Source organism: Aeromonas sp. S11(2024), from assembly GCF_041402345.1.
Classification (GTDB): domain Bacteria; phylum Pseudomonadota; class Gammaproteobacteria; order Enterobacterales; family Aeromonadaceae; genus Aeromonas; species Aeromonas veronii.
Genome location: NZ_JBGLRC010000007.1, coordinates 1 through 113,214 on the forward strand (window position 1 = coordinate 1; position 113,214 = coordinate 113,214).

A 113,214-nucleotide genomic window follows, 5' to 3' on the forward strand; every position below is an offset into this window, starting at 1 on the left:
AGCGCCGTGGAACCACCTGATCCCATGCCGAACTCAGAAGTGAAACGCGGTAGCGCCGATGGTAGTGTGGCATTCGCCATGCGAGAGTAGGACACTGCCAGGCACCCAATTTCAAGATTACGCCCAGCGTGGTCTTTACCGGTTAGTGTGCTGATATGGCTCAGTCGGTAGAGCGCATCCTTGGTAAGGATGAGGTCCCCAGTTCGATTCTGGGTATCAGCACCATTTTCAAGTTAGTTTTAAAAGCTTTTGCCTGACGGCAATAGCGCCGTGGAACCACCTGATCCCATGCCGAACTCAGAAGTGAAACGCGGTAGCGCCGATGGTAGTGTGGCATTCGCCATGCGAGAGTAGGACACTGTCAGGCACCTATTTAGAAGAGGCCTCCCATTCGGGAGGCCTTTTTGCATTTCTGCGTTCCAAAAATCTGTCATGCCGCCGGCATTTTAGTAAAAGTGCTGGGCTATCAAGGGATTGCCCGTTACTCTTTAGCCGTTGCCGATTAACACGTGATGCTGCCAGCGAGGTATTGATGGCTACGTTGAAGGAAATTGCACAGGAAGCGGGGGTTTCTCTCGCCACGGTATCCCGGGTACTGAACGAGGATCCCAGCCTGAGCGTCAAGGAAGAGACCAAGCAGCGGATCTTCGAGATTGCCGAACGGCTGGAGTACAAGACCAGCAGCGCCCGCAAGGGGGTACACAAGAGCAAGCTGCACTTTCTGGTGGTCTATGCCTATCCCCAGAGTACCGAGGTCAACGACCCTTACTATCTCGCTATCCGCTATGGCATCGAGACCCAGAGTGCCCGCCTCAATATCGAACTGACTCATCTCTACAACTGCGGTGAAGGGCGCGAACTGAGCTCCGTGGATGGCATTCTGGTGGTCGGCACCCTCACAGCCGAGCGTCTCGTCCAGCTAAGGGCTTGTTCCAGCCAGCTGGTGTTTGTTGACTGCCGTTCACAGGGAGAGTTTGACTCGGTCGATGTGGATCTCGCTCTGATCAGCCAGCAGGTCGTCGACTACTTTATTGCGCAGGGGCACCAGCGCATCGGTTATATCGGTGGCCAGGATGAGAATCCGGATCTGCGCGAACTGGCCTTCCGGGATTATGGCCAGCGGTTGGGGGTGGTGCAGGAGAGCGACCTCTATCGTGGGGATTTCTCCAGTGCCTCCGGCTACCAGTTGGCGAAGGAGATGCTGGCGGGTGACTGGCCCAAGGCGCTGTTCGTTGCCTCCGATTCCATCGCCATTGGTGTGCTGCGTGCCATTCATGAGAAGGGATTGGCGATTCCCCAGCAGATCGAGCTTATCAGCGTCAACGATATTCCGACCGCCAAGTTCACCTTCCCGCCGCTCTCTACGGTGCGGATCCACTCCGAGTTGATGGGCTCCCAGGGGGTCAATCTGCTGGTTGAGCGGCTGCGAGACGAGCGGGATATTCCCCTTCGGGTGCTGGTACCGAGCAAGTTGACCCTGCGTGGCACTACTCGCTGATTTTAGTAAAACATTCTGCTTTTTAGTCGCGCCATCTTGCGGTGGTGCGACTCCTCTCCCAAGTAAACTTATTTCCCATATCATCCCGTGACGTCATATCGTATTGTTTTATAGTTGATTTTATTGCAGCTCAGCCAACGGCTATCAACATCCATGCCACTCATCCATATCTTGCCTTCCTTTATCTCCCGCTTCTGATCTCGCTCACAAAACCATCTGTTTATTGTGATCAGGTTAAAACTTTACCAATTCAAAGCTGATATTTAGTAAATGTTTATCTAGGGTTTACCCAGTCAAAGTTGCCTTGTTCCGGGAGGACATGTGAATAACTGGGAAAACGTCCAATTCGTTGGTGAAAACAGGCTGGCCCCGCGCGCCTACTTCTTCTCTTATGCCGACCACGTGCTGGCAGCCACCATGCAGCGCGAGCTGAGCCGCCGTTTTCTGAGCCTTGGCGGCCAGTGGCAGTTCCACTACTTCGACCACCCCCTGCAGGTGCCGGAGGCCTTCTATCACAGCCCCATGAGCGAGTGGGGCCAGATCACCGTGCCCAACATGTGGCAGATGGAAGGACATGGCCAGCTGCAGTACACCGACGAAGGTTTTCCTTTCCCCATCGATGTGCCCTTCGTGCCGACCAACAACCCCACCGGCGCCTATCAGCGCAGCTTCACGCTGAGCCCGGCCTGGGACGGCGAGCAGGTGATCATCAAGTTTGACGGGGTGGAGACCTACTTCGAGGTCTATGTGAACGGCTACTACGTCGGCTTCAGCAAGGGCAGTCGTCTCACCGCCGAGTTCGATATCAGTGCCTACGCCAAGGTTGGCGAGAACCTGTTGTCAGTGCGGGTGATGCAGTGGGCCGACTCCACCTATATCGAAGATCAGGACATGTGGTGGATGGCGGGGATCTTCCGCGACGTCTATCTGGTGGGCAAACCGGCCTCCCATGTGCAGGACTTCTTCATCCGCACCGCGCTGGCGGATGACAATCAAAGTGCCACCCTGAGCTGCGATATCCAGCTCGAGAACCTGGGGGCGGCCGCCCGTGATCACCGTCTGGTCTGGTCCCTGCTGGATCAGGGCAGCGAGATCGCCAGCGGCTCCCTCGACCATCTCGCCATCGACGGCAAGTGTGATTGCCGCTTCACGCTGGATCTGGCCAATCCCCATCTGTGGAGCGCCGAAGATCCTTACCTCTACCAGCTGCAACTCTCCCTCTACAACGGTCGGGGTGAGCTGCTGGAAGTGATCCCGCAGCGGGTCGGGGTGCGTGAAATCAAGGTCAAGAATGGCCTCTTCTACGTCAACGGCCACTACCTCAAGCTGCACGGGGTGAACCGCCATGACAACGACCACCTCAAGAGTCGCGCAGTCGGCATGGATAGGGTGGAGCGCGATATCGTGCTGATGAAGCAGCACAACCTCAACTCGGTACGCACCGCCCACTACCCGAACGACCCGCGCTTCTACGAGCTGTGCGACCAGTACGGTCTGTTCGTGATGGCGGAGACCGACGTGGAGACCCACGGTTTTGCCAACGTTGGCGATCTTAGCCGCATCACCGATGACCCCTTCTGGGAGCCGGTGTTCGTGGATCGCATCGAGCGCCACGTGCACGCCCAGAAGAACCACCCCTCCATCATTATCTGGTCGCTCGGCAACGAGTCCGGCTACGGCTGCAACATCAGAGCCATGTACCAGCGCTGCAAGGCGATCGACCCGACCCGGCTGGTGCACTACGAAGAGGATCGCGATGCCGAGGTGGTGGATGTGGTGAGTACCATGTACTCCCGGGTCTCCCAGATGAACTGCTTCGGCGAGTTCCCGATGGCGAAGCCGCGCATCCTCTGCGAATACGCCCACGCCATGGGCAACGGCCCGGGTGGCCTTAGCGAATACCAGCAGGTGTTCGACCGTCATCCCCACATTCAAGGTCACTACATCTGGGAGTGGTGCGATCACGGCATTCTGGATCAGGACGAGCAGGGGCGCCCCGTCTACAAGTACGGCGGCGACTATGGCGACTACCCCAACAACTACAACTTCTGCATGGATGGCCTCATCTATCCGGATCAGACCCCGGGGCCTGGCCTGCGCGAATACAAGCAGGTGATCTGCCCGGTCAAGGTGCGGGCGCTGGATCTGGCGAGCGGCAAGCTGGCGGTGGAAAACCGCTACTGGTTCTCCACTCTCGACGATATCCGCCTGCTGGTCGAAGTGAAGGCCGAGGGCGAGCTGCTGGCCAGCCAGCAAATCCGGCTGGAAGGGGTTGCTCCCGGTGCCACCACTGAGCTGCAACTCGAGCTGCCATCCCTTGATGGGCGGGAAACCTTCGTCCAGCTGCGGGTCATCAAGGCCACTGCCACCCGTTACAGCGCGGCGGAGCACGAGCTGGGCCAGTACCAGTTCCAGCTGAAGGTATCGACTCGCCAGCTGCGACCCTTTGCCAGTCCCAACGCTACTGCGCTGCAGATTGCCGACGAGCGCCTCGCGTTGACCTTGAGCGGCAGCGGCTTCGCCCTGCGTTTTTCACGCCTCGACGGCAAGCTGGTGAGCTGGCAGCAAGATGGCAATGAGCTCATCGAGCGCTCGCCACGCCTCACCTTCTTCAAGCCGATGATCGACAACCACAAGCAGGAGTACGAGAGCCTGTGGTACCCGAACCACCTGCAGATCATGCAGGAGCACTTCCGCACCTTAAGCTGGCGCCAGCTGGGTGACGCGGTCGAGGTGACGGTCGAGAGCCTGATCGCGCCACCGGTGTTCGACTTTGGCATGCGCTGCCGCTACGTCTACACCCTGAGCCCGAACGGTCAGCTGCACGTGGCACTCTCCGGCCAGCCCTACGGCGGTTATGACGACATCATTCCCAAGATCGGCTTCGAGCTGGGCATTCGTCAGGATCTCGACCGGGTGCACTACTACGGCATGGGGCCGGGCGAAAACTATCAGGACAGCCGCCAGAGCAACTGGATCGACAGCTTCCAGAGCACAGTCAGCGAGATGTGGGAGCACTACCCCTTCCCGCAGGACAACGGCAACCGCCAGCAGGTGCGCTGGGCGACCCTGACCAACCGCCACGGCGCCGGTCTCTACGTGCGACCCGATGCCCCCATCAACCTGAGCGTCTGGCCCTACAGCTGGGAGCATATCCACGCGGCGCAGCACATCAACGAGCTGGAGCCCTGCGGTTATCTCACCCTCAATCTGGATCACAAGGTACTGGGGCTCGGCTCCAACTCCTGGGGCTCCGAGGTGCTGGATTCCTGGCGGGTGCGCTTCGAGCCGTTCAGCTTCGGCCTGACCCTGCTACCCATCGCCCGTGGCAACCTCAATCCGGCTGCGCTGGCCGGGCTCGATCTCACCATCAACGGCGGGAGGAACCTCGCATGATCACCCTGGACAACCTGACCCTGTTCAAAAACATCTACCGGGAGGGCAAGAAGTGGGGCCGCTGCGTGGAGGCCATCAACAACCTGCCAAACCTCAAACCCGGCATCTGCCACTCCATCGGTGACTCCCTCACCTATCGCTTGCAGGAGGGGGCCAGCCCGGCCACCTCCCTGTTTGAGGGGCAGCGCCGCTACTTCGACGTTCACTACTACCTGGAAGGAGCAGAGACGGTGGAGTGGGCCCCCAAATCGGAGCTGGTGGTCGAGCAGGCCTATGACGACACCACCGACCGCGAGTGGCTGGCCGGCGAGGTGCGTGAGCGCCAGCAGGTCGGCAATGGTCAGGTGGTGATCTTCGAGAACGACAAGGCCTACCGATTCGTCGGCGACAGCCCGGTGCGCAAAGTGATCATCAAGGTCACCGTCGAAGGCGGCTACTTCAAGAACAAATAACAAGCCGCCGGTTCTGCACTGATAAAAGCCGGAAGGGCGGGGTTCACCCTACAACCCATGCCTCGCCCTTTCGCGGCAATAACTACAGGTCTGGAGATGCACCATGTCTGATTCCAAACGCAATACGATAGGCAAGTTTGGTCTGCTGTCGCTCACCTTCGCGGCGGTATTCAGCTTCAACAACGTCATCAACAACAACATCGAAATCGGCCTGGCCTCGGCCCCGATGTTCTTTCTGGCCACCATTTTTTACTTCATTCCGTTCTGCCTGATCATTGCGGAGTTCGTGTCACTGAACAAGAACTCCGAAGCGGGGGTGTATGCCTGGGTGAAGAGCTCCCTCGGCGGTCGCTGGGCCTTTATCTCCGCCTACACCTACTGGTTCGTGAACCTCTTCTTCTTCACCTCGCTGCTGCCGCGGGTCATCGCCTACGCCTCCTATGCTTTCCTCGGCTACGAGTACATTCTCACCCCGGTGGCGACCACGGCCTTGAGCATGGTGCTGTTTGCCTTTGCCACCTACGTGTCCACCAACGGCGCCAAGATGCTCGGCCCCATCACCTCGGTGACCTCGTCCCTGATGCTGCTGCTGACCCTCTCCTACATCCTGTTGGCAGGTGCGGCTCTGGTGGGCGGCGTGCAACCGGCTGACCCCATCACGGTAGAGGCCATGGTCCCCGATTTCAGCTGGGCCTTCCTCGGCATCACCACCTGGATCTTTATGGCAGCCGGTGGCGCCGAGTCGGTGGCGGTCTACGTCAATGACGTGAAGGGCGGCTCCAAGTCCTTTGTGAAGGTGATCATCGTCGCCGGGATCTTTATCGGCGTGCTCTACTCCATTGCATCGCTGTTGATCAACGTGTTCGTCCACAGCGACACCCTGAAATACACCGGCGGCTCGGTGCAGGTGTTTGAAGGGCTGGCGGCTTACTTCGGCCTGCCGGAGATCCTGATGAACCGCTTCGTGGGTCTGGTCTCCTTCACCGCCATGTTCGGTTCCCTGCTGATGTGGACCGCGACCCCGGTGAAGATCTTCTTCTCCGAGATCCCGGCCGGCATCTTTGGCAAGAAGACGGTCGAGCTGAACGAGAACGGCGTGCCCGCCCGTGCAGCATGGATCCAGTACCTCATCGTGCTGCCGCTGATGGTGATCCCGACCCTGGGCTCCAACACCGCGCAGGATCTGATGAACACCGTCATCAACATGACCGCCGCCGCTTCCATGCTGCCGCCGCTGTTCATCATGCTGGCCTACCTCAATCTGCGTCTGAAGCTCGATCACCTGCCGCGGGATTTCAGGATGGGGTCGCGCACCACCGGCATCGCCGTGGTCTCGGTACTGATCGCCATCTTCTCGGTGGGCTTCCTCGCCTCCACCTTCCCGACCGGCGCCGACATCATGACCATCATCTTCTACAACGTCGGCGGGATCGTGATTTTCCTCGGCTTCGCCTGGTGGAAATACAACAGATACGAGGCTTCCCTCAGTGCCGAAGCGCGTGCCAAAGAGGCCCAGCCGACAGCGCAGGTTGCCATGCAGACGCCATAGGCACGGCATTAAATCCCAATCAAACCGGGTGGCCGTTGGCCACCCGCAAACCGTTGAACCAGAAAAGGAAAAGAGCATGAGCGAGACGATCGAGTTTGCCGAATTCAAGCGGGTCGAGATGAAGGTGGGCAAGGTGCTGGAGGTGGTGCGTCACCCCGGGGCCGACAAACTCTACATCGTCCAGATCGATGTGGGTGGCGAACGGCCGCAGCAGACCGTCACCAGTCTGGTGCCTTACTACAGCGAAGAGGAGCTGATGGGCAGCGAAGTGGTGGTGCTGACCAACCTCAAGCCCACCAGGATGCGCGGCGAGCGTTCCGAGTGCATGTTGCTCTGCGCCGAGACCCCGGACGAGAGCCAGAGCGTACTGTTGCAGCCCCGGGTGCCGATGGCGCCGGGCACCCCGATCGTCTGACTGGTATTGCGAGCCGGTGCGGGATACGGCACCGGTTTACCAACGAGGCCGTCCACGCGGCCCGATCATAACAAGAGAGTAAAGCGCGGGGCCGACAGACCCTTGCCGAACACATCACAGAGTCACAGCGTTACCCGCAGGGAGCGCGAGTCCACTGGAGGACACCATGTCTGAATCCGTACGCGGCACCATAGGCAAGTTTGCCCTGTTGTCGATGACCTTTGCCGCCGTGTTCAACGTGCGTAACATCGTCAACAACAATATCGAGCTGGGGCTCAGCTCCGCCCCCATCTTCCTGTTGGCGACCATCGTCTACTTCATCCCGTTCGTCTTCATCATTGCCGAGTTCGTCTCGGCCAACAAAAACTCCGAGTCGGGGATGTACGACTGGCTTAAAAAACCGCTCGGCACCCGGATGGCCTATCTGGGCTCGTTTCTCTACTGGTTCGTAAACCTGTTCTGGTTCGTCTCTCTGCTACCCAACGTCATCGCCTACGCCTCCTACGCCATGCTGGGGTACGAGTACAGCTTCTCCCCCATGGTCACCTCGATCATCTCCATCGTGCTGTTTGCGGCGGCGACCCATATCTCCACCAAGGGGGCGAGCTGGCTCGGCAAGATTGCGGAGATCGTGGCCTACGGGGTGTTTGCCCTGTTCGCCATCTATGTGCTGGGTGCCCTGATGGCTCTGAGTGGCGACCATGTGCCGGCCCAGCCCATCACGCTGGAGGCGATGACTCCTACCGTCAACTGGGCGACGCTCGGTATCATGTGCTGGATTTTCCAGGCGGCGGGCGGTGCCGAGACCGCAGCGGCCTACCTCAATGACGTGAAGGGCGGTCAGAAGTCCTTCATCAAGGTGATCATCAGTGCGGGTATCGTCATCGGCGCCATGTATGCGGTCGGTTCCCTGCTGGTGAACGTGTTCGTGCCGCGCGAGAGCCTCACCTATGCCGGCGGCATGGTGGAGATCTTCACCGGTATGGCGCAGTATTTCGGGCTCTCCGAGGCGCTGGTGGGCCGCTTCGTCGGCGTGGTGCTGTTTATCGCCATGTTCGGCTCCATGATGATGTGGACCTCGGCGCCGGTGAAGATCCACTTCTCCGAGATCCCGCAGGGGGTTTACGGCGAGAAGACCACCCAGCTCAACAAGCACGGCGTGCCGGTGCGCGCCGCCTGGTGGCAGTTTGTCTTCGTGTTCGCGATGCTGGTGGTCAACGGCTTCGGCTCCGAGTCGGTGCAGCAGATGATGAACACCGCCATCAACCTCACCGCCGGTACCGCCATGCTGCCGCCGATCTTCATCATGGTGGCCTACTTCGTGTTCCGCTGGAAACATGACGACACCCCCCGCGACTTCCGCATGGGGTCGCGCAAGTTCGGGATGGGCGTGGTCTCGGTGCTGATCGCCATCTTCGTGGTGAGCATGAGCGCCTCCGCCTTCCCGGCCGGGGTGGATCTGGTGCGCGCCTTCTTCATCAACGTCTTTATGACCGCGGTCTTCTCGGCGCTGGCCTACTGGTGGATCTCCCGCTTCGAGAAGCGGCAGGCTCGCAAGCTTGCCGGCAATGAGAAGAAAAGCGGCAACGGCAAGCTGGCCAGCCAGCGCTGATCGGCTGGGTGAAAAAGCGGAACGGGCGGCTTGGGTTGCCCGTTTTTTATCCATTTTGCGCCGGTTTGGCGCTATCTGGCCGTGGGTCATCAACTTCCGCTATTCGACAAAGCAAAGGCGTTAAGCATTGATGAACAATTAACCGCTGCACAACGTTGCGCCTCTCCGTTATCGGGGTAAGCTGGAGGTTCGTTTTAGCGGGAGGTGCCAGACATCTCCCGCTCTGTTTCTTGTCCTCCCCAATCCTGACTGCCGCCACGGTAGCAGGATGCCCTCTGATGGAGACCTTTCGTGCGTCTGGATCCCTTTACTGTTGTGCTGATTGCGGTGGTCACCCTGGCCTCCCTCTTTCCCTGCGAGGGGCCGGTGGCCGTCTGGTTCGGTCTGCTGACCAAGCTGGCGGTGGCGCTCTTGTTCTTCATGCATGGCGCCAAGTTGTCGCGCCAGAACCTGCTGGCGGGCCTCGGTCACTGGCGGCTTCATCTGGTGGTGATGGCCAGCACCTTCGTGCTCTTTCCGCTGCTCGGGCTGCTGCTCACCCCGCTGGTGCCCAGCTGGCTGAGCCCGGCCATCTACCTCGGCTTCCTCTATCTCTGCGCCCTGCCTGCCACCGTGCAGTCGGCTATCGCCTTTACCTCCATGGCGGGGGGCAATGTGTCGGCGGCGGTGTGCAGCGCCTCGGCCTCCAGCATCCTCGGCATCTTCCTCTCGCCGGTGCTGGTGGGGATGATGATCCACGTGCAAGGGGAGGGGATCGACACCTGGCACTCCATCCAGTCCATCATGATGCAGCTGATGCTGCCGTTCGTGGTCGGCCACCTGTCACGCCCACTCATCGGTCGCTGGGTCGACAGCCATCGGCCGCTCATCGGCAAGCTGGATCAGAGCTCCATCCTGCTGGTGGTCTATGTGGCCTTCAGCGAGGCGGTGGCACAGGGGATTTGGCACCAAGTAGGCTGGTACGATCTGGCCAGTATCGTGTTGCTGAGCTGCGTCTTGCTGGCGCTGGTGCTCTGCTGGAACGTCTGGATCAGCCGTCGCCTCGGTTTCGACAAGGCGGACGAGATCACCATCGTCTTCTGCGGCTCCAAGAAGAGTCTGGCCAACGGAGTGCCGATGGCCAACGTTATGTTCCCCGCCGCCAGCGTCGGCGTCATGGTGCTGCCGCTGATGATCTTCCACCAGATCCAGCTGATGGTCTGCGCCGTGCTGGCGCGCCGCTATCACGAGCAGGGAGAGTGATACTCGCGCCGTTTTGACTGCCATAACAAGAGGGAGGCCCGTTGGCCCTCTTCTCATCTGCATGCCGATCGGCGGATTAGCGTTTGCGCCAGACGGTGAGCTGGGCCACCGTGTGCTGGTATTTACGGGCGGTCTCGCGGATGACGAAGGGCACATCCCGCGGCGGGCAGTGCTCCTCGAATTCGGCCGCCAGCAGCCGTTGCAGCGCCTGATAGGTGGTGAGCGCCTCGCCGTTTTCACGAATGCCGCCGAGCCAGTTGGCGGGCGGGGTATATTCCGCCAGCCATGTATAGGGGCTGGTGAGCACCAGCAGGCCACCGCTGCGCAGCCGGGGAGCTATGTCCCGCAGGAAGCGGGCGGGCTCCCGCAGCCGGTCGATCAGGTTGGAGGCGAGCACCAGATCGTAGTGGTCATATTTGGGCTTGAGGTTGCAGGCATCCCCCTGACTGAAGTGGATGCGCTCAGCCTGGCTCGCCCCCAGCCCGTGGCTCGACAGGCGCGCCTCGCAATACTCCACCAGTTCACCCTCCAGCGGAATGGCATAGCGGAAGCTGTCCTGGCTGGCGAGGGCCAGCGCCACATCGATGAAGCGGGCCGAGTAGTCGACCCCGTCCACATGCTGGAAGTGGCGGGCCAGTTCGAAGCTGGCGCGGCCGGTGGCACAGCCGATATCCAGTGCCCGCTGGTGGTTGCTGCAGAGCTCGCCAGCAAGATCAGCAAGCGTCTTGGCGTAGTTGGCTACCCCGAAGTGGCTCGGGCCGTACTGGAAGTCGAGATATTGAGCGACCAGCGTGTCGGTTTCATAGGGATTCACGATAACGGGTTCCTGATAACGGGAGACCAGATAGCGGAAACCCGCATGCTGGAAGAAGTGACGCCGAAAGGCGTAACGGGATGATTTGAGCGCTTCGTTACCCGTGCTGATCCAGCTGCCCCCCTTGATCAGGGTGTGCTTGCCATCAAAGGTGGGGGTGGAGAAGTCGTCGTAGAGCGGGTGGATTTTAAAGCCGTCGAAGCCATCGATGGCGGTGCTGGTCCACTGCCAGACATTGCCCACCAGATCGAAGAACTCCCCTTGCGGGCAGGCATCCACCGGGCAGGAGGAGGCAAAACGGGCCAGATTGATATTGCCGGGGACCTGTGTCCAGTCCGGCTGATCGCCGGGTAGCTGCTCGCGCAGCAGCATCCATTCCGCCTCGCTCGGCAGCTGGATGGGGAGTCCGGTCCGGGCCGCCTTCCAGCGACAGAAGGCAGCCGCCTCCAGCTGGTTGACCTCCACCGGCCAGTCCCAGGGCATGGCGACCTGCTCGGTCATCAGCCGCAGCTGCAATTGTTCGGGTTCGGTGGGGTCACCGACCCAGAAGGTGGGCATCTGCGCCTTGGCGTACTGGCACCAGCCCCATCCCTCCTCATCCCACCACTGTTGTTGGCCATAGCCGCCCGCCTGGACGAAGGCGAGGTACTCGGCATTGCTCACCAGCATGCGGCTGGCCTGAAACGGGGCCAGCTCGATCTGGCGCTCGCCATATTCGTTGTCCCAGCCGTAGGTGGCATCCTGCTTGCCCAGGCGCACCTTGCCGCCAGCCACCGGCAGCAGGTTGTTGGCGGGCACCTGATCAATGCGGTGGCGGGCTTCGGTACAGGCGGGCCAATAAGGCTGCGGCCGCACCCAGGCGAGCGGCAACTGGCGGATCAACACGCTGGAGGTCTCGAGGTGGATGCGCTCGTGCTCTATCCCCATCAGGATCACCCAGGCCGGGCTTTGCCAATCGATGGGCAGGGTGAGCGGCATCTGGCGAATGAAATCGCACACCAGCGTACGAACTTTGGCCCGATAGCTGCGCAGCTCGCTGACCTTGGGCCAGTCGTAGTGGGTCTCGTCGAGATCATCCCAGCTCATCTCGTCCACCCCGATGGCGACCATGGCCTCGATGCGGGCATCCTGCCGCTGATCGATCAGGCGTGCCGCCAGCAGCTTGTTGATGAAGAAGGCGGCGGTGTGGCCGTAGTAGAAGATGAGCGGGTGGCGCAGCGGGATCGCCTTGTTGAACCAGGCCCGCTCATCGGCCAGACAGTCGAACAGCGAGTCGTAGAGATCGAAGGTCTGGCAGAAGTAGGCGAGCAGCTCGCGCCGTTTCTGCTCGGGATCGCTGCCGGTCAGCAGCGGGGTGCGAGTCGGCTCCGGCAGACCGGTGGCGGTGGCATAGAGAGGGCTTGCTTGGGTCACGCTCTGGCTCCTTGTTGGCAGTGAAGACTGACAAGACAGTGGTAATGACATTACCGCAATGGAGAGCTTGGTACGCACGAAGTACCACTATTGGCTCAACAGACCGGCAGGGCAATTAAAAACTTCCACGGGCTGTCAGCATAGTGACCGGCAGGACGACCCGCCAATCAGCCACAATCATATCCGTTCGAGAATGGTTATTTTCACCAAAATATGGTCTAAATGGCTCTCTTAATTCTTCGGTTTGTTCTGGGTGAAATAGTTATTTCCTTTTGAATCATTATGTTAATTTTTGGCTCACGCTTTGCAGAGCATGAAAACCAATTGGCCCTGGATGGCCAACACATAAGGAGGAGAGTAGCGATGAAATGGATGATGGTTGTCATGTTGATGGCGGGGCTCAGTGGTTGTCACTGGCTGGATCAGACCAGAGTGACCGGCGCGGGGGCTGTGGTCGAGCGCCAGCAGGGGCTCGGTGACGGGGTGACCCGGGTGCTGGCGGGGGGGCCTGCCACCCTCCATCTGGTCGCGGGGGAGCCGCGCGGTATCCTGATCAAGGGGCAGGAGAACCTGCTGCCCTATCTGGTGCTGACCGAGAGCGGCGACAAGCTGGAGATCAAGGTGAAGGAGGGTTACCGGCTCGATCCTACCGAGCCGCTGGAGCTGACCATCACCTTGCCGGTGTTGAACGAACTGGCATTGGCCGGGACCGGCAACGGCGATCTGAGCGGCTTCAAGGGGGATGATCTGGTGCTGTCGGTGGCCGGTACCGGTGACATCGTCGCCAGTCAGCTGGAGCTGAAACGGCTGGAAGGGAATATCGCAGGCACCGGCAGTCTGGAGCTGGGCAGCGGTTCGGCACAGGCCATCGAGCTGAACATTGCCGGTGCTGGCGACGTGCTCGGGAGCGAGATGCGCGGCAAGGAGGTAGAGGTCAATATCGCCGGCAGCGGTGATGTGGCGGTGCGGGCGCAGGAGATGCTGAAAGTCGGCATCGCCGGCTCAGGCAACATCGCCTACTGGGGCGATCCCAAGGTGGAGCAGCAGATCATGGGCTCCGGCGGGGTGACCCGCGCGGGCAGCTGATATCAACCGATCACCACAACTGAAACAGGCCCGCAACGGGCCTGTTTTGCTTTTTCCAACACGGCGCTACTCCCTGTGCCATTTGTGCAAATCCTGCATAAGTGATGTTCCGGCCCGCCGGTTTTTCAATACATCCCGCTCCCTAATAATGCGCCTCATCCGCTACGGCGAACTTATCAACTACTGAGGCGTCACTGATGACTACATCATTACCTTTTGCAAATGCCGTGCTCGATGATCAGGCTCTGGTCAGCGGGCTCAAATCCATTCACCCGACCAGGGGCGACATGACGGTCCGCGTGGCCGGCGAAGCCTGGGGCATGCCGCTGCTCGACCAGAAGAGCAAAGCGCTCATCACCATCGCCATCGACCAGATGGCCCTCAACGTCAGCGGTGAAGGTAACCCCTTCGCAGCTCATGTCGATATGGCACTCAAGCAGGGGGCGACCTGGCAGGAGCTTGAAGAGCTGATCGTCTTTGCATCCGTCTATACCGGCTTCAACAAGGGAGCGACCACCATGGGGGCGCTCAACAAATTGCGTCACGAGCGGGGGGATATCTGATGGCCATGCCAGGACTGAAAAAGCCCGATCATATCGGCTTTACCGTGCCCAATCTGGCAGAGGCGATCGCCTTTTTTCGCGACCACTTTGATTTCGAGCTGGCCTATGAGTTCGGGCCCTTTGTGGCGAGCGACAACTGGATGGCAGAGCACCTCAACGTGAATGCCCGCGCCGAGATCACCCGCATTGCGGTGATGAATGCCAAAGGGATCAATCTGGAGATCTTCGAGTACGCCAGCAATATCGAGCGCAACCTCAAGGCTCCCAACAACGCCGATATTGGTGGCCACCATCTCGCCTTCTATGTGGATGACATGGCGGCGGCGGTGGCTTACCTGAAAGAGCAGGGGATCGCCGTGCTGGGCGAGCCGACCTGCATGACGGAGGGGCCGACCGCAGGGGAGTCCTGGGTCTATTTTCTTGCGCCATGGGGCATGCAGCTGGAGCTGGTCTCCTATCCGCAGGGCAAGGCCTATAGCCGTCAATCACCCGTCGCCCTGTTTGATCCACGATGAACGCACTTTCGGTTTTACTCATCGTGATGGCCGGCATGGGCCTCTCCTTCGAAGCGGGCCTGCTGGGCCCGCTTGGTGAACAGGTGGGCCATCTGTGGGCTACCCTGAGCATCTTCGGCGTGGGGGCTGCACTGCTCTGGCTGATCCGTTTCTTCACGGTGCGGGGGCCATCCACAGGGTGGCATGGGGTGCCGAAATGGCAGCTGATCGGTGGCTTGCTCGGCCCCGTCTATGTGGTGGCGCTCACTCTCTCGACCCCCATGCTGGGGGTTGCGATGACGATGATCTGCGTCCTGCTGGGGCAGGTAACCAAGAGCTTTGCCATCGACTACTTCGGCTGGTTTGGCATGCCGAAACGGGCAACCCGTCCTCTGCGGCTGGTGGCACTTGGCTGCATCGCGCTGGCGCTGCTGTTTACCTATCTGGGAGCAAACTGATGGTGCTGATTATCGTGTTGGCCATCGTCTCCGGCATGGCGCTCAGCGCCCAGGCGGCGATCAATGGTCAGTTGGGATCGCGGGTTGGAGTGGTGCAGAGTTCGCTGCTCACCTTCACCATGGGCACTGTGGTGACCGCCCTGCTGATCTTCTTCTTTGAGCCGCCCTATCAGGCGACCCTGCTCAGCGTACCGAAGTGGCAGCTGGCAGGTGCCCTGTTCGGCATTGTCTACATGGTGGTGATGGTCGCGGCCATTCCACGGGTAGGGGTCGCCATCGCCACTGTGGCCACCATTCTGGGCCAGATGGTGATGAGTCTGGTGATCGATACCATGGGCTGGCTGGGCAATGCCCCCATCCCCCTCAACTACTGGCGCCTTGCCGCCATGATGGCCGTCGCTGCGGCGCTGCTCTGCATCTATCTGGCGAACCGACAACAGGAACAAGTAAATGAGTGAACAGGCAACAACCCTGATGGTCTTTTTCAATCTGAAACCGGGGACGAACGAGGCGGATTATCTGGCGTGGGCACGGGAGGTCGATCTGCCCACCGTGAACCGGCTCAACAGCGTCACCTCGTTCGAGGTGTTCAAGGGGCTGAAGATGCTGGGGCAGCAGAGTGCGTCGCCGTGGGACTACTTCGAAGTGATCCGCATCGAGTCGGAGACGCAATTTCTGCAGGAGATCCAGAGTGCGCAGATGCAGCAGGTGATCCGGCAGTTTGAGGCCTTTGCCACGGATGCCCACTTTATCTGCACCCAGGACATCACCACGCTGTAGCCGGCTCGCCAGTGGTGAAGGGGATACCACTCTTGCCACTGGCTTGGCTGCCACAACATCAGAGGCTTTATGAAAAAACAGCTAGGCGAATACCTGCACGTGCTGGCCATCATCTTTCCGCTGACGCTGCTGATCCCGCGCTGGATGGCGCCGCTGCTGGCGAGATGGCAGCTCGACCCCGCCGCACCAGTCGCAGTGTTGCTCATCGACAGCGTGATCGTGGCCTGTGCCGTCTTTGTCTTGCTGCCGGCGCTGCACAAGCTGACCGGCAGGCTTTCTGGCTAAACCTGTCTGGTATCCCAGTAGCAGGGAGTGCCATATTTTCCCGCCAGAAAATCGATCACCACCCTCACTTTGGCAGCGAGCTGGTCGGTCTCCAGATAGAGTGCGCTGATCACCTGCTGCTCCACGCTGGTGGAGACGGTGAACTGGGTCATGATCGGCTTGAGCCGCCCGGTTTTCAGCTCCTCGCCGATGAGCCAGGTGGGGAACACTACAATCCCGGCACCCGCCACCGCGCCGGCAACCAGAGTATCGGCATTGTTGCTGTAGAGGGTGCCGCTCACCTCATAGGGTTGCAGCTGCTCCTGGCCGATAAACCAGCGTTGCAGGCCATTGCTCCCCTTGAAGACCAGACAGTTGTGCTGCACCAGCTCATCCGGACTGGCCGGTTCGCCATGGCGATTGAGGTAGTCGGGGCTGGCCGCCATCACGTAGTGCTGCTGGCCAAACTGCTTCATTCGCAGGGAGGAGTCTTGCGAGATCCCGATGCGGATCAGCAGGTCGATCGACTCGGCAGCCGGATCGACATAGTGATCCGTCTGCTGCAACTCGACTTTGAGCAGGGGGTAGCGCTCCAGCAATTCGGTCAGATAGGGGGCGATGTGAAGCCGGCCAAAGGCGACCGGCGCGCTGATCCGGATGGTGCCTCTCGGGGTATCCGCCCGCTGCTCGATCTGGCCGATTACCCGCTCATACTGCTGGAGGATCTCGGCGCACTGTTTGGCAAAGGCGACCCCCTCTTCGGTGAGGGAGATGGAGCGGGTATGGCGGTGCAGCAGCTTGGAGCCCACCTTCTCCTCCAACTGCGCCATCTTGCGCGAGACGGACGAGGGGGTCATATCCTGCCGACGCGCCACATCTGAAAAACTGCCAAACCGGGTGGTCATCAGAAACAGCTTTATCTCCAACAACGAAACGTCGTAGTTCACGGAATACCTCCTCCATCGCAATCCTCAAGGGTAATCGGCCGACCTTGGCCAGGGCAAGCCGGTATTATGCGGAGGCTGCTGCCACTGATGCTCTGGTATGCCGTTACCACGAGCAGCAAGGCTGATCTTGTCCGATCACCACAACACCAACTGAAACAGGCCCGCAACGGGCCTGTTTTGATCAGAGGTGGCGGGCGTGAAAGCGCAGGTGCGCCCCGATAAGGCTCGCCACGAAGTAGTAGCTGTGGTCATAGCCCTCGTGGCGGTTGAGCTCCAGTGGCCACTCCTTGCTGGCGGCCACTTCGGCCAGCGCATCGATATGCAACTGCTCGGCGAGGAAGGGATCATCCAGCCCCACATCCACCAAGGTTGGTAGCGGTGTAACCGGCTGGTGGCGCAGCAGCTGGCAGGCATCCCACTCCTGCCACAGCAGAGGATTGCTGCCGAGATATGCCCCGAGCGCCTTCTGGCCCCAGGGGCTGCGGCTAGGGTGGCAGATCGGGCTGAACGCCGAGACCGAGCGGTAGCGACCCGGCTCTCGCAACGCGGCGATCAGCGCACCGTGACCGCCCATGGAGTGGCCGCTGATGGCGCGGCGGGTCGAGACCGGGAAGTGGGTCTCTATCAAGTCAGGCAGTTCGCGGGTGACGTAGTCATACATCTGGTAGTGCGCCTGCCAGGGGCTCTGGCTGGCATTGACGTAAAAGCCCGCGCCCATGCCGAGGTCATAACCGGGATCGTCGGCCACGCCGTCGCCGCGGGGGCTGGTGTCCGGCGCCACCAGGGCGATGCCAAGCTCGGCGGCGATACGCTGGGCACCCGCCTTCTGCATAAAGTTCTCATCGGTGCAGGTGAGGCCACTGAGCCAGTAGAGCACCGGCACTTTCTGGCCGGTGAGGGCCTGAGGCGGCAGATAGATGGCAAAATTCATCTCGCAGCCGAGCACGCTGGCGTGGTGGCGATAGCGCTTGTGCCAGCCGCCGAAGCTCTTGTTGCTGCTGATAATCTCCAGATTCATCGAAGGACTCCTGCACCCCGCCCACGATTGCGGGCGGGGTGATCATGCTCAGTAGTGGATGACGGTGCGGATGCTCTTGCCTTGGTGCATCAGATCGAACGCCTCGTTGATCTGCTCAAGCGGCATGGTGTGGGTGATGAAGTCATCGAGGCGGAACTCGCCCTGCATGTAGCGCTGCACATAGCTCGGCAGTTCGCTGCGACCGCGTACCCCGCCGAAGGCGCTGCCGCGCCAGACCCGGCCGGTGACCAGCTGGAACGGACGGGTGCTGATCTCCTGACCCGCTCCGGCGACGCCGATGATGACCGACTCGCCCCAACCCTTGTGGCAGCACTCCAGCGCTGCGCGCATCACCTTGACGTTGCCGATGCACTCGAAGGAGAAGTCGACGCCGCCGTCAGTCAGCTCGACGATCACCTCCTGAATCGGTTTGTCGTAGTCGTTCGGGTTGATGCAGTCGGTGGCGCCCAGCTTGCGGGCCAGCTCGAATTTGCTCTCGTTGATGTCGATGGCGATGATGCGACCGGCCTTGGCCAGACGAGCCCCGATCACCGCCGAGAGGCCGATGCCACCCAGACCGAAGATGGCGACGCTCTCACCCTCTTTCACCTTGGCGGTGTTCATCACTGCACCGATGCCGGTGGTGACGCCGCAGCCGAGCAGACAGACCTCCTCCAGCGGGGCGGCCGGATCCACCTTGGCGATGGAGATCTCCGGCAGTACCGTGTATTCGCTAAAGGTGGAGGTGCCCATGTAGTGATAGATGGGCTGACCATCTTTCGAGAAGCGGGTGGTGCCGTCAGGCATCAGCCCCTTACCCTGAGTGGCACGGATCTTCTGGCACAGGTTGGTCTTGCCGGATTTGCAGAATTTGCACTCGCCGCATTCGGGGGTGTAGAGCGGGATCACGTGATCCCCCACCTTGACGCTGGTGACCCCTTCGCCGACCGATTCGACGATGCCGCCCCCCTCGTGGCCGAGGATGCAGGGGAAGACCCCTTCCGGATCTTCACCGGAGAGGGTGAAGGCATCGGTGTGGCAGACGCCGGTGGCGACGATGCGCACCCGTACTTCGCCCGCTTGCGGCGGCATGACCTCGACCTCTTCGATGGAGAGGGGCTGGCCCGGGCCCCAGGCGATGGCGGCCTTACACTTGATGCTTTGAACCTGTGCCATGACGGATGTCCTTATTGTTGAGCAGGGTGAGGAGAATGGGTTCGGACATCCAGTGTAGTTTCCCGCCGATTTGGTGATAATGAGGGCAAATCTCAAATCACTTTTACACACAGGTAATAATGTTCGGCTGGGAAGGGATCTGTGAATTTGTCAGCGTGGCGGAACAGGGGGGCTTTACCCCGGCGGCGCGCAAGCTGGGGGTGTCGGTTGCGCAGGTCAGCCGTCAGGTGGCACAGCTGGAGGATCGGCTGCAGGCCAAGCTGCTGCTGCGTACCACCCGTCAGGTACGGCTCACCGAGCTTGGCGAGATCTACTATCGCCACTGCCGTCAGCTGCTGGACAACCTCTACGAGGCGGAGCTGGCGGTGGGGCGCCATCAGGCGGTGCCGCAGGGCACCCTGCGCATTACGGCCCCCGTCTCCTACGGCGAGAGCCGCATCGCCCCGCTGGTGAATGACTTTATGGTGCGCTTCCCCCAGCTGGAGGTGACCCTCAACCTCACCAACCAGCTGCTGGATCTGGTGCACGAGGGCTACGATCTGGCGCTGCGGCTAGGTCATCTCAAGGATTCGACGCTGGTGGCGCGCAAGCTGGCGCAGCGGGTGCCCTATGTCTGCGCCTCACCGGCCTACACCGCCCGCCACGGCATGCCCAACAGCCTCTCCGAGCTGACCCGCCACACCTGCCTGGTGGGCAACAGCGACGAGTGGCACTTCACCCTGGATGGCCGCCCCCACAGCGTGCGGGTGCGCGGCCTGTTGCAGTGCAACAGCGGCCATGCCCTGCTGGATGCGGCGCTCAAGGGGATCGGCATCATCCAGCTGCCGGACTACTACGTGAGCGACCATCTGGCCCGAGGCGAGCTGATCGAGCTGCTGCCGGAACTGCGAGCGCCGGCGGAGGGGATCTGGGCCCTCTATCCCCACAACCGCCACCTCTCCCCCAAGGTGCGGATGCTGGTGGACTATCTGGCCGAACGGCTGAGCGACCCGCACCAACCGGCGCTGGTGATGCCCATAGGCTAGGGTGTTCCCCAGCCGTTGACTCACTAGCGGCGGGCGACAAACGCGATGGCCGGAAAATAAAAGAGCCCTTGAGGAATCAAGGGCTCTTTTGCAGGCAACAACCGGATAGTCAGCGACTCATCACTCGATGTTCTGGATCTGCTCGCGCATCTGCTCGATAAGGACCTTCAGCTCGACGGCGGACTGGGTCACTTCGGCGTTGATGGACTTGGATCCAAGCGTGTTCGATTCGCGGTTGAACTCCTGCATCATAAAGTCGAGACGACGACCGCAGGCGCCACCCTTCTTCATGATCTTGTTGGTTTCGCTGATGTGCATCTCCAGACGATCCAGCTCTTCGGCTACGTCGATCTTCTGGGCCAGCAGCACGATCTCCTGCTCGATGCGGGCCGGATCCAGCTCAACCTTGGCTTCGGCCAGCCGGTCGGTGAGCTTCTGGCGCTGCCACTCGATGATCTGTGGCAGGTGGACGCGCACCTTCTTCACTTCCACCTGAATGCCGGCCAGACGCTGTTCGATCAGCGCCTTGAGGTTGGCCCCTTCGCTGGCGCGGGAGGCGAGGAAATCTTCCATGGTCAGGTCGAAACCGGCCATCAGCTCGGTGGCGACCGCGTCCATGTCCTGCTCGGCGGCAGCCATGACGCCCGGCCAGCGCAGTACATCGACCGGGTTGAGCTGGCCCTGGCCCGCCTCTTTCATTACCCAGCTGGCGCTGTCGATAATCAGCTTGGCCAGCTCTTCATTGATGTGGAGCTGGCTGGCTGCGGCCTGGGCGGCCTCGAAGCGCAGGTTGCACTCCACCTTGCCGCGCTGCAGCTTGGCGCGGAAACGCTCACGCAGAACCGGCTCCAGGCTGCGCAGTTGCTCCGGCAGGCGAATGTAGGTCTCCAGATAACGCTGGTTGACCGAACGAATTTCCCAAACGGCTGTGCCCCAGTCGCCCTTGAGTTCCTTGCGGGCGTAGGCGGTCATGCTGTGAATCATTGATTGTTCCGGGCTTGATGAAGTGTGGCGGGATTATACCCAGCGGGGGCCGGTGCGTCAGCCGAAGTGTTGGTTTTAGCGGCTGATATTTGGGCCGCGATGGCTTATACTCCTGCGCCAATTCAGCCAGCCCAGAGGTCCGTCCCATGTCACGTCCAAGCGATCGCACTGCCGCGCAGCTTCGTCCGGTCACCATTACCCGCCACTTCACCAAGCATGCTGAAGGGTCCGTGCTGGTGGAATTCGGCAACACCCGCGTGCTCTGCACCGCCAGCGTCGACACCAGCGTGCCGCGCTTCCTGAAAGGGAAGAATCAGGGCTGGGTGACTGCCGAATACGGCATGCTGCCGCGCTCCACCCACTCCCGGATGAACCGCGAAGCGGCCTCCGGCAAGCAGAGTGGCCGTACTCTGGAGATCTCCCGTTTGATCGCCCGCTCCCTGCGCGCGGCGGTAGACCTGACTGCGCTGGGCGAGCACTCCATCACAGTTGACTGTGACGTGCTGCAAGCCGATGGCGGCACCCGCACCGCTTCCATTACCGGTGCCTGCGTGGCGCTGGTGGATGCGCTGAACTGGATGGTCGAGAAGGGCATGATCAAGCAGAGCCCGCTCAAGCAGATGATCGCCGCCGTCTCCGTCGGCATGTATCAGGGCGAAGCCATCTGCGATCTGGAGTATATCGAAGACTCCGCTGCCGAGACCGACATGAACGTGGTGATGACCGAAGATGGTCGCATCATCGAGGTGCAGGGCACCGCGGAGGCCGAGCCCTTTACCCATGAAGAGCTGCTGGAGATGCTGGCGCTCGCCAAGGGCGGCATCGCCGACATCATTGCGCTGCAGAAGCAGTCGCTCTCCTGATTTTAAAAACGCGGCATTGACCGCGTTTTTTTATACCCCCACACAAGACAACGACAAGCCAAGCAAGGAGCCAGAATGAAAGCCTACCAGCGTCAATTTATCGAGTTCGCCCTGGAGAAACAGGTCCTCAAATTCGGTGAATTTACCCTGAAATCCGGTCGTAAAAGCCCCTACTTCTTCAACGCCGGTCTGTTCAACAGCGGCCGCGATCTGGCCCGTCTCGGCCGCTTCTATGCCGCCGCCCTGATGGATGCCGGCATCGAGTTCGATGTGCTGTTTGGCCCGGCCTACAAGGGGATCCCCATCGCCTCCGCCACTGCAGTGCAGCTGGTGGAGCAGCACGATGTGGATGTGCCCTGGTGCTTCAACCGCAAGGAGGCCAAGGATCACGGCGAGGGCGGCAATCTGGTGGGCAGCCCGCTCAAGGGGCGCGTCATGCTGGTGGACGACGTCATCACCGCCGGCACTGCCATCCGCGAGTCCATGGATCTGATCCAGGCCAACGGCGCCTCGCTGGCGGGCGTGCTGATCGCGCTGGACCGTCAGGAGAAGGGCAAGGGCGAGCTCTCCGCCATTCAGGAAGTGGAGCGTGACTACGGTGCCCACATCATCGCCATCATCCAGATGAGCGACTTGATCCAGTATCTGGAAGAGAAGCAGGCCGAACAGCCGGAGCTGGCAGCGCAACTGGCGGCCATGAAGGCTTACCGCGCCCAGTACGGTATCTGAGTTCCGCTCATACCGCGCAATAGCTGAATGCGGCGCCCGTTTGTTCTCTGGCAGCAAACGGGCGCCGTTTTTTCATCTGCAAAAAGTGGATCATGTGGCTTGAGCTTGCCCTTACAGTAAAGGTTAGGGTTTGCCAGTCGGCGTTTTGTGGTGTCGACGGGTTCCGGGGAGGAACAACATGACCACTCATCTTCAATCACCCATTCATCTGCAGTTGCCGCTGAGCAGCATGAGCTGCGCCAACTGCGCAGGCCGCATCGCGACCGCCCTCAACAAACTCGACGGGGTATCGGCCACCGTCAACTTCGCGCTGGAGCAGGCGGCCATCGAGCTGGCCAGCCCCGATCGCCTGCCTGCGGTGCTCGACAGCATCAAGAGTCAGGGTTACGACTACGGCAGCGAGACCTTTTTGTTCCAAATTACCGGCATGACTTGTGCCGGTTGCTCGGCCCGCCTGAACAAGATGCTGGCGGCGCTGCCCGGCGTGATCTCCGCCGAGGTCAATTTCTCTATCGAACAGGCCCGCATCGTGCTGGTGCCCGGGATGCAGACGCCAGCCGCTTTGCGCGAGCAGATCGAGGCGCTTGGCTTTGGCGCCCAACTGGCACAGGGGTCGGCCAGCGGCCGCCGCCAGCAGTTGCTGGAGCGGGAAGCGCAGGAGGCCGCCACAGCCCGTCAGGCGCAGACCCGGGTCATCATCTCGGCTTTGCTCACCTTGCCGCTGCTGGTGGGGATGCTGGCCATGGCTGGACTGTTCCCCTGGCATCTGCCCGCTTGGCTCGAGCTGCTGCTCGCCACCCCGGTGCAGTTCTGGATCGGGGCCCGTTTCTATCGCGGCGCCTGGCTTGCCATCAAGAACCGCGCAGCCAATATGGATGTGCTGGTGGCAACCGGTACCAGCGCCGCCTACTTCTACAGCCTCTATCTGCTGCTGACGCTGGGGATGGCCGCCAGCGGCAAGCTCTATTTCGAGGCGAGCGCCATCATCATTACCCTGATTTCGTTGGGAAAACTGCTGGAGGCGAGAGCCAGACGCAGCACCCAGTCCGCTATTCGCGAACTGATGGCGCTGCGGCCGGAAACCGCCACCGTCTGGCGTGGCGAGAGCTGGCAGAGCGTCGCCATCGATGAGGTGCTGCGCGGCGATCGGCTGCGGGTGCTGGTGGGTGAGCGGGTGCCGGTGGACGGCAAAATCGTGAGCGGCGCCAGCGAGCTGGATGAGTCGATCCTCACCGGCGAGAGTCTGCCGGTGCCGCGCAGTACGGGCGACAAGGTGCTGGGCGGCGCCATCAACCGCTCCGGCGTACTGGAGATCGAAGCCACGACCGTGGGGGAGGACTCCAGCCTCAGCAAGATCATCGCGCTGGTGGAGAGCGCCCAGATGGGCAAGGCGCCGCTGCAACAGCTGGTGGACAAGGTCTCCGCCGTGTTCGTACCGGTGGTGATGGCCATCGCCCTGTTCACCCTGCTGGTGTGGTACGCCATCAGCAACGACTTCGGTCAGGCGCTGCTGGCAGCGGTGGCGGTATTGGTGATCGCCTGCCCCTGTGCGCTGGGGCTGGCGACCCCGGCGGCCATCGTCACCGGTACCGGAGTCGCGGCGCGCCACGGCATTCTGATCAAGGATGTAGATACCCTGCAGAAGGCCCACGCCATCAAGGCGCTTATCTTCGACAAGACCGGCACGCTCACTCAGGGCAAGCCGGTGCTGGCCAGCTGGAGCGGCAACGACGAGCAGCTGCGCCTCGCCGCCGCCCTGCAGCAGGCGAGTGAACACCCGCTGGCGCTGGCGATGCGCGAGGCAGTCGGCAAGGAGGCGATACTGCCTCAGCCTGATGAGGTAGAGGTGCGGGTCGGTGCTGGTATTGTCGGTCAGGTGGCGGGCCATAGGGTCGCTATCGGCAATGGCTCCCTGCTGGCCCAGCTCGAGATTGAAATGCCGCAACAGGATGAACAAGCCGCCGATGGCGCGACCCGGGTCTGGGTGGCCATCGACGGTGCTGTGGTTGGTATCGCTGCTTTGGCCGATACCCTGCGCCCCGAGAGCCCGGAAGCCATCGCCACCCTGCGCCAGCGCGGCATCGCCAGCTGGCTGGTGAGTGGCGATGCACCGGCGCCGGTGGCCCATATTGCAGCCAAGCTGGGACTGGACGGGGCCTTCGACTCCGTGCTGCCAGCGGGCAAGGTGGAGAAAGTGGAGGCGCTGCGGGCGCAAACCCGCGGGCTGGTGGCCATGGTGGGGGACGGGGTGAACGACGCCCCGGCGCTGGCGGCGGCGGACGTCGGCATCGCCATGGGCTCCGGCTCCGACGTGGCGATGGAGACCGCCGCCATCACCCTGATGCGATCCGACCCGCGGCTGGTGGCCGATGCCATCGATATCTCGGCGGCCACCTGGCGCACCATACAGCAGAATCTGTTCTGGGCCTTCGTATTCAACATCATCGGCATTCCGCTGGCGGCGCTGGGCTACCTGAGCCCCGAGTTAGCGGGGGCGGCCATGGCCCTGAGCAGCATCACAGTATTGAGCAATTCCCTGTTATTGAAACGCTGGCAGCCCAGGGCGGCGCACGGGCCAGCATCCAACCCGATCAGTAAGGAGGCATAAATGAACATCAGCAAGGTTGCCAAGGCCACGGGGCTGACCGCCAAGACCATCCGTTATTACGAGAGCATTGGCCTCATCACAGCCCCGGTACGCAGTGACAACGGTTATCGCAGTTACACCGAGGGGGCGCTGCGTGAGCTGCGTTTCGTCAAACGGGCGCGGGAGACCGGCTTCAATCTGGAGGAGTGTCAGGAGCTGCTGGCGCTCTATCGGGACGAACACAGAACCAGCGCCCAGGTGAAGAAGCTGGCGCAGGAGAAGATCGTCGATCTGCGCGCCCGCATTGCCGGTTTGCAGGCCATGCTTACCTCCCTGGAAGGGTTGGTTTGCTGCTGCCACGGGGATGAAAATCCCGAGTGCCCGATCCTCGACGAATTGGAGAAGGGGTGAGCAAGGACTCACCTGCCAGCGCAGAAGAAATCGTTATTGATTGATTAACTTCTTAATAAGCGGCGCTTTATTGTTGCGGGTCAGGGGGTAATGGTAGACTGCTCGGCTCTTGTACAGGAGTACTCAGTTGACCCAGAGTGTGACACGCCAGGTTAAGCAGGCCATCATGGCCCAGCTCTATACCCATGCATCGTTCAGTCTCCCCTGTTTGGGCGTGTTGGCATTTGGCTGGAGTCTGCTGTTTCACGACTATCTACCCGCCATCGAAGCGCTCGGTTGGCTGGCAGGCACTTTCCTGTGGCTGCTGGGTCGGGGTTGGCACCTGCGCTGGCGCCGAGCCCGCCTGCACCAGACGCCGTTGCCGGTGCTGGAGCGGGAGCTCTTTATCGGAGCCACCATCACCTCCATCATCTGGGCCCTCGGGGTGCTGCTCTACATGGACAAGCTGCCCGATACCTACCGGGCCGCCATGATGATGCTCTCCAGCCTCATTCTGACCGGCAGCGCCATCATGCTGTTTGGCAGCCGCCGTACCCTCTATGGTTCCGCCCTGCCGCTGGGTATGGCGATGCTGTTCGAGCTGGGTAATGGCAACGAGCAGGAGCGGATCGTATCCTGCATGCTGGCGGGCTATCTGTTTGTCTTTCTGCCGACCCTGCTGCGCCGGATGCGGCGGGATCAGATCGCCTCGCTCCACCACCGTTTCTCCAACGCCGAGCTGGTTGCCGAACTGAAGGCGGTCTCCGAGCATTTGCGTCTCACCTCCCGCCTCGACGGCCTGACCGGCATCGCCAACCGCGCCCATCTCGACGACTCTCTGGAGCGGGCCTGGCGTCGCTGCCATCGCGCCCGGGCGCCGCTGTCGCTGGTGCTGGTGGATGTGGATTACTTCAAGCAGTTCAACGATCTTTACGGCCATCAGCTGGGGGATGACTGTTTGCAACAGGTGGCGGGGCTGCTGGCCGAGGTGGAGCGGCGCGAGGACGATCTGGCGGCCCGTTACGGGGGCGAAGAGTTCGCCTTGCTGCTGCCCTGCACCGGCATGCAGGGGGCATTGCAGGTGGCGGACAATGTGCGGCAGGCGCTCAAGGAGCTGGCCATCCCGCACCAGAAATCGCTGGTCTCCGGTCGGGTCACATGTAGTTTTGGTGTTGCGACACTGATACCGGACAACAGCATGAAAATCGCCGATTTGATCCAAAAAGCGGATGCGGCACTCTATCAGGCCAAGCATAATGGGCGGGATCGAATCGAAGTAGCCTTGATGGGTAAGGTTGCCTGAATTTAACGTGACAGATTAAAGAGGTTGTCTATGCAATGTCATCGTATCGAAGAGCTGCTGGAGTTGTTGCAGCCTGCCTGGATCAAGGAACAGGATCTCAGCCTGGTGCAGTTTGTTGCCAAACTGGCCCAAGAAGCGGGATTTGAAGGACCTCTGTCCGAGCTGACCGACGACATGCTGATCTATCACCTCAAAATGCGGGAATCCGACAAGCAGGCGATGATCCCCGGTCTGGCCAAGGATCATGTGCCCGATTTCAAAGAGGCACTGCTCAAGGCACGCGGAATCAAGTGAATCTTTAGCGGAAGCGCATCACCTCGGGGTGATGCGCTTTTTTGTTGCCGAAAATTGCGATCCAACCCCAATATTAGATACATCTAATCCACACAATTAGCATGCTGTTTAAGATATAATCCGCTCCATAACAAATAAGGGAGCGATGTCTTGCAATGGCCGACTACGATAAAATCGATATCAAGGATGTCACCGACAAGGGCGTAACCGGGACCTTCAACCCCAATACGTTCAAAGCCAGCGACGACAGATTCAACCCGGGCAACCGCATCTATGTGCGGGCCCAGAAAGGGTATTGGCAGCGGATGCGCAAGGCCATGGGCTGGTTCTTTGTGGCGCTGTTCGTGCTGCTGCCCTGGCTGCGTTACGACGGGCGACAGGCGGTGCTGTTCGACCTCGGTCACCAGCAGTTCCATATCTTTGGCGCCACCATCTGGCCGCAGGATCTGACCCTGCTCGCCTGGCTCTTCATGATCGCCGCCTTCGGACTCTTCTTTATTACCACCTTCCTCGGTCGGGTCTGGTGTGGCTATCTCTGCCCGCAGACGGTCTGGACCTTCATGTTCATCTGGTTTGAAGAGAAGCTGGAAGGGCCCGCCAACAAGCGGCGCAAGCTGGACGAGGCGCCCTGGAGCGGTGAGAAGCTGGCCCGCAAGGGAGCCAAACATCTGGCCTGGCTGGCGATCTCGCTGGTAACCGGCCTGACCTTCGTCGCCTACTTCCAGGATGTAACTGAACTGGTGCCGGACCTCTTCACTCTGCAGGCCAGTGGATGGGTGCTGTTCTGGGTGATCTTCTTCACCATCATCACCTACGGCAACGCGGGCTGGATGCGTGCCATCATGTGTATCCACATGTGCCCCTATGCCCGCTTCCAGTCCGCCATGTTCGACAAGGACACCTTCATCGTCGGCTATGACACCAAGCGTGGCGAGACCCGTGGCGCCCGCTCCCGCAAGGCAGATCCCAAGGCGATGGGGCTGGGCGACTGTATCGACTGCGATCTCTGCGTGCAGGTCTGCCCGACCGGTATCGATATCCGCGACGGCCTGCAGTACGAATGCATCAACTGCGGCGCCTGCGTCGATGCCTGCGACCAGACCATGGAGCGGATGGGCTACCCGAAAGGGCTCATCAGTTACACCACCGAGCACAAGCTGGCCAACGACTCCACCCATGTGGCGCGGCCCAAGTTGATCGGTTACGGGCTGGTGATGGCGGTGATGCTGGGGGTATTTGTCTACAACGCCATGTCCATCATGCCGATGGGGCTCGATATCCTGCGGGATCGCAACCAGCTGTTCCGCGAAAACAGCGAGGGGCTGATTGAGAACACCTACACCCTCAAGATCCTCAACAAGACCCTGCAGTCCCAGACCTACCAGCTGGATGTGGAGGGCTTGCCCGAGTATCAGTGGTTCGGCCCCCGTGAAGTGACCCTGAAGGCGGGCGAGATCTACACCCTGCCGGTCAGCCTGGCGGTCGATCCCTACAACCTGAAACGGCCGGCGCTGGATATCCAGTTTGTGCTGAAACGGGAGGGGGCTGCGCCCGATGACAGCAAGGGCAACCTGCGCCAGGGCAGCAAGTTTATCAGCCGGTTGTAACTGCGTGTGGCTGCGGGCCGGGCGTGACACCAGTCCGGTCACCAGCGAGCACGGCAATGGCGGGCAGTAGTGATAGAATGGGGCGCAACGGCGCCCCTTTCTTATAGTGGATGACATGCGTTTCAACTATTCCGACCTCAATCCCGACCTCATCATGGATGCGCTCGATCTCAGTGGCCTGCGGCTCGACTCCGGCCTTATCGAGCTCAACAGCTACGAAAACCGGGTCTACCAGTTTCAGGATGAGGATCGTCGCCGCTATGTGGTGAAGTTCTACCGTCCCGGCCGCTGGAGCCGGGCCCAGATCCTCGAGGAGCACGAGTTTGCCACCCGTCTCGCGGAGGCAGAGATCCCGGTCGCCGCGCCGCTCGCCTTCGCGGGCGAGACCCTGCTGGAGCACGAGGGCTACCCCTTTGCCATCTGGCAGAGCGTCGGTGGCCGCCAGTTCGAAGTGGATAATCTCGATCAACTGGAGTGGGTGGGGCGTTTCCTCGGTCGCATTCATCAGATCGGCGCCAGCAAGCCGTTTCATCATCGGGTGCGGCTCGATGTGGAGAGCATGCTGCACGAACCGCGTCAGCTGCTGGCGTCTGGCGAATGGCTGCCAAGCGGGCTGGCGAAGCAATTCTTCGGGGTGCTGGACGAGCTGATCAAGCATGTCAGCGACGCCATGACCCTGGATGTGGCGCAGATCTCCCTGCATGGTGACTGCCATCCGGGCAACATCCTCTGGCGCGATGGCCCCATGTTTGTCGACCTCGATGATTGCCGTACCGGCCCCGCGATTCAGGATCTCTGGATGATGCTGAGCGGCGAGCGCCACGAGCAGCAGATCCAGCTCGACACCCTGCTGGCGGGCTACGAGGAGTTTATGGAGTTCGACTCGCGGGAGCTGGCGCTGATCGAGCCGCTGCGGGCGATGCGCATCGTTCACTACATGGCGTGGCTGGCGCGGCGCTGGGAAGATCCCGCCTTCCCCCGTCACTTCCCCTGGTTCAATACCGATCACTACTGGCGTCAACAGATAGCGACACTGCACGATCAGCTGGAGGCACTCAAGGCGCCACCGTTGAGCCTGATGCCAAACTGGTGAAATAGAAGGGATCTTGCGCGGCAAGCGGGACTCGATCTCCGGCCCTGACCATTGACGTCAGCATGGCGAAACAATAGGCTTGGCACTGCTTCGGTTCGCCGGGCGTGCCTCACAGTGATCCCTTAACAGGAAACATCATGAAAAAAGTTCTATTTTTCCTTGCTGCCATGCTGATGATCCCCATGGTTCACGCCGCCCCCGAGTTCAAGGAAGGCGTCAACTACGATGTGGTCAAACAGACTGGCAGTGCCCAGCCGGAAGTGATGGAGTTCTTCTCCTACTACTGTCCGCACTGCGCTACCTTCGAACCGATCGTTGAACAGTTGAAGGCCGGGTTGCCAGAGGGTGTTCCCCTCAAGAAGAACCCGGTTGCTTTCCTCGGTCGCGAGATGGGCCCCGAGATGCAGCGTGCCTATGCCGTTGCCAGCCTGCTCAATGCCGAAGCCAAGCTGACTCCGGCCATCTTCACCAAGATCCACACCCAGCGTCAGCCGCCGATGAGCCGTGACGATGTGAAGAAGATCTTCGTGGACAACGGCGTACCGGCTGAAGAGTTCGACGGTGCCGTCGACAGCTTCGCCGTCTCCGGCATGGTCTCCCAGTTCGATCGCAACACCGAGAGCTACAACATTCGCGGTGTACCGGCTTTCCTGGTGAACGGCAAGTACATGGTGAAGATTGAATCCATCACCTCTCAAGAGCAGTTCAACAAGCTGGTGCAATTCCTGCTGGCCAAGAAAGACTGATACCCCTTGAGTCGATAAAAAAGCCCGCCGGTGCGAACCGGCGGGCTTTTTGTTTTCTGGTTGTCGGGAAGATCAGACCCCGACGTGGAACGCCTGCTTGAGGTTGCGGATAAACTCTGCATCCCGGCAGAGGGTCTTGCCCGGGCTGTCGGAGATCTTGGCGACCGGGCCGCCATTGCACTCGATCAGCTTGAAGACGATGTTCATCGGGCTGACACCGGGCAGATCGCAGGTGAGCTTGGTGCCGATACCGAAACTGGTGTTGATGCGGCCACGGAAGTGGCGGAACAGCTGCACCGCCTTGTCGAGGTTGAGCCCGTCGGAGAAGACCAGGGTCTTGTCGGTAGGATCGATGCCGAGCCGCTGATAGTGGCTGATCGCCTTCTCGCCCCACACCACGGGATCGCCGGAGTCGTGGCGCAAGCCCTGATAGCTGCTGGCCAGCTCGAAGTCGAAGTCCCGCAGGAAGGCATCCATGGTAATGCAGTCGGTCAGGGCGATGCCGAGATGGTCGGTGAACTCGTCCAGCCAGCTGGTGAGGGCAGCGCGCTGGCTGTGCTCCAGCGGGAAGCCGAGCTGCTGGTGCGCCTGGAACCACTCATGGGCCTGGGTGCCGACCGCGGGCAGCTTGTACTTCTGGGCCAGCATGTAGTTGCTGGTGCCGCGAAACGCCGGCAGCCGCTCCTTGAGGCGACCCACTACCGCATCCTGTACCGCGTGAGAGAAGCGGCGGCGGGTGCCGAAGTCGATGAGGTTGAACTCGCTCATTTCCTCCGGGCTCAGCTCCCGCTCCAGCTTGTCGATCTTCTGATCGAGCCGCTCCAGCGCATGGCTGACGCCGAACTGGGGATAGCGGAAGCGGTTGCGCATCTCGCTGATGATGGCGAGCACCGGGATCTCCCACAGGATCACATCCTGCCAGGGGCCCTCGACCCGCACATTGATGCGGCCATCCTGCTCGAACACCTTGAGCAGGGAGGCGTCGAGCGGCTTGCGGCGCAGGTGGTCGAGGTAGTCAGGGGTGAAGAAGGGACGCTCGGCCAGAAAATCGAGCTCTGGCTTGGTCAGTCGCAGGGAACCGGCGAGGCGCAGTTGCTCCTCGATCTGCCCCATCATGGGCAGCAGATCCTCTTCATTGCGGCTGTGAAACTCGGCCACCACCTCGGCATCCGGATAGCGATGGAACACCGCCTGCTGCATATGCAGCTTGTAGGCGTCGGTGTCGAGCAGGCTGGTGAGGATTGGGGGCATATCAGGCTCCTCGCAGACTGGTGAGCACGATGGAGCTCCCCTGCCGCATATGTAACGTGCAGGCATCGGTGTCGAGCAGGCTGGTAAGAATCGGTGGCATATCAGGCGTCCAGCAGGCGTTGTACATCGATCAGGCTCTGGGCCAGTTCGGCCCCTGCCTCGATCATCTGGGTGTGGGCGCTGGCAACCGTCGCGGGGGCGATGCCACGGCAGGCATCGAGATGGACGATTACCCGGAAACCGGCGCGGCGCAGTTGCAGCACGCTGGTTTTGACACAGTAGTCGGTGGCGAGGCCGCCGACCAGCACGGTATCGACCTTGCGGGCTTGCAGGAATTCGATGAGTCCGGTGCTGCGCCGTTCGGCCAGGTCGTGGAAGCAGGTGCCGTAGGGATGGAGATCCGGTTCGACCCCCTTCCAGACGAAGAAGTCATAGTCGATGGGAGCGGGCAGGCCGTCGAGCAGCTCGAAGCCCTTGCTGCCCGGTACGCAGTGCACCGGCCAGGTGAGGTCGGCGTTGGGCAGATCCAGCGGCAGCAGCATGCCGGCGGGGTCAGAAACGGCCCAGTCGGCATTGGCGGGGTGAGAGTCCTTGCTGCCGATCCGCAGCGTGGCGAGGGTGGCCTGAGCGTTTAGCGCAGCCACAATATCATCACCGCCCGCGACGGGCAGTTCGTTCGGGCAGAGGGGGGTAAAGCCCTTCTGCGCATCAATATCCAGGCTGGCGACGGTTCCCATGATTGGCTCCTGCACATACTATTCGTGTGATATTATCTACCAAACATTAATGGAAGGCGAGCAGGGCGATCGGCATGCTGAGAATGAGTCTGGATATGGTGGTGCTGCGGTTGCATGAGGAGCGGCTCGAACTGCTGCTCGAGACCCGCGATCGCCCCCCCTTTGCCCACTGCTGGCAACTGCCTGCGCTGCGCATCGATGAGACCCGGGATCGGGATCTGGATGCCGCCCAGCGCCGTCTGCTGGCGGAGTGGGGGCTCGGTCACTGCTACAGCGAGCAGGTCTGCACCCTCGGCAATCTGGAGCGGGATCCCCGCGGCTGGTCCACGACCCTGGTCTATCTCTGCCTGGTGGATCCGGAAGTGGAAGCGATCCACGGTTGCTGGCATCCGCTCGCCAACCTGCCGGGGCTGAGCCTCGCCTTCGACCATGTCCAGCTCATCGCCAAGGGGTTGGAGCGGTTGCGGATCAAGAGCCGCTACAGCACCCTGCCGCTGCAACTGCTGGGGCCCGAGTTCACCCTCTCAGAGGTGCAGCGCGCCTTCGAAATCATCCTGCAAACACCCATGAATACGGCGGCATTTCGCAAGCGGATCCATCGTGCCGACATTCTGGTGGATACCGGCCGCAAGCGCACCGGCAAACAGCGCCCCGCCATTCTCTACCGATTGGAGAGCCCCTGCTGCGTGATGTTCGATCAAGTGATGCATGGAGCGGAAGCATGAGTGATACCAGCGTGCACAAGGTGCTGGTGAGTGCCTGCTTGCTGGGTCAGCCGGTGCGTTACGACGGTCAGAGCAAGGGGATCGTCAGCGACTGGCTGAGTGAGCTGGGTGCCGAGGGGCGGGCGTTGGCCTTCTGCCCCGAAGTGGCGGGCGGTCTGCCGACCCCGCGTCCTCCTGCCGAGCGGCAGGGCGAGCGTGTAGTGACGGCGAGCGGACTGGATGTGACTGCCGAGTTTGATCGAGGCGCCGAGCTGGCCCTCGCGCTCTGTCAGGCGCAGGGTATTCGCTTCGCCTTGCTGAAAGAGGGGAGCCCCTCATGTGGTAGCGGCCGTATCTATAACGGCCGTTTTGAAGGTGTTTCTGTGGCTGGCGAGGGCAAGACCACTGCCCTGCTGCGTCGCCACGGGATTACGGTGTTCTCCGAGGATCAGTTGGTTGAGTTGGCCTCGGTACTCTCTTTGGATTCCTCCCCGGATTTGGCGGCAACCGGCAGCGGCGCCTGACCGCTTTGCCACCCCTCCAGCACCTCGTCCTTCTCCTGCCAGCGCTGGTTTAGCCACTCCTGAAAACCGCGCTTGAACTGCTTGTCGTTGAAGTAATCCCCTATCAGCTGTTCACTCACCGGCAGCTCCTCAATCCGCACCTGAATGCGTTTTACCCGTCCCATCAGGAAGTCCTTGAACGGGGTCTCGGCGTTGTCCGGATAGCGGATGGTGACGTTGATCAGGCTATCAAACTGCTCGCCCATGGCTGCCAGCGTGAAGGCCAGTCCTGCCGCCTTGGGTGGCATCAGGTGGCGATAGCGGGAGCGGGCAGCATCCCGTTTCTGCTCGGTGAAGCGGGTCCCTTCCACGAAATTGATGACGGTAGTGGGGATATGGCGAAACTTCTCGCAGGCATTGCGGGTGGTCTCGATATCCTTGCCGCGCAGGTGCGGGTTCTTCAGCAAAAACTCCCGTGAGTAGCGACGCATAAAGGGCATATCGAGCCCCCAGCAGGCGAGCCCCAGCAGCGGGATGTAGATGAGCTCGTGCTTCATAAAGAACTTGGGCACCGGCAGCCGGTCGCGGAACAGGTGGCCGAGCACCACGATATCGGTCCAGCTCATATGGTTGCTGATGATGAGATACCAGCCATCCTTGCGCAGCTTGGTATTGTCCTCCACCTGCCAGTCAATACGGGTGGTGAGGTGGATCACCAGCGCATTGCAGGCCAGCCACAGGTGCATGAAGCGGTTGTTGAGCCGGCTGCAGGCGCGACCAAAGGCCGGGATCGGCAGCAGCAGTTTGGCCAGCGACACCAGCAGGATCAGACTGGCGCACAAGGCGGTGAAAAGGATGGTCAGGCCCGCGCTGATGATAAGTACCAGCGGGCCGGGAAGCAGGGATAGCATGAGTGTTTACTGCGCCTTGGTTGCCAGCAGTTGGCTCAGGGTCTGGTCCTTTTCGTGCCAGATCCCGTTCAACCACTGTTGAAACTCTTGTTGGAACTCGGGGTCATTGAAGTAATCCCCCACCAGCTTGCGGTCGATCGGCAAATAGCGGACCTGAACCTTGATTTGCCCGACCCGGCCACACATGAAGTCCCAGTAGCTGGGGATGCCGTCCGGATAGGCGATGGTGACATCCACCAGTTGATGCAACTGATCACCCATGGCGGCCAGGGTAAAGGCGATGCCCCCCGCTTTCGGGAGCAGCAGATGACGATAGGGCGAGCCCTGCTTCTGATGCTTGCTGCCGGTGAAGCGGGTGCCTTCGACGAAGTTCATCACACTCACTGGAATGTGGCGGAACCTGGCACAGGCCTTACGGGTTGTTTCTATATCTTTTCCCTTCAGATGGGGATGCTTTTCCAGAAATTTCCTGGAATATCGCCGCATGAAGGGGAAGTCGAGCGCCCACCATGCCAGACCGAGAAAAGGTACCCAAATCAGCTCTTTCTTGAGGAAAAACTTCAGGAAGGGGATTTTTTGGTTAAAAACCCGCTGCAGTACCAGTATGTCGACCCAGGATTGATGGTTGGCAATCACCATATACCACTCATTCCGGCGCCCTTTGTCCACTCCGACCACCTCGAAAGGGGTTTTGATGATGGTTTTCTGGATCAGATTGTTGAAACCGATCCAGCAGCTGGCACAGCCATCGAGCAGCCAGTTGCAGAGGGTACGCCACCCCTTGAGGGGGAGCAGGAGCTTGAGCAGACCCAGCGAGAAGATGGGGACAAACCAGAAGAGGGTGTTGAAAAAATAGAGCAGGGTGGAGAGGCTGCCGCGCAGTCGCTCTGTCAGCTTGTTGGGCATGAGTCGGGTCCGTCTTGCTGTCGATAAAGGGCCATCAAGTGGTCAGATCTGTGGCCATAATATCAGCCGATTGCCTGCGAGACCATTCAGAGCCTTTACGGGGTTGGACTCACCCTTTCCCTTCTGTCAGCTGCTGCGCAGTCGCGACAGCAGCCTGTCCATGGCGCGATAACCGAGCGCCTCGATAAGATGCTCCTTGCCGATGGCGGGTTGCCCGGCCAGATCGGCGATGGTGCGTGACACCCGCAGGATGCGATGCCAGGCCCGGATGCTGAGCCCCAGCTTCTGGATGGCGTTCTCCAAAAATTCGGCATCTTGCACCGATAAGCGGCAAATATCCTCTATCTCACGGCTATCCAGCAGGTTGTTGAGCTTGCCGTTACGGCTCAGCATGCGCTCCCGTGCCGCCAGCACCCGAGCGCGGATCTGTTGGCTCGACTCCCCTCGCTCCGCCTTGCCGGTGAGGCTCCCCTTGGGCAGCAGCGGCACCTCCACCGTCAGGTCGAAGCGGTCGAGAAAGGGGCCAGAGAGTTTGCCGAGGTAGCGCAGGATCTGATCCGGGCTGGAGCGGGTCTGGCCGTCGCCATAGTGGCCGCAGGGGCTGGGATTCATGGCGCCCACCAGCTGGAAGCGAGCGGGAAAATCGACCTGACGGGCGGCCCGGCTGATGGTGATGTGCCCCGTCTCCAGTGGCTCGCGCAGGGAGTCGAGCACCTTGCGCTCAAATTCTGGCAGCTCGTCGAGAAATAGCACCCCGTTGTGGGCCAGCGAAATTTCGCCGGGCCGCGGGTGGCTGCCACCGCCCACCAGCGCCACCGCCGAGGCACTGTGGTGGGGCGTGCGATAGGGTCTGTGGTGCCAGTGACCGGCGCGCGGGGTGAGGCCGCCGATGGAGTGGATGGCGGCGGTCTGCTGCGCCTCCTGCTCGCTGAGCGGCGGCAGAATGCCGGGCAATCGGCTCGCCAGCATGCTCTTGCCGGTGCCGGGCGGGCCGATGAACAGCAGGTTGTGGCTGCCGGCGGCGGCGATCTCCAGCGCCCGCTTGGCCTGAGACTGGCCGATAACATCCTGCAGGTCCGGCACATCGGGCAGGCTCTCCGAGCTTTGTTGATCCGGCAGCGGCAGTTCGTACTGACCGGCCAGCCAGGCGGTAACGGCCAGCAACTGGTGGGCGGTGCGCACCTCGGCATCCTGAATGAGAGAGGCTTCGGGGCCGTTCTCTCGCGGTACCAGCAGGGTGCGCCCCGCATCCCGGCAGGCGAGCACGGCGGGCAGCACCCCGAGCACGGGGCGGATCTCGCCGGTCAGGGCCAATTCGCCCAAAAATTCATGATCGAGCAGGTATTTTGCCGGTATCTGCTTGGAAGCAGCGAGAATGCCGATGGCGATGGCCAGATCGAAACGGCCCCCCTCCTTGGGTAGGTCGGCGGGGGCCAGATTGACTGTGATGTGTTTGCTCGGGAACTCGAAATTACCGTTGAGCAGGGCGCTGCGGACCCGATCTCGCGACTCCTTCACCGAGGTTTCTGGCAGGCCGACCATGTTGAAGGCGGGCAGGCCGTTGGAGAGGTGAACTTCCACTGTAACTTGCGGGGCCGCGATCCCGAGGCTGGCACGGCTATAAACCACAGCTAATGACATAAATCCCGTCCTTGAGTTGATATATGTTCTGACTAACTGCTTGTTGTTGGTTTTTTATTCCAGAGTTCCGGCTGGGGAATAGCCAAAATCAGTGGGTTGTCACAGAAAAAAAGGCTTGCCCAATAAAAATCACCGTGCTAGTTCTAATAGCCATTCGCGGTAGAAACCGCCCCAATTTCACAGGATTTCCGGTTGTAACTATGAACATGGCCTCCCGTTTCGTCAGCATTATTGTGGTCCTAGTGGTGATTATTATCTCACCGCTCGGGGCTCGTTTAGCTGCACGGAACAAGGGATAGACCCACCACCGGACAGAACGAAACAAGCGACCCCCGAGCCTCACAGCTCGGGGGTTTTTTTTCGACCAAAGGACAGGATTTTCCACATGAACGGCGCGCAGTTTTTGGTACAGGCTCTCAAGAAACAGGGTGTGACCCAGGTGTTTGGTTACCCGGGCGGGGCCATCATGCCGGTCTACGATGCTCTGTATGACGGTGGTCTGGCCCATCAGCTCTGCCGCCACGAGCAGGGTGCCGCCATGGCCGCGGTCGGTTATGCCCGCGCTTCCGGTCAGGTGGGGGTCTGCATCGCTACTTCCGGCCCCGGTGCTACCAATCTGGTAACCGGTCTGGCGGAGGCGCTGCTCGATTCGGTGCCGCTGGTGGCCATCAGCGGTCAGGTGCCCTGTTCAGCCATCGGCACCGATGCGTTTCAGGAGGTCGACGTGCTCGGCATGTCCCTCTCCTGTACCAAGCACTCCTTCATGGTGACCGATGCCGCCGATCTGGGGCGGGTGTTGGCAGAGGCTTTCGCTATCGCCACCGAAGGTCGCCCCGGCCCTGTGCTGATCGATCTCCCCAAGGATGTGCAACTGGCCGCGGTGCCTGCCCAGAGCCCGCTGTTTGCAGTGGAAGAGCCGGAGGTGCTCAACCCCTCGGATCTGGCCGCGGCCCGCACCCTGCTGGCTGCCGCCGAGCGCCCGGTGCTCTACGTCGGTGGCGGAGTGGGCATGGCCAATGCCGAGCAGCAGTTGCGCGACTTTGCTGCCGCAACCGGCATGCCAGCGGTCACCACCCTCAAGGGGATTGGCGCGCTCGACCCCGACAGCGCCGTTTACCTCGGCATGCTCGGCATGCACGGTACCAAGGCGGCCAACTATGCGGTGCAGCAGTGCGATCTGCTGCTGGTGGTGGGTGCCCGTTTCGACGACAGGGTAACCGGCAAGCTGGAGGAGTTCGCCCCCGAGGCGAAGGTGATCCATCTCGATGTGGATGCCGCCGAGTTCGGCAAGCGCCGTGCCGCCGAGGTGGGGATCACCGCGGATCTCAAACAGGTGCTGCCGCGCCTCGCCATGACTCTCGACATCGCCCCCTGGCGTGAACACTGCGCCGCCATGGCCCGCGAATATGCATTTCGCTACGACCACCCGGGTCAGGCTATCTATGCTCCGGCCCTGCTCAAGCAGCTCTCTGCCCAGCTGCCGGAGAGCAGCGTGGTCGCCTGCGACGTGGGGCAGCACCAGATGTGGGTGGCCCAGCACATGCGCTTCACCAGCCCGCGCAACCACCTCTCCAGCGCCGGTCTCGGCACCATGGGGTTTGGTTTGCCCGCCGCCATCGGCGCCAAGATGTCGCGCCCGGAGGATGAAGTGGTGCTGGTGAGCGGTGATGGCTCCTTCATGATGAACGTGCAGGAGCTCGGCACCATCCGCCGGGCCCAGCTCAAGGTGAAGATGGTGCTGCTGGATAACCAGCGCCTCGGCATGGTGCGCCAGTGGCAGGAGCTGTTCTTCGACGGCCGCTACAGCGAGACCATCCTCTCCGACAACCCCGACTTCGTCGCCCTGGCTGCTGCTTTCGGCATCCCCGGCGAGACCATCACATGCAAGGAGCAGATAGCCGGCGCCCTCGATCGCCTGCTGGCAAGCGAGAGTGCCTATCTGCTGCATGTGGCTATTTCAGAGGAAGAAAACGTCTGGCCCCTGGTTCCGCCGGGAGTCGCCAACCACCAGATGATGGAGCAACGCCCATGAACCCGCACACCCTTGCACAACCAGCATTTGCACAGCACACCCTGCATATCCACGCCCAGCCCAGACCGGAAGTGATGGAGCGGGTGCTGCGGGTGGTGCGTCACCGCGGCTTCAATCTATGCGCCTTGAATATGGAGCAGGATTGCCAACAGCTGCGGATCACGGTTACTGTCGAGTCGGTGCGTCCCATCCAGCAGTTGTGGAGCCAGCTGGTGAAGCTGGTGGACGTCTCCCGGGTCGATGCACTGGAACAGCAACCCCGGATCAGAGCTTAAGGAGCCAAGCCAATGTCACAGCCTTCCCAATCCGCCACTCACCCCCAATACATCTGGTTCAACGGCAAACTGGTGCCCTGGCAGGATGCCCAGGTGCACGTGATGAGCCACGCCCTGCACTACGGCTCCTCGGTGTTTGAGGGTGTGCGTGCCTACGATACCCCCAAGGGTACCTGCATCTTCCGTCTGCAGGAGCACACCCGCCGCCTGTTCGACTCCGCCAAAATCTACTGGATGGACGTCCCATACAGCGAGTCTGAAGTTAATGAAGCCTGCCGCACCGTGGTGCGCGAGAACGGCCTGAAGAGCGGCTATCTGCGCCCGCTGGCCTTTGTCGGCAATGTGGGGCTGGGGCTGCATCCACCGCTGGATGCCAAGGCTGACCTGATGGTCGCCGCTCTGCCGTGGGGCGCCTATCTGGGGGAAGAGGGACTGAAAAACGGGGTGGATGTCTGCGTCACCTCCTGGAACCGGCTCGCCCCCAACACCATTCCCACCGGTGCCAAGGCGGGCGGCAACTATTTGTCCTCCCAGCTGATCAGCCGCGAGGCCAAGCGCAACGGCTTCGCCGAGGGGCTGGCGCTGGATGTGAACGGCTACCTGAGCGAAGGGGCGGGGGAGAACCTGTTCCTGGTGAAGAACGGCGTACTGTTCACCCCGCCTGCTACCGCCGCCATCCTGCCCGGTATCACCCGTGACACCATCATGACGCTGGCCCGCGATCTCGGTTACGAGGTGCGCGAGCAGGCACTGCCCCGTGAGGCGCTGTACGTCGCAGACGAAATCTTCATGACCGGCACGGCGGCGGAAGTGACCCCGGTGCGCTCCGTCGATCGGATGAAGGTGGGCGCTGGCAGCCGTGGCCCGGTGACAGAGCAGCTGCAAAACGCCTTCTTCGGCCTGTTTAACGGCCAGACCGAGGACAAGTGGGGCTGGCTGACGCCCGTCAACGACTGATGAGAGAGGGGAGGCGTCATGCCTCCCCGAGTCGCTTCCGGTGAGCGCTTCCCAGAGGAGTCTTCACCAGGATCGATTGCGATCCACTCGTATCATCACTGCATAACGCATCGAGCCCATATGGGCATTCAGGGAGTAGAGACAATGCCGAAGTTGAGATCCGCCACCACCACCCACGGACGTAACATGGCCGGGGCCCGCGCCCTGTGGCGCGCCACCGGAATGACCGATCAGGATTTCGGCAAACCCATCATCGCCGTGGTCAACTCCTTCACCCAGTTCGTGCCGGGCCACGTCCACCTCAAGGATCTGGGTCAGCTGGTGGCGCGCGAGATTGAAGCTGCCGGCGGCGTTGCCAAAGAGTTCAACACCATCGCCGTGGATGACGGCATCGCCATGGGCCATGGCGGCATGCTCTACTCCCTGCCGTCGCGGGAGCTGATCGCCGACTCGGTGGAGTACATGGTCAACGCCCACTGCGCCGACGCCATGGTCTGCATCTCCAACTGCGACAAGATCACCCCGGGGATGCTGATGGCGGCCCTGCGCATCAACATTCCGGTGATCTTCGTCTCCGGCGGCCCGATGGAAGCGGGCAAGACCAAGCTCTCCGACCAGATCATCAAGCTGGATCTGGTGGACGCCATGATTCAGGGCGCCGACCCCAAGGTGTCGGATTCCCAGAGCGAACAGGTGGAGCGCAGTGCCTGCCCCACCTGTGGCTCCTGCTCCGGCATGTTTACCGCCAACTCCATGAACTGTCTGACCGAGGCGCTCGGCCTCTCCCAGCCGGGCAACGGCTCCATGCTGGCAACCCACGCCGATCGCGAGCAGCTGTTCAAGCTGGCGGGTCAGCGCATCGTGACTTTGGCCAAGCGCTGGTATGAACAGGATGACGAGAGCGCCCTGCCGCGCAATATCGCCACCAAGGTGGCGTTCGAGAACGCCATGGCCCTCGATATCGCCATGGGCGGCTCCACCAATACCGTGCTGCACCTGTTGGCGGCGGCGCAGGAGGCCGGGGTCGACTTCACCATGGCCGATATCGACCGCATGTCGCGCAAGGTGCCGCAACTGTGCAAGGTGGCACCCTCCACCCAGAAGTACCATATGGAAGATGTGCACCGCGCCGGCGGCGTGGTCGCCATTCTGGGCCAGCTGGAAAAAGCGGGTCTGGTACACGGCGATACCCGCACCGTGCTGGGTTGCTCTCTCGTCGAGCAGCTTGATGAATATGACGTCAGCCGCCAGCCGAGTCAGGAGGTGGTGGACTTCTACCGAGCTGGTCCGGCCGGCATCCGCACCACCAAGGCGTTCAGTCAGGATTGTCGCTGGCCAGAGCTGGATCTGGACCGCGCCGAAGGCTGCATCCGCTCGCTGGACAACGCTTACAGCCAGGAGGGCGGCCTTGCAGTGCTTTCCGGCAACCTCGCGGTCAACGGCGCCATCGTCAAGACTGCCGGGGTGGATGAGGAGAACCTCACCTTCCGTGGCCCGGCACGGGTGTTCGAGAGTCAGGAGAGCGCGGTGAGCGGCATCCTCGACGGTACCGTGAAAGCAGGCGAAGTAGTGGTGATCCGTTACGAAGGGCCGAAAGGGGGCCCCGGCATGCAGGAGATGCTCTACCCCACCACCTATCTGAAATCCATGGGATTGGGCAAGGCGTGCGCCCTGATCACCGATGGTCGCTTCTCCGGCGGTACCTCGGGCCTCTCTATCGGCCACGTCTCGCCGGAAGCAGCCTCTGGCGGCACCATAGGTTTGGTGGAGGATGGCGACATCATCAGCATCAACATCCCGGCCCGCAGCATGGTGCTAGAGGTGGCCGACAGCGTGCTGGCCGCCCGCCGTATCGCCGTAGAGGCTCGGGGCTGGAAGCCGCTCGATCGTCAGCGTCAGGTCTCCTTTGCCCTGCGCGCCTATGCCATGTTCGCCACCAGCGCCGATAAAGGCGCGGTTCGCGATCGCTCGATGCTGGGGGAATAAATCATGGTCTCTGCGGCGGATTATCTACGCAAGGTGTTGCTCTCCCCCGTCTATGAGGCGGCGCGGGTGACCCCTTTGCAAACCCTGAAGAAACTCTCCGAGCGGCTCGGCAATCATGTCAGCCTGAAGCGGGAGGATCTGCAACCGGTCCACTCCTTCAAGCTGCGCGGCGCCTACCACAAGATCGCCACTCTGACCGAGGAGCAGAAGGCGCGCGGCGTTATCGCCGCCTCCGCCGGCAACCACGCCCAGGGGGTCGCCCTGTCGGCCGCCAAGCTTGGCATCAAGGCGATCATCGTGATGCCCAAGACCACGCCGGACATCAAGATCGATGCGGTGCGCCGTCAGGGCGGTAACGTCATGCTGTTTGGCAACAGCTTCGACGAGGCCTATGCCGAGAGCCGCCGCCTCGCCGAGCTGGAGGGTTACACCCTGATCCCGCCGTTTGACGACGTCGAGGTGATCGCCGGGCAGGGCACCATCGGCAAGGAGCTGCTGGATCAGGACATTCACCTCACCCATGTCTTCGTGCCGGTGGGCGGCGGCGGTCTGGCCGCAGGGGTGGCGGTCTATATCAAACAACTGCTGCCTGATGTGAAGGTGATCGGGGTGGAGGCTGAAGGGTCTGCCTGCCTCAAGGCGGCCATGGCAGCTGGCGAGCCGGTCAATCTGGAGCGGGTTTCGCTGTTTGCTGACGGGGTGGCGGTCAAGCGCATCGGCGAAGAGACCTTCCGCCTCTGCAATCAGTATCTGGACGAGGTGGTGACCGTCTCCAACGACCAGATCTGCGCCGCGCTGAAAGATATCTTCGATGACTGCCGCGCCATTGCCGAGCCGTCGGGCGCCCTGTCGTTGGCGGGCCTCAAGGCCTACAGCGAGCGGGAGCAGGTGAAAGGGGGGCGGATGGCGGCTATTTTGTCCGGCGCCAACGTCAACTTCCACAGCCTGCGCTACGTGTCGGAGCGCTGCGAGATCGGCGAGAAGCGCGAGGGCATGCTGGCGGTGACCATTCCCGAGCGCAAGGGGGCCTTCCTCGACTTCTGCCGTCAGCTCGGGCCCCGCATGGTGACCGAGTTCAACTATCGCTATGCGGACGCGGAGCAAGCGTCGCTGTTCGTCTCGGTGCGCCTCACCGGCGGTGATGAAGAGCTGGGCCAGATCATCGATCAGCTCGGCGGCAACGGCTATCCGGTGGTCAACATGACCGAGAGCGAGCTGGCCAAGAATCATGTGCGCTATATGATTGGCGGCCGCCCGGCCCGGCCCCTTGGTGAACGTCTCTACAGCTTCAAGTTTCCGGAGCAGCCGGGTGCCCTGATGCGCTTCCTCGAGACCTTGGGCTGTCGCTGGAACATCAGCCTGTTCCATTACCGCAACCACGGTGCCGACTACGGCCGGGTGCTCTGCGCCTTCGAGCTGCCGGACGAGGACGTGGCCGCCTTCCACGACTACCTGCGCGAGATTGGCTACGGCTGGAAAGAGGTGAGCGACGACCCCGCCTACCGGCTGTTCCTGGCCAGTTGAGCAAGGGGGCTGCAACAACTCGTCGGGAGGGAGGCGTTATGCCTCCCTTTTCTATTGCTGCGTGTGGATAGGTCCACTCCGTACGACGCAACGTCATGGTTTAACTGGCAAAACAGTGTGAATAGGTACACAGGTGATCTTTACGCCGGATATTGCTGGCAAGCTCACACTCCTGATGGCTTGGTCATTTGAGGCTGCGTTCGGATGGGATACCCTGAATAGCGGAGAGGCCGCCTGACGGCTTCACACAGGGAAAGTGCGCACTCAGGCGCCCATAACGACTTATTGCAGAGGCGAAAATATGAATAAATCCATGCTTGCCGTATTGGTCAGTGGTTTGCTGGCGGCCGGAGCCGTGCAGGCCGCCGCTCAGGACAATACCTGGTATGTCGGTGGCAAGGCCGGTTGGTCCAATTACTATGGCGTTGACCACAACCAGTATGTCGAGACAAATGCCCAATCTTTGGGCAATACCAGCGAGAACACGGATGATCTGGGACTGGGCCTGTTCGCCGGTTACCAGCTCAACACCAATCTGGGCTTCGAGCTGGGTTATGACTGGCTAGGTAAATATGAGAGCAAGGCGGGGACTGGTAGCGATACCCTCAATACCGAAGCCAAAGGCCAGATGATTCAGGCCACCATGAAGATCAGCTTCCCGGCAACGAATGTGCTCGATCTTTATGGCCGACTGGGCGGTGCTTATGCCTGGACGGATAGCGAGATCAGCTTCGCCAATGTCAGCGAGACTGGCAAGAAGCATGGCGCCGCATTTGTTGGTGCGCTGGGTGCCGAATACGCCATCGATCGTGACTGGGCCGCCCGTCTGGAGTACCAGTACACCACGCCGCTGGGAGATGCGTCTCTCGATCGCTCCGGTATCGAGATGGATAACGGCCTGATTTCGTTCGGGATGCTCTATCGCTTCGGTCAGCAAGGTGGCGAGGTCGCTGCACCGGCGCCCGCTCCGGCAGCCGAACCGGCACCTGTAGCCGTGGTTGAGCCCAAAACCTTCAGTCTAAGTTCCGATGTGCTGTTCGAGTTCAACAAAGCGACCCTGAAACTGTCTGCCAATCAGGCGCTCGATGCCCTGTTCAGCCAGATTGTGGCGGCCAATCCGAAAGATGGTGTCGCAACTGTCATCGGTTATACCGACCGCATCGGCTCCGACAACTACAACCTGGCCCTCTCCGAGAAGCGGGCCCAGAGTGTGGCCAGCTATCTGGTATCCAAAGGCTTGTATGCCGACAAGGTACGGGTCGAGGGGCGTGGCAAGGCCAATCCGGTCACTGGCAACAGCTGTGCCAGCCGCTCCAAGCAGGAGCTGATCGCCTGTCTGGCACCGGATCGCCGGGTGGAAATCCATCTGGAAGGGGTCTCCCAGCCTGTCCAATAAGCAGAGCGACGGGAGCAATAAATGTAAAAACGGGAGGCTTGGCCTCCCGTTTCTTATGGGGTGTTTACGATGTCGTGCCTCAGAGCCCGAACAGCGGGCGCAGGCGAATGCCGATGAGGCTGCCCGCCAGGGCCATCAGCATCCAGACCCAGCCGTGCAGGCTGCCAGAGGCGGTGCCGTCGAAGAAGCCGCCGAGGTTGCAGGCGGCGTACATGGCTCCCATCCCCATCAACAGGCCGCCGATGATGGAGGCCAGACTGTTGCCGGTCCGCATCGGGGCGAAGGTGCCGCCACCGCTCAAACAGCGCGCCAGCATGGCCCCCAGAATACCGAGCCAGAACATGCCGACCATGGGGTTGATAAAGAGCGGCTGGGCCAGTTTCGGGTTCCCCTCGAACAGGCCAAACAGGGAGGCACCGCGCAGCGCCATGTCATAGACGGCGCCGGTGATGGTCCAGGCCGAGCCGTGCAGAGCGACCACGGACGAGTTGAGCAGGGCGATGATGATGCCGCCGGTCAGCACGGTGAAGCGGCCATCGCGCCAGAACAGGTTGCCGCCGCTGAAGAGGGGCTTGAGCTCGCCGGTGCGCTTGAGTTCGCTGTTGCGAAACAGCAGGAACAGCGCGGCGACCAGCGCCAGATTGAGCAGCATGCCGCTCCAGATATTGCCGGTCAGATCCCGGGCCAATACCACATGGCTGGAGAAGGTAGCCTCCAGTTCGGGGCGGAACTGGTTGCTGATGAGGGTGCCGATGCCGTAGCAGATCAGCACCAGCCAGAAGCGGGGTTGTCCCTCGCCGCAGCAGTAAAGAGTGCCGGTGGCGCAGACGCCTGCCAGCTGCATGCCGATGCCGAACAGGAAGGCACCGACGATGAAGGGAATGCCGATAGCCATCACGTTACCCACCATGGCATCGCCAAACAGGGCGTGGCTAAAGGAGAAGAAGGTGGTGAACAGCAGAATTTCGATGGCGATGGTGAGCAGGTGAACCCGCACGTAGTAGCTGTTGCGTTTGGTCAGCATTTCGCGCCAACCGAATACAATGCCGAAGCGACTGAAGGAGAGGGTGAAGCCGAAGCCGAATCCGATCAGGGCCATAAGAGCCCATTTCATACCAAAGGTGTTGCCAAGCCAGAGTAACGCTCCCCCCGCGATTACCACGATGGGGAGCGACCATTTTCGAGTCATGTCAGTTGATCCTTGCAGTTGGTTTTCAGAGGGGCGGATCCTATTCCCTCATGGAGTCTAATGCTACCCATTTAACCTGTGCAGAGAACAAAGGGGAGCGCTGACTCCCGTCAGCGCCGGGGATCAATGGCGGGTGGTGTCGAGATGGAAGTGGTGAGTCTGCCTGGTCAGGATGCGGGCGTGCTGGGCGACCATGGTCGCCTCTTCGGCGGCCTGACTGGCGCTCTGGTTGGCCTCGGCCGCCAACCGCGACATCTCCCCGACCTGATGGTGGATCCCCTGCACCAGCCGGGTCTCATCGCTCATCAACTGATCGACCTGAGCGATGCGCTGATTGATCTCCTCGCAGCTCTGCGCGATCCGGGCGACGCTCTGGCGCGCTGTCATCGTGTGAGTGACCGCCTGTTCGACCCGGGCCAGCTCGGTATCCATCTCGCTGGCGGCGCGCAGGCTGACATCCTGGATCTTGCCGATGATGGTGTTGATCTCGGTGGTGGCGCTGCCGGTGCGGGTCGCCAGCGAGCGCACTTCATCGGCTACCACGGCAAAACCGCGCCCTTGTTCACCTGCCCGCGCCGCTTCAATGGCGGCGTTCAGCGCCAGCAAATTGGTCTGCTCCGCAATATCGTGAATGGCGCCTGCCAGCCCGGCAATCTGCTGCGAGAGGCCAGCCAGATCCGAAATGGTCTGGGAGACCTGCTTCACTCCCGTGACTTGTTCCCCGATCACCTGTTCCACAGTGTGGATGGCGATCGTCGCCTCTTGTGCCCGCTCTGCTGACTGCAGGGTTTGCTCCCCTACCTGATGCAGCTGGTTACCCGCCTGTTCAATGGAGTGGGTGAGCTGTTCGATGGCCTGTTCGATATGGTGGGCCGCCCCGACCTGTGCCTGACTGTCATCGGTGTGCCGTTGTGCCATGGCGGTCAGGCTGGTGGCGCGATCATCCAGCGTACTGGCGCTGCGCTGCAGGGACTCCACCAAGGTTGCCAGCTGGTCACGCATGGCCCCGATCTGGCGGATCAACTCGCCGATGGCATCAAGCCCCGGCTCCGGCATGGGGCGGTTCAACTCCCCTTCGGCGATGGCGGCGGTGGCCTTGCCAGCGGCCAGCAGTCGCTGTTGGGTGGGGCGTCCCAGCCAGAAGATAAGCCCTGCCCCCAGCAGCGCACAACAGCAGTCCATAGCAGAGTCGGGTTGTGTTGGCGAGATGGGCCATCTGCTCGGCGGCATACTCGTTGCCGTGGATGACGGTGGCGTCCACCCCTAGCCGGTGGGCGTTATAGAGGGTGTGCAGGCGTGCTGCAAGCGCGCCCGCCTGCGCCAGATCCCCCACCTTGATGGCGGGGACAAACTTGTCGTTGAGCAACTGCCAGAACAGCTCTCCCTGTACTTTTTGCTCCCCCAGCAGCAGCTCCCTGAGGGGCTCGTTCAGGTTGCTCTCTTGCCAGAAGCGGTTACGGCTCTCGAACTCTTGCTGCAGTCGAGTGAGGGTTTGCAGCAGGGCCTCCCGCTCCTCCGGTTTGGCATGGAGCAGGGTGTAGACCTGCAACTGGGATTCGATGAGGTAGAGAGGCGGCGGCAGAATATCGGCTACCACATCCTTCCCCTGTCCCATCTGATCGGCTGCGCTCCGGACCGAATAAAGCCCGAAAAAGCTGATGGAGATCAGCGTGATAATGACCATGATCCCCAGAACCTGACCAAAAAGCAGGGATCTGTCGTGAATGTGCTTGAGCATGTTGCCTCCATTCGGCTCCGTTCATGGATAGCATAGCTCTCTGGCGGGATAGTGAGACTCGGGTGTGGTCTGTTGATGGCGAGTCGGCTCTGGAGAAGGGGAGGTCGCAGTCAGAAGGCCGCTGGTGGCACGAAAAAGAACCCCGGCCTATGAGCCGGGGTCGCTGGTGGTGAGGCGGTGTCAGGCCCGGCTTGGCGCGGCTTTGCCGCTGCGCAGCCCATCCAGACTGAACAGCACCAGCGCGCTCCAGATGCAGGCAAAGGTGAGCAGTTTGTCCATCGCCAGCGCTTCCCCATAGAGGGTGACTGCGAGGATAAACATCAGGCTGGGGCCTATGTACTGGAAGAAGCCCAGGGTGGAGAGCTTGAGCCGAGTCGCGGCGGCGGTGAAGCAGAGCAGGGGGGCCGTGGTGACGGCGCCTGCGGCGATCAGCAGCAGGTTGAGGTGCCAGTCGTTCTGGGTGAGATGGCTGGTGGGGCTGTCGGCAAAGCCCCACAGATAGATGGCTGCTGGCGGCAGCATGATCATGGTTTCGATCAGCAGACCGGTGAGAGCATCGAGGGCCAGTTTTTTGCGCACCAGTCCATAGATGGCGAAACTCGACGCCAGCACCAGCGCAATCCAGGGCAAGGAGCCAAAGGCGATAAGCTGGATGGCCACGCCGGCAAAGGCCAGCGCCACCGCCCACCACTGCAGGCGGCGCAGCTTCTCGCTCAGAAACACCATTCCCAACAGTACGTTGAACAGCGGGTTGATGTAGTAGCCGAGGCTGGCATCTAGCATGTGACCGTTGTTGATGGCCCAGATAAACAGCAGCCAGTTGCCGCCGACTGTGACCGAGGTAAACGCCAGGGTGAGCAACACTTTTGGCTGGCGCAGCACCGCCTGCACCTTGTGCCACTGGCGCCCTGCCAGGGTGAGTACCATCAGCAGCACGCAGGACCAGATCATCCGGTGGGTCAGGATTTCGGCGGCCGGAACGGCAGAGATGGTCTTGAAATAGATGGGGGCTATGCCCCAAAGGGTATAGGCGCACAGGGCGTAGATGACGCCCTGACGCTGGATCTGTTGCGGCATGCGGATGACCTTTACTGAAGCGTTGGATGCGGGAAAACATCGCAAAAAATCAGTGTAGCGATCCTTTTGCGGGGAAAGAAGCGAATAAACAAAGTTTGAGGGATAGGAGGAGGGTGGCTGGCCGGTCAGCCTTTACCGCGGCGGATCTTGTCGACGTCCATCAACAGCCACAACATCAGGGCGATGGCGGAGATCCAGGGGCCCCAGGTCACGTAGGCCTCGCCGTGCCCCAGCACGAAGAACAGCAGGGGCAAACCGATCACCAGAAAAAGTACGCTTCCCAGAAAAAATAGCATTTTTGTCTTTATATTTAACATGTTGGCTTTTTTATCATTATAAGGATTGAGCCCGGTGATGGAAGGCCAAAAATGCAAAAGGGGGATTTCTCCCCCTTTTTGATCCGATACTGCTGCTTTGTCGTGTTATTCCAGCTGAATCCAGGTGCTTTTCAGCTCGGTGTACTTCTCCAGCGCATGAAGTGACTTGTCGCGACCGTTACCGGACTGTTTGAAGCCGCCAAACGGCATGGTCATGTCACCACCGTCCCAGTTGTTGACGAACACGGTGCCAGCGCGCAGGGCGCGGGAGCCTTTCACCGCCTTGTTGAGATCCGCCGTCCAGATCGCCGCCGCCAGGCCGTAGTCGGTATCGTTGCCGAGCGCGATAGCCTCTTCCAGCGTATCGAAACCGGTCACCGCCAGCACTGGGCCGAAGATTTCCTCGCGGAAGATGCGCATCTGCGGAGTCACGTCGTCAAAGATGGTGGGTTCGATATAGAAGCCGCCACTCTCCATATTGGTGCGGTTGCCGCCCAGCAGCAGCTTGGCCCCCTCCTGCTTGCCAATCTCGATATAGCGCAGCACCTGCTCCATCTGGATGTGATCCACCATGGCGCCGATACGGGTCGCAGGGTCGAGCGGGTTGCTCGAGATCCACTCGCGGGCATGGGCCAGCAGTCGCTCCATAAATTGCGGCTTGATGCTGTTTTGCACCAGCAGCCGAGAGGCGGCGGTGCACACCTCGCCCTGGTTGTAGAAGATGGCGCCAGCGGCGCTCTTGGCCGCAGCGTCCAGATCCGGTGCGTCGGCCAGTATTATGTTGGGGCTCTTGCCGCCGCACTCCATAAAGGCGCGCTTGAGGTTGGACTTGCCGGAGCACTGCACCAGATGTTTGCCGATCTTGGTGGAGCCAGTGAAGGTGATGCAATCCACATCCATATGCATGGCCAGCGCCTCACCCACGGTATGGCCAAAGCCCGGCAGCACATTGAACACGCCGTCCGGAATACCCGCCTCCTTGGCCAGACCGGCGATACGCAGGGCGGTCAGGGGGGATTTCTCGGAAGGCTTGAGAATGACCGAGTTGCCGGTAGCGAGCGCCGGGCCCAGCTTCCAGCAGGCCATCACCAGCGGGAAGTTCCAGGGCACTATGGCGGCGACCACCCCGAGCGCTTCGCGGGTCACCAGCGCCAGGGCGGACTCCTCCACCGGGGCGACCTGATCGTAGATCTTGTCGATCGCTTCGGCGTTCCAGGCGATACAGTTGGCGGCGGCGGGGGCGTCATAGCCCATGGCATCGCCGATGGGTTTGCCCATATCCAGCGACTCCAGCAGCGCCAGCTCCACCTTGTTGAGACGCATCAGTTCGGCGAAGCGCTGCATGATCTGCTTGCGCTGTTTCGGTGGCAGGCCGCTCCAACGCTTGTCGTTGAAGGCGTCACGCGCAGCCTGTACCGCCAGTTCGGCATCGGCGCCATCGCAGGCTGCTACCTTGGTCAGCAGCTTGCCGTTGGCCGGGTTGATGCAATCGAAGGTGGCGCCATTGACGGCATCCCGATAGCTGCCGTTGATAAAGGCTTGCGAGGGCAGGGTCAGATGGGCGGCCTTGTGTTGCCACTGGGCCAGGGTCAGGTCACTCATGTTCACTCCTTGAACCGGCAAAAGTCAGTTTCCGCGTATCAATATGCTAAACATCCTGCCGCTTGTAAATCCACCTTGTAACAATTCATTAAACATTGCCCCCCTGCCGATGCACCTCTGAATGTCAGAAACTGGCGGGAGTGTTGGCCGAGATCAGCACGCACTCCTGCTCGCCACTATTGCGAAAACGGTGGGGGGTGCGGCTGTCGAAGTAGTAGCCATCCCCGGCGCCCAGCAGGTAGATCTGCTCGCCCACGGTCACTTCAACTTCGCCCTTGATGACGATGCCGCACTCTTCACCTTCGTGGCTCAGCATGTCGTCACCGGTGTCGGCGCCCGGTGGCAGCACCTCCTGCAACATGCCGATGGCGCGGTTGGCGCGGCTGTGCCCGACCAGCCGGTAGCTGATGGGATGCGTGCCGAGATCTGGCATATCGGCGGCGCGGAAGATCACTTCGGTGCCCATTTCGGTCTCTTCGGTGAAGAAGCTGGCCAGCGACATGGGGATGCCTTCCAGCACCTTGCGCAGGGAGGCGACAGAGGGGCTCACCTGATTTTTCTCGATCTGGGAGATAAATCCGTTGGTCACACCGGAGCGCTTGGCCAGCTCGCGCTGGGAGAGGGCTGCCTTGGTGCGAACCGCCTTGAGGCGGTGACCGATATCCATCTATAGACACTCCTTGACTGTTTACTATTATTAAAATTGTGTTAAATATCTTATACCACCCTGCTGATGCGTCTAGCTAGGGGTGGCACCAGACAGGGCGATAACGGGCCCTTTTTTATGGATTTAGGTGTTTAATTTAATAGGCATTGGCCGACAGTTGCTAAACACCTTAAGGATGAGGTGACCATGAAACCGATCAGCGACATCAATACGCCCTCCGACATGTCCGCGTTCTGGATGCCGTTCACCGCCAACCAGCAGTTCAAGGCGGCGCCGCGCATCCTGAAGTCGGCAGAGGGGATGTATTATCACTCAGAGGATGGCCGCAAGATACTGGATGGCACAGCCGGACTCTGGTGTTGCAACGCGGGCCATGGTCGGCACGAGATTGCCGAGGCGGTCTCCCAGCAGATTTCCCATCTCGATTTTGCCCCCACTTTCCAGATGGGCCACCCCCTGCCGTTTGAGCTGGCCAACCGGCTGGTGGAGATCGCTCCCAAGGGCTTTGGCCATGTCTTCTACACCAACTCCGGATCAGAGTCGGTCGATACCGCGCTCAAAATCGCGCTGGCCTGGCAGCGGGCTCGCGGTCAGGGCACCCGCACCCGGCTGATTGGCCGCGAGCGTGGCTATCACGGGGTCGGCTTTGGCGGCATCTCGGTGGGGGGCATTCCCGGTAACCGCAAGTGGTTCGGCTCCCTGCTGACCGGGGTGGATCATCTGCCCCATACCCTCAATATCGCCAAGAATGCCTTCACCCAAGGGCTGCCCGAGGAGGATGTGGCGCTGGCCGACGAGCTGGAGAAGATCGTCTTTCTGCACGATGCCAGCAATATCGCAGCGGTGATCGTCGAGCCCATCGCCGGCAGTACCGGCGTGCTGATGCCGCCCAAAGGCTACCTCAAGCGGCTGCGGGAGATCTGCACCAAGCACGGCATCCTGCTGATTTTTGACGAGGTGATCACCGGTTTCGGTCGCCTTGGCTCTCCCTTTGCGGCACAGGAGTTCGATGTCATCCCCGACATGATCACCTGCGCCAAGGGGCTCACCAACGGCGCCATCCCCATGGGGGCGGTGCTGGTGCAGAAGCACATTTATGACGACATGATGGCGGCAGGCAAGGGGGCCATCGAGCTGTTCCACGGCTACACCTACTCCGGCCATCCGGTGGCTGCTGCTGCGGGTCTGGCGACCCTCGAGATCTATCGCAACGAGAACCTGCTCAGCCGCGCCGCCGATCTGGCTGGCTACTGGGAGGAGGCGGCCCATTCGCTGAAGGGCTGCAAGCATGTGAAGGATGTGCGCAACTACGGGCTGGTGGCGGGTATCGAGCTGGAATCCATGCCGGATGCACCGGGCAAGCGCGCCTATGAGGTATTTGTCCGCTGTTTCGAGAAGGGGGCATTGATCCGGGTGACCGGCGACATCATCGCCCTGTCGCCGCCCCTCATCATCGAGCGCAGCCAGATCGACGATCTCTTCACCCTGCTGCAGGATGCCCTGCAGGCACAACCTTAACCCATTTGATGGCCCCGCACTGGCGGGGCCTTGCGTTGATTTGCTCAGCGCATTTACTGCATCAGTTATCACGGAGGATACATGACATACAGGGTCAGCAACTTCATCAACGGCCAGCCGCAGGAGAGTCGCAGCGAGCGCCAGGGGGCCATCTTCAATCCCGCCTGCGGCAAGCAGCAGGGGAGTGTCGGGCTTTCCAGCGCCGCCGAGTGTCAGGAGGCGATCGCCATCGCCGAACGCGCCTTTGCCGACTGGTCGCAAACCCCGCCGCTGGTGCGGGCCCGGGTCTTTTTCCGCTTCAAGGAGTTGATGGAGCAGCACAGGGACGAGCTTGCCCAGCTCATCAGTCGCGAACACGGCAAGGTCTTCTCCGATGCGCAGGGTGAGTTGACCCGCGGGCTGGAGGTGGTGGAGTTTGCCTGCGGCATTCCCCATCTGCTCAAGGGGGAGCACTCCCTCAACGTCGGTCGCGGGGTAGACAGCTACTCCATGATGCAGCCGGTGGGGGTTTGCGCCGGTATCACCCCGTTCAACTTCCCGGCCATGGTGCCGCTCTGGATGTTCCCGGTCGCCATCGCCTGCGGCAATACCTTTATTCTCAAACCCTCCGAGAAGGATCCCTCTCTCTCGCTGCGGATGGCCGAGCTGCTCAAGGAGGCCGGTCTGCCTGACGGCGTGCTCAACGTGGTGAACGGTGACAAGGAGGTGGTGGATGTGCTGCTGACCGACCCGCGGGTCGGAGCCGTGTCGTTTGTCGGTTCCACCCCAATCGCCCAGTACATCTATGCCACCGCCTCGGCCCACGGCAAGCGAGTGCAGGCGCTGGGCGGTGCCAAGAACCACATGGTGGTGATGCCGGATGCGGACCTCGATCAGGCTGTCTCTGCCCTGATGGGGGCTGCTTATGGGGCAGCGGGCGAGCGCTGCATGGCCATTTCGGTGGCCGTGGTGGTGGGGGACGAGACCGCCGATGCGCTGGTAGCCAAACTGACGCCGCTGGTGGAACAGCTGCGGGTGGGCCCCGGTCTGGGCCAGAGCCCGGAGAACGAAATGGGGCCGCTCATCAGCAAGGAGCATCTGGCCAAGGTGCGCGGCTACGTGGATCAGGGGGTGACCGAGGGGGCTGTGCTACGGGTCGATGGTCGCACGCTGAGCCACGATGAGGGTTACTTTATCGGAGGCTGCCTGTTTGACGAGGTGACGCCGGAGATGCGCATCTACCGCGAGGAGATCTTCGGCCCTGTGCTTTCCATCGTGCGGGTGCCGGATTACGAGACGGCGCTGCGCCTCATCAACGAGCACGAGTACGGCAACGGCACCGCCATCTTTACCTGCGACGGCGACACCGCGCGGGACTTCACGGCGCGGGTGCAGGTCGGTATGGTAGGGGTGAACGTTCCCATTCCGGTGCCGATGGCGTTTCACAGCTTTGGCGGCTGGAAGCGCTCTATTTTCGGGCCGCTCAACATGCACGGGCCGGACGGGGTTCGCTTCTATACCCGGATGAAGACGGTGACGGCGCGCTGGCCCCAGAGCCTGCGCAGTGGTGCCGAGTTCTCCATGCCGACCATGAAGTGACGTGCTGGCACGTGCTCATGGCCTAACCTCTTGCCCCCGCCGGTCGTTGATTGGCGGGGGCGAACTCTGTAAAGGAACAACAGATGCGATTGGGAATTCTCGATTGTGACCGGCTCGATCCCGATCTGGCGGATCGTTTTGGCCCCGTTTACTCCGAGATGTTTATCAGGGGCTTTGCGGCCCTGGCCCCCGAACTGGAATTTCGGGTCTGGTCGGCTCTCGATGGGGAGCTGCCGGAGGATCTGCATGAGTGCGATGCCTGGCTCATCACCGGCTCGCGCCACGATGCTTACAGCGATATCCCCTGGATTCAGGCACTGCGGGCGTGGATCCGTCAGGCGCACGATGCCGACGTCAAGCTGGCCGGTGTCTGCTTCGGTCATCAGGTGATCGCCCAAGCGCTCGGTGGCGAGGTGGTGAAGTCCACCAAGGGATGGGGGCTGGGAGTGTCGGTGCATCCCATGCTGGCAGATGAGCCCTGGATGGCGCCAGCGCGGGATCAGATCCGCATTCTGGCCAGTCATCAGGATCAGGTGGCGCTGCTGCCCCCCGGAGCAACCCGGCTGGCGGGCAACGATTTTTGTCCCAACTTCATGTTCCTGCAGGGGAACAACATAGTGGCCATTCAGGGACATCCGGAGTTCTCGGTGGAGTATAACCGGGCGCTGATCGAGCGACGCCGCGGCCTGCTACCCGATGAGCGTTATCAGAGCAGCCTCTCCTCGCTGGAGGGGGAGGTGGATTCGGCGACCATGATGCAGTGGCTGTTGCAGTTTCTGGGGATCCTGCCGCTGCGGGCTGGCGCGGCCTGAACCCGGTTTGTCAGCCACCCCTTCGGATGCTAGATTTTGTAGCAAAATGAAGGATCAAGCGCTGAGATGTCGGGATCGGATGGTACACTGGCCGCCCATGTGGCGGCCTGTTTGTCTGGCTTGATTGCCGTCCCGGCCTGAGCCAAAGCTGTCTGAGCCAAACCAGTGTGAGAGTGTGACGCCTTGAAACTACAGCAATTGAAGTATTTGATCGCGATCCGGGACCACAACCTCAATGTGTCCGTGGCTTCCGATGCGCTCTTCACCAGTCAGCCGGGGGTCAGCAAACAGATTGGCCTGCTGGAGAGCGAGCTGGGGGTGCGGATCTTCGAGCGCCGTGGCAAGCATTTGCACCGCATTACGCCGGTGGGGGAGGAGATCATCAAGTGTGCCGAGGCGATGCTCAATATCGAGAGCAAGATTAAGGCGATCTCCCGCGAGTATCTGGATCCGACCGTGGGCACCCTCAATATTCACACCACCCACACCATCGCCCGCTATCTGCTGCCCAAGTCGGTCACCTACTTCACCAAGAAGTATCCCAAGATCTCGTTCCACCTCCATCCGGTGATGTCGGCGAGTAAGGAGCAGATCAGCAAGGGTTACTCCGATTTCTCCATCGTTGCCCACGAGATTGGCTTCGACAAGGAGCTGATCGCGCTGCCCGCCTACCTCTGGACCCTCTCGCTGGTGGTGCCGCAGGATCACCCGCTGGCCAAGGTGAAGAAGCCGACCCTGGAGCAGCTCTGCCACTACCCGATCCTAAGTTACGAGAGCGGCGCCACCGGTCGTCAGGTGCAGGACGAGGTGTTTCAGGCGGCGGGGCTGACCCCGAGTTACTACATGACGGTAATGGATGCTGGAGTGATCAAGCGTTACGTGGAGCTGGGTTTTGGCATCGGCATCATCTCCTCGCTGGTAGCCAACGACACCGACAGCCCCGGGCTGGTCTCCATCAATCTGGAGCATCTGTTCAAGCCCTGCCCGGCGCAGATCTGCTTCAGCAAGAGTATTCTGCTGCAAAACTATATGTATGACTTCATCAGCTCCTTCTCGCCCCACCTCACCAAGGAGGTGATCCAGAGTGTGATGCAGCAGCCGAGTCAGGCGCGCATCGACGAGCTGCTGGCCGGGGTGGAGCTGCCCATCTATTGATCCCGATCGGGTTCCCGATCGCTGCCAGTTGTCTCTTCTGTCAGGCTGGGCTCTACTCGGGGTTCAGCCTGTCTCTTTTGGGCTATATCCATCGTCCGAGGTCTCTATGTCCCGCATTCTGCTGCTTGCCAATCTCAACTGTGATCATGTGCTCTCCCTCTCCGAACCGCTGGTGGCGGGGGCCCGGCTGCAATATGTGGATCAGGGGCGCAGGCTCGGCGGTGGCGCCGCCAATACCGGCATAGGGCTGGTATGGGCAGGTCACGAGGTGACCATTGCCTCCCGCATCGGGCTGGACGAGACCGGCGACTGGCTGCTGGAGCAGGCGGCCGGTTACGGGCTGGATTGCAGCCATGTGGAGCGCTTTGGCGGCGAGACCGGCGAGTTGCTGATCCTGGTGGACTCCACCGGCGAGCGCACCATACTGCGCCGCCCGCGGCGTCCCGACCTGCCCGGCGATCTGCCGCTGGAGGGGATCGACTGCCTCTATGTGAACTATCCCGGCACCGCCATCATCAGCTACATGCGCCAGATGCTCGGCAAGAGCTTCGTGGTGGCCCAGTATCCCAAGGGCGGCCAAGCGCGCCGCCCCTGTCATGTGCTGGTGGCCTCCAGCTCCGATCTCGGCGAGGTGAGCGACCCCTGGCAACATGCCCGCCAGCTGGCGGGGGATCAGCTCGAATGGTTAGTGTTGACCGAAGGCAAGGCGGGCGCAGTGGCCATCCATGGCGAGGAGCAGATCAGGGTCGCCGCCCGGCCGGTTTCAGTGGTTGATACCACGGGGGCAGGGGATGCTTTCGCTGGCGGATTGATCCACGGGCTGGCGCGGGGCATGGCGATCAAGGATGCCTTGCAGTGTGCGGTGGACTGGGGGGCGTTTGCCGTCGCATCCGAGAGTTCCATCCCCTCGGTCGCGCTGAAAAACTGGTTGAAACAACCCCACTGAACCACCTCTTTGACGGTCGATTGAGGGGCGGTTTGCGGGCCATATGGCTGCTGGTCGAAGGGGCTTGGTGAAGGGGACTATTCGGGAGATTTACCCGCCATAAAGCGGGTAAACGCCGAGCTAACCCGGCAAGTTTGCGATCAATCAAAGAAAGTGTCGATTTATGTGCATCTTCATCGACACCCGGTTGTGCTGCTCTTAACCTGTCACTCCGCAACTCAGATTAAGAGACAGGCCCCCCTCTGGCGAACCAATGGGTAAACAGAGGCAAACCGGTTGTCTCCTGCCTCTTAGCTCAATGTTGTCGTCCTGATTCCTGGCTTGTAGTAAGAGGCAAGTGCGACCATGCAACTGACACGATTTACCGACTACGCCCTGCGTACCCTGACCTTCCTGGCGGTTCAGCCGGGGGATCGTCTGTCGACCATTACCGAAGTGGCCGATACCTTCGGCATCTCTCGCAACCACGTGGTCAAAATTGTGCACCAGCTTGGCATCAAGGGGTACATCGAGACGGTACGCGGCAAGCACGGTGGCATCCGCCTCGGTCGCTCTGCAGTCTCTATCAACCTGCGGGATGTGGTGATGGACATGGAGCATGTGCTCTGTCCGGTCGACTGCAAGCGCGAGAACTGCCGTCTCTCCGGTGGTTGCCGCATTCAGGGCATTCTGCGCCGCGCCATGAACGCCTTCCTCGAAGTGCTGGGTGAGTTCACTCTGGCCGATGCGGTGCGCGATCCCAACCGTCTCTGCCACCTGCTGGGTATCGAGCAAGAGACTATTGTGACCATGGCCTGACGGGACGCGGATATCGAACAAGATGTGAAAGGGGCCTGATGGCCCCTTTTGCTTTTGTACGCGGGTGGTTTTTAGCGACTGCCTGGCTGGCGGATCAGGGTGATGGCGCCGTGCAGGCAGGCGAGGCCACAGGCACCGCAGCCATTGCAGGCATCCATATTGACGTTGATGCCGTCGGCTGTGGCCTTGATCGCTTGTTGTGGGCAGGCATCTTCACAGAGCAGGCAGTAGAAGCCCTGCCGAGCCTGACAGCTCTCTTCAATCTGCACCCGGGTCTGCACCTGACGGCCCAGTTGCAGGTCGAGGGCGCCGGTGGGACAGGCTCTGGCGCAGCTGCCACAGTAGCTGCACTGGCCGCAGGCGAGATCGAGTACCGGGGTACCGGCGATGGGACTCCCCTCGTACTCCTCCTGGGTGGCCGGTTTGAGCAGACCACGCGGGCAGGCCTTGAAACACTCGCCACAGCGGGTGCAGAGGGAGAGGTACTGGGACTCCTCGATGGCCCATGGCGGGCGCGCTTCATGGCAAACCACGGCGGGCTTGCGGGAAGCTTGCCAACCTTGTGTCAGCCAACGGAGGAAATAGTGAGTCATGCTCGCCCCTGATACCTATTAGGGGTTAATTTTATCGAAGTTTCGGGAAGCAGGCCAGAGAATAGCGGCCGTCAGGATCGCAAGCGCAGTTGCCCTTGTGTAAGCTAGGCGGGTCTTTTTACGTGGTTGAATGAAAACATATGTGGCTATTTCTCTGGCGTGCGTCCCTGCTCTATGTCTTTCCCCTGCTGATGTGGGCCTACTGCCGCATCAAGGGTATCGAGTTCGCCGAGCTCGATACCGGCGTCAACACCCACAAGTGGGTGGTGCTGGCCGCCTACCTCATCTACGTGGTGCTCTGGATCCTGGTTAACCGCTATCTCGAACTCTTCCTGCGTCAGCGGAGCCGCAAATGATTGACCCCGGACTCTGGGGGATTTTGCTGCCCGCCGCCGCACTGGCTCTCGGGCTTGGCTGGCTGATCGGGCGGCGGGCTGCCACGGCGCAAGCTCAGGAGCTGCTGCTGGCGCAGGAGCGTTATCAGGCGCTGCAGGATCGCTTCGACGAGTTGCAGGATGAGCGGATGCAGGGGCAGCAGAAGCTGGATCAGCAGCAGACCCTGCTTATCAAGCTCACCGCCCGCCTCAAGGATGCGGAAGCGACCCTGCGCAGTGAACGGCTGGCCGCCGCCGAGAAGCTGCAACTGCAACAGGAGGCGGAGCAGCGCCTCAGCCAGCAGTTCGAGAATCTCGCCAACCGGATCTTCGAGCAAAACTCCGGCAACTTCCGCGAATTGAACCAGAATAGCCTCGATCTGCTGCTCACCCCGCTCAAAGAGCAGCTCGAGGGCTTTCGTCGTCAGGTGGGGGAGACCCACGCCCAAGAGACGGCTCAGCGCCACAGCCTCAAGTTCGAGCTGGAGCGCCTTGCCGAGCTCAATGCCCGCATGACCGAAGAGGCGGCGGCGCTGACTCGCGCCCTCAAGGGCGACAGCAAGCAGCAGGGCAACTGGGGGGAAGTGGTGCTGGCACGGATCCTCAGCGAATGCGGCTTGCGCGAGGGTCACGAGTACCACACCCAGGTCAATATCGAAGTGGAGAAGGGCAAGCGCTACCAGCCCGATGTCATCGTCCACCTGCCGCAAGAGAAAGACATCATCATCGACGCCAAGGTGTCGCTGACCGCCTACGAGCGCTGGTACAACGCCGATGACGAGCTGGAGAAGGCGGTGGCGCTGAAAGAGCACGTCGCCTCGGTGCGCAACCATATCCGCGAGCTGGGCCGCAAGGATTACCAGCAGCTGCCCGGAGTGCGCACCCTCGACTATGTGCTGATGTTCGTGGCGGTGGAGCCCGCCTTCCTCACCGCGATGGAGGCCGATCCCTCGCTGGTGCGTTACGGTCTCGACAACAATATCCTGTTGGTGAGCCCCACCAACCTGATGGTGGCGCTGCGCACCATCGAGAACCTGTGGCGTTACGAGCGGCAGAACCAGAATGCCCGCCAGATTGCCGAGCGGGCCGGTCGTCTCTACGAAAAGCTGCGGCTGTTTGTCGAGGAGATGCAGCAGATGGGCGGCAGCCTGCACAAGGCGCAGGAGAGCTACGACAAGGCAATGGGACGGCTGGTCAACGGCCGTGGCAACCTGATTGCCCAGGTCGAGCGTTTCCGCGAGCTGGGGGTGGAGGTGACCAAGAGCCTGCCAGAGCCGCTGGTGGAGCGGGCGCTGGAGCGTGACAAGGAGCAGGAGTAGTTTTTACCTGCACCGTCATCAGCCAAGGCCCAAACCCGGTTTGGGCCTTTTGCTATCTGCCTGCTTGCCCAGTGCTTACCCATCATCTGAAATCAGCAAAGCAAACGGCCCACCGAAGTGGGCCGTTTTTATTTGTAGTGCCGGTGTGGATCAGCGGCTGGCTGCGCGGGCGCTCAGTTCGGCTTTCTCGCTATCGCTCAGGAAGGCCAGGGTCAGGCCGTTCTGCTGGGCGCTGCGGATTTCGCTCGCGGTCATGCCAGCGGCCGGAGCGGCCACCTCATATTCGTGGGGCAGGTCGATGCCCTCTACTGCCGGGTCGTCGGTGTTGAGGCAGGCCAGTACACCGGCAGCCAGGAACTGGCGGATCGGGTGTTCGGTCAGGCTTGCCACCGTGGTGGTCTGGACGTTGGAGGTGAGGCAGGATTCGATGCCAATGCGGTGCTCGGCTAGATAGGCCATCAGGGCCGGATCCTGAATCGCTTTGACGCCGTGACCGATACGCTCGGCACCCAGCTCGCGAATGGCCTGCCACATGCTCTCGGGACCAGCCGCCTCACCGGCGTGTACGGTGACGCGCATGCCTGCATCGCGCACCTTGCGGAAGTGGTCGACAAAGAGTTCCCCCGGGAAGCCCAGCTCGTCACCGGCCAGATCGATGGCGACCAGCTTGTCGCGGTGGGCCAGACAGGCGGCCAGCTCCTGATTGCACTGCTCGGTGCCGAAGGTGCGGCTCATGATGCCGATCAGGTTGGTCTTGATGCCGAAGTCACGGCTGCCCGCGGCCACGCCGTCGATAATGGCTTCCACCACGCCCTGCGGGTGCAGCTTGTGGGCCATGGCCATATAGGCCGGGCTGAAGCGCAGCTCGGCATAGTCGATACCTGCGCGCAGCAGATCTTCCACGTTCTCGTAGGCGACCCGGCGGCAGGCGTCGTAGTCGGCCAGCACGGCCACTCCCCAATCCAGCTTTTTCAGGAAAGCAACCAGACTTGGCTCGTTTTCGACGATCTGTACGTGGGGGCGCAGCGCTTCCAGTTCGAAGGCGGGCAGCTGGATATTGTGTTGGCGACCCAGCTCGAGGATGGTTTGCGGGCGGATGTTGCCGTCCAGATGGCGGTGCAGGTCGGTCAGGGGGAGAGATCTGTCAATCATGGGGGCGCCCTCGTCGAGTCAGGTTTGAAAGCCTGCCATTCTAGGCGGGGCTTTCAAAAAAGATACCCCGTTTATGGTTAAACGGGGTTCTGGCAGGCGGTGATTTGTCAGGGCGTGATGGGAATCGTTTTTCCCCGGGACTCAGGAGAGATCGAGTTCCTTCAGCTTGCGGGTCAGGGTGTTGCGGCCCCAACCGAGCAGGCGCGCCGCCTCCTGCTTGTGGCCGTGGGTGTGTTCCAGCGCCGTCTCCAGCATGATCCGTTCGAACTGGGGCATGGCATCGGCCAGGATGTCTGTCTCTCCCAGCGCCAACTTGCTGGCCACCCACTCTTGCAACTGTTGCTGCCAGCAACCGGGCAACGCCGGTTGGCCCGGTTCGGCGTTGTGGGTGATGGGGGTGAGCAGCTCGGCAGGCAGGTCGCCGACCAGCACTTCTTGCCCCGAGGCCATCACGGTGAGCCAGCGGCAGACGTTCTCCAGCTGGCGCACGTTGCCCGGCCAGGGCAGGCGGCTGATATAGGTCTGGGTGTCAGGGTGCAGGCTCTTGGCCTCGACGTTCAGCTCCTTGGCGGCGCGCAGCAGGAAGTGGCGGGCCAGTTGGGGGATGTCCTCACGGCGCTCCTTGAGGGCGGGGATGTGGATGCGAATGACGTTGAGGCGGTGGAACAGGTCTTCCCGAAACTCGCCATCGGCGACCCGCTTCTCCAGATTTTGGTGGGTGGCGGCGATGATCCGTACATCCACCTGCACCGGCTGGTGGCCGCCTACCCGGTAGAACTGGCCATCGGCCAATACCCGCAGCAGCCGGGTCTGCACATCCAGCGGCATGTCGCCGATCTCGTCGAGAAACAGGGTGCCGCCGTCGGCCTGTTCGAAGCGGCCATGGCGGATGTTGTTGGCGCCGGTGAAAGCCCCCTTCTCGTGACCGAACAGCTCGGATTCGATGAGATCTTTGGGGATGGCTGCCATGTTGAGGGCGATGAAGTTCTTGTGGGCGCGCGGGCTGTGCTTGTGCAGCGCATGGGCGACCAGCTCCTTGCCGGTACCGCTCTGACCGTTGATCAGCACCGAGATGCTGGAGCGTGACAGGCGACCGATGGCGCGGAACACCTCCTGCATCGCCGGTGCTTCACCGATGATCTCGGGAGTGGCGGTGGTCTCTTGCTGACGAGACTTGCGCTTGGTGCGCTGCTCCTTGAGGTAATTCTCGGCGCGGCGCACCAGGGTAACCGCTTCGTCGATGTCGAACGGTTTGGGCAGGTACTCGAAGGCGCCGCGCTGGTAGGCGTTGACCGCGCTGTCGAGATCCGAGTGGGCGGTCATGATGATGATGGGCAGATCGGCCTGACGGCGATGGATCTGCTCCAGCAGGCTCAGGCCGTCGATGCCGGGCATCCGGATATCGGAGAGGATGACATCGGGCGAGCGCAGCTCAAGGGCGTGCAGCAGGGCTTCGCCATCGGCAAAGCTCTCGCAGTTGAAGCCTTCGCTGCCGAGAGTGCGCTCCAGCACCCAGCGGATAGAACTGTCGTCATCGACGATCCACACTTTGGCGGTCATGGGGTTCCCTTACTTGCGAAGCGGTAGAAAAATGGTGAATTCGGTGTGACCCGGCCAGCTGATGCAGTCAATTCGCCCCTTGTGCTGGTCGATCAGGTTCTGGGCGATGGAGAGGCCGAGCCCGGTTCCCCCCTCCTTGCCGGTGATCATCGGGTAGAACAGGGTGTCGCGAATGGCGTCCGGAATACCGGGGCCGTTGTCGATGATCTTGATCTCCGCCGCCAGCCGGTAACGCTGGCCGTGGATGGTGATCTGGAACGCGGTGCGGGTCTTGATACGGATAAGCCCGGTCTGCTCCCCCAGTGCTTCGGCGGCGTTGCGCACTATGTTGAGAAACGCCTGCTGCAGCTGATCCGGCTCCATCTCGAATTCGGGGATGCTGGGATCGTAATCCCGTTCGATGCGAACAGAGGGAGGGAGTTCGAGCTCCACCAGTCGGCGTACCTGCTCCAGCACCGAATGGACATTGTGCATCTGGTGACGGCCGGGGCGCTGGGGGCCGAGCAGCCGATCGACCAGTACCCGCAGCCGATCGGCCTGTTCGATGATGATGCCGGTATATTCGCGCAGCGCCGGATCCGGCAGCTCTTTTTGCAGCAGCTGGGCTGCGCCGCGCAGGCCGCCGAGGGGATTCTTGATTTCGTGGGCCAGCCCGCGCACCAGCTCCTTGGCCGCCAGCTGCTGGGCATGTTGCTGCTGCTCCTGGCTGATCTTCTTCTGCTGGTCGATCTTGCGCAGCTCCACCACCAGCAGACGCTGTTCGTGGTCGGCCATCGGGGTGGCGCTCAGCTCCACCAGTCGCGGTTCTCCCTCTACCACCAGAGTCACTTCGCTATCGGTAAAGCCTTGCCCTGACGCGAGGCACTGCTTGAGCCGCTGCAAATCGAGGGAGATATGTTCCAGCAGATGGGGCAGTTCGATGCCGATCAGCCTGCGTTCACTGAGGGAGAGCAGCTGTTCAGCCGCCGGGTTGACGAACTGGATGCAGAGCCGCTCATCCATCAGGATCACGGCGGTCAGCAAATTATCCAAGAGTGTTTTGGCGTTGTCCGAGCGGGTTGGCACAGGTTTCTCCCTAAAACGGTGCTACACACCTGTTATGCACCGATATGGTGCATAGAGTTTACCCGCATCGGTGCGCTATATCACCCCTAGTCGGCTTTGGGGGTGGGTTTGGGAGCCGGCGTCACGCTCGCTCTATGCAGGTAAAAGGTGACTGCACTGGATTTAGCAAGGATCGTACCGTCTTTAGCGAGCAGCTCGAGCTGAGCCTCGTGGGCGCCGCGATCGACGTTTTCGACGCGGACAGAGAGGCTGTTGCTGACGATGGGGGCGGCTTTGCCATCCAGGGTCAGGCGCACATCATACTGGGTCGGAGGTTTGGGGCTGATGGTGCCCTGAAAGACGATGTTGCCTGTGTTGTCGCGCAGGGTGCTGCCCTGTTCCGGGGAGAGCAGTTCGATGGTCAGCTTGGCCGCCTCTTTCTCTTTCTTGGCATCGGCGCCGGTCAGGCTGTTGAAGTTATCCACCTGCACCGATCTGGGCGCGCTGCTGCCCAGCAGCGGGGCGACCCGCAGATCGACCTCTTTGGCGTTTTTGCCGGGTGGTGGCGCATCCGAGTAGTGGGTGATGCCATTGCCATCGACCCAGGAGTAGACCTTGGCCGCATCCGTACCGAACGAGGTCAGCAACAGGAGGCTGAGCACCCCTATGCCATGCTTGTTGTTCATCCATCTCTCCTTGACGGTATTTTGCTTAATCCTATCAGAGAAAAAACCCGCCAGATGGCGGGTTTTGTCACGATTAAGCAAGCTGACCTGATTTAAACGGCCAGTCTGCTGAGACTTAGACGGAGTAGTACAGTTCGAACTCCAGCGGGTGCGGGGTCATGCGCACACGGTCAACATCCTGCTGTTTCAGTTCCAGATAGGAGTTGATGAAGTCATCGCTGAACACGCCGCCACGGGTCAGGAACTCGCGGTCAGCATCCAGAGCGGCCAGGGCTTCGTCCAGAGAACCGGCAACGGTCGGCACTTCTGCGGCTTCTTCCGGCGGCAGGTCGTACAAGTTCTTGTCCATGGCATCGCCCGGATGGATCTTGTTGATGATACCGTCCAGACCGGCCATCAGCTGGGCTGCGAAGGCCAGGTACGGGTTGGCAGCCGGATCCGGGAAGCGCACTTCGATACGACGGGCTTTCGGGCTCGGTACCACCGGGATACGGATGGAGGCAGAGCGGTTGCGGGCAGAGTAAGCCAGCATGACCGGTGCTTCATAACCCGGAACCAGACGCTTGTAGGAGTTGGTGGTCGGGTTGGCGAAGGCGTTGATGGCCTTGGCGTGCTTGATGATACCGCCGATGTAGTGCAGAGCCATCTCGGACAGACCGCCGTACAGGTCACCAGCGAACAGGTTGACGCCGTTCTTGGCCAGGGACTGGTGGCAGTGCATGCCGGAGCCGTTGTCACCGAACATGGGTTTCGGCATGAAGGTCACGGTCTTATTGTAGGCGTGGGCCACGTTGTGGATCACGTACTTCAGTACCTGCACTTCGTCAGCTTTCAGCGTAAGAGTGTTGAAGCGGGTAGCGATTTCGTTCTGACCGGCAGTAGCCACTTCGTGGTGGTGAGCTTCAACGACCTGGCCCATCTCTTCCAGCACCAGACACATGGCGGCGCGGATATCCTGGGAGGAGTCGACCGGTGCAACCGGGAAGTAACCGCCTTTCACGAACGGACGGTGACCCTTGTTGCCATGCTCATAGGCAGTGCCGGAGTTCCATGCGGCTTCTTCAGATTCGATTTTCACGAAGCTGTGGCCCATGGTGTTGGAGAAAGTAATGTTGTCGAACATGAAGAATTCCGGCTCCGGCCCGAACAGCACGGTGTCAGCAATGCCGCTGGACTTCAGGAAATCTTCTGCACGTTTGGCGATGGAGCGCGGATCGCGGTCATAGCCCTGCATGGTGGCAGGCTCCAGCACGTCACAAACGATGTTCAGGGTGGTCTCTTCGGTGAACGGGTCCAGCTTGGCGGAGGCTGCGTCCGGCATCAGTACCATGTCGGATTCGTTGATGCCCTTCCAGCCGCCGATGGAGGAACCATCGAACATCTTGCCGTCTTCGAAGAAATCTTCATCAACCTGGTGAGCAGGGATGGATACATGCTGCTCTTTACCCTTGGTGTCGGTAAAGCGCAGATCAACAAACTTGACTTCGTGTTCCTGGATCAGGGCCAAAACGTTCTGGGCTGACATGCTAAGTAACCTCCGGTGTTAAAACTCTCTGGGTGAATGCGTCGTCGTATTCACATAAGCCAGTATCGTGCCAAGTTTGTGACAGCTTGATTTCAGGGCAATCTCGCTGAAGAGGCTCCCCAAAACCAGGCGATCTCGACTCGCGTTGCATCAATTTAGTGCGATGGTGGATCGTTTTGGTGCACTGTAATGGTGCGCGAAATACGGTCACCGCCCATCTAAGCAGGGTTTGTCAGAGAGGTCTATGATCCAGATCTGTTGTTATGCGCGAATGTACTGCAATTCTGCTAGGCAGATCACAAAGGCAAGAGTACAATTAGCGCCCAATTTTACCCGGTGATTGAGGCGAGAATGTTAGAGAATTTACGCAATATTGCGATTATTGCGCACGTTGACCACGGCAAAACGACTCTGGTTGATAAGCTGCTGCAGCAGTCCGGCACCCTGGACCGCTCCACGGAAGGCCAGGAACGGATCATGGACTCCAATGATCTGGAACGGGAACGTGGCATCACCATTCTCGCCAAGAACACTGCGATCCGCTGGAATGACTACCGCATCAACATCGTTGATACCCCGGGTCACGCCGACTTCGGTGGTGAAGTAGAGCGCGTACTGTCCATGGTTGACTCCGTGCTGCTGCTGGTTGACGCCGTAGACGGCCCGATGCCGCAAACCCGTTTCGTGACCCAGAAAGCGTTCGCTCAGGGTCTGAAGCCGATCGTGGTCATCAACAAGGTTGACCGTCCGGGTGCTCGTCCTGACTGGGTAATGGATCAGGTATTCGACCTGTTCGACAACCTGGGCGCGACTGACGAACAGCTGGATTTCAAAGTTGTTTACGCCTCTGCACTGAACGGTTGGGCCACCATGGATCAGGACGTCGAGTCCGAGAACATGGAGCCGCTGTTCCAGGCTATCGTTGACAACGTTGAAGCGCCGAAGGCTGATGCCGAAGGTGGTTTCCAGATGCAGATCTCCCAGCTGGACTACAACTCCTACGTGGGCGTTATCGGTATCGGCCGTATCACTCGTGGTCGCGTCAAGACCAACCAGCAAGTCACCATCGTTGGTGCTGACGGCAAGACCCGTAACGGTAAAGTCGGTCAGGTGCTGGGTTACCTGGGTCTGTCCCGTACTGAAGTTACCGACGCGCAAGCGGGTGACATCATCGCTATCACCGGTCTGGGCGAGCTGAAAATCTCCGACACCATCTGTGACAACGGTGCCGTTGAAGCCCTGCCGCCGCTCTCCGTTGACGAGCCGACCGTGAACATGACCTTCCAGGTCAACACCTCACCGTTCGCCGGTAAAGAGGGCAAGTTCGTGACCTCCCGTAACATTCTGGAGCGTCTGAACCAGGAGCTGGTCCACAACGTGGCCCTGCGCGTGGAAGAGACTGATGATCCGGACAAGTTCCGTGTATCCGGTCGTGGTGAACTGCACCTATCCATCCTGATCGAAAACATGCGTCGCGAAGGTTACGAACTGGCTGTGTCCCGTCCGGAAGTAATCCTGCGTACCGTTGATGGCGTTCTGCAAGAACCGTTCGAAACCGTAACTGTGGACGTTGAAGAAGCGCACCAGGGTTCCGTGATGGAGCAACTGGGTCTGCGTAAGGGCGAAATGACCAACATGACTCCGGATGGCAAGGGTCGTGTCCGTCTGGACTTCATGATCCCGAGCCGTGGCCTGATCGGTTTCCAGACCGAGTTCATGACCATGACCTCAGGTACCGGTCTGCTGTACCACACCTTCGACCACTACGGTCCGCACAAGGGTGGCAGCATCGGCGAGCGTCAGAATGGCGTGCTGATCTCCAACGCTACCGGTAAAGCACTGACTTACGCCCTGTTCGGTCTGCAAGACCGTGGTCGTCTGTTCATCGGTCACGCGACCGAAGTGTACGAAGGCCAGGTGATCGGTATCCACTCCCGTTCCAACGACCTGACTGTTAACTGCCTGAAAGGCAAACAGCTGACCAACATGCGTGCCTCCGGTACCGACGAAGCTCAAGTGCTGACTCCGCCGATCCGCATGACTCTGGAACAGGCTCTCGAGTTCATCGATAACGACGAACTGGTAGAAGTGACTCCGAAGAACATCCGTATCCGCAAGAAATTGCTGACCGAGCTGGATCGTAAGCGCTCTGGCCGTGGTTAATGCCATGTGCTGAGTATCGGCAGCCCTCGCGGCCGCTGACGGTTCACTGATAAACGGACCCAAACCTCTGGTTTGGGTCCGTTTTTTTATGCTTGTGATCCGCTCTGGCCATCCTGATGAGCTCGTTCAGGCCATTAGCAATGGATGATGAGTGGTCTGATAAGCGGCGAACGAAAGTCGTTGGGATGGGTGAGATAAAAAAGCCGCAGCGGATGAACGCTGCGGCTTTTTGCTGGCTTGCAGTAAGGGGTTACTGGCGCCAGAAGGAGGGGAAGAAGAGCACGGCGACCGTCAGGATCTCCAGTCGTCCCAGCAGCATGCCGAATGACAAAAGCCATTTGGCCGATTCCGGCAGGCTGGCAAAGTTGGTGCTGGGACCGACCACCGGGCCCATGCCCGGGCCGACGTTGGCGACAGCGGTGATGGAGCTGGAGATAGCCGTCAGGGGGTCAAGCCCGATGGCGCCCAACAGTGCGGCTATCACCAGAATGATGGCGAAGTAGGCCAGCACGAATGAGATCATCGAGCGGATGATGGCGTCATTGACTGTCCGGCCGTTGTACTTCTGCGGGAACACGGCGGAGGGGTGCATCAGCTGGCGCATCTGCTTTCTGAACAGGGCAAACGCCACCTGCACCCGGAAGATCTTCAGACCACCCGCAGTGGAGCCAGAGCAGGCTCCCAGCGCCAGCAGCACGATGAAGACGATGCTGGCGAGCGGCCCCCAGGTGCCAAAGTCACCAAGGCCGTAGCCGGTGGTGGTGAGCACCGAGACGATGTTGAAGCAGCTGATACGCAGGGCATCCCAGAAGCTGAACAGATCTCTCTCCCACAGATAGAAGGTCATTATGACGGTGACCCAGACCACCAGCCAGAAGAAGCCGCGCACCTGGGCATCCTTGAACAGGCTGTTGTCCCTGTGGTTGAGGCTCTGCACATAGAGCAGGAAGGGCAGGCCGCCGAGGAACATGAACAGGGTGCCAATCCAGTGTGCCGAGTTGGAGAAGTGGGACATGGATTGATCGGAGGTGGAGTAGCCGCCGGTACTGAGAGTGGTCATGGCGTGGTTGATCGCCTCGAACATGTTCATGCCGCTGGCCCAGTAGGCCATGAAGCAGAGCATGGAGAGCACCAGATAGACCACGACGATGTTGTTGGCGACCGTCTTGGCACGCGGGGCGCTTTTGTCCGACCAGTCCGAGCTCTCGGTCTGGAACAGCTTCATACCGCCGACGTTGAGGTAGGGCAGCACGGCTACCGCCATCACGATAAAGCCGACTCCGCCCAGCCACTGCAGGATGGAGCGCCACAACAGGATGCTGTGAGCCATGTTGTCGAGGCCGGAGAGCACGGTAGAGCCCGTGGTGGTCACCCCCGACATGGTCTCGAAGTAGGCGTCGGTGAAGTTGATGTGGGTGATGAAAACAAAAGGCAGGGCGCCGAAGGCGCAGGCTACCACCCAGACCGAGGTGGTGAGCAGGAACATCTCCCGCACCCCCAGATGAAACTCCGCCTTGCGACCATAGTGGAGGCAGAGCAGGGCGGCGCCGTGGGTGATCAGCACGGACTTGAGAAACTCGACAAATCCCTCTGACCCGGTGAGCAGTGCCAGCAAGGTGGGCAGCCACATGAAGAGCGCCAGCTTGGAGAGCACCAGCCCGAGGGTGAAGATAATGGGACGCAGCTTGATCATGTTCGATAACCTGGTCGTTGATTAACAAAAGACCCGGACCATCCCCTTGGGGGAGCTGAGCCGGGTCTGGTTTGACAGCCTGTGCGCATGAAGACGTTACAGGAAGAAGGGGCTTGGCTGGAATAGCCGCTCCACTTCCGGGATGTACTTCTTGTCCACCAGGAACATGACCACGTGGTCATCCTGCTGGATTTTGGTGCGATCGTGGGCGATCAGTACCTCATCCCCGCGCACCACGGCACCGATGGTGGTGCCCGGCGGCAGCTTGAGCTCGCCCACCGTCTTGCCGACCACCTTGGAGGTGTTCTCATCGCCGTGGGCAATCGCCTCGATCGCCTCGGCCGCGCCGCGGCGCAGGCTGTAGACGTTGGCGATATCGGCCCGACGCACGTGTGTCAGCAGGGCCGAGATGGTGGCCTGCTGGGGCGAGATGGCGATATCGATGGAGCCACCCTGCACCAGATCGACGTAGGCGCCGCGCTGGATCAGCACCATGGTCTTCTTGGCGCCCATCTTCTTGGCGAGCAGCGCCGACATGATGTTGGCCTCATCCTCGTTGGTCACGGCGATGAAGACGTCGATCTGGTCGATGTGCTCCTCGGCCAGCAGCTCCTGATCCGCCGCATCGCCGCAGAAGACGATGGTGTTCTCCAGCAGTTCGGAGAGCTGCTCCGCCCGCTTCTGATTGCGCTCGATGAGCTTGACGCTGTAGCGCTTCTCCAGCTGGCGGGCAAGGCCCGCGCCGATGTTGCCGCCACCGACGATCATGATGCGTCGGTAGGGGCTCTCGAGGCGCTGAAGTTCAGACATCACGGCACGGATATGGCCCGCGGCGGCGACGAAGAAGACCTCGTCATCCGCTTCGATGATGGTGGTGCCTTGCGGACGGATCGGGCGGCCCTGACGGAAGATGGCCGCTACCCGAGTTTCGATGTTGGGCATGTGCTCACGCAGGGTGGAGAGGGCGTTGCCCACCAGCGGGCCACCGTAGTAGGCCTTGACCGCCACCAGACCAACGCGGCCACCTGCAAAATCAACCACTTGCAGGGCGCCCGGGTATTCGATCAGGCGACGCACATAGTCGGTCACCAGCTGCTCCGGCGCGATCAGGTGATCCACCGGCACCGATTCCGGCAGGAACAGGCGATCCCGCTCGGTCAGATAGGCGGGCGAACGGATCCGCGCCACCTTGTTCGGGGTGTTGAACAGGGAGTAGGCGACCTGACAGGCGATCATGTTGGTCTCGTCACTGTTGGTGACGGCGACCAGCATGTCGGCATCCTGAGCCCCCGCTTCGCGCAGCACCTTGGGGTGAGCGCCATGGCCGTTGACCACCCGCAGGTCAAACTTGTCCTGCAGTTCGCGCAGGCGCTCGCTGTCGGTATCGACGATGGTGATGTCGTTGTTCTCTCCGGCCAGGTTCTCGGCCAGAGTGCCGCCGACCTGGCCGGCTCCCAAAATGATGATTTTCATAGGGAACGTCTACTCACGTTGATGCTGTAAAGGGGGGCGCCAGAATGGATCTGGCAGCTCTCCCGAATGAGGTTTGTCATGCCCGGCTCAGAGCTTGACCAGTTTGGCGTAGTAGAAGCCATCCATCTCGGCTTCACCTGGCAGGAACTGGCGACCAGGGCAATCCGGAGTGTCCTGTTCGTGCAACGGTACCAATTTGGCATCTTTGGTCGCGGCAAGGAAGGCGCGGATCTGGTCGCGGTTCTCTTCCGGCAGGACGGAGCAGGTAGCGTAGAGCAGGGTGCCGCCGCTCTTCAGCTTGCCCCAGAGGGCGTTCAGAATACGGCGCTGCAGCTCGGCCAGCTCGCGGATGTCCTGATCACGGCGCAACCACTTGATGTCTGGGTGGCGGCGGATGACGCCAGTGGCGGAGCAGGGGGCATCCAGCAGGATGCGGTCGAACTGGCCCTCCGGCCACCACTGTTCCGGCGCCGCGGCATCGCCATGGATCACTTTGGCGGTCAGGCCGATGCGATCCAGGTTCTCCTGCACCCGCTTGAGGCGGTTCTCGTCGGCATCAACGGCGACCACTCCGGCCAGCTTGGGCTGACGCTCCAGCAGGTGGGCGGTCTTGCCGCCGGGGGCGGCGCAGGCATCCAGCACCCACTCGCCCGGTTGCGGGTCGAGCAGTGCCGCGGCCTGTTGTGCTGCACCATCCTGTACCGAGCAGTCACCGACCTCGAAGCCGGGCAGCTTGGTCACATCGCAGGGACGCTCCAGCAGGATGCAATCCTCGCCCTCTTCACCGGCCACGGCATTGATGCCGGCTTCGGCCATGCGAGCCAGCATGGTATCGCGGCTCTGGCGCTGGCTATTGTTGCGGATCCACATGGGGGGACGCTGGTTGTTCGCCTCCATGATGAATTCCCACTCATCGTGATAGGCCTGACGCAGGCGCTTGGTGAGCCACTCCGGATGACCGAGGCGAATGCTGGGAACACGGTCGATGCGCAGCAGAATGACTTCGGCGCTGCGCTGGAAGTTGCGCAGCACGCCGTTGATGAGGCCACGCAGGGAGGTGCCCTTGAGCAGTTTGACGGCGTTGACGGTCTCGGCCACCGCGGCGTGAGCCGGAATGCGGGTGTAGATGAGCTGATAGAGACCGACCAGGATCAGGTAGTGGAAAATGCGGCTCTTGTTCTTGAGTGGCTTGTCCATCATCTCGTTGACTGCCGCATCGAGGCGGGGCAGCCAGCGCAGGGTGCCGTAGCAGAGTTCTTGCAGGAGAGCGCGATCGCGAGGTGCAACCTTCTCCTGGGCAGCAGGCAGAACAGCGGAGAGGGATTGACCCTGATCCAGCACCTGTTGAATAACGAGAGCGGCCTGTGCACGTGTTTTCATAGAGTTACCTTAGATGCGCAAGTCGGGGCCTGGGCCCCGCTTGTGTCAATTCAATCCAGTTCAATTCAATTGCGTGCCGGGTTCAAACCAGTCGCGGCGAGAGTTGAGCAGATCCGAAACGGACATCGCTTTCTTGCCGGGCGGTTGCAGGGTCAGCAGGCGCAGTACCCCTTTGCCGGTGGCGATATCGATCCCCTGCTTGTCGGCCTTGAGCAGGGTGCCGGCGGGTTGGCCGTGGTCGCTATCCACCACTGCGGCTTGCCACACCTTGACGGTCTGGTCAGCCACTTCAAACCAGCTGATGGGCCAGGGGTTGAACGAGCGGATGCAGCGTTCGATGGCAACAGCCTCCATCGACCAGTCGATACGGGCCTCTTCCTTGGAGAGCTTCTCGGCGTAGTTTGCCTGCGCATCATCTTGTGCCTCGGCAGCGGTTTCACCGGCGGCCATGGCATTGATGGTGTCGACCAGCGCCTGTGGACCCAGCTCGGCCAGCTTGTCATAGAGGCTGGCGGAGGTCTCATCGGCGGCGATGGGGCAGCTAACCTTGCGGATCATGGCGCCGGTATCCAGTCCCACATCCATCTGCATGATGGTGACGCCGGTTTCGGCATCGCCCGCCCAGATAGAGCGCTGGATCGGTGCGGCACCGCGCCAGCGGGGCAGCAGGGAGCCATGGACGTTGATGCAGCCCAGCCGCGGGGTATCGAGTACCACCTTGGGCAGGATCAGGCCATAGGCCACCACCACCATCAGGTCGGCACCCAGTGCAGCAAGCTCGGCCTGCGCCTCTTCCTTGCGCAGAGAGGCAGGTTGGTAAACCGGCAGGTTGTGGGCCAGTGCCAGCTCTTTGACCGGGCTGGCGGTGAGCTTCTGGCCACGGCCAGCAGGCTTGTCAGGCTGGGTATAAACGGCAACGACCTCGTGGTCGGAAGACAACAACGCCGCCAGGTGACGGGCGGCGAAGTCGGGAGTACCGGCAAAAATCAGTTTCAGCTTATTCAATGGGGCAGATCCTCAGAGGACTTTGCGATCTTCACGGGCCATCTTTTCCAGCTTCTGGCGAATGCGCTGGCGCTTGAGCGGGGACAAGTAATCCACAAACAGCTTGCCGACCAGATGATCCATCTCATGCTGGATGCAGATGGCGAGCAGATCGTCGGCTTCCAGCTCGAACGGCTTGCCGTTGCGATCCAGGGCGCGGATTTTGATCTGTTCGGCGCGAGGCACCAGAGCACGGCTGCCGGGCACGGAGAGGCAACCCTCTTCAATGCCGGTGCTGCCGCACTGCTCGATGACCTCCGGATTGATCAATACCAGAGGATCTTCACGGTTTTCAGAGACATCGATCACTATGATGCGCTGGTGAATGTCGACCTGAGTCGCGGCTAGGCCAATGCCTTCCTCCGCGTACATGGTTTCGAACATATCATCTACAATCTGTTGTAACTCGGGTGTAAAGGTCTCGACAGGGGCTGCAACGGTGCGCAGGCGCTCATCGGGAAAACGCAATACATCTAGAATGGCCATAGTTTTTTCTTTAGTTTCGTATAAATGCAGTCAATATTGGCGTAATTCTAGTCATTTACGCCGACAAAAAACAGCAACACTTTGCGTACAGAAGTAACAGGGAGTGTTATGTATCTGAAGCAAACCATCCTCGCCTGCCTGCTGGTGACCGTGAGTCAGGCAGCATTGGCCGATCAGCTCAGGCTGAAAGCGGGTTACCCCGAAAGTTATGTAGTGCAAAAAGGCGACACCCTGTGGGATATCTCCGGCAAGTATCTTTCCGAACCCTGGCTCTGGCCCCGTCTCTGGAACATCAATCCGCAGATTGCCAATCCTCACTGGATCTACCCCGGTGATGTACTGCATCTGAGCTGGGTCAATGGTGAACCCCGGCTCGGCAAGGCGATGCAGGGTGGCAAGCAAGTTATCCGTCTCGGCCCGAAAACCCGTTACGAGAACAAAGCCAACCCCATTCCGACCCTGCCTATCAGCGAGATCGGCCCCTTCCTGCAAACCGACCATATTCTGGCTGACAGCCAGCAGCAGAAAACCTTGCCCTATCTGCTGGGGTCGGATCAGAAACATATCGGCATGCTGGAGGGGGACACCCTCTATGTGCAGGGCTCCCTGACACCGGGGCAGGTCTATGGCATTTATCACCCCGGAGTGGTCTACAAGGATCGCGAAACCGGTGAACTGCTGGGCCAGGAGGCGATCTTTGCCGGTGTGGTGCGGGCCGTGGCGCGTCTTGATGGCGATCGGACCGAGGTGATGCTGACTCATAACCAGCGCGAAGTGCTGCAGGGCGACAAGGTGATGCCGCTGCCCGTTCAGGAAAACATGCCCGCCGTCTTCACACCGAAAGCGGCACCTGCCATCACGCCGGGCTATATCATCGATTTGCCGAACAAGACCCGGGGCGGTGGCAAGTTTGATGTGGTGCTGATCAACCGGGGTGGCCGCGATCAACTGGTCGCCGGGGATGTACTGGATGTCAGACGGCCCGGTGCTGCTCTGGTGACCAAGAATGGCGATGTGCAGTACAAGGAGCTCTCGTCGGTTTTTAACCGGGTGTTTTACAGCAGCAACAAGAAGGCACCACTGCCCTCTGAAGCGATTGCCCGTGTCATGTTGTTCAAGGTGTATGACAAGGTGAGTTATGGTCTCATCATGCAGAGTAACGACATGGTGAGTGCGGGTTATCAGGTCACTCACTTCTGACGTGAATTATCCCGACGCGCGTCTGGCGCTCTGGCTAACTCTCGATACGGTCACCGGTATTGGTCCGGTGACCGCTGCACGTCTGCTGGAACGGGCCGGGGGAAGTACTGATACCCTGTTCCAGAGCGATGAAGCGCAGCTGCATGGTATGGGGTTGTCGTCAGAGCAGATCAAACAACTGCGCTGGCCCTCGCCTGTGGTTGAGCAGAGCCTGGCTTGGGCCGCTTTGCCTGACAATCACCTTATTCCGCAAGATCACCCGATTTATCCACCCTTGTTGCGGGAAATTCCTGCGGCACCCCTGTTGCTCTACTGTCGTGGCGATCTTGCTGCGCTGTCGCTACCCCAGCTGGCAATGGTGGGGACACGCCATCCTACCTATGCAGGCAAAGATAATGCCTCCCGCCTTTGTAGCGAGCTGGTTGGATGCGGGTTAGCGATCACCTCGGGCCTTGCGCTTGGTATCGATGGTGTTTGCCATCAGCAAGCGCTGGCTGGTGGCGGTATCACCCTTGCCGTATTGGGTTCCGGGCTGGATTGCCTCTACCCCAAACGCCATCAGGGGCTGGCAGGCCAGATTCTGGAGAGCGGTGGTTTGCTTATCTCCGAGCTGGCGCCGGATAAAGGACCGCTGGCTGAACATTTTCCTCGTCGCAACCGTATTATCAGTGGTCTGTCGCTGGGAACTCTGGTGGTGGAGGCGACCGAGCAGAGCGGTTCGCTGATCACCGCCCGTTATGCGCTTGAACAGGGGCGCGAAGTGTTTGCAGTGCCCGGCGCCCCGCAAAACGCCCAGGCGATAGGGTGCAACAGATTAATTCAGCAGGGGGCCAAACTTGTGCTGAGTGCGGCCGATATAGTGGAAGAGCTGCCAGAGTGGGTCGCACGGCCACATTCCTCGGTCATACCATCTGAGCAACCGCATAATAGCGAATTGCCTTATGCCGATTTGTTGGATAACGTAGATTATGAGACCACGAGCGTGGATACCGTTGCCGAGCGGGCCCAGCTTCCTGTCGAAGTGGTATTGGGCAGGTTGGTAGAGCTGGAGCTGGCCGGTGCAGTGATGGCGGTAGCCGGTGGATACGTCAGAGCGAGGAGGGCGAATCATGTTTGATGTATTGATGTACCTTTTCGAGACCTACATCCACAGCGATGCAGATGTGATGGTCGAGCAGGATGAGCTCACCGACGAGTTGAGCCGGGCCGGTTTCGATAAAGAAGAGATCGACAAGGCGCTCGACTGGCTGGAGCGGCTGGCCAATCTGCACGATAGCGAGCGGGAGGTCTATGTTACCGCCAGCGCGCAAGGCTCGATGCGTATCTATGCTCCGCAAGAGCTGGCACGCCTCAGCACCGAGTGCCGCGGCTTCCTGCTCTTTCTGGAACAGGCCCAGGTGCTGAATGCCGAAACCCGCGAGATCTGTATCGAGCGCCTGCTCGAGCTGGACAAGCCGGATATCGAGCTGGATGACCTGAAGTGGGTCGTCATGATGGTGCTGTTCAACGTACCGGGCAGTGAAAATGCCTACCAGCAGATGGAAGAGCTGGTGTTTGATGAGTCAGACGGCGTCATTCACTGACAGTCCGGTGCCGCGCTGGTAGAATTCAGGCCATCTGGATTTCAAGGCGCGGCCCATGTCAAAAATCGATCATCACCTCTTTTCAGCCCACGAACATGCCTTCGAGCGCGAGCCGTGCCCGCAGTGCGGGGCCGAGCTGGTGATCCGCCAGGGCAAACATGGCCCCTTTCTCGGCTGTTCTGCCTATCCTGCCTGTGATTACATACGCTCCCTGACGCCATCCGGCCGCGACATCGAAAAGGTGCTCGAAGGCTCTGCTTGTCCCGATTGCGGAGAGCCGCTGGCGATCAAGAAGGGGCGTTACGGCTTGTTTGTCGGCTGCACCCAGTATCCGGCCTGCCAACACATTGAGTCCCTGCAGGAGAGCGATGATACCCAGATCCTCTGCCCCGAGTGCGGCAAAGGTCATCTGGTGAGCCGCACCTCCCGCTACGGCAAGCAGTTTTACTCCTGTGATGGCTATCCCCATTGCAAATATGTGGTGAACGACAAGCCGATCCCCATGCCTTGTCCCGCGTGTGGCTGGGGCATCATGGTGGAAAAAAAAGTGAGGGGAACGCTGCGTTGGGTCTGTCCGCAAAAGAAATGCGGCCACCAAAGTGAGCAGGTATAATCCCGCCGCCGCAACCGGATTGAAACGTTTTCGGTGAGCTTCACCCCCCCACTTGGAGTAAGGAAATTCCCACCATGAATAAACCCTTTGTTGCCGTATTGATGGGCTCTGATTCTGATTTCCCCGTGATGCAGACTACCCTCGAGGTGCTCAAGTCATTTGATATCGCAGTGGAAGTCAAAGTCACCTCCGCGCACCGCACGCCGGCTGCGACCCATCAGTATGTGACCGATGCCGAGGCCCGTGGCTGCAAGGTCTTTATCTGTGCTGCCGGTCTGGCGGCGCATCTGGCGGGTGCCGTAGCCGGCATCACGACTCGTCCCGTGATCGGGGTGCCCATCGATGGTGGCCCGCTCAAGGGGCTGGATGCGCTGCTCTCCACCGTGCAGATGCCGGGTGGTGTACCGGTAGCGACCGTGGCGATCGGCAAAGCCGGTGCCAAGAACGCAGGTTATCTGGCAGCCCAGATGCTGGCAGTAGCCGATGATGAACTGGCGGCCAAGGTTCGGGCCGAACGCCAGAAGAATGCCGAAGAGGTGATGGCCAAGGATGCCGCCCTGCAGGCTCAACTCAAGTAAGTGAACGGGTGGCGCTCCGGATGTGTCGTATTTTTCCTGTGCTACAGCAAAACGTCATTTTGCCATGGTCGCCGCCATACGGATTCAACTTGCTACTAAGTGACGAGGCGGCAGCTTGGCTGCCGCATTTTTCCTATGCCAAATGAATTTGAACAGGCGGTTGCCGCCCTCCAGCAGGAAGGGGTGATTGCTTATGCGACCGAGGCCGTGTTTGGTCTGGGATGTGATCCCGACTCCGAAGTGGCGGTGCAGCGACTGCTGGCCATCAAACAGCGTCCGGTGGAGAAGGGGTTGATCCTGATTGCTGCGGACGTAGAGCAATTGCAGGATTACATCGATCTGAGCCAACTTAGCGGTGAACAACTGGCTCGGGTTGAAGCCAGCTGGCCCGGCCCCTTTACCTGGATCATGCCTGCCCGTGCAACGACGCCAGCCTGGCTGACCGGGCAGTTCGAGACCCTCGCGGTACGCGTGACGGCTCATCCTCAGGTTCAGGCGTTGTGTCGCGCCTTTGGCAAGCCGCTGGTCTCTACCAGCGCCAACCTGACCGGTGAGGAGCCTGCCCGTCGGGTGGCCGATATCGGTGAGCGGCTGGCAAGCAAGTTAGCCTATATCCTGCCCGGTGAAGTGGGTGGTCAAGCTAACCCATCCGAGATCAAGGACGCCCGAACCGGCGCCATTATTCGCCCCTCCTGAGCAGGCGGATACGTCATGATTTGCTATCAATCCGCTGAGCGGTGAGCTCACCAGATTGATTTAACTATAAAAATGGACAGGGCGTTCACGATCCTGCCTGACTGGAGACAAGATGAGCAAACCGGATGTGGCCCAGGTCAAGGCCTTCCTGTTGCAGTTGCAGGACGAGATCTGCCGTGGTCTGGAGCAGGCCGATGGCAGTGGACACTTTGTGGAAGATGCCTGGAGCCGTGAAGGCGGTGGCGGTGGTCGCACCCGTGTGCTGCGCCACGGCGCGGTGATCGAGCAGGGGGGCGTCAACTTCTCCCATGTCTATGGCGATGCCATGCCTGCCTCTGCTACAGCCCATCGGCCCGAGTTGGCCGGTCGCAAGTTTGAGGCGATGGGCGTGTCGCTGGTGATCCATCCGCACAACCCCTATGTGCCTACCAGCCACGCCAACGTCCGTTTCTTCATTGCCGAGAAAGAGGGTGAAGAGCCCATTTGGTGGTTTGGCGGTGGTTTCGATTTGACGCCCTTCTACCCGTTTGCCGAAGATGTGCAGCACTGGCATCAGGTCTCCCGTGATCTCTGCCGGCCCTTTGGTGATGAGATCTACCCCGAGTTCAAATCCTGGTGCGATCGTTACTTCTTCCTCAAACACCGCAACGAGACGCGAGGGGTGGGCGGTCTCTTCTTCGACGATCTTAATCGCTGGCCTTTTGCCGACTGCTTTGCCTTTATGCAGGCGGTAGGTCGGGGATATCTTGATGCTTACCTGCCGATCATCGAACGACGCAAGGCGCTGCCCTATGGCGAGCGGGAGCGGGAGTTCCAGCTCTATCGTCGCGGCCGTTATGTGGAGTTCAATCTGGTGTATGACCGGGGCACCCTGTTCGGGTTGCAGACTGGCGGGCGTACCGAGTCGATCCTGATGTCGATGCCACCGCTGGCACGTTGGGAGTATGACTGGCAGCCGGAAGCGGGCACTCCTGAAGCCTTGCTCTACACCGACTATCTCACGCCGCGAGAGTGGCTGTGACCCGAGGGGCCTTGATGGCCCCTTTTTGCTGGCCGATATTCGGCTTGTTCCCGAGTGCGAAAACCCGTTAAATCGGAATATTGCCCTCTGATGGAACTCTTTGATGGATCGTTATCTGGTTTTTGGCCACCCGGTGCGCCACAGCAAGTCCCCCTTCATTCACACCCTGTTTGCCAGACAAACCCAGCAAGAGCTGGAGTATGGGCTGGCTGAACCCGCCGTCGACGAGTTTGCCCAAGCCCTGTGCACCTTCTTTGACCAAGGGGGCAAGGGCTGCAACATCACTGTGCCGTTCAAGGAGCAAGCATTCACTTTGGTCGATCGCTTGAGCCCGAGGGCCAAGCGGGCGGGCGCGGTCAATACCATCAAGCTGACCGATGATGGCGTGTTGCTGGGGGATAATACCGATGGCGCTGGATTGGTCGCCGATCTCAAGTCCCATGGTGTGACGCTGGCGGATAGCCGGATCCTGCTGCTGGGTGCCGGTGGCGCTGCTCGCGGTGCATTGGCGCCGCTGCTGGCTGAGTTGCCGAGCGAACTGGTGATCGCCAACCGTACCCACACAAAAGCGCAACAGTTGGCTGCCGAATTCCACGATCTGGGGCCTGTGACTGCCCAGACCTATGAGCAGTTGGCAGGGCCATTCGATCTCGTCATCAACTCTACCTCCGCCAGCCTGCAAGGAGAGCTGCCGCCGTTGGCCCCTGCCCTGATCCACACTGATATTGCCATCTACGACATGATGTATGGCGCCTCGGATACGGCGTTTATCAGTTGGGCCAAACAGCATGGGGCCCGTCAAACCATGGATGGACTCGGCATGCTGGTGGAACAGGCCGCCGAAGCGTTTACCGTGTGGCGCGGAATTCGTCCCGGGACTAAACAGGTATTGAGAGAGTTGAAGCGTAACTTGGGGGTGATATGAACCAGGGTATTCTGTTTCCTGATTTGATGGAGTGGCAGGTTGACGAACAGCGGGTGCGTTTTCCTGCCCAGCAGATGGGGGCACTGATAGATTGTTACATCAGCCAGCGGCGACTGGAGAGAATGACAGGTCTGGCGCTGACGAGAGAGGATGACATCGTCAGAGCCTTCGAAAGTGTACGTTTTGATATTGAAGATATGGCTGAAAAACTCATTGAAGAACAAGAGTTTGCTGAGGATGGCGCTATCTACCTCTGATTTTTCAAAGTTTTTTTGTTTTGTAGCGGAACTACTTTGAAATGGCGCTGACTAACTAGATAGTTGAGGAAGTGCTAGCTAGTCACCTTTATAACTCCCCGGTATTCGTACTGGGGATTTTTTTATCTGCATGAAAGTAAAAGGTTTTTTCTTAACCTGTAAGTTGTGAAACTAAATTACATAAATTACTTTCACTTTCTGCTGCTTTGCTGTACAGTTGTCTGCGTAGGGTACAGAGGTAAGATGTTCTATCTTTCAGACCTTTTATTTCACGTAATTGAATGTGGCTGAATAGCTGCCCCGATGAGGTTCTCGTCGGGGTGTTTTTTTATGCGCATCATTTAGAGTAAATGCTTTAAATTGGCGATACATTTGATAGAATGAGGCTGCTTCTTGAGGAATACCTGTCGTCTGGTACTCAAGATTCAGCTTCTTCCCAATTTTTTGAACTTATTATTTCAGGCTGGATGGCATCACTGTCGTCCGGCCTCATTTTTATCCCTTTCGGTTAAGGCTTGTAATTAAATTTCATTTTTGTCTCATTTTGTAATTCTTGTTCGTTTTGAAAGAACGAATTTGAAAACGTTATCAACGCCTACTTAAGTTAATTATTTTTGTGAATTAACTGCCTATCTATATGAACTGTAAGCAGTATTGGATATAGCAGGGGAGGCGAATGCGGGGTATTTGTCGTGAGGCAGGTGAAAGCGGCAATCTGAAACCCTTTCAATCAGCGGAGGAGTGCTCCGCCAATTGCAAGGAGAGCGAGGAGTAGATTACTCCTCGGCAGGTTGCTGTTCATCAGCGTCCAGCAGGTCGGTATCGTCACCACTGACGTACCATTCGGTCAGGGTTTGCGCCAGCTTCTCCACACCGATATTGGTGAGGGAGGAGAACGCTTCGACCTGGATCTGGGAACCAAGGTTGGCAACGGCCTGGCGCACCTTGATCACCTGGTTGTTGCGCGGGCCGGGGCTCAGTTTGTCAGCCTTGGTCAGCAGCAGCATGACGGGCAACTGACGGTGCGAGCTCCACTCCAGCATGTTCATGTCGGTATCTTTGAGCGGGTGGCGGATGTCCATCAGGATCACCAGACCTTTCAATGACTCACGGCGCTGCAGATACTCTGCCAGTGACTTTTGCCACTTGAGCTTCATTTCCAGCGGAACTTGCGCATAACCATAACCCGGCAAGTCGACCAGACGCTTGCCCGGTTCCAGCTCAAACAGGTTGATCAGCTGGGTACGACCAGGTGTCTTACTGGTGCGCGCCAGGTTCTTGTGTTTGGTTAATGTGTTCAATGCAGATGACTTACCGGCGTTGGAACGGCCGGCAAACGCGATCTCGACACCCCCATCATTTGGCAGGTGACGGATGTCGGGTGCGCTGGTCACAAAATGCACCTTATTGAAATTCAGAGTTTGTGTATCCAACGTAAATTCCCCATGGAGATAGAGGGTTATAGAGTTACTTTTTTGTAAAATGGTGTAAAATAGCGTCGCTTAAACGCGTTTATTTTAACATGCCTTCAGCGGCATGGGATCTGGAAGCCTAATAACGAAAAGTTGGAACGCCATGAAGAACCTAGTCATTACTCTTGCTCTGATGGTTGGCGTAACGGGGATGGCACAAGCCAAGGGCGATGCCGCTGCGGGACAGACCAAGGCTGCCGTTTGTGCGGCTTGTCATGGACCGGACGGAAACAGCCTGGTTGATATGTACCCCAAAATTGCTGGTCAGCACGCATCATATATCAAAAAGCAGTTAGTTGAACTGAAGGCTGCCGCTTCTGGTCAAATTGGCCGGGTTGCGCCAGTGATGGGGCCGATGGCGTTACCTTTGTCGGAACAGGACATGGATGACCTGGCGGCTTATTTCTCCAGCCTGAAGGTTACCCCTATCGCAGTCCCTGACGACGTGGTCGAAGCCGGCAAGGCACTCTATATGGGTGGTGACATGAGTCGCGGTCTGGCAGCTTGTACGGCTTGCCATGGTCCCCGTGGCTCGGGTGTCGAACAGGCGAAGTATCCCAACCTGTCCGGCCAGCATCCTGCCTATATCAAGGCTCAGCTCACCGCATTCCGTGCCGGCACGCGTGACAACGATCCGAATGGCATGATGCGGGATGTTGCCAAGAAACTGACTGATCAGGATATCGAAGCCCTCTCCAAATATGTGGCGGGTCTGCACTGATATAGTCGATACGGTCGATTTGAGTTGAAACGGGGAGCTTGGGCTCCCCGTTGTTTTATGGCTTTCAGATAATTCTCGGTTTAATCCCCCCGTTCTGTAAGAGATCTCCCATTCTCAAGGCAGGCCAAGGCTCATAAAATTGCATAAAATATTAAATAATCATTATTTATCAATGAATTATATAAATATTGATATTTTTCGACATGTTGAGAATGTTTTGAGTGGATTGAGCCGCTTTATAGAGTTGGTACAGTAGGCTTAATGGATTCACCCACGGATTGGGTGGCGGTTTCACGACAGGGTGTTGTGAGCAGAGGATGGCTAGCGTGGCGGGATGCCATGGGCTCGGATGAGCTGGCAAAGGATTGAAGGATCAGGATGGTGACCATCTCCGGAGCGGGATGGGGTTGCGGGATGCAGACTCCCCGGCACGATGGCAGGATGCGGTCGAGACGGGTCAAACAGGCACACGCACATTCAGGAACGACCAATATAAGGTCAGGATGACCACACAACGATATGATGCGGCGACAAGTTGTCACGGAGAGGACGAAACAGATTGTTTTGCCATTCAGGATGGCGCACGCATGAACATATCAAGGCAGCTTCGGCTGCCTTTTTTCTTTTGGGTCATTAACCCGATCAGCCATTCTGTGTCAAAATACCTGCAACATGCCCAGAGGATACCGATCCTGCGGTGTTCAGTGGCCTGATTGGGCCTGATTGGTGCGGGATCCTGCTCTTGTTCCAGCCTTACTGTTCCTCGCATCGTATCCCACCGGGTGAGATCATCCCGGGTACGGGTCAAACCAGTTTTTTTTTCGGAGTTAGCCATTCATGTCTGCCAAACAACCCACTCGCAAGCCTACTGGCAAGCGCAAAGAATCTGATGTCAGTGCTCAGGAAGGCCGTGAGCGTAAACGGGCTGCCAAGCGCAAGGGCCTGAAGGCTGGTTCTCGTCAGCAAGTTGAACAGCCGAAGAACAAGTCTGGCAACAGCCAGTCCAAAGATCCGCGTATCGGTTCCCGCAAGCCGGTAGTTCTGGTGGTGGATGACAAACAGAAGAAGCCGGCAGCACCCAAGGCGGTGAAAGAGAAGAAGCTGGTGATGACGCCCGAGCAGGAGCTGGCTTCCATCGAAAACGATGACCGCTTGAATGATCTGCTGGATCGTCTTGATGCCGGCGAAACCCTGGAAGCGGTCGAGCAGGCCTGGGTTGATCAGCGTGTCGACCGTTATCAGGAGCTGATGGATGAGCTGGGCATCATCGACAACGACGATGATGAAGATGATGAGCTGCCGTTTGATGATGGCGATGACGCCGAGTTCGACGAGCAGAAACCGGCCTCCGAAGAGGAGTTGTGGGACCGTTTCAACCAGGTCGATTTCAAGCCGGAACCCAAGCCTGAGCCGAAGAAAAAGTGATGAGTGGATGGATGCTGGCCGCCCTGTTGGGCGGCCTGATTTTGTCAGGATTGGCCATCTATGCAGGCATGCTGCTGGCCAGGCTGAGACGACAGCAAGCGATGCAGTGGCAGGCGATCACCGCTCGCAATGAACGAATTCTGGAGAGCGTGCGGGTCATTGCTCATGCGGTGCAGGAGGGGCAGTGTGATTACTCCGAAGGCGCTATTCGGCTGACCAATCTGCTGGATGCGTTGCAGATCAAGGGGGGGCGAGCATTCGTTGCCGAGTTCCCGGGTCTGTACGGGCTGTATGAGAAGGTGAAAGATATGCCGACTCATGAGGCCAGACGTGCCCTCAAGCGCAATGAAGTGATGAAGATGGATCTCGAACGCAGCGGCTACGAGGCCGAGCTGGAGGCCCAGATCCTCAAGGATGTGGCCCAGCTGAAGGATTTTCAGTTAGGTCGGTGAGCCAACAATAACAACAAGAGAGGAAGCGAGCGTGCAAGCAGAACAGATTGTGTGGGATCAGGCCCTGATCGAAAAATATAACTACAGTGGCCCGCGATACACCTCTTATCCCACTGCGCTGGAGTTCAACGAGAGCTTCGGCTATCCGGATTTTGTCCGCGCTGCCGGCCAGTATCCCGAGCGCAATCTGTCGCTCTACGTGCACATCCCTTTCTGTCACAAGCTCTGCTACTACTGCGGCTGCAACAAGGTCATTACCCGCCATCAGCACAAGGCTGACGAGTATCTCGACTACCTGGAGCGGGAGATCAAGGCGCAAGCCCCGCTCTTCAAGCACCGTCTGGTCACCCAGCTGCACTGGGGTGGCGGTACACCCACCTATCTGGATGAAGCGCAAACGCGCCGTCTGATGGCCATGCTGCGTGAGCACTTCCATTTCGCCGAAGAGGGGGAGTTCAGCATCGAGGTCGATCCGCGCGAGATTGCCATTACCATGCTGGATGTGCTGCGAGACGTCGGCTTCAACCGCATCAGCCTTGGGGTGCAGGACTTCAACAAGGATGTGCAGGTTGCGGTCAACCGCGAGCAGGACAACGACTTTATTAAAGCCATGTTGGAACGGGCCCGTGAACTAGGCTTCCGCTCGACCAACCTCGACCTTATCTATGGCCTGCCGTATCAGGAGCGTGCCAGTTTCCACCATACGCTGGAAGAGGTGCTCAAGACGGATCCGGCGCGCCTCTCCATCTTCAACTATGCCCATCTGCCGAGTCGCTTTGCCGCCCAGCGCAAGCTGAAAGAAGACGACATGCCTGCTCCGCAGGAGAAGCTGGCCATGCTGCAGGACACCATTGCCTTCCTCACTGGCCAGGGTTATCAGTTCATCGGTATGGACCATTTTGCCAAACCCGATGACGAGCTGGCGGTCGCGCAGCGCGAGGGTAAGCTGCACCGCAACTTCCAGGGCTATACCACCCAGGGAGATTGTGATCTGCTGGGGCTGGGGGTTTCCTCCATCAGCATGATCGGTGATGCCTATTCCCAGAACCAGAAAGAGCTCAAGGCGTATTACGCACAGGTTGCAGAGCTGGGTCATGCCCAGTGGAAAGGCTGCTCGCTCAATCAGGATGACCTGATCCGCCGTGAGGTGATCAAGCGGCTTATCTGTGATTTCCGTCTGAACTTTGCGTCTGTCGAGCAGGCGCATGGTCTCAATTTCAGAGAATATTTTGCCGACGATCTCAAGCTGCTGCAGACCTTCATCAACGATGGATTGGTGCGTATGACGGAGGATGGTCTGGAGGTCTCCTCCACGGGGCAGCTGCTGATCCGCAATATCTGCATGTGCTTCGACGTGTACCTGCGCAACAAGGCGCGTCAGCAGCAGTTCTCTCGCGTGATATAAGCTTGTTTGCCGATTAGAAAACAGAAAAGGGCGCCATCGTGGCGCCCCTTTCATATGTATTTTTGCTTAAGCAGCGGGTCGGGAAGGTTCTGGTAAGAAGTCTCTGCGCTGAGGCAAGCAATTGAGAGCCAAGCAAGGGGACGGTGAAATGCAGATAAAAAGATGGGGGCGACTTGCGTCGCCCCCGGTAGTCGTATCGCTCAGATCCTTGAACGAAGTTGCTCCCTGCAATCCCTGACTGTTTACCTCTTCCTTTAGGTTTCCCCTTCCCAATCCTTTGGGGTGTCCTTTAGCCATCTTGGCCTGACGAGTCATCCTGTCCCGTCGCACTTTCTCCGTCCTGGGAGGTGTCCTTTACCACATCCTGTGGTGAGTCCATTTGCCCAACCCTGGCAGCCCGTCTTCCTGACCGACTTAATTGCGTCCGTGCATGAGTAACTATAAGGATTTTCTAACCGGCTACAACGCCAGATTGGAAAACGTTTTTGTTATTAGCTATTTCGAAAGTGATGAGTTTCAATTTTTTCATTTATAAACAGCTTGTTAAGTTAATCGTCTTCATATTTTAAGATCTTATCTTCCGATTATTTCGGGGATCTTTTCGGCTGTTGGCTTACATATGGAATGGCAGATCTCTTACAGCGCGTTTTGGTTGCTTCAGAAACAGATGTTGCAGTCTGATGATGGTCATTCGGGGTGAGTTGGCGAGGCACACAAAGAGCGGTTGAATGGAGAAATTATGAGCGCTGGTTGAGCCGCTCATAGATGGTCTGGCGCTCTTCCGGGGTGAGCGAAGAGAAGTAGTGGGTAAAAAGGCGCAGCAACAGGGACTTGTTCATGCCGTCTTGCTGGGTCAGGTTACCCAGCTCGTCGATGGCCACCGTGCTCATGGAGAAGGTGGCTTTTTTGTAGCTGGGTTTCAGGTGCTCGCCACTCTCGATAAAGGCCAGCGCCGACAACGCCTCGTCACGGTGCAGGCCCAGTTCGAGGCTGACCACCTTGGGTTTGCCCTTGGCGTAGAACTCCGCATCTTCGATAAATTCGTCGACGGTGAACTTCTTCTGGTGATGCAACTGGTGCTTTTTCTTCAGATCGGCCAGACCCATTTCACACCCCCACTTGCAGGAACTCTTTGGCGATGGCCCGGATCTCTTCGGCGGATTTGCCATCCGGCTCGATCTCCATCACCGACAGTCCCTTCTCTTCGCTGTCGTCATAGACGTTGCGGCCATAGGTGATGGCGTTCAGGACGTCGACACCGAACGAGGAGCAAACCTCTTTCGCTTCGAGAATGCGTTTTACCTGATTGGGCAGGGCGGGGCACTGGGTCAGCACTACGGCTGCATTGAGGGTCGGGTTGACCATCTTGCAGGTGGTGATGAGATCTTCCATGTGGGGCAGGGTCTTGAGGTCGCGGCGTTTCGGGCGCAAGGGGATAAGGGCGTGGGTGGCGACAGCCATGGTGGAGCGCAGCGCCCGGTTGTCTTGCCCGCCGCAATCGACGATGACGTAGTCGTAGCGGTTTTTCAGGCTGAGCAGGTCGTTGCGAATATTGCCATAGAGCTGTACGCAGTTGATTTGTGGCAGCTCCGGGTTGTCATTGCGCTCCTGAATCCAGTCAGAGGTGGTGCGCTGCGGGTCGCAGTCGACCAGTAACACCTCCCCCTGAAATTGGGATCTGAGGTAGACCGCCAGATTTTGTGCCAGGCAGCTCTTGCCACTCCCCCCCTTCTCTCCACCGACCAACAAGATCATGACGTTCCCCTATCCATGAGAAAACCGCTGATTTCAGTATAGGAGGGGCCTGCCTCATCACAAGGCGAGAGGAGTGATGCTCCTCTCGTTGTTTCGACTAGTAATGAACGCTGCCTCCCTGCCAGCGGCAGACATAGTCAGGTACCAACATCTGGGGGGCCTTGTCGACATGGCATACCACCATGGGCATGGCAGGGGCTCCTTCAGCCTGGCTGAGGGTGGGGAGCGCAGAGAGCAGCAAAGTCGCGAGCAACAGCATGGGTTTCATCTTCATAACAACTCCTTGGTAGTGCCATTCCTGTGTGATCTGGATCACTTTCTGAGTTAAGTCGAGGTTGGCGCCAGTGCAAGGTGAGACGAATAAATTCAATTAATGAAAAAAGTATCAAAAGGCGTTGTGGTGACCGACGAGGATGGCTGCCCACCTTGATGCGGACTTTGTGCATATTAAGTTGAACCGCACAAAGAGGTGGTGACTGATGAGGCCTGGCCTGATGGGGTTGGCATCAATGCCATGATCTGGAACAAGAAAAGATTTATGCAGTGAATGTGGTCGATGTGAGTATTTATTTCTCCCGCATTCCTCCCGTCACGGCGATGTATTCAATACCTAGGGAGTAATATTCAAATTATATTTGTGATCTTTCTTATTGTAATGATTTTTAACGGTTTTTGTTATTTGCATTTAATCGTCCCAGTGAACTGGCATGAATAAAAAATGAATCAACCTGAAATATAGCGGGGTGGTTTTGCATGGTTATTCGGTGAGCTTTGTGTGGAAAATGCGCAATTTGCTACCGGGGTCATAGATTGGACGGTGAATATATTCAGTTCTGAGTGAATGTGATCAATGTCTAAGTTTGTCGTGATTCGCAGGGCTAACCTCGGTCTCGAAAGGCAAGGGCAGGATAGAACATAAGCCGATTACCCTACATAAAGAATATCCCGCCTTAGCCACGAGCATGAATAGAAGGAATCTATTCAATCACTCGCAGGGACCACTGCTAGACGGAATATAATCATGAGCAAATTTTATGTAGGTTCTGAAGTTGGCCAATTGCGCCGTGTCATGTTGCACCGCCCCAACCTCAGTCTGAAGCGTCTGACTCCTTCCAACTGCCAGGATCTGCTGTTCGATGACGTCCTGTCTGTTGAACGCGCCGGTCAGGAGCACGACAAATTCGCTCAGGTACTGCGCGATCAGAATGTCGAAGTTTTCCTGCTGACCAATCTGCTGGCCGAAACCCTGGATGTGCCGGAAGCCAAAACCTGGCTGTTGCAACATCAGGTCTCCGACTATCGCCTCGGCTCTTCTTTTGCCAACGACGTGCGCTGCTTCCTGGCTGACATGCCGCACCGCGAACTGGCCCGCATTCTCTCCGGCGGCCTGACTTACTCCGAGATGCCCTACAGCGGTGTCAACATGGTAGTGGGCATGCACGCTCCGACCGATTTCATCATTGAGCCGCTGCCCAACCACCTCTTTACCCGTGACACCTCCTGCTGGGTTTATGGCGGCGTCTCCATCAACCCGATGGCCAAGCCGGCTCGTCGCCGCGAAACCAACCATGTGAAGGCCATCTACCGCTGGCACCCGATGTTTGCCGGCCAGGACTTCATCAAGTACTTCGGTGACGAGGAGCGTGACTACGACAACTCCACTATCGAAGGTGGCGACGTACTGGTTATCGGCCGCGGTGCCGTGCTGATCGGCATGTCCGAGCGCACCACCCCGCAAGGTGTCGAGCACCTGGCTCGCAGCCTGTTCAAACACGGTCAGGCTAAACAGGTCATCGCCATGGAGCTGCCGAAACACCGCAGCTGCATGCACCTGGATACCGTCATGACCCACATGGATATCGACACCTTCTCCGTCTATCCGGAAGTGATCCGCAAGGACGTGCAGTGCTGGAGCCTGACTCCGGGCGGCGCGACCGGCATGAACATCAAGGAAGAGGGTTACTTCGTCACCGCTATCGAGAAAGCACTGGGCGTGGATCAGCTGAAGATCATCACCACTGGCGGTGACAGCTTCGAAGCCGAACGTGAGCAGTGGAACGACGCCAACAACGTACTGACCGTACGTCCCGGCGTGGTGGTGGGTTACGAGCGCAATACCTACACCAACGAGAAATACGACAAGGCCGGCATCACAGTTCTCTCCATCCCGGGTGATGAACTGGGCCGTGGCCGCGGCGGAGCCCGCTGCATGAGCTGCCCGATGGAACGCGACAGCATCTGATGAGACGGCGTGGCGCCGGCAGAAGCTGGCGCCACACAGAACCAAACTCGAGATTAACCACTATGAAAAAACCAACTGTCGTCGTCGCTCTGGGTGGCAATGCTCTGCTCCGTCGTGGTGAGCCACTGGAAGCGGATATCCAGCGCAAGAATATTGCAACTGCCGCCAAGACCATCGCCCTGATCGCTCAGGAGTACAACGTGGTGCTGGTGCATGGCAACGGCCCGCAAGTCGGCCTGCTGGCCCTGCAGAACAGCGCCTACACCAAGGTATCCCCCTATCCGCTGGATGTGCTGGGTGCCGAGTCCCAGGGCATGATCGGCTACATGCTGATCCAGGAGCTGAAAAACCTGATGCCGAGCCGCAACGTCACCGCGCTGCTGACTCAGGTGCAGGTCGATCCCAAGGATCCGGCATTCGCCAACCCGACCAAATTTATCGGCCCCGTCTACGAAGAGGCTGAAGCCCGCACCCTGGCAGAAGAGAAGCACTGGGTGGTCAAGGCTGACGGCAAGTTCTTCCGCCGCGTAGTGCCATCCCCGCTGCCCCAGCGCATCGTCGAAGGCGACGCCATCGAAACCCTGATTGCCCAGGGCCACCTCATCATCTGTACCGGTGGTGGCGGCATCCCTGTGACTTGGGATGGCCAGAGCCTGACTGGTATCGAAGCGGTGATCGACAAGGACATGTCTGCCGCCTATCTGGCCAAGCAGATCAAGGCCGACGCCCTGCTGATCCTGACCGATGCTGATGCCGTCTATCTGGATTGGGGCAAACCGACCCAGCGTCCGCTGCGAGTCACCAGCCCGGACGAGCTGGCCGGGGTCAAGTTCGATGCAGGTTCCATGGGACCGAAAGTCGAAGCCTCCTGTGAATTTGTCAAAGCGACCGGCGGCATGGTTGGCATCGGCTCGCTGGAAGATGGCCTCGCCATCCTCAAGGGTGAAGCCGGCACCAATATCGTCGCCACCCGCACCGTACATGCGTAATTACCGATATCTGTACTGAGAATGCGTAGTCAACACTACTGCCCGAACTGGTCTGAAACATATATAGAGAGAACTCATCATGGCTTTTAATCTGCGTAACCGTAACTTCCTGAAACTGCTGGACTTCACCCCGCGCGAAATCCAATACATGATCGACCTGGCCATTGACCTGAAGAAAGCCAAATACGGTGGCTACGAGCGCAAGCATCTGGTCGGCAAGAACATCGCCCTGATTTTCGAGAAGACCTCCACCCGTACCCGTTGTGCATTTGAAGTGGCGGCCTTCGACCAGGGCGCTCAGGTCTCCTACCTTGGCCCAAGCGGTTCCCAAATCGGTCACAAGGAGTCCATGAAGGACACCGCCCGGGTACTGGGTCGCATGTATGACGGTATCGAATACCGCGGCTACGGTCAGGAGATCGTGGAAGAGCTGGGCGCCTACGCCGGAGTCCCGGTCTGGAACGGCCTGACCAACGAATTCCACCCGACCCAGATCCTGGCCGACTTCATGACCATGCTGGAGCACGGCAAGGGCAAGCGTCTGGATCAAATCAAGTTCGCCTACCTGGGTGATGCCCGCAACAACATGGGTAACTCCCTGATGGTCGGCGCCGCCAAAATGGGCATGGACATCCGTCTGGTCGCGCCGAAAGCCTTCTGGCCGGAAGAGGAGCTGGTTGCCAAGTGCCGCCTGATCGCCGAAGAGACCGGCGCACGCATCACCCTGACCGAAGATGTGAAAGAGGGTGTGCTGGGTGCGGACTTCCTCTACACCGACGTCTGGGTATCCATGGGTGAAGCGAAAGAAGCATGGGATCAGCGCGTCAAACTGATGACCCCGTATCAGGTCAACATGGATGTCATCAACGCCACCAAGAACCCGGATGTGAAGTTCATGCACTGCCTGCCGGCGTTCCACAACGACGAGACCACCATGGGCAAGGAAGTGGCTGACAAATATGGCATGAAAGGCCTGGAAGTGACCGAGGACGTGTTCGAATCCGAGCACAGCATCGTGTTCGACGAGGCCGAAAACCGGATGCACACCATCAAGGCAGTGATGGTTGCTACGCTGGGCGACTAAGGTCGCAGTAGTGGTGCCGGGGGGCGACCCCCGGCTTTTCGACCATGTGACAGCGGCATAATACCTCTAACCCTACAACCCGCAGCCTGCATGGATACCACACCCACAGAAGGAAGCTGGACCATGACCAAATTCAAGTTCCCGTCAGCCTACACGATACTGTTTGTGCTGATCGCCCTGGTGGCCGCCCTGAGCTGGATAGTGCCGGCCGGCAAATATGAGATGACCATGAACGAAGCCCTCGGCAAAGAAGTGCCGGTGGCGGGTACCTACAAACTGGTGGAGGGGAATCCCCAGGGGATCGTCGACGTGCTGCTGGCACCTATCGATGGCCTCTATAACCACGACACCTATGAGGCAGGCGCCATCGACGTCTCCCTCTTTATCCTGATCATCGGTGGTTTTCTTGGCATAGTGACCAAGACAGGTGCCATCGATGCCGGTATCGAACGTGTGACCGACCGTCTGCGTGGCCGTGAAGAGTGGATGATCCCGATCCTGATGGCGCTGTTCGCCGCAGGCGGCACCATCTACGGCATGGCCGAAGAGTCGCTGCCGTTCTACACCTTGCTGGTGCCAGTGATGATGGCCGCACGCTTCGACCCTGTGGTGGCTGCTGCAACCGTATTGCTGGGTGCCGGTATCGGTACTCTCGGTTCCACCATCAACCCGTTTGCGACCGTTATTGCGGCCAACGCGGCCGGTATCTCCTTCACCGACGGTATCTGGCTGCGCGTCGCCATGCTGGTCGCCGGTTGGCTGCTCTGCGTTGCCTACGTCATGCGTTACGCCAAGATGGTGCGCAGCGATCCGAGCAAATCTCTGGTGGCTGACAAGTGGGAAGAGAACCGTGCCCACTTCCTTGGCAACAAGAGTGACCAGATGCTGGAGTTCACCCTGACCCGTAAAATCGTGCTGGGTATCTTCGTCGCTGCCTTCGCCGTGATGATCTACGGTGTGGCCGTGCTGGGCTGGTGGATGGCGCAGATCTCCGGCGTGTTCCTGGCTGCCGCCATCATCGTTGGTCTTATCTCCCGCATGAGCGAGGAGGAGCTGACCTCCAACTTTATCGACGGTGCCCGTGACCTGCTGGGGGTGGCGCTGATCATCGGTATCGCCCGCGGTATCGTGGTGGTGATGGATAACGGCATGATCACTCACACCATTTTGCACAGTGCAGAAGGGATCGTGACCGGCCTCTCCACTATCGTCTTTATCAACGTGATGTTCGTGCTGGAAGTGGTGCTCTCCTTCCTGGTGCCGTCCTCCTCCGGTCTGGCCGTACTGACCATGCCGATCATGGCGCCGCTGGCCGACTTCGCCAACGTGGGCCGCGATCTGGTGGTGACTGCTTACCAGTCAGCCTCCGGTCTGGTGAACCTGGTGACCCCGACCTCCGCCGTGGTCATGGGCGGCCTGGCCATCGCCAAGGTGCCTTATGTGCGCTGGCTGAAGTGGGTGGCTCCGTTGCTCGGTATCCTGACCGTGCTGATCGTGGTCTGCCTGAGTCTGGGCGCCGTGCTCTCCTGAGGGATAACAAGCAAGATGAAACGGGAGCCTGCGGGCTCCCGTTTTTTATGGGCGCAAGAAGTGATGGATACAAAGTAGCAGGCAACAAAAAGGCGACCCACGGGTCGCCTCGATGTATTTAGGTGAAATGGCTTAGCGGGCCTGCGCCAGCGTGCGCACCACGGCGGCATGGGCCTGTCGGGTGCGGCTGATATGGCGTGGCGCGACCAGTACCACGTCATTGCCCGCGACGGCGCCCATGATTTCGGGATTGGCGTTGCGATCCAGCAGGCGAGCCACCACGGTGGCGGCTCCCGGAGTGGTGTGGATCAGCACCATCTGCTGGTTGTGTACCACTTCGCGCACCATGTCGTGGATCGAGCGGGTGCTACCGGCGGGCTCCAGCTGCTCGTCGACCAGGGTGTAGACCTTCTTGCCGTTGGCATTCTGTGCCTTGGCAACGCCGAGGCGGCGCAGCAGGCGGGAGATGGTGGACTGGCTGATGTCAGCAAAGCCGCGCTCTGACAGTTCGCGGCGGATCTCTTCCTGGGTGCTGTAGCAGTGCTGACCGATGATCTGGCGACAGGCATCCAGCTGGGCCAGATCGGGCTCTTGGGCAACGGGACGACTGAGGGTTTTGACCACGGCGAATTCCTTTGATGATGACCGGAGGTAAGCGCGCGATATCTGCCATAGCAGTCAGTTATCAGCCAAAAACACTGATAATCCATCTATATGCAGGGAATGAGCGGGCATTACCATCTTGCGATGGCAAATTATAGCTGACTGGAAATTCGGTGATGTGACAGGGTTCAAAAATGGGCCCAGCGGGGCCCAATCAGATATCAGTAACGCTCGCTGACGATGTCCTGAGTGAAGGACTTCTCGCAATATTTGCACTTCATCCGTACCACGCCTTTCACTTCGCGCACCCGGAAGTAGCTGTCTACCGGCTCGTTGTGGGAGATGCAGTTGGAGTTGGGGCAGTGGAACACCCCGGCGATGAACTCCGGCAGCTCCAGCTGGTGCTTCTTCACCACATTGAAGTCTTCGATGATGTTGACGGTCGCTTTCGGGGCGAACAGCGCCAGCTGGTTGGCCTGTTGCTCGGTCAGGCGGGTGTTCTCAATCTTGATGAGATCCTTCTTGCCCAGCGCGCCGGATTTCAGGTTGAAGCCGACGGTGATCCGCTCCAGGGTTTCAACCAGCTGGAACAGCTTGAGGATCTTGATGCCCTGGCCAGCGGGGATGTGATCGATGACGGAGCCGTGACGGATGGCTTCGACTTGCAGTTGGTTCTTGTCAGACATGATATTCCCCTAAGCTCAGACAGTTTCGTTCAGTACCAGTGCCAGCAGCGCCTGGCGTGCATAGACCCCGTTCTCCGCCTGCTGGAAGTAGCAAGCGTGGGGAGTCTTGTCGACCGCCACATCGATCTCGTCGACGCGGGGCAGGGGATGCAGGATCTTCATGGTGGGCTTGGCCCCTTCCAGAGTCGCCAGCTCCAGAATGAACTTGGCGGCCATGTGCTTGTATTCGGTCTCGTCGAAGCGCTCTTTCTGGACGCGGGTCATGTAGAGAATGTCCAGCTCCGGCATCACCTCTTCCATGGTCTGGTGGACGCTGAACTGGATGCCCTTCTCTTCCAGCTCTTCGCAGATGTAGTCCGGCATCGCCAGCGCTTCCGGGGAGATGAAGAAGAAGCGGCAGTTGAACAGGCTGAGGGCCTGGGCCAGCGAGTGCACGGTGCGGCCATATTTCAGGTCACCGACGAAGGCAACGTTGAGGTTGTCCAGACGGCCCTGGGTCTCATGGATGGTGAACAGGTCGAGCAGGGTCTGGCTCGGATGCTGGTTGGAGCCGTCGCCGCCGTTGATGACCGGCACGCGGGAGAACTCGGAGGCCAGACGGGCCGCACCCTCTTTCGGGTGGCGCATCACCACCGCATCCGAGTAGGAGCCGATGATCTTGATGGAGTCAGCCAGCGTCTCGCCCTTCTTGGCGCTGGTGTTGCCACCGTCGGCGAAGCCGATGATGTTGCCGCCAAGTCGCTGTACCGCGGTCTCGAACGAGAGGCGGGTGCGGGTGGAGGCTTCGAAGAAGCAGCTGGCAACCAGCTTGTCTTTCAACAGGCTGGTGTCAGGTTCAGCCTTCAACCGTTGTGCGGTTGAGACTACCAGTTCCATTTCTGACCGGGTCAGGTCCGAAATGGAGATGACATGTTTCTTATAGAGTGGATTGGTCATCGTCTGCATTCCCTTTGACATCATTGGAGGTTTTTCGGGCACAAAAAAAAGCCCCTGAAACAGGGGCTTTTTTTAAAAATAACTGGGGATCTTTGGGGTGGGAACCGGAAACAACGGGGCCGCTCTGGTGCGCACCACCCGTCTGCAAGGCTGTTTTCTGAATCAAAAACTGCATCGTTTCGTCCCGACCTTTTTCAAAACCGGACAGATTATAGGGCCGCTTTTTTAATTGTCAAAATTTTATTTCCGATGCCAATTTCAGCATGAAAAACGTTTAAGTGGCGGAAACATGACGACAAATCCACACCTTGTGCGTCTCTTGCAGCGATTCCCCATCGCGGACCATGGCGCGCAAATAACCGAGTCTGTGGTGTCCTTCCAGCAGGCAGTAGGGGCGGGGCAGGGGATGACCGTTCGGGTAGCTGGAACCCTCTTCCGGCACCAGCACGATGACAGGTTCGGGCCAGGTGCCTTCGCTCAGCATCTTCTCGCCGAGCCAGGAGCGACGCACATAGCGGTTGCTGCGCAGCATCTCGCCCCAGCGCTCGATTACCTCCATATGGCGGGAGTCCACCTGATCCACCAATTGCGCGGTGGGCCAGCTTTCACAGGTGAACTGATGGCTGGCGAGATCGATAAAGCTCCAGTTGGACTCAAAACCGCGCCAATGGCGGTAAATCCACTGGGAGAGCACATTTTCAGGAATAAAGGGCACCAGCGGCGCGACCCGTTCAAGATAGGCGGGCAGGGACTCTGTCTTGCGTTCATCCCTGAAGTTGAGGGGCGCCAGTTGTTGGAGCAGTTGGTAATTGAGCATAAGTGGCCTCCCGGTACCTGATTTCACCCTACCCCCATTTATGTCCCATTCCTACCCCGGCAGGGCTGCAAATACAGCAAGTTATCCCGCTTTGCTGCACAAACAACCGCGACTTGTTCGGGATTTGTGCAATCGCATCGAAAGCGTAAAAAAAGCCTTTACCTTTGATCTCCACTTTGTATACTACGCCTCGTTTGTTGCAGGGGCGTAGTTCCAATTGGTAGAACAGCGGTCTCCAAAACCGATGGTTGCGGGTTCGAGTCCTGCCGCCCCTGCCATTTTCAGAAAGGCCAGCTCATTGAGCTGGCCTTTCGCATTTCCGGCGTTCGCCAATTTATCCCTCTCTCCTTTCTCTTCTCCTTCTTGCCGCTAGCCCTCGGTGACTGTGGCCACATTGATCTCGATGTCTGCCGCAAGAGCGTTCAATGTGCAGCAACCCGCTGTTTCAGGACGGTGACCAGCCGCTGGTGGCGGGCGGGGAGCGGCCACTCGGCGCGGTAGATCAGCCAGAGGGTGTCGATCACTTCAATGCTGCTCTGGATCACCCGGATCTTCTCCTGCTGGGCAAAGGCGGTGACGGCGAAGCGGGGCAGCACGGTAAAGCCGAGGCCGCGGGCGACCGGCTCCAGGATCAGGCCGATCTGGTTGGTAAAGCCGCGCAGCGGGATCTCGTCAACGCGCTGGCCGGGGTAGCGTCGTCCCAACAGGCGTTGTGCCATGCTGCGGCCATCCGGATGGTCGATAAAGCCGAGCTGACAGAGGTGCTGCCAGCTCTGCTCCTCGCCGTCGTTGGGCACCACCAGACAGAGGGGTTCGCGGGCGAAGGGCTCGGCGGCGATGCTGGGGTGCTCCGGCGGTTGATCCACCAGTCCCAGATCGCTGCGCCCCGCCAGTACCGCCTGCACTATGTCGGGGGTGGGGGCGAAACGGTGCTGGATGGTGAGTCCGGGGTGCTCCTGTTGCTGGTCGAGCAGCAGGGGATAGAGCAGCAGACCGATGCTGCCGGGGGTGGTGAGGGTGATGGCGCCGCGGTGAGGGTCATCGTCAGAGAGGCGCGCTCGCAGCTGTTCGGCGGCCTGTGCCTGCTGGCGGGCGAAGTCGAGCAGCACCAGCCCGCGCGGAGTGAGCTCCAGCTGACGGGGCTTGCGCAGCAGCAGGGGGCCGAATTCGGCCTCGAGACGCGAGATATGCTGACTGACGGCGGCCTGGGTGAGATCCAGCCGCTCGGCGGCACGGGTAAAGCTGCCGGTTTCATGCACCACCACCAGGGTGTGGAGCCAGAGTGGATTAACCATAAATTTAATTTATGACTTCCATTAGTTTGACCTTATTTTTCATTATGGCGCCTCTTCCTATCATGTCACCTGTTTCCCACACACAATTTCAAGGTGACTTATGACTTACCCGCGCAACTTCTCCCACATCGGCATCACGGTGACTGACCTCGACAAGGCAGTCGAGTTCTATACCAAGGTGATGGGCTGGTATCTCATCATGCCGGCGACCACCATCACCGAGGATGACTCCGCCATCGGCGTGATGTGCAACGACGTGTTTGGCCCGGGCTGGGGCTCCTTCCGCATCGCTCATCTCTCCACCGGCGACAAGATCGGTATCGAGCTGTTCGAGTTCCCCAACAGCGAGCGCCGTGAGAACAACTTCGAATTCTGGAAGACCGGGGTGTTCCACTTCAGCGTGCAGGATCCGGATGTCGAGGGGCTGGCGGCGCGTATCGTCGCGGCGGGCGGCAAGCAGCGGATGCCGGTGCGCGAGTACTACCCGGGCGAGAAACCCTACCGCATGGTTTACATGGAAGATCCCTTCGGCAATATCGTCGAGATCTACAGCCATAGCTATGAGCTGACCTACTCCGCCGGTGCATATCAGGGGTAAGTGACAGGCCGCCTTCGGGCGGCCTGCTGCTTTGTTGTTACAAGAGTCAGTAGCATGGAATAGCGATCTGGTTCACACGAATAGCGCGTTCTGTTGTTGATAGATGGGAAAATATACAGATTCACTAAAGTCTGTTCATATTGCGGCCGATAGCCTTTGATACATCAGGGTTTTCCCTGCCTGACACAACAACAAGGATTCGTCGTCATGACCCTCTCTCTGCGCGGCAAGCTGCTGGCCACCAGTCTTGGCGTGGTGCTGCTGATGGCATCACTGCTCGGCATCGTTGCCTTTCACACCCTCAAATCCCGCACCATGAGCGCCATTCAGAGCGAGGCGGTCAACTATGGTCACGCTTACTCGGTGGCGATCGGCGACTGGATGGCGGATCGCAAGAACACCGTCCATGCGCTGGTCAACCTGATCAGCGACAACCCCCAAGCCGAGCTGGTGCCGCACCTGAAGCAGGCCTATACCTCCGGCGGCTTCGGGCTCACCTATTTTGGCTCCGCGCAGGGGGTGATGACCCGGCAGGATCCCTCCCTCAACACCGGCAACTATGACCCGCGCGAGCGCCCCTGGTATCAGGATGCGGTGAAGGCGGGTCAGCTGATCGTCACCGCCCCCTATGTCAGCGTCACCATGCAGAAGCTGGTGGTTACTCTCTCCGAGCCGGTGCGCCATCAGGGGGAGCTGGTCGGTGCCGTGGGGGCCAACCTGGCGCTCGACAAGCTGATCGACGAAGTACTGGCGATGAAGGTGCAGGGTGAAGGCTATGCCATGCTGCTCGACAGCAGCGGCCTCATCGTCGGCCATCCGCAGAAGGATCTGGCACTCAAGCCCATCGCCGAGCTGGCGCCGGGACTCTCGGCCGCCACCTTCCAGCAGTGGGGCCGCGAAAACAGCGAGCTGCACGCCGCCACCCTCGACGGGCGGGATGTGCTGCTGGCGGTACAACCGGTGCCGGGCACCGACTGGCTGCTGGCCATGGTGATGTATCGCGATGTGCTGGAAGCGCCGCTCAGCAGCCTGCTGTGGGAGCTGGTGGGGCTGACCCTGGTGCTGATGCTGGTATTCAGCGCCCTGCTCACCGCCACCTTCAAATACCTGTTCGCCGATCTCGGTCGGGTCGCGCACGCCCTGCACGACATTGCCCACGGCGAGGGGGATCTCACCGTTCACATCAACACTCACAGCAAGGACGAGGTGGGTCAGCTGGCCCAGAACTTCAACCAGTTCGTGGCGCGGCTGCACGGCATCGTCAGCCGGTTGCGGGATGTGACCGTCGAGCTGGCGGCACAGTCCCGTGCCCAGGCGGCCGGGGCGCAGGCCCGCAGTCAGCGGGTACGCCAGCAGCAGGATGAGATCGTGATGGTGGCGACCGCGGTGACCGAGATGGCTTCCGCTACCCAGGAGATCGCCGGCAACGCCGAGTTTGCCGCCACCACCGCCACCGATGCGGTCGCACTGGCGGTCGCCGGCCAATCCCAGGTTGGCCAGAGTCAGCGCAGCATTACCGGTCTGGCGGACGAAGTGGCCGATGCCAGCCAGATCATCAACGAGCTGGACAGCCATGCCCAGAAGATCAGCGGCATTCTGGCGACCATCAGCGGCATCGCCGAGCAGACCAACCTGCTGGCGCTCAACGCCGCCATCGAGGCGGCCCGGGCCGGTGAGCAGGGCCGCGGTTTTGCGGTAGTGGCGGACGAGGTGCGGGTGCTGTCACGCCGTACCCACGACTCCACCGACGAGATCCAGCAGATGATCGAAACCCTGCAGCAGACCACCCGCCGCGCCGTGGGTGGCATGGAGACCAGCCGTCAGCTGGCGGGTACCAGCGTCGAGGATGCGGAAGCGGCCAACCAGAGCCTTGCCCGGATCAACGAGGCGATCGGCTCCATCAGCGACATGGCGACCCAGATCGCCGCGGCGGCCGAGGAGCAGACTTCGGTGACCGGTGAGATCAGCCGCAATACCGAAAATATCCGCCACGTCTCGCAAGAGCTTGCCGAGCAGGCGGGCAACGAGGCGGCGCAGGCGGCCGAACTCAAGTCGCTGACCGAGCGGCTGGAGCAGGAGATCGGCCGCTTCCGGCTCTGATCCTCCGCCTACTCTCCATGAAAAAGGGCAGCCCGCGGGCTGCCCTTTGTCATTTCACGACTGGCTTAAGGGTTCTGCTTGACCCAGATAAGCTGGTCGGTGGCAAAGCCCAGCGACTTCGCCTTGGCGACCAGCGCATCCACCTTTGCCTTGGGCGGGTTGGGTGAGCGGGAGAGGATCCAGAGATAGTCGTGGTTGTAGCTGGTCACCAGCGAGAGCTGGTAATCGGGATCGAGGTCGATGACGTTGTAGCCGCCGTAGAAGGGGCCGAAGAAGCTCACCTTGAGCCGCGCCTCGTCAGGACTATCGATGAAGTAGGCCTTGCCCTCGGCTTCGCGCCAGCTGCCATCGCTCTGCTTGCCGCGGTTGAGCACCTTGACGCCACCATCGTCCCGCAGGCTGTAGGTGGCGCTCACCTGCTCCAGCCCCCGCTCGAAGCTGTGGTCGAGGCGGGCGATTTCGTACCAGGTACCGAGATAACGATCGAGCTGGAAGCCGGTAACGGGGCGAATGCCGTCGGCAATCCCGGTACAGGCCGTCAGCAGCAAAGCGGTGAACAGGCAAAGCAGTGAACGCATAAGTAATCCCTCTCTTGTTATCCCTCGATGATGCGCAGCTGGCCATCCCGGAAGCGGGAGGCCTGATCCGTCGGCGTGCTGCCGAAGAAGCGCTTGTACTCCCGACTGAACTGGGAGTTGCTCTCGTAACCGACTCTGGCCGCCGCGGTGCCCGCCTTGATGCCGTCGTGCAGCATCATCATCCGCGCCTTGTGCAGGCGAAACGACTTGATGTACTGCAGCGGCGAGGTAGCGGTGACCGCCTTGAAGTGGTGGTGAAAGGCGGAGACGCTCATGTTCACCTCCCGCGCCAGCTCCTCCATGGTGAGGTTGTCGGCATAACGGGACTCTATCATACGCAGCACCCGGGCGATCTGGCCCACATGGTTGTGGCGATTGGCGAGCGCCTGCAGCGCCGGGCCGCCCCCTTCGGTGAGAGCGTGGAACAGCATTTCCCGCACCGTCTGCGGTCCCAGCACCCTGGCGTGCAGCGGGTTGTCCATCAGCTCGATCAGTCGCTCGGCGGCGCAAAACATGGTTTCCGACAGGGGGACCGAGTGGACGCCGCTCTTTTGTGGTGCGGGGGCGGGCAGGGCATCGCCCAGCTCCAGCAGCAGCTCTTGCAGGGTTACCAGATCGATCTCGATGGTAAAACCGATAAGCGGCTGCTCGGGGGAGGCGAAGCACTCGCACTCGCAGGGGAGCGGCAGGGTCATCAGCAGATAGTGGTTGGGGTCGTAGCGAAACACCTGATCCGCCAGATAACCCACCTTGTGCCCCTGCAGGATTACGATCATCCGCGGTTGGTAGAGCACCGGGGTGCGGCCATGGTGCTCGGTGGTATAGATGAGGTTGACCTGTTTCACCGGTGATGGGGTGATGCCGGGTGCGGTGACGTGGCGGGTCAATCTGGTTGCGAGGTCGCTGTAACGGTTTTGCATGGCGCTCTTTGATTCGATAGTTCCGGTTTTCGCTGCTTTGTAGAAATAGGCAAGAATAAAGCAGGATGTTGTCTTGATGGTAGAGTGGTTCTGGAGAAAAATGCAATCACGATTTCGCGGCCTGGCCGCCCTGACTATCAGAAGAAGGCAATGTCGATGAACAACTTTACTCTCCATACCCCGACCAAAATCCTGTTCGGCCAAGGGCAGATCGCCCAGTTGCGCGAGCAGCTTCCGAGCGACGCCCGCGTCATGATCACCTATGGTGGCGGCAGCGTGGTACGCAGCGGCTTGTTGGAGCAGATCCGCAACGAGCTGGCTGGCATGACTCTGTTTGAATTTGGCGGCATCGAGCCGAATCCGGCCTACGAGACCCTGATGGGGGCCGTGGAGCTGGCCCGTGCCGAGCGGGTCGACTTCCTGCTCGCCGTTGGCGGTGGTTCCGTGCTCGATGGCACCAAGTTTATCGCCGCTGCCGCGCACTACGATCCGGCCAAGGATCTCTGGCACATTCTCGAAACCGTCGGCAGCGAAGTGCGCTCCGCCATCCCGCTCGGTTCCGTGCTGACCCTGCCGGCGACCGGTTCCGAAATGAACATGGGTGCCGTCATCACCCGTCGCAGCAGTGGCGACAAGGTGCACTTCTTCTCGCCGTTCGTGATGCCGCGCTTCGCCGTGCTGGATCCGGTGCTCACCTACACCCTGCCCGAGCGTCAGGTGGCGAACGGGGTGGTGGATGCTTTCGTCCACATCGTGGAGCAGTACCTCACCTATCCGGTCAACGCCAAGGTGCAGGATCGCTTCGCTGAAGGCTTGCTGCTGACCCTGATCGAAGAGGGCCCCAAGGCGCTGGCCGAGCCGCAGAACTACGAGGTACGCGCCAACATCATGTGGAGCGCCACCATGGCGTTGAACGGCCTGATCGGTGCCGGTGTACCACAGGACTGGGCCACCCACATGCTGGGTCACGAGCTGACTGCCCTGCACGGCCTCGACCACGCCCAGACTCTGGCGGTGGTGCTGCCTGCCCTGCTGCAGGCCAAGCGCAAACAGAAACATGCCAAGCTGCTGCAATACGCAGAGCGGGTGTGGGGTCTGAACAGCGGCAGCGAAGCGGAGCGCATCGACGATGCCATCGCCGCGACCCGCGACTTCTTCGAGCGGATGGGGGTCAAGACCCGACTGCGCGACTACGGTCTGAAAGATCTGGGTATCGACACCCTGATCGGCAAGCTGGGTGAGCACGGCATGACCCGTCTGGGCGAGCACGGCGACATCGATCTGGTGCAGAGCCAGCATATTTATGAAGCGGCCTGGTAAGGGCCGCCAATCGGTGCCAAACGGGCGAAACGATTGAATTGCCGGGGCCCTCTCCCGCCATCTGGCGGCTGAGCGGCCCCGCTTTTGTTGGGAAAATGTTACTTTTCGGCGTTTCGCTGCGAGAAGTGAGACGAAAGCGGATTTCGTAAGAACAAAAAACGCTAAGATAGAGGGCCGGTAAAACATTTTTTTTGACTGGTTGGATCACTTTTTTCAGCCGTTTTTACTGGTATAAGCCTCTAATTTGGTTTGTTTTTTTTAATCGTAGCCAGGGATGGGCTGAATTCTGTACGAGTGCCGTCGGGACTGCGGTTGTAATAAAACTCCAAAATTTGATACTAATCACCTTCGCGCCTGAAAAGCGGGGGCCTGACCATGACAGGAGGTTGAGGTAAAGCCTACTGATTTTCATAACAAAGAGCCCTGGACCTGCACTTTGGTCATGTCTTGTTTCGTCAGAAGTGAGACACTGGGCAGCGATTGTTTATTAACCATCAGGGAATAGTCATGCAGATTGGAATACCGAGAGAGAGTCTCGCCGGTGAGACCCGGGTCGCAGCGACCCCGGCTACCGTCGAGCAGCTGAAAAAGCTCGGCTTCGAGGTCGCCATCGAGACCGGCGCAGGCCTGTCGGCCAGCTTCGATGATGCCGCCTTCGAGGCTGCCGGTGCCAGCGTGGTGCCGAATGTCTGGCAAGCCGACCTTATCTTCAAGGTCAATGCGCCGACCGATGCCGAGATCGCACAAATTAAAGATGGCGCCACTCTGGTGAGCTTCATCTGGCCTGCCCAGAACCCTGAGCTGGTCAAGAAGCTGTCCGAGCGCAACATCAATGTGATGGCGATGGATATGGTGCCGCGGATCTCCCGTGCCCAGTCCCTCGATGCCCTCTCCTCCATGGCCAACATCGGTGGCTATCGCGCCGTGGTTGAAGCTGCGCACCAGTTCGGTCGCTTCTTCACCGGTCAAATCACCGCAGCCGGTAAAGTGCCGCCTGCCAAGGTACTGGTGATCGGTGCCGGTGTGGCCGGTCTGGCTGCCATCGGTACTGCCGGTTCCCTCGGTGCCATCGTGCGTGCGTTCGATACCCGTCTGGAAGTGGCCGAGCAGATCGAATCCATGGGTGGGGAATTCCTCAAGCTGGACTTCGGTGGCGAAGACGGTGCATCCAGCGATGGTTACGCCAAAGTCATGTCCGATGAGTTCATCAAGGCCGAGATGGAGCTGTTCGCCCAGCAGGCCAAAGAGGTGGACATCATCATCACCACCGCCCTGATCCCGGGCAAGCCGGCTCCCAAGCTGATCACCAAAGAGATGGTCGACAGCATGAAGCCGGGTTCCGTCATCGTGGACATGGCCGCTCAGGCTGGCGGTAACTGTGAATACACAGTGCCGGGTGATCTGCATGTCACCGACAACGGCGTCAAGGTGATCGGTTACACCGATCTGCCGGGTCGTCTGCCTGCCCAATCCTCTCAGCTCTACGGTACCAACCTGGTCAACCTGATGAAGCTGATGTGCAAGGAGAAGGACGGCAACGTTGCCATCGACTTCGAAGACGTGGTTCAGCGCAACATGACGGTGATCCAGGCCGGTGAAGTGACCTTCCCGCCGCCCGCCATCTCCGTCTCTGCTGCCCCGCAGAAACCGGCCGCCGCCAAACCGGCCGCCAAGAAAGAAGAGGCCAAGCCCTCCAACAAGAAGTTCGTGTTCGGTGCTCTCGGCATCGCCGCCTTCGGCTGGATCGCCTCCGTTGCCCCGGCAGCCTTCCTCTCCCACTTCACCGTATTCATCCTGGCCTGTGTGGTCGGTTATTACGTGGTGTGGAACGTATCGCACGCCCTGCATACGCCGCTGATGTCGGTCACCAATGCCATCTCCGGCATTATCGTGGTCGGTGCCCTGCTGCAGATCGGGCAAGGGTCGACCCTGGTCACCGCATTGGCGTTCATCGCCGTGCTGATTGCCAGTATCAACATCTTCGGCGGCTTCACCGTCACTCAGCGCATGCTGAAGATGTTCCGTAAGGATTAAGGGGGTTTAACGTGTCTCAAGGACTGGTAACAGCATCCTATATCGTTGCCGCCGTGCTCTTCATCCTCAGTCTCGCGGGACTGTCGAAGCAAGAAACGGCCAAGCATGGCAACTTGTTCGGTATCGCGGGTATGGCTATCGCCCTGCTCGCCACCGTATTCAACCCGGAGACCAGTGGTGTTCACTGGATCATCCTGGCCATGGTGATCGGCGGTGCCATCGGCGTGCGTCTGGCACTCAAGGTCGAGATGACCGAGATGCCCGAACTGGTGGCCGTGCTGCACAGCTTCGTGGGTATGGCGGCGGTGCTGGTGGGCTTCAACAGCTTCATCGATCTGCACCCCTCCGCGCCTGCTGAAGTGGTGGTCTCCGTCGGTTCCAACCTGGATGCCACCCTGGCAGCCGCCCGTGCGGCGTTCGAGCAGGCCAACAGCGTTGCCCAGGTCGAGCACCTGACCGGCGCCATGCTGAACATCCACCTGGTCGAGATCTTCCTGGGCGTCTTCATCGGTGCCGTAACCTTTACCGGTTCCGTGGTTGCCTTCGGCAAACTGCGTGGTCTCATCTCCTCCAAGCCACTGATGCTGCCGCACCGCCACAAGCTGAACCTGCTGGCCGTGGTCGCTTCTCTGGCGCTGATGGTCTACTTCGTCAACGCGGGCGGCTCTACCTTCGCCCTGCTGGTGATGACCCTGATCGCCTTCGCCTTCGGCTGGCATCTGGTTGCCTCCATCGGTGGCGCAGACATGCCGGTGGTGGTCTCCATGCTGAACTCCTACTCCGGTTGGGCGGCGGCAGCGGCGGGCTTCATGCTCTCCAATGACCTGCTGATCGTCACCGGTGCTCTGGTGGGTTCCTCCGGTGCGATCCTCTCTTACATCATGTGTAAGGCGATGAACCGCTCCTTCATCTCCGTGATCGCCGGTGGCTTCGGCTCCGACGGCGTAGCCTCCACGGCTGATCAGGAGATGGGCGAATACCGCGAAACCAGCGCCGAGGAAGTGGCTGACCTGCTGAAGAACTCCAGCTCCGTCATCATCACCCCGGGCTATGGCATGGCGGTGGCGCAGGCCCAGTATCCGGTGGCTGAAATCACCCAGAAGCTGCGTGATCGCGGCGTCAAGGTGCGCTTCGGTATCCACCCGGTTGCCGGTCGTCTGCCTGGCCACATGAACGTGCTGCTGGCGGAAGCGAAAGTGCCGTATGACATCGTGCTGGAAATGGACGAGATCAACGACGATTTCGCCGACACCGACACCGTGCTGGTGATCGGTGCCAACGACACCGTCAACCCGGCCGCGATGGAAGATCCGGGCAGCCCGATCGCCGGTATGCCGGTGCTGGAAGTGTGGAAAGCGCAGAACGTCATCGGCTTCAAGCGTTCCATGAACACTGGCTACGCCGGTGTCCAGAACCCGCTGTTCTTCAAGGAAAATACCCAGATGCTGTTTGGCGATGCCAAGGCCAGCGTCGAGGCAATCCTGAAAGCACTGTAAGTGCCATTCAGAGAGTGGATATCAAGGAGGCTTCGGCCTCCTTTTTTATTGCTCATCCCTTGTATATCCTCAATCCATACGGACCATGAGGGATCTCCATGATGTGGTGTCAGGGTTGGCGAAGGATCGGGTTGTACGGCTGGCTGCTGGCCTCCCTGTTTGGTGCTGGTTCGGCCGTAGCGGCGGACGAGCCGCCGACTCTGACGCTGCTGACCGAGCTGTGGCCCCCTTATGTGATGCGTGGTGACAATGGCGAGCTGGCTGGCGCCGATCTCGATCTGGCCTGTACCGTGTTGCGCCAGATGGGTTATCGCACTGAAATCAGGGTGCTGCCCTGGAAGCGGGTTCTGCAGCAGGCCCGTCTCAGACAGGGGGATGCGGTGCTCGATGTCTTCTTTGAACCTTCCCGCCAGCACTGGCTCTACTACCCCGAAGAGCCGCTCTCTTACAGCGGTGAAGTGCTCTTCTATCCATCGGCTCGTCCGGTGGATTTCAGGCAGCTCTCCGACCTCAAGGGTCTGCGGATAGGTATTCAGGAAGATTATGCCTACAGCCCCGATTTTCTGACCGATCCCGGGGTGATCCGGATGCCGATGACGGGGGAGGGGAATGCCATCAAACAGCTGCATCTGATGATGGCCGGTCGGCTGGACGGGGTGGTGCTCAACGAGCGGGTCGGTCGCTACTTGCTGCACACTCAGGGGTTGCAGGATCAGGTGAACCACGGCTCGCGCCTGCTGACAGACGACAACCGCAACTTTCTCGCGTTTACCCACAAGCCTGGCCACGACCAGCTGGCTATCCGCTTCTCCTCTGCCCTCAAGGCGTTCAAACAGACTCCCGCCTACAAGCAGCTGCTGGCCCGCTATCACCTCTGAGTCGCCGCCCTGCTGTGCGCTGCTTCACAATTTGTCGCACTTTGTTAAAAGGTGGGCATAATGGCGAGTAAAAAGGGGATGCCGCTCAACATTAGTTGATCTTGTTGATAGTAGAATCAACTGCGGTTTACTCAAAGTTACTCATATATGTCCACAGCAGCCACTACTGACCAGATCAATTCGTTAACGGATGAAGAACGTCATCTGATCGCCAGTTTCGAGCCCGCGGTCGAGGCGCTGGCCGCGCTGTTTGGCGCAGGGTGCGAGGTGGTGTTGCATGCGTTCGATACGCTGGATGCATCGGTTATCAAGATTGCCAACGGCCATGTCACCGGTCGTCGGGAGGGGGCGCCGGTCACCGACTTTGCCCTCAACCGTTTGCAGGGGGAGGCGGGCAGCCAGTGGAGCAGCTACTTCAGCCGTACCCGCGACGGGACGCTGATGAAGTCCTCCTCCATCACTATCAGCAACCGGCAGGGCAAGCCCATCGGCATGCTCTGCGTGAACTTCAGTCTGGATACCTCCCTTGGCAGCCTGCTCGATACCTTTGCGCTGCCCGCGGCACCGGCGCCGCTCAACAGCGAGACCTTTGCCAGCTCGGTGGACGATCTGGTGACCCAGGTGATTGAGAAGGTGGATCGGGACGATTCGCTCTCCTGCACGGTGCGCAACAAGGAGATAGTTACCCGGCTCTTCGACATGGGGATCTTCGAGATCAAGGAGGCGGCCCAGCTGGTTGCCCGGATGCTCGGCATCTCCCGTCATACTGTTTATCTGCATATCCGCAACCACAAGGCGGATCTGAACAAGCAATAACTGCCTGCGGGCACCCTGAACATGAGAAACACTGCGATGAAAGCACAATGGACCGACTTTATTACCCTGCTCAAGCGTGAAGTGGTGCCGGCCCTGGGCTGTACCGAGCCGATGTCGGTGGCGCTGGCGGCGGCCAACTGCCGCAAGCTGCTGGGGGAGACCCCGACCCGCATCAGCGTCTGGGTCAGTGGCAATCTGTTCAAGAACGGCATGGGGGTCGGGGTGCCGGGTACCGGCATGATCGGTCTGCCGGTGGCTGCTGCGGTCGGCATCACAGGGGGCAACCCGGATGCCGGGCTGGAGGTGCTCAAGACCCTCACACCAGAACAGGTGGAAGCGGCCAAGGCGCTGCTGCCGGTGATCAAGGTGGATGTGAAGGATGTGCCGGATGTGCTCTACGCCGAGGTGCTGGCCGAAGTTGAAGGGCACAGTGCCCGGGTGGTGATCTGTACCGACCACACTCGCATCATCCTGATGGAGAAGGATGGCGAGGTGCTGATGGAGCAGGCCAGCGCCCCCGGCGTGCAGATCCAGCCAGCCAAATCCGCCAAACCGGCCATGACCCTGCGGGAGATCGTCGATTTTGCATTGGAAGTGCCGCTGGCGGAGATCGACTTTATCCGCGAGGCCGCCACCATGAATCAGGCGCTGGCAGATGAAGGGTTGCAGGGTTACGGCCTGAAGATCGGCAAGATCCTCACCGAACAGGTGGAGCGCAAGCTGCTCTCCGATGACCTGATGACCCTGGCGATGCGCCTCTCCTCTGCCGCCTCCGATGCGCGGATGGATGGCGCCATGCTGCCCGCCATGTCCAACTCCGGTTCCGGCAATCAGGGCATTGCCGCCACCATGCCGGTGGTCGCGGCCGCCCGCTTCCTCAAGGCGAGCGACGAGCAGCTGACCCGGGCACTGGTGATGAGCCATCTGGTGGCCATCTACATCAAGACCTATCAGAACAAGCTGTCGGCCCTCTGCGCCGCCAGTACCGCCGCCATGGGGGCCGGTGCCGCCATCACCTGGCTGCTGGGCGGCCAGTATCAGCAGATCAGCCACTGCATCAACAACATGATTGGCGATGTCTCCGGCATCATCTGTGACGGCGCGGGCAGCGCCTGCTCCATGAAGGTCTCCACCTCCACCTCGGCCGCAGTGAAGTCTTCCCTGATGGCTATCAACAACCTGCATGTCCCCCAGAGCGAGGGGATCGTCTCCGACGATGTGGACCAGACCATCGCCAATCTGGGCCGCCTCTCCAAAGAGGGGATGCTGGATACCGACATCGAAATCATCAACATCATGCGAGCGAAACAGCAGAAGCAGTGAATCTGTGACAAGGGGGCGATAGACCCCCTTGTTCTTGTCACGACGGCGCAGACCGTCTGACACGGTTGCCAGGGCAAGCATGGCGCTTGCTCTTGTTTCTCGGGCCCAAGCCCGCTTTTTGGGGAGTCATACCATGACATTTAGCGTTATCGGCAATCTGGCCATCGCCGCCATCTTGCTGTTCTTTCTCTACCGGTTACAGGAAAAACATGTGAGCTTCACCCGCCGGGTATTTGCCGGTCTGGGGCTCGGTATTCTGTTCGGCGCCGCGTTGCAACTGCTTTACGGTGCAGGTTCGCCCGTCATTGTTCAGACCATCGACTATCTGGATATCGTGGGTAGCGGCTATGTGAAGCTGCTGCAGATGATCATCATCCCGCTGATCATGGTCTCCATCATCAGCGCTATCTTGAAGCTCAATGGCGGCACCGCGCTGGGCAAGATCAGCGCCATGACCATAGGCGTGTTGATCTTCACCACCGCCATCGCCGCCGGGGCGGGCATCCTGATGTCCAACCTGTTTGGCCTGACCGCTGAAGGGCTCACCTCCGGTGCCGCCGAAAGCGCCCGTGGCGCCGCGCTGCAGACCACCCTCGGCAGCGTCGAGAGCATGTCGTTTGCCAAGATGATGCTGGAGTTCATTCCGGCCAACCCCTTCCTCGACATGACCGGGGCGCGCAAGACCTCCACCATCGCCGTGGTGATCTTCTCCATCTTTATCGGCCTCTCTGCCACCGGCATCGCCCGCAAGAAGCCGGAAATCTTCGCCAGCTTCAGCCACTTCGTGGCCGTAGCTCATGCCATCGTAATGCGGATGGTGACCCTGGTGCTGCGCCTGACCCCGTTCGGCGTGCTGGCCCTGATGACCAAGGTGGTCTCCGGTTCCAACTATGCTGACATCCTCAACCTGCTCAGCTTTGTGATGGCCTCTTACGGCGCCATCGCCATCATGTTTGTCGTGCACCTGCTGCTGGTGAGCATGGTCGGCATCAACCCGCTGCGCTTCCTCAAGAAGATCACGCCGGTGCTGGCGTTTGCCTTCACCTCGCGCACCAGTGCGGGCTCCATCCCGATGAACGTGCAGACCCAGACCAAGTCGCTGGGTATTCCCGAGGGGATCGCCAACTTCGCCGCCTCCTTCGGTTCCACCATCGGCCAGAACGGCTGTGCCGGTATCTATCCGGCCATGCTGGCCGTGATGATTGCCCCGACCGTAGGGGTCAACCCGATGGATCCCGGTTTCATCATGACCCTGATCGCCATCATCACCGTCAGCTCCTTCGGGGTGGCCGGCATTGGCGGCGGCGCCACCTTTGCCGCGCTGATCGTGCTCTCCGCGCTGGACTTCCCGGTGGC

General features: G+C 59.9%; 107 protein-coding genes, 2 tRNA genes and 2 rRNA genes (1 of these 111 only partly in view). 71 read left to right on the top strand and 40 right to left on the bottom strand.

From position 1 onward, the window contains the following. The 10 genes from rrf (ACB040_RS08045) to ACB040_RS08090 form a co-directional block, all read left to right on the top strand. Window positions 1–103 (top strand): 5S ribosomal RNA (gene rrf, locus ACB040_RS08045); the annotation flags it as partial. 46 nt (window positions 104–149) lie between these two features. Next, a tRNA-Thr gene (locus ACB040_RS08050) sits at window positions 150–225 on the top strand. Between the two features lie 27 nt (window positions 226–252). Beyond that, window positions 253–367 (top strand): 5S ribosomal RNA (gene rrf / locus ACB040_RS08055). Between the two features lie 165 nt (window positions 368–532). Next, a complete protein-coding gene (gene ebgR, locus ACB040_RS08060) occupies window positions 533–1,498 on the top strand; it encodes a transcriptional regulator EbgR (RefSeq protein WP_265783721.1) in 966 nt (321 codons plus the stop codon). Between the two features lie 321 nt (window positions 1,499–1,819). Beyond that, the gene (gene ebgA / locus ACB040_RS08065) at window positions 1,820–4,894 is read left to right on the top strand and encodes a beta-galactosidase subunit alpha (RefSeq protein WP_371154297.1); all 3,075 of its coding nucleotides are present in this window, start codon (window positions 1,820–1,822) and stop codon (window positions 4,892–4,894) included. Next, a complete protein-coding gene (locus ACB040_RS08070; RefSeq protein WP_371154299.1) occupies window positions 4,891–5,346 on the top strand; it encodes a beta-galactosidase subunit beta in 456 nt (151 codons plus the stop codon). Before ebgA ends, ACB040_RS08070 begins: the two co-directional genes overlap by 4 nt. A 103-nt stretch (window positions 5,347–5,449) precedes the next feature. Continuing rightward, window positions 5,450–6,895 (top strand): amino acid permease, encoded by a 1,446-nt coding sequence (locus ACB040_RS08075; RefSeq protein WP_113740294.1) that lies wholly within the window; start codon window positions 5,450–5,452, stop codon window positions 6,893–6,895. A gap of 76 nt (window positions 6,896–6,971) precedes the next feature. Next, window positions 6,972–7,310: a tRNA-binding protein gene (locus ACB040_RS08080; protein WP_338773067.1), complete on the top strand. Its 339-nt coding sequence runs from the start codon at window positions 6,972–6,974 to the stop codon at window positions 7,308–7,310. A 166-nt stretch (window positions 7,311–7,476) separates the two neighbouring features. After that, window positions 7,477–8,922: an amino acid permease gene (locus tag ACB040_RS08085; protein ID WP_338773065.1), complete on the top strand. Its 1,446-nt coding sequence runs from the start codon at window positions 7,477–7,479 to the stop codon at window positions 8,920–8,922. 291 nt (window positions 8,923–9,213) lie between these two features. Further along, complete coding sequence (locus ACB040_RS08090; protein WP_338773063.1) at window positions 9,214–10,164, top strand: bile acid:sodium symporter family protein; 951 nt, start codon at window positions 9,214–9,216, stop codon at window positions 10,162–10,164. Between the two features lie 76 nt (window positions 10,165–10,240). On the opposite strand, the gene ovoA is transcribed toward ACB040_RS08090, so the two are convergent. Further along, window positions 10,241–12,391: a 5-histidylcysteine sulfoxide synthase gene (gene ovoA / locus ACB040_RS08095; RefSeq protein ID WP_338773061.1), complete on the bottom strand. Its 2,151-nt coding sequence runs from the start codon at window positions 12,389–12,391 to the stop codon at window positions 10,241–10,243. A gap of 363 nt (window positions 12,392–12,754) precedes the next feature. Between ovoA and ACB040_RS08100 the strand changes: the two genes are divergently transcribed. From ACB040_RS08100 to ACB040_RS08130, 7 genes are all read left to right on the top strand, one after another. Continuing rightward, window positions 12,755–13,477: a head GIN domain-containing protein gene (locus tag ACB040_RS08100; protein WP_338773059.1), complete on the top strand. Its 723-nt coding sequence runs from the start codon at window positions 12,755–12,757 to the stop codon at window positions 13,475–13,477. A gap of 197 nt (window positions 13,478–13,674) precedes the next feature. Beyond that, complete coding sequence (locus ACB040_RS08105) at window positions 13,675–14,040, top strand: carboxymuconolactone decarboxylase family protein (RefSeq protein WP_371154303.1); 366 nt, start codon at window positions 13,675–13,677, stop codon at window positions 14,038–14,040. Continuing rightward, window positions 14,040–14,555 (top strand): VOC family protein, encoded by a 516-nt coding sequence (locus ACB040_RS08110; RefSeq protein WP_338773056.1) that lies wholly within the window; start codon window positions 14,040–14,042, stop codon window positions 14,553–14,555. Before ACB040_RS08105 ends, ACB040_RS08110 begins: the two co-directional genes overlap by 1 nt. Further along, window positions 14,552–14,992 (top strand): DMT family transporter, encoded by a 441-nt coding sequence (locus tag ACB040_RS08115; RefSeq protein ID WP_101530354.1) that lies wholly within the window; start codon window positions 14,552–14,554, stop codon window positions 14,990–14,992. The genes ACB040_RS08110 and ACB040_RS08115 overlap by 4 nt, the downstream gene beginning before the upstream one ends. After that, a complete protein-coding gene (locus ACB040_RS08120; protein ID WP_033114721.1) occupies window positions 14,992–15,450 on the top strand; it encodes a DMT family transporter in 459 nt (152 codons plus the stop codon). Before ACB040_RS08115 ends, ACB040_RS08120 begins: the two co-directional genes overlap by 1 nt. Then, window positions 15,443–15,772 (top strand): hypothetical protein, encoded by a 330-nt coding sequence (locus ACB040_RS08125; RefSeq protein ID WP_335817378.1) that lies wholly within the window; start codon window positions 15,443–15,445, stop codon window positions 15,770–15,772. Before ACB040_RS08120 ends, ACB040_RS08125 begins: the two co-directional genes overlap by 8 nt. A 69-nt stretch (window positions 15,773–15,841) precedes the next feature. Continuing rightward, window positions 15,842–16,057 (top strand): hypothetical protein, encoded by a 216-nt coding sequence (locus tag ACB040_RS08130; RefSeq protein WP_033114723.1) that lies wholly within the window; start codon window positions 15,842–15,844, stop codon window positions 16,055–16,057. Here ACB040_RS08130 and ACB040_RS08135 read toward each other — a convergent pair. The 3 genes from ACB040_RS08135 to ACB040_RS08145 form a co-directional block, all read right to left on the bottom strand. Continuing rightward, the gene (locus ACB040_RS08135) at window positions 16,054–16,983 is read right to left on the bottom strand and encodes a LysR family transcriptional regulator (RefSeq protein ID WP_101530351.1); all 930 of its coding nucleotides are present in this window, start codon (window positions 16,981–16,983) and stop codon (window positions 16,054–16,056) included. The two genes, ACB040_RS08130 and ACB040_RS08135, sit on opposite strands and share 4 nt — an antisense overlap. Window positions 16,984–17,164: 181 nt before the next feature. Further along, window positions 17,165–18,001 carry an S-formylglutathione hydrolase gene (gene fghA / locus ACB040_RS08140; protein ID WP_338773050.1) on the bottom strand — a complete coding sequence of 279 codons (837 nt, stop codon included), beginning with the start codon at window positions 17,999–18,001 and terminating at the stop codon, window positions 17,165–17,167. A gap of 48 nt (window positions 18,002–18,049) precedes the next feature. Beyond that, the gene (locus ACB040_RS08145) at window positions 18,050–19,177 is read right to left on the bottom strand and encodes an S-(hydroxymethyl)glutathione dehydrogenase/class III alcohol dehydrogenase (RefSeq protein ID WP_120416233.1); all 1,128 of its coding nucleotides are present in this window, start codon (window positions 19,175–19,177) and stop codon (window positions 18,050–18,052) included. Window positions 19,178–19,296: 119 nt separating this feature from the next. Between ACB040_RS08145 and ACB040_RS08150 the strand changes: the two genes are divergently transcribed. Next, entirely contained in the window at window positions 19,297–20,202 is a 906-nt protein-coding gene (locus tag ACB040_RS08150; RefSeq protein ID WP_338773047.1) for a LysR substrate-binding domain-containing protein, read from the top strand. 120 nt (window positions 20,203–20,322) lie between these two features. On the opposite strand, the gene ACB040_RS08155 is transcribed toward ACB040_RS08150, so the two are convergent. Next, on the bottom strand, window positions 20,323–21,186 hold the full coding sequence (locus ACB040_RS08155; protein ID WP_219271358.1) for a YicC/YloC family endoribonuclease: 864 nt from the start codon (window positions 21,184–21,186) through the stop codon (window positions 20,323–20,325). Window positions 21,187–21,332: 146 nt separating this feature from the next. Here ACB040_RS08155 and rph point away from each other — a divergent pair, with 146 nt between their 5' ends. The 9 genes from rph (at window position 21,333) to ACB040_RS08200 (ending at window position 30,798) form a co-directional block, all read left to right on the top strand. Further along, window positions 21,333–22,049: a ribonuclease PH gene (gene rph / locus ACB040_RS08160; protein ID WP_026080315.1), complete on the top strand. Its 717-nt coding sequence runs from the start codon at window positions 21,333–21,335 to the stop codon at window positions 22,047–22,049. A 75-nt stretch (window positions 22,050–22,124) separates the two neighbouring features. Then, window positions 22,125–22,778, top strand: coding sequence for an orotate phosphoribosyltransferase (pyrE, locus tag ACB040_RS08165; protein ID WP_139460235.1), 654 nt, complete (start codon window positions 22,125–22,127; stop codon window positions 22,776–22,778). Between the two features lie 178 nt (window positions 22,779–22,956). Further along, entirely contained in the window at window positions 22,957–25,386 is a 2,430-nt protein-coding gene (locus ACB040_RS08170) for a heavy metal translocating P-type ATPase (RefSeq protein WP_338773040.1), read from the top strand. Beyond that, window positions 25,387–25,776 carry a Cu(I)-responsive transcriptional regulator gene (gene cueR, locus ACB040_RS08175; protein ID WP_005356117.1) on the top strand — a complete coding sequence of 130 codons (390 nt, stop codon included), beginning with the start codon at window positions 25,387–25,389 and terminating at the stop codon, window positions 25,774–25,776. 127 nt (window positions 25,777–25,903) lie between these two features. After that, window positions 25,904–27,058 carry a GGDEF domain-containing protein gene (locus ACB040_RS08180; RefSeq protein ID WP_005339596.1) on the top strand — a complete coding sequence of 385 codons (1,155 nt, stop codon included), beginning with the start codon at window positions 25,904–25,906 and terminating at the stop codon, window positions 27,056–27,058. Between the two features lie 30 nt (window positions 27,059–27,088). Then, window positions 27,089–27,352: a YihD family protein gene (locus ACB040_RS08185; RefSeq protein WP_005339598.1), complete on the top strand. Its 264-nt coding sequence runs from the start codon at window positions 27,089–27,091 to the stop codon at window positions 27,350–27,352. 155 nt (window positions 27,353–27,507) lie between these two features. Continuing rightward, a complete protein-coding gene (gene ccoG, locus ACB040_RS08190; protein ID WP_202005144.1) occupies window positions 27,508–28,959 on the top strand; it encodes a cytochrome c oxidase accessory protein CcoG in 1,452 nt (483 codons plus the stop codon). 103 nt (window positions 28,960–29,062) lie between these two features. Beyond that, complete coding sequence (locus ACB040_RS08195; protein ID WP_040095068.1) at window positions 29,063–30,052, top strand: serine/threonine protein kinase; 990 nt, start codon at window positions 29,063–29,065, stop codon at window positions 30,050–30,052. Between the two features lie 137 nt (window positions 30,053–30,189). Beyond that, window positions 30,190–30,798, top strand: coding sequence for a thiol:disulfide interchange protein DsbA/DsbL (locus ACB040_RS08200; protein WP_005339604.1), 609 nt, complete (start codon window positions 30,190–30,192; stop codon window positions 30,796–30,798). Window positions 30,799–30,870: 72 nt separating this feature from the next. Here ACB040_RS08200 and pncB read toward each other — a convergent pair whose 3' ends face one another. Together pncB and ACB040_RS08210 are read right to left on the bottom strand one after the other, a co-directional pair. Further along, window positions 30,871–32,049, bottom strand: a complete 1,179-nt coding sequence (pncB, locus tag ACB040_RS08205; RefSeq protein ID WP_139742469.1) for a nicotinate phosphoribosyltransferase — start codon at window positions 32,047–32,049, stop codon at window positions 30,871–30,873. Between the two features lie 101 nt (window positions 32,050–32,150). Then, window positions 32,151–32,786, bottom strand: a complete 636-nt coding sequence (locus tag ACB040_RS08210; protein WP_338773029.1) for a nicotinamidase — start codon at window positions 32,784–32,786, stop codon at window positions 32,151–32,153. Between the two features lie 74 nt (window positions 32,787–32,860). Here ACB040_RS08210 and ACB040_RS08215 point away from each other — a divergent pair, with 74 nt between their 5' ends. Both ACB040_RS08215 and ACB040_RS08220 read left to right on the top strand, forming a co-directional pair. Further along, window positions 32,861–33,511, top strand: coding sequence for a DNA mismatch repair protein MutT (locus tag ACB040_RS08215; RefSeq protein WP_005339607.1), 651 nt, complete (start codon window positions 32,861–32,863; stop codon window positions 33,509–33,511). Beyond that, window positions 33,508–34,014 carry a DUF523 domain-containing protein gene (locus tag ACB040_RS08220; RefSeq protein ID WP_371154313.1) on the top strand — a complete coding sequence of 169 codons (507 nt, stop codon included), beginning with the start codon at window positions 33,508–33,510 and terminating at the stop codon, window positions 34,012–34,014. Before ACB040_RS08215 ends, ACB040_RS08220 begins: the two co-directional genes overlap by 4 nt. On the opposite strand, the gene ACB040_RS08225 is transcribed toward ACB040_RS08220, so the two are convergent. From ACB040_RS08225 to ACB040_RS08235, 3 genes are all read right to left on the bottom strand, one after another. After that, window positions 33,939–34,904 (bottom strand): acyltransferase, encoded by a 966-nt coding sequence (locus ACB040_RS08225; RefSeq protein WP_371154315.1) that lies wholly within the window; start codon window positions 34,902–34,904, stop codon window positions 33,939–33,941. The genes ACB040_RS08220 and ACB040_RS08225 overlap by 76 nt on opposite strands. 6 nt (window positions 34,905–34,910) lie before the next feature. Beyond that, window positions 34,911–35,810: an acyltransferase gene (locus ACB040_RS08230; protein WP_043823224.1), complete on the bottom strand. Its 900-nt coding sequence runs from the start codon at window positions 35,808–35,810 to the stop codon at window positions 34,911–34,913. A 126-nt stretch (window positions 35,811–35,936) separates the two neighbouring features. Next, window positions 35,937–37,451: a YifB family Mg chelatase-like AAA ATPase gene (locus tag ACB040_RS08235; RefSeq protein ID WP_338773021.1), complete on the bottom strand. Its 1,515-nt coding sequence runs from the start codon at window positions 37,449–37,451 to the stop codon at window positions 35,937–35,939. A gap of 385 nt (window positions 37,452–37,836) precedes the next feature. Between ACB040_RS08235 and ilvG the strand changes: the two genes are divergently transcribed. From ilvG to ompA, 6 genes are all read left to right on the top strand, one after another. Then, complete coding sequence (gene ilvG / locus ACB040_RS08240) at window positions 37,837–39,483, top strand: acetolactate synthase 2 catalytic subunit (protein WP_338773018.1); 1,647 nt, start codon at window positions 37,837–37,839, stop codon at window positions 39,481–39,483. Next, window positions 39,480–39,758: an acetolactate synthase 2 small subunit gene (ilvM, locus tag ACB040_RS08245; RefSeq protein WP_005342011.1), complete on the top strand. Its 279-nt coding sequence runs from the start codon at window positions 39,480–39,482 to the stop codon at window positions 39,756–39,758. Before ilvG ends, ilvM begins: the two co-directional genes overlap by 4 nt. Before the next feature lie 12 nt (window positions 39,759–39,770). Then, window positions 39,771–40,715 carry a branched-chain amino acid transaminase gene (locus ACB040_RS08250; protein WP_005342010.1) on the top strand — a complete coding sequence of 315 codons (945 nt, stop codon included), beginning with the start codon at window positions 39,771–39,773 and terminating at the stop codon, window positions 40,713–40,715. A 144-nt stretch (window positions 40,716–40,859) separates the two neighbouring features. Beyond that, complete coding sequence (gene ilvD, locus ACB040_RS08255) at window positions 40,860–42,701, top strand: dihydroxy-acid dehydratase (RefSeq protein ID WP_371154319.1); 1,842 nt, start codon at window positions 40,860–40,862, stop codon at window positions 42,699–42,701. 3 nt (window positions 42,702–42,704) lie between these two features. Then, complete coding sequence (gene ilvA, locus ACB040_RS08260; RefSeq protein WP_368158776.1) at window positions 42,705–44,225, top strand: threonine ammonia-lyase, biosynthetic; 1,521 nt, start codon at window positions 42,705–42,707, stop codon at window positions 44,223–44,225. A 301-nt stretch (window positions 44,226–44,526) separates the two neighbouring features. Continuing rightward, window positions 44,527–45,621 carry a porin OmpA gene (ompA, locus tag ACB040_RS08265; RefSeq protein ID WP_371154321.1) on the top strand — a complete coding sequence of 365 codons (1,095 nt, stop codon included), beginning with the start codon at window positions 44,527–44,529 and terminating at the stop codon, window positions 45,619–45,621. A 79-nt stretch (window positions 45,622–45,700) separates the two neighbouring features. Here ompA and ACB040_RS08270 read toward each other — a convergent pair whose 3' ends face one another. From ACB040_RS08270 to ACB040_RS08300, 7 genes are all read right to left on the bottom strand, one after another. Beyond that, window positions 45,701–46,810, bottom strand: a complete 1,110-nt coding sequence (locus ACB040_RS08270; RefSeq protein ID WP_371154324.1) for a YeeE/YedE thiosulfate transporter family protein — start codon at window positions 46,808–46,810, stop codon at window positions 45,701–45,703. A gap of 123 nt (window positions 46,811–46,933) precedes the next feature. After that, a complete protein-coding gene (locus ACB040_RS08275; protein ID WP_371154417.1) occupies window positions 46,934–47,956 on the bottom strand; it encodes a methyl-accepting chemotaxis protein in 1,023 nt (340 codons plus the stop codon). Then, entirely contained in the window at window positions 47,847–48,548 is a 702-nt protein-coding gene (locus tag ACB040_RS08280) for a hypothetical protein (protein WP_371154326.1), read from the bottom strand. Before ACB040_RS08280 ends, ACB040_RS08275 begins: the two co-directional genes overlap by 110 nt. 180 nt (window positions 48,549–48,728) lie before the next feature. Continuing rightward, window positions 48,729–49,625, bottom strand: coding sequence for an EamA family transporter RarD (rarD, locus tag ACB040_RS08285; RefSeq protein WP_101530335.1), 897 nt, complete (start codon window positions 49,623–49,625; stop codon window positions 48,729–48,731). A 125-nt stretch (window positions 49,626–49,750) separates the two neighbouring features. Continuing rightward, window positions 49,751–49,921, bottom strand: coding sequence for a hypothetical protein (locus ACB040_RS08290; RefSeq protein WP_005341999.1), 171 nt, complete (start codon window positions 49,919–49,921; stop codon window positions 49,751–49,753). Window positions 49,922–50,047: 126 nt separating this feature from the next. Beyond that, window positions 50,048–51,544 carry an aldehyde dehydrogenase gene (locus ACB040_RS08295; protein WP_158113499.1) on the bottom strand — a complete coding sequence of 499 codons (1,497 nt, stop codon included), beginning with the start codon at window positions 51,542–51,544 and terminating at the stop codon, window positions 50,048–50,050. 124 nt (window positions 51,545–51,668) lie between these two features. Beyond that, the gene (locus ACB040_RS08300; RefSeq protein WP_005339643.1) at window positions 51,669–52,211 is read right to left on the bottom strand and encodes a cupin domain-containing protein; all 543 of its coding nucleotides are present in this window, start codon (window positions 52,209–52,211) and stop codon (window positions 51,669–51,671) included. A gap of 186 nt (window positions 52,212–52,397) precedes the next feature. Between ACB040_RS08300 and ACB040_RS08305 the strand changes: the two genes are divergently transcribed. The 6 genes from ACB040_RS08305 (at window position 52,398) to ACB040_RS08330 (ending at window position 59,018) form a co-directional block, all read left to right on the top strand. Beyond that, window positions 52,398–53,729, top strand: a complete 1,332-nt coding sequence (locus ACB040_RS08305; RefSeq protein WP_371154329.1) for an aspartate aminotransferase family protein — start codon at window positions 52,398–52,400, stop codon at window positions 53,727–53,729. Between the two features lie 81 nt (window positions 53,730–53,810). Next, the gene (locus tag ACB040_RS08310; RefSeq protein WP_149153804.1) at window positions 53,811–55,307 is read left to right on the top strand and encodes a CoA-acylating methylmalonate-semialdehyde dehydrogenase; all 1,497 of its coding nucleotides are present in this window, start codon (window positions 53,811–53,813) and stop codon (window positions 55,305–55,307) included. An 83-nt stretch (window positions 55,308–55,390) separates the two neighbouring features. After that, the gene (locus ACB040_RS08315; protein WP_069527013.1) at window positions 55,391–56,119 is read left to right on the top strand and encodes a glutamine amidotransferase; all 729 of its coding nucleotides are present in this window, start codon (window positions 55,391–55,393) and stop codon (window positions 56,117–56,119) included. Window positions 56,120–56,302: 183 nt separating this feature from the next. After that, window positions 56,303–57,274: a LysR substrate-binding domain-containing protein gene (locus ACB040_RS08320; protein ID WP_005339651.1), complete on the top strand. Its 972-nt coding sequence runs from the start codon at window positions 56,303–56,305 to the stop codon at window positions 57,272–57,274. 106 nt (window positions 57,275–57,380) lie between these two features. Next, a complete protein-coding gene (locus ACB040_RS08325) occupies window positions 57,381–58,220 on the top strand; it encodes a PfkB family carbohydrate kinase (protein ID WP_338772999.1) in 840 nt (279 codons plus the stop codon). A gap of 345 nt (window positions 58,221–58,565) precedes the next feature. Next, a complete protein-coding gene (locus ACB040_RS08330; protein ID WP_139494406.1) occupies window positions 58,566–59,018 on the top strand; it encodes an Rrf2 family transcriptional regulator in 453 nt (150 codons plus the stop codon). 71 nt (window positions 59,019–59,089) lie between these two features. Here the strand turns inward: ACB040_RS08330 and ACB040_RS08335 are convergent, their stop codons facing one another. Continuing rightward, window positions 59,090–59,611, bottom strand: a complete 522-nt coding sequence (locus tag ACB040_RS08335) for a ferredoxin-type protein NapF (RefSeq protein ID WP_005339657.1) — start codon at window positions 59,609–59,611, stop codon at window positions 59,090–59,092. 140 nt (window positions 59,612–59,751) lie between these two features. Between ACB040_RS08335 and ACB040_RS08340 the strand changes: the two genes are divergently transcribed. Continuing rightward, window positions 59,752–59,967 (top strand): hypothetical protein, encoded by a 216-nt coding sequence (locus ACB040_RS08340; RefSeq protein ID WP_075116079.1) that lies wholly within the window; start codon window positions 59,752–59,754, stop codon window positions 59,965–59,967. Then, window positions 59,964–61,304 carry a DNA recombination protein RmuC gene (gene rmuC, locus ACB040_RS08345; RefSeq protein ID WP_335874988.1) on the top strand — a complete coding sequence of 447 codons (1,341 nt, stop codon included), beginning with the start codon at window positions 59,964–59,966 and terminating at the stop codon, window positions 61,302–61,304. Before ACB040_RS08340 ends, rmuC begins: the two co-directional genes overlap by 4 nt. A gap of 150 nt (window positions 61,305–61,454) precedes the next feature. Here rmuC and add read toward each other — a convergent pair whose 3' ends face one another. From add to glnA, 5 genes are all read right to left on the bottom strand, one after another. Then, window positions 61,455–62,456: an adenosine deaminase gene (gene add, locus ACB040_RS08350; protein ID WP_338772992.1), complete on the bottom strand. Its 1,002-nt coding sequence runs from the start codon at window positions 62,454–62,456 to the stop codon at window positions 61,455–61,457. Between the two features lie 141 nt (window positions 62,457–62,597). Further along, window positions 62,598–64,016 (bottom strand): nitrogen regulation protein NR(I), encoded by a 1,419-nt coding sequence (gene glnG, locus ACB040_RS08355; RefSeq protein ID WP_371154335.1) that lies wholly within the window; start codon window positions 64,014–64,016, stop codon window positions 62,598–62,600. Between the two features lie 9 nt (window positions 64,017–64,025). Next, window positions 64,026–65,081 carry a nitrogen regulation protein NR(II) gene (gene glnL, locus ACB040_RS08360; RefSeq protein WP_227095644.1) on the bottom strand — a complete coding sequence of 352 codons (1,056 nt, stop codon included), beginning with the start codon at window positions 65,079–65,081 and terminating at the stop codon, window positions 64,026–64,028. 86 nt (window positions 65,082–65,167) lie between these two features. Beyond that, window positions 65,168–65,746 carry a DUF4124 domain-containing protein gene (locus tag ACB040_RS08365; protein WP_005339670.1) on the bottom strand — a complete coding sequence of 193 codons (579 nt, stop codon included), beginning with the start codon at window positions 65,744–65,746 and terminating at the stop codon, window positions 65,168–65,170. 115 nt (window positions 65,747–65,861) lie between these two features. Further along, entirely contained in the window at window positions 65,862–67,271 is a 1,410-nt protein-coding gene (glnA, locus tag ACB040_RS08370) for a glutamate--ammonia ligase (RefSeq protein WP_005339672.1), read from the bottom strand. A gap of 351 nt (window positions 67,272–67,622) precedes the next feature. Between glnA and typA the strand changes: the two genes are divergently transcribed. Next, window positions 67,623–69,434, top strand: a complete 1,812-nt coding sequence (typA, locus tag ACB040_RS08375) for a translational GTPase TypA (RefSeq protein WP_005339679.1) — start codon at window positions 67,623–67,625, stop codon at window positions 69,432–69,434. 250 nt (window positions 69,435–69,684) lie between these two features. Here the strand turns inward: typA and ACB040_RS08380 are convergent, their stop codons facing one another. The 5 genes from ACB040_RS08380 to def form a co-directional block, all read right to left on the bottom strand. Further along, on the bottom strand, window positions 69,685–71,127 hold the full coding sequence (locus ACB040_RS08380) for a TrkH family potassium uptake protein (RefSeq protein ID WP_047439011.1): 1,443 nt from the start codon (window positions 71,125–71,127) through the stop codon (window positions 69,685–69,687). 96 nt (window positions 71,128–71,223) lie between these two features. Beyond that, complete coding sequence (gene trkA / locus ACB040_RS08385; protein WP_005339689.1) at window positions 71,224–72,600, bottom strand: Trk system potassium transporter TrkA; 1,377 nt, start codon at window positions 72,598–72,600, stop codon at window positions 71,224–71,226. Between the two features lie 87 nt (window positions 72,601–72,687). Beyond that, window positions 72,688–73,980: a 16S rRNA (cytosine(967)-C(5))-methyltransferase RsmB gene (gene rsmB / locus ACB040_RS08390; protein WP_338772989.1), complete on the bottom strand. Its 1,293-nt coding sequence runs from the start codon at window positions 73,978–73,980 to the stop codon at window positions 72,688–72,690. A gap of 60 nt (window positions 73,981–74,040) precedes the next feature. Continuing rightward, window positions 74,041–74,985, bottom strand: a complete 945-nt coding sequence (gene fmt, locus ACB040_RS08395) for a methionyl-tRNA formyltransferase (RefSeq protein WP_338772987.1) — start codon at window positions 74,983–74,985, stop codon at window positions 74,041–74,043. Window positions 74,986–74,997: 12 nt separating this feature from the next. Continuing rightward, window positions 74,998–75,510 (bottom strand): peptide deformylase, encoded by a 513-nt coding sequence (gene def / locus ACB040_RS08400; protein ID WP_005357510.1) that lies wholly within the window; start codon window positions 75,508–75,510, stop codon window positions 74,998–75,000. A 108-nt stretch (window positions 75,511–75,618) separates the two neighbouring features. On the opposite strand from def, the gene ACB040_RS08405 reads away from it, so the two are divergent. The 9 genes from ACB040_RS08405 (at window position 75,619) to ACB040_RS08445 (ending at window position 82,383) form a co-directional block, all read left to right on the top strand. Continuing rightward, entirely contained in the window at window positions 75,619–76,710 is a 1,092-nt protein-coding gene (locus tag ACB040_RS08405) for a LysM peptidoglycan-binding domain-containing protein (protein WP_338772985.1), read from the top strand. 1 nt (window position 76,711) lies between these two features. Next, window positions 76,712–77,827, top strand: coding sequence for a DNA-processing protein DprA (dprA, locus tag ACB040_RS08410; protein ID WP_338772983.1), 1,116 nt, complete (start codon window positions 76,712–76,714; stop codon window positions 77,825–77,827). Continuing rightward, complete coding sequence (locus ACB040_RS08415) at window positions 77,820–78,293, top strand: DUF494 family protein (protein WP_005339699.1); 474 nt, start codon at window positions 77,820–77,822, stop codon at window positions 78,291–78,293. The genes dprA and ACB040_RS08415 overlap by 8 nt, the downstream gene beginning before the upstream one ends. A 55-nt stretch (window positions 78,294–78,348) precedes the next feature. Continuing rightward, window positions 78,349–78,906 (top strand): type I DNA topoisomerase, encoded by a 558-nt coding sequence (locus tag ACB040_RS08420; protein WP_005339702.1) that lies wholly within the window; start codon window positions 78,349–78,351, stop codon window positions 78,904–78,906. Between the two features lie 74 nt (window positions 78,907–78,980). Then, window positions 78,981–79,484: a 5-(carboxyamino)imidazole ribonucleotide mutase gene (gene purE, locus ACB040_RS08425; protein ID WP_005339704.1), complete on the top strand. Its 504-nt coding sequence runs from the start codon at window positions 78,981–78,983 to the stop codon at window positions 79,482–79,484. A 135-nt stretch (window positions 79,485–79,619) separates the two neighbouring features. Beyond that, window positions 79,620–80,180 carry a Sua5/YciO/YrdC/YwlC family protein gene (locus ACB040_RS08430; protein ID WP_005356244.1) on the top strand — a complete coding sequence of 187 codons (561 nt, stop codon included), beginning with the start codon at window positions 79,620–79,622 and terminating at the stop codon, window positions 80,178–80,180. A gap of 112 nt (window positions 80,181–80,292) precedes the next feature. Further along, window positions 80,293–81,201, top strand: coding sequence for an oxygen-dependent coproporphyrinogen oxidase (gene hemF / locus ACB040_RS08435; RefSeq protein ID WP_042079793.1), 909 nt, complete (start codon window positions 80,293–80,295; stop codon window positions 81,199–81,201). A gap of 103 nt (window positions 81,202–81,304) precedes the next feature. Beyond that, entirely contained in the window at window positions 81,305–82,126 is an 822-nt protein-coding gene (gene aroE / locus ACB040_RS08440) for a shikimate dehydrogenase (protein ID WP_371154344.1), read from the top strand. Next, window positions 82,123–82,383 (top strand): DUF1488 domain-containing protein, encoded by a 261-nt coding sequence (locus tag ACB040_RS08445; protein WP_101530324.1) that lies wholly within the window; start codon window positions 82,123–82,125, stop codon window positions 82,381–82,383. The genes aroE and ACB040_RS08445 overlap by 4 nt, the downstream gene beginning before the upstream one ends. Window positions 82,384–83,159: 776 nt before the next feature. Here ACB040_RS08445 and yihA read toward each other — a convergent pair. Continuing rightward, on the bottom strand, window positions 83,160–83,816 hold the full coding sequence (gene yihA / locus ACB040_RS08450; protein WP_026034975.1) for a ribosome biogenesis GTP-binding protein YihA/YsxC: 657 nt from the start codon (window positions 83,814–83,816) through the stop codon (window positions 83,160–83,162). Window positions 83,817–83,958: 142 nt separating this feature from the next. On the opposite strand from yihA, the gene ACB040_RS08455 reads away from it, so the two are divergent. From ACB040_RS08455 to hemN, 4 genes are all read left to right on the top strand, one after another. After that, window positions 83,959–84,576, top strand: coding sequence for a cytochrome c (locus ACB040_RS08455; protein WP_005339710.1), 618 nt, complete (start codon window positions 83,959–83,961; stop codon window positions 84,574–84,576). Window positions 84,577–85,413: 837 nt separating this feature from the next. Continuing rightward, window positions 85,414–86,001, top strand: a complete 588-nt coding sequence (yihI, locus tag ACB040_RS08460) for a Der GTPase-activating protein YihI (RefSeq protein WP_371154348.1) — start codon at window positions 85,414–85,416, stop codon at window positions 85,999–86,001. 11 nt (window positions 86,002–86,012) lie between these two features. Beyond that, a complete protein-coding gene (locus ACB040_RS08465) occupies window positions 86,013–86,453 on the top strand; it encodes a DUF2489 domain-containing protein (RefSeq protein ID WP_005339712.1) in 441 nt (146 codons plus the stop codon). A gap of 31 nt (window positions 86,454–86,484) precedes the next feature. After that, window positions 86,485–87,858: an oxygen-independent coproporphyrinogen III oxidase gene (gene hemN / locus ACB040_RS08470; protein ID WP_371154350.1), complete on the top strand. Its 1,374-nt coding sequence runs from the start codon at window positions 86,485–86,487 to the stop codon at window positions 87,856–87,858. Between the two features lie 737 nt (window positions 87,859–88,595). Here the strand turns inward: hemN and ACB040_RS08475 are convergent. The 3 genes from ACB040_RS08475 to ACB040_RS08485 all read right to left on the bottom strand — a co-directional run bounded on the left by ACB040_RS08475 (window position 88,596) and on the right by ACB040_RS08485 (window position 89,887). Next, window positions 88,596–88,964, bottom strand: a complete 369-nt coding sequence (locus ACB040_RS08475) for a hypothetical protein (RefSeq protein ID WP_005339715.1) — start codon at window positions 88,962–88,964, stop codon at window positions 88,596–88,598. A 1-nt stretch (window position 88,965) separates the two neighbouring features. After that, window positions 88,966–89,613 (bottom strand): AAA family ATPase, encoded by a 648-nt coding sequence (locus tag ACB040_RS08480; protein ID WP_005339716.1) that lies wholly within the window; start codon window positions 89,611–89,613, stop codon window positions 88,966–88,968. Window positions 89,614–89,710: 97 nt separating this feature from the next. Then, on the bottom strand, window positions 89,711–89,887 hold the full coding sequence (locus tag ACB040_RS08485; RefSeq protein WP_005339717.1) for a hypothetical protein: 177 nt from the start codon (window positions 89,885–89,887) through the stop codon (window positions 89,711–89,713). A gap of 747 nt (window positions 89,888–90,634) precedes the next feature. Between ACB040_RS08485 and arcA the strand changes: the two genes are divergently transcribed. The 4 genes from arcA (at window position 90,635) to ACB040_RS08505 (ending at window position 95,458) form a co-directional block, all read left to right on the top strand. Further along, window positions 90,635–91,855, top strand: coding sequence for an arginine deiminase (gene arcA / locus ACB040_RS08490; protein ID WP_005339718.1), 1,221 nt, complete (start codon window positions 90,635–90,637; stop codon window positions 91,853–91,855). Window positions 91,856–91,917: 62 nt separating this feature from the next. After that, window positions 91,918–92,844, top strand: a complete 927-nt coding sequence (gene arcC / locus ACB040_RS08495) for a carbamate kinase (protein WP_005339719.1) — start codon at window positions 91,918–91,920, stop codon at window positions 92,842–92,844. 79 nt (window positions 92,845–92,923) lie between these two features. Further along, window positions 92,924–93,928, top strand: coding sequence for an ornithine carbamoyltransferase (gene argF, locus ACB040_RS08500; RefSeq protein ID WP_005339721.1), 1,005 nt, complete (start codon window positions 92,924–92,926; stop codon window positions 93,926–93,928). A 123-nt stretch (window positions 93,929–94,051) separates the two neighbouring features. Continuing rightward, window positions 94,052–95,458: a YfcC family protein gene (locus tag ACB040_RS08505; protein WP_005339725.1), complete on the top strand. Its 1,407-nt coding sequence runs from the start codon at window positions 94,052–94,054 to the stop codon at window positions 95,456–95,458. Window positions 95,459–95,590: 132 nt separating this feature from the next. On the opposite strand, the gene ACB040_RS08510 is transcribed toward ACB040_RS08505, so the two are convergent. The 5 genes from ACB040_RS08510 to ACB040_RS08530 form a co-directional block, all read right to left on the bottom strand. Further along, window positions 95,591–96,082 (bottom strand): arginine repressor, encoded by a 492-nt coding sequence (locus ACB040_RS08510; protein ID WP_005339728.1) that lies wholly within the window; start codon window positions 96,080–96,082, stop codon window positions 95,591–95,593. A 200-nt stretch (window positions 96,083–96,282) separates the two neighbouring features. Then, complete coding sequence (gene pyrI / locus ACB040_RS08515; RefSeq protein ID WP_236397810.1) at window positions 96,283–96,747, bottom strand: aspartate carbamoyltransferase regulatory subunit; 465 nt, start codon at window positions 96,745–96,747, stop codon at window positions 96,283–96,285. Window positions 96,748–96,762: 15 nt separating this feature from the next. Further along, window positions 96,763–97,683 (bottom strand): aspartate carbamoyltransferase, encoded by a 921-nt coding sequence (gene pyrB, locus ACB040_RS08520; RefSeq protein ID WP_005339735.1) that lies wholly within the window; start codon window positions 97,681–97,683, stop codon window positions 96,763–96,765. Beyond that, window positions 97,664–97,858 (bottom strand): hypothetical protein, encoded by a 195-nt coding sequence (locus tag ACB040_RS08525; RefSeq protein ID WP_133249581.1) that lies wholly within the window; start codon window positions 97,856–97,858, stop codon window positions 97,664–97,666. The genes pyrB and ACB040_RS08525 overlap by 20 nt, the downstream gene beginning before the upstream one ends. A 99-nt stretch (window positions 97,859–97,957) precedes the next feature. Continuing rightward, a complete protein-coding gene (locus ACB040_RS08530; protein ID WP_371154357.1) occupies window positions 97,958–98,500 on the bottom strand; it encodes a hypothetical protein in 543 nt (180 codons plus the stop codon). A 201-nt stretch (window positions 98,501–98,701) separates the two neighbouring features. Here ACB040_RS08530 and ACB040_RS08535 point away from each other — a divergent pair. Continuing rightward, window positions 98,702–98,778, top strand: a tRNA-Trp gene (locus tag ACB040_RS08535). Window positions 98,779–98,922: 144 nt separating this feature from the next. Here the strand turns inward: ACB040_RS08535 and ACB040_RS08540 are convergent. After that, window positions 98,923–99,795: a LysR family transcriptional regulator gene (locus ACB040_RS08540; protein WP_371154359.1), complete on the bottom strand. Its 873-nt coding sequence runs from the start codon at window positions 99,793–99,795 to the stop codon at window positions 98,923–98,925. A 100-nt stretch (window positions 99,796–99,895) separates the two neighbouring features. Between ACB040_RS08540 and ACB040_RS08545 the strand changes: the two genes are divergently transcribed. Continuing rightward, complete coding sequence (locus ACB040_RS08545) at window positions 99,896–100,393, top strand: lactoylglutathione lyase family protein (RefSeq protein WP_005339743.1); 498 nt, start codon at window positions 99,896–99,898, stop codon at window positions 100,391–100,393. Between the two features lie 207 nt (window positions 100,394–100,600). Next, window positions 100,601–102,493, top strand: a complete 1,893-nt coding sequence (locus tag ACB040_RS08550; RefSeq protein WP_371154361.1) for a methyl-accepting chemotaxis protein — start codon at window positions 100,601–100,603, stop codon at window positions 102,491–102,493. 65 nt (window positions 102,494–102,558) lie between these two features. On the opposite strand, the gene ACB040_RS08555 is transcribed toward ACB040_RS08550, so the two are convergent. Both ACB040_RS08555 and ACB040_RS08560 read right to left on the bottom strand, forming a co-directional pair. Beyond that, entirely contained in the window at window positions 102,559–103,071 is a 513-nt protein-coding gene (locus ACB040_RS08555) for a lipocalin family protein (RefSeq protein ID WP_247823792.1), read from the bottom strand. 17 nt (window positions 103,072–103,088) lie between these two features. Continuing rightward, complete coding sequence (locus ACB040_RS08560) at window positions 103,089–103,991, bottom strand: AraC family transcriptional regulator (RefSeq protein WP_005339751.1); 903 nt, start codon at window positions 103,989–103,991, stop codon at window positions 103,089–103,091. A 156-nt stretch (window positions 103,992–104,147) separates the two neighbouring features. On the opposite strand from ACB040_RS08560, the gene yqhD reads away from it, so the two are divergent. The 7 genes from yqhD to ACB040_RS08595 all read left to right on the top strand — a co-directional run. Beyond that, entirely contained in the window at window positions 104,148–105,311 is a 1,164-nt protein-coding gene (yqhD, locus tag ACB040_RS08565; RefSeq protein WP_371154364.1) for an alcohol dehydrogenase, read from the top strand. 507 nt (window positions 105,312–105,818) lie between these two features. Then, complete coding sequence (gene pntA, locus ACB040_RS08570; protein WP_371154366.1) at window positions 105,819–107,345, top strand: Re/Si-specific NAD(P)(+) transhydrogenase subunit alpha; 1,527 nt, start codon at window positions 105,819–105,821, stop codon at window positions 107,343–107,345. An 11-nt stretch (window positions 107,346–107,356) separates the two neighbouring features. Beyond that, window positions 107,357–108,841, top strand: coding sequence for a Re/Si-specific NAD(P)(+) transhydrogenase subunit beta (gene pntB / locus ACB040_RS08575; RefSeq protein WP_005339759.1), 1,485 nt, complete (start codon window positions 107,357–107,359; stop codon window positions 108,839–108,841). A 98-nt stretch (window positions 108,842–108,939) separates the two neighbouring features. Then, on the top strand, window positions 108,940–109,719 hold the full coding sequence (locus tag ACB040_RS08580) for a substrate-binding periplasmic protein (protein WP_371154369.1): 780 nt from the start codon (window positions 108,940–108,942) through the stop codon (window positions 109,717–109,719). Between the two features lie 147 nt (window positions 109,720–109,866). Next, the gene (locus ACB040_RS08585) at window positions 109,867–110,535 is read left to right on the top strand and encodes a PAS domain-containing protein (protein WP_335828403.1); all 669 of its coding nucleotides are present in this window, start codon (window positions 109,867–109,869) and stop codon (window positions 110,533–110,535) included. Window positions 110,536–110,556: 21 nt separating this feature from the next. Further along, window positions 110,557–111,858, top strand: a complete 1,302-nt coding sequence (locus ACB040_RS08590; protein WP_041234985.1) for a serine dehydratase subunit alpha family protein — start codon at window positions 110,557–110,559, stop codon at window positions 111,856–111,858. 133 nt (window positions 111,859–111,991) lie between these two features. After that, on the top strand, window positions 111,992–113,214 hold the 5' portion of the coding sequence (locus ACB040_RS08595) for an L-cystine transporter (protein WP_005341918.1). It continues 178 nt past the right edge of the window; only the first 1,223 of its 1,401 coding nucleotides appear in the window; its start codon is at window positions 111,992–111,994; its stop codon lies beyond the right edge, outside the window.

What these genes read in the sequence shown, in the direction of transcription:
- ebgR (WP_265783721.1), top strand. Translation starts at nt 533, where the DNA reads ATGGCTACGTTGAAGGAAATTGCACAGGAAGCGGGGGTTTCTCTCGCC.
- ACB040_RS08070 (WP_371154299.1), top strand. Translation starts at nt 4,891, where the DNA reads ATGATCACCCTGGACAACCTGACCCTGTTCAAAAACATCTACCGGGAG.
- ACB040_RS08075 (WP_113740294.1), top strand. Translation starts at nt 5,450, where the DNA reads ATGTCTGATTCCAAACGCAATACGATAGGCAAGTTTGGTCTGCTGTCG.
- ACB040_RS08080 (WP_338773067.1), top strand. Translation starts at nt 6,972, where the DNA reads ATGAGCGAGACGATCGAGTTTGCCGAATTCAAGCGGGTCGAGATGAAG.
- ACB040_RS08085 (WP_338773065.1), top strand. Translation starts at nt 7,477, where the DNA reads ATGTCTGAATCCGTACGCGGCACCATAGGCAAGTTTGCCCTGTTGTCG.
- ACB040_RS08100 (WP_338773059.1), top strand. Translation starts at nt 12,755, where the DNA reads ATGAAATGGATGATGGTTGTCATGTTGATGGCGGGGCTCAGTGGTTGT.
- ACB040_RS08105 (WP_371154303.1), top strand. Translation starts at nt 13,675, where the DNA reads ATGACTACATCATTACCTTTTGCAAATGCCGTGCTCGATGATCAGGCT.
- ACB040_RS08110 (WP_338773056.1), top strand. Translation starts at nt 14,040, where the DNA reads ATGGCCATGCCAGGACTGAAAAAGCCCGATCATATCGGCTTTACCGTG.
- ACB040_RS08115 (WP_101530354.1), top strand. Translation starts at nt 14,552, where the DNA reads ATGAACGCACTTTCGGTTTTACTCATCGTGATGGCCGGCATGGGCCTC.
- ACB040_RS08120 (WP_033114721.1), top strand. Translation starts at nt 14,992, where the DNA reads ATGGTGCTGATTATCGTGTTGGCCATCGTCTCCGGCATGGCGCTCAGC.
- ACB040_RS08125 (WP_335817378.1), top strand. Translation starts at nt 15,443, where the DNA reads ATGAGTGAACAGGCAACAACCCTGATGGTCTTTTTCAATCTGAAACCG.
- ACB040_RS08130 (WP_033114723.1), top strand. Translation starts at nt 15,842, where the DNA reads ATGAAAAAACAGCTAGGCGAATACCTGCACGTGCTGGCCATCATCTTT.
- fghA (WP_338773050.1), bottom strand. Translation starts at nt 18,001, where the DNA reads ATGAATCTGGAGATTATCAGCAGCAACAAGAGCTTCGGCGGCTGGCAC.
- ACB040_RS08145 (WP_120416233.1), bottom strand. Translation starts at nt 19,177, where the DNA reads ATGGCACAGGTTCAAAGCATCAAGTGTAAGGCCGCCATCGCCTGGGGC.
- ACB040_RS08150 (WP_338773047.1), top strand. Translation starts at nt 19,297, where the DNA reads ATGTTCGGCTGGGAAGGGATCTGTGAATTTGTCAGCGTGGCGGAACAG.
- ACB040_RS08155 (WP_219271358.1), bottom strand. Translation starts at nt 21,186, where the DNA reads ATGATTCACAGCATGACCGCCTACGCCCGCAAGGAACTCAAGGGCGAC.
- rph (WP_026080315.1), top strand. Translation starts at nt 21,333, where the DNA reads ATGTCACGTCCAAGCGATCGCACTGCCGCGCAGCTTCGTCCGGTCACC.
- pyrE (WP_139460235.1), top strand. Translation starts at nt 22,125, where the DNA reads ATGAAAGCCTACCAGCGTCAATTTATCGAGTTCGCCCTGGAGAAACAG.
- ACB040_RS08170 (WP_338773040.1), top strand. Translation starts at nt 22,957, where the DNA reads ATGACCACTCATCTTCAATCACCCATTCATCTGCAGTTGCCGCTGAGC.
- cueR (WP_005356117.1), top strand. Translation starts at nt 25,387, where the DNA reads ATGAACATCAGCAAGGTTGCCAAGGCCACGGGGCTGACCGCCAAGACC.
- ACB040_RS08185 (WP_005339598.1), top strand. Translation starts at nt 27,089, where the DNA reads ATGCAATGTCATCGTATCGAAGAGCTGCTGGAGTTGTTGCAGCCTGCC.
- ccoG (WP_202005144.1), top strand. Translation starts at nt 27,508, where the DNA reads ATGGCCGACTACGATAAAATCGATATCAAGGATGTCACCGACAAGGGC.
- ACB040_RS08200 (WP_005339604.1), top strand. Translation starts at nt 30,190, where the DNA reads ATGAAAAAAGTTCTATTTTTCCTTGCTGCCATGCTGATGATCCCCATG.
- pncB (WP_139742469.1), bottom strand. Translation starts at nt 32,049, where the DNA reads ATGCCCCCAATCCTCACCAGCCTGCTCGACACCGACGCCTACAAGCTG.
- ACB040_RS08210 (WP_338773029.1), bottom strand. Translation starts at nt 32,786, where the DNA reads ATGGGAACCGTCGCCAGCCTGGATATTGATGCGCAGAAGGGCTTTACC.
- ACB040_RS08215 (WP_005339607.1), top strand. Translation starts at nt 32,861, where the DNA reads ATGCTGAGAATGAGTCTGGATATGGTGGTGCTGCGGTTGCATGAGGAG.
- ACB040_RS08220 (WP_371154313.1), top strand. Translation starts at nt 33,508, where the DNA reads ATGAGTGATACCAGCGTGCACAAGGTGCTGGTGAGTGCCTGCTTGCTG.
- ACB040_RS08225 (WP_371154315.1), bottom strand. Translation starts at nt 34,904, where the DNA reads ATGCTATCCCTGCTTCCCGGCCCGCTGGTACTTATCATCAGCGCGGGC.
- ACB040_RS08230 (WP_043823224.1), bottom strand. Translation starts at nt 35,810, where the DNA reads ATGCCCAACAAGCTGACAGAGCGACTGCGCGGCAGCCTCTCCACCCTG.
- ACB040_RS08235 (WP_338773021.1), bottom strand. Translation starts at nt 37,451, where the DNA reads ATGTCATTAGCTGTGGTTTATAGCCGTGCCAGCCTCGGGATCGCGGCC.
- ilvG (WP_338773018.1), top strand. Translation starts at nt 37,837, where the DNA reads ATGAACGGCGCGCAGTTTTTGGTACAGGCTCTCAAGAAACAGGGTGTG.
- ilvM (WP_005342011.1), top strand. Translation starts at nt 39,480, where the DNA reads ATGAACCCGCACACCCTTGCACAACCAGCATTTGCACAGCACACCCTG.
- ACB040_RS08250 (WP_005342010.1), top strand. Translation starts at nt 39,771, where the DNA reads ATGTCACAGCCTTCCCAATCCGCCACTCACCCCCAATACATCTGGTTC.
- ilvD (WP_371154319.1), top strand. Translation starts at nt 40,860, where the DNA reads ATGCCGAAGTTGAGATCCGCCACCACCACCCACGGACGTAACATGGCC.
- ilvA (WP_368158776.1), top strand. Translation starts at nt 42,705, where the DNA reads ATGGTCTCTGCGGCGGATTATCTACGCAAGGTGTTGCTCTCCCCCGTC.
- ompA (WP_371154321.1), top strand. Translation starts at nt 44,527, where the DNA reads ATGAATAAATCCATGCTTGCCGTATTGGTCAGTGGTTTGCTGGCGGCC.
- ACB040_RS08270 (WP_371154324.1), bottom strand. Translation starts at nt 46,810, where the DNA reads ATGACTCGAAAATGGTCGCTCCCCATCGTGGTAATCGCGGGGGGAGCG.
- ACB040_RS08280 (WP_371154326.1), bottom strand. Translation starts at nt 48,548, where the DNA reads ATGCTCAAGCACATTCACGACAGATCCCTGCTTTTTGGTCAGGTTCTG.
- rarD (WP_101530335.1), bottom strand. Translation starts at nt 49,625, where the DNA reads ATGCCGCAACAGATCCAGCGTCAGGGCGTCATCTACGCCCTGTGCGCC.
- ACB040_RS08290 (WP_005341999.1), bottom strand. Translation starts at nt 49,921, where the DNA reads ATGCTATTTTTTCTGGGAAGCGTACTTTTTCTGGTGATCGGTTTGCCC.
- ACB040_RS08295 (WP_158113499.1), bottom strand. Translation starts at nt 51,544, where the DNA reads ATGAGTGACCTGACCCTGGCCCAGTGGCAACACAAGGCCGCCCATCTG.
- ACB040_RS08300 (WP_005339643.1), bottom strand. Translation starts at nt 52,211, where the DNA reads ATGGATATCGGTCACCGCCTCAAGGCGGTTCGCACCAAGGCAGCCCTC.
- ACB040_RS08305 (WP_371154329.1), top strand. Translation starts at nt 52,398, where the DNA reads ATGAAACCGATCAGCGACATCAATACGCCCTCCGACATGTCCGCGTTC.
- ACB040_RS08310 (WP_149153804.1), top strand. Translation starts at nt 53,811, where the DNA reads ATGACATACAGGGTCAGCAACTTCATCAACGGCCAGCCGCAGGAGAGT.
- ACB040_RS08315 (WP_069527013.1), top strand. Translation starts at nt 55,391, where the DNA reads ATGCGATTGGGAATTCTCGATTGTGACCGGCTCGATCCCGATCTGGCG.
- ACB040_RS08325 (WP_338772999.1), top strand. Translation starts at nt 57,381, where the DNA reads ATGTCCCGCATTCTGCTGCTTGCCAATCTCAACTGTGATCATGTGCTC.
- ACB040_RS08330 (WP_139494406.1), top strand. Translation starts at nt 58,566, where the DNA reads ATGCAACTGACACGATTTACCGACTACGCCCTGCGTACCCTGACCTTC.
- ACB040_RS08335 (WP_005339657.1), bottom strand. Translation starts at nt 59,611, where the DNA reads ATGACTCACTATTTCCTCCGTTGGCTGACACAAGGTTGGCAAGCTTCC.
- ACB040_RS08340 (WP_075116079.1), top strand. Translation starts at nt 59,752, where the DNA reads ATGTGGCTATTTCTCTGGCGTGCGTCCCTGCTCTATGTCTTTCCCCTG.
- rmuC (WP_335874988.1), top strand. Translation starts at nt 59,964, where the DNA reads ATGATTGACCCCGGACTCTGGGGGATTTTGCTGCCCGCCGCCGCACTG.
- add (WP_338772992.1), bottom strand. Translation starts at nt 62,456, where the DNA reads ATGATTGACAGATCTCTCCCCCTGACCGACCTGCACCGCCATCTGGAC.
- glnG (WP_371154335.1), bottom strand. Translation starts at nt 64,016, where the DNA reads ATGACCGCCAAAGTGTGGATCGTCGATGACGACAGTTCTATCCGCTGG.
- ACB040_RS08365 (WP_005339670.1), bottom strand. Translation starts at nt 65,746, where the DNA reads ATGAACAACAAGCATGGCATAGGGGTGCTCAGCCTCCTGTTGCTGACC.
- glnA (WP_005339672.1), bottom strand. Translation starts at nt 67,271, where the DNA reads ATGTCAGCCCAGAACGTTTTGGCCCTGATCCAGGAACACGAAGTCAAG.
- typA (WP_005339679.1), top strand. Translation starts at nt 67,623, where the DNA reads ATGTTAGAGAATTTACGCAATATTGCGATTATTGCGCACGTTGACCAC.
- ACB040_RS08380 (WP_047439011.1), bottom strand. Translation starts at nt 71,127, where the DNA reads ATGATCAAGCTGCGTCCCATTATCTTCACCCTCGGGCTGGTGCTCTCC.
- trkA (WP_005339689.1), bottom strand. Translation starts at nt 72,600, where the DNA reads ATGAAAATCATCATTTTGGGAGCCGGCCAGGTCGGCGGCACTCTGGCC.
- rsmB (WP_338772989.1), bottom strand. Translation starts at nt 73,980, where the DNA reads ATGAAAACACGTGCACAGGCCGCTCTCGTTATTCAACAGGTGCTGGAT.
- def (WP_005357510.1), bottom strand. Translation starts at nt 75,510, where the DNA reads ATGGCCATTCTAGATGTATTGCGTTTTCCCGATGAGCGCCTGCGCACC.
- ACB040_RS08405 (WP_338772985.1), top strand. Translation starts at nt 75,619, where the DNA reads ATGTATCTGAAGCAAACCATCCTCGCCTGCCTGCTGGTGACCGTGAGT.
- ACB040_RS08415 (WP_005339699.1), top strand. Translation starts at nt 77,820, where the DNA reads ATGTTTGATGTATTGATGTACCTTTTCGAGACCTACATCCACAGCGAT.
- ACB040_RS08420 (WP_005339702.1), top strand. Translation starts at nt 78,349, where the DNA reads ATGTCAAAAATCGATCATCACCTCTTTTCAGCCCACGAACATGCCTTC.
- purE (WP_005339704.1), top strand. Translation starts at nt 78,981, where the DNA reads ATGAATAAACCCTTTGTTGCCGTATTGATGGGCTCTGATTCTGATTTC.
- ACB040_RS08430 (WP_005356244.1), top strand. Translation starts at nt 79,620, where the DNA reads ATGCCAAATGAATTTGAACAGGCGGTTGCCGCCCTCCAGCAGGAAGGG.
- hemF (WP_042079793.1), top strand. Translation starts at nt 80,293, where the DNA reads ATGAGCAAACCGGATGTGGCCCAGGTCAAGGCCTTCCTGTTGCAGTTG.
- aroE (WP_371154344.1), top strand. Translation starts at nt 81,305, where the DNA reads ATGGATCGTTATCTGGTTTTTGGCCACCCGGTGCGCCACAGCAAGTCC.
- ACB040_RS08445 (WP_101530324.1), top strand. Translation starts at nt 82,123, where the DNA reads ATGAACCAGGGTATTCTGTTTCCTGATTTGATGGAGTGGCAGGTTGAC.
- ACB040_RS08455 (WP_005339710.1), top strand. Translation starts at nt 83,959, where the DNA reads ATGAAGAACCTAGTCATTACTCTTGCTCTGATGGTTGGCGTAACGGGG.
- yihI (WP_371154348.1), top strand. Translation starts at nt 85,414, where the DNA reads ATGTCTGCCAAACAACCCACTCGCAAGCCTACTGGCAAGCGCAAAGAA.
- ACB040_RS08465 (WP_005339712.1), top strand. Translation starts at nt 86,013, where the DNA reads ATGCTGGCCGCCCTGTTGGGCGGCCTGATTTTGTCAGGATTGGCCATC.
- ACB040_RS08475 (WP_005339715.1), bottom strand. Translation starts at nt 88,964, where the DNA reads ATGGGTCTGGCCGATCTGAAGAAAAAGCACCAGTTGCATCACCAGAAG.
- ACB040_RS08480 (WP_005339716.1), bottom strand. Translation starts at nt 89,613, where the DNA reads ATGATCTTGTTGGTCGGTGGAGAGAAGGGGGGGAGTGGCAAGAGCTGC.
- ACB040_RS08485 (WP_005339717.1), bottom strand. Translation starts at nt 89,887, where the DNA reads ATGAAGATGAAACCCATGCTGTTGCTCGCGACTTTGCTGCTCTCTGCG.
- arcA (WP_005339718.1), top strand. Translation starts at nt 90,635, where the DNA reads ATGAGCAAATTTTATGTAGGTTCTGAAGTTGGCCAATTGCGCCGTGTC.
- arcC (WP_005339719.1), top strand. Translation starts at nt 91,918, where the DNA reads ATGAAAAAACCAACTGTCGTCGTCGCTCTGGGTGGCAATGCTCTGCTC.
- argF (WP_005339721.1), top strand. Translation starts at nt 92,924, where the DNA reads ATGGCTTTTAATCTGCGTAACCGTAACTTCCTGAAACTGCTGGACTTC.
- ACB040_RS08505 (WP_005339725.1), top strand. Translation starts at nt 94,052, where the DNA reads ATGACCAAATTCAAGTTCCCGTCAGCCTACACGATACTGTTTGTGCTG.
- pyrI (WP_236397810.1), bottom strand. Translation starts at nt 96,747, where the DNA reads ATGTCTGACAAGAACCAACTGCAAGTCGAAGCCATCCGTCACGGCTCC.
- pyrB (WP_005339735.1), bottom strand. Translation starts at nt 97,683, where the DNA reads ATGACCAATCCACTCTATAAGAAACATGTCATCTCCATTTCGGACCTG.
- ACB040_RS08525 (WP_133249581.1), bottom strand. Translation starts at nt 97,858, where the DNA reads ATGCAGTTTTTGATTCAGAAAACAGCCTTGCAGACGGGTGGTGCGCAC.
- ACB040_RS08530 (WP_371154357.1), bottom strand. Translation starts at nt 98,500, where the DNA reads ATGCTCAATTACCAACTGCTCCAACAACTGGCGCCCCTCAACTTCAGG.
- ACB040_RS08540 (WP_371154359.1), bottom strand. Translation starts at nt 99,795, where the DNA reads ATGGTTAATCCACTCTGGCTCCACACCCTGGTGGTGGTGCATGAAACC.
- ACB040_RS08545 (WP_005339743.1), top strand. Translation starts at nt 99,896, where the DNA reads ATGACTTACCCGCGCAACTTCTCCCACATCGGCATCACGGTGACTGAC.
- ACB040_RS08550 (WP_371154361.1), top strand. Translation starts at nt 100,601, where the DNA reads ATGACCCTCTCTCTGCGCGGCAAGCTGCTGGCCACCAGTCTTGGCGTG.
- ACB040_RS08555 (WP_247823792.1), bottom strand. Translation starts at nt 103,071, where the DNA reads ATGCGTTCACTGCTTTGCCTGTTCACCGCTTTGCTGCTGACGGCCTGT.
- ACB040_RS08560 (WP_005339751.1), bottom strand. Translation starts at nt 103,991, where the DNA reads ATGCAAAACCGTTACAGCGACCTCGCAACCAGATTGACCCGCCACGTC.
- yqhD (WP_371154364.1), top strand. Translation starts at nt 104,148, where the DNA reads ATGAACAACTTTACTCTCCATACCCCGACCAAAATCCTGTTCGGCCAA.
- pntA (WP_371154366.1), top strand. Translation starts at nt 105,819, where the DNA reads ATGCAGATTGGAATACCGAGAGAGAGTCTCGCCGGTGAGACCCGGGTC.
- ACB040_RS08580 (WP_371154369.1), top strand. Translation starts at nt 108,940, where the DNA reads ATGATGTGGTGTCAGGGTTGGCGAAGGATCGGGTTGTACGGCTGGCTG.
- ACB040_RS08585 (WP_335828403.1), top strand. Translation starts at nt 109,867, where the DNA reads ATGTCCACAGCAGCCACTACTGACCAGATCAATTCGTTAACGGATGAA.
- ACB040_RS08590 (WP_041234985.1), top strand. Translation starts at nt 110,557, where the DNA reads ATGAGAAACACTGCGATGAAAGCACAATGGACCGACTTTATTACCCTG.